The sequence below is a fragment of the Pseudoxanthomonas sp. GM95 genome (genome assembly GCF_900109775.1).
Lineage (GTDB): Bacteria > Pseudomonadota > Gammaproteobacteria > Xanthomonadales > Xanthomonadaceae > Pseudoxanthomonas_A.
Genome location: NZ_FOAX01000002.1, coordinates 971,613 through 1,086,955, shown reverse-complemented (window position 1 = coordinate 1,086,955; position 115,343 = coordinate 971,613). Strand labels below are relative to the sequence as shown.

The following is a 115,343-nucleotide window of genomic DNA, read 5'->3' as shown; positions in this document are numbered from 1 at the left end:
CGCGCCAGGACGCCTGCCCCACACCCGCCACGTCGACCTGCAACGACGCGCAGGGTTGGGATCGCCTGCTGGAAGCAGCGGCCGCACAGGTCCGCGATGAACTGTCCGAAGACGCGCCGCTGGACAGCCGCACCTGGGGCGAACACAACACCGCCAAGATCTGCCATCCGCTGTCGGCCGTGCTGCCGTGGCGGGCCAAGCGCCTGCTGTGCATGCCGGCCGATCCGCTGCCCGGCGCAGGCGACATGCCGCGCGTGCAGGCGCCGAGCTTCGGCGCATCCGAACGCATGGTGGTCTCGCCCGGCCATGAAGCAGACGGCATCATCCACATGCCCGGCGGCCAGAGCGGCCATCCGCTGTCGCCTTACTGGGGTGCGGGCCACCAGGACTGGGTGCACGGGCGGCCGACGCCGTTCCTGCCCGGCCAGGCCCAGCACACGCTGACCCTGCAGCCGCACTGAGCCGGCGGCGTCACGTCAGCCTCGGACCAGGCTGGCTTCCTCGGTCAGCGCGGCCATCAGGCCGCCGAACTGGTATGGCTTGGGCAGGAATCGCACGCCACGCGGCAACGTCGGCAGCTGCGCCTGCGGATAACCGGAGGTCAGCACCACGGCGATCTGCGGGTGCTCGCGCGACACCATTTCCACCAGCTGCACGCCCGAGAGCCCCTTGGGCATCAGCACATCGCTCATCAGGACATCGAAGGCCTGGTCACGGATCAGGATGTCGATGGCCTCCGACGCATCCTCGGCGGTGACCACATCGACGTCGTACATGCTCAAGCCTTCCTGCAGGACGCGCAGCAACTCGGGATTGTCATCGACCATCAGGACTCGCAGGCGCTTGGCCATGGCACTCCTCGTTGAACCTGCTGCGGGTGGAACGGCAGGACTGGCCTGCACTATCGCGTCTGCCATGACAAGAACGCGTGTTTTTTGGACAAGCATGAACGCCGGTTAGCCCGGCAGGGCGCTCTTGCCACGATGTCATCGGCCAGGCGCCGCTGATGCACACGATGCCAACCCGGCGCCGGCAACAATGCCTGCTGCACTGCGGCATCTCCACTGCCGTGGCGCTTTTACCCCCTACGCAACAGGTTTCCAATGATCCCACGCCTCTGGCCCCACGCCCTCGCCCTGCCCTGCGTCACGCTGCTGGCTGCGTGCTTCATCGCATCGCCGGCGCATGCCGCCGAACGGGACGCTCCCGCCTGCACCGCCAAGGTCGGCCCGGCCGACAACCTGCAGGGCGCCATCAACGACCTGCCCAACGACGGTTCGCCCGCCGTGCTGTGCCTGGGCGCCGGCGACTACCAGCTGCAGGGCCTGATCGCCCTGCTGCGCGACAACACCACCTTGCGCGGCGCCGGCCCCAAGACCGTCCTGCACATGCGCGACAACGTGCAGCAGCCGCTGCTGGTCGTTGGCGATTCGGTTGACCAGATCCCCGTGCGCCCGATCCAGAACGTCACCATCTCCGACATCACCTTCATCGGTGGCAAGGCCGAGAAGGAATTCATGCCCGAGCGGCCGTACCTGAGCAACAGTGCGGTGGTCGTGCGTCGGGGCATCAACGTGCGCCTGACCCGCCTGAAGGCCAGCAACTGCCGCAGCGCCTGCCTGCTGACCGAACAGCACAGCACCGACATCACCCTGGACCACAACGAAGTCTTCGGCGCGATCTGGGATGGCGTGTCGTTCAACTCCACCTCAAAGGTGAAGATGCACGACAACCACGTGCACGACAACGTTGCCGCCGGCATCACCGCCGAAGAGATCAACGACAGCGAGATCCGCGACAACATCCTGTCCAACAACGGCAGCCAGGGCGCGTACCTGTCCAACTCGCGCAACAACCTGTTCGTCGGCAACACCTTCAGCGGCAATCACGGCGCCGGCGTGTTCCTGACCTGCGCGATCCGCTTCCGTAACGCCGATGGCAGCACCCAGTGCTGGGACAACAGCGTCAGCCAGAACAACACCTTCGATGCCAACCACTTCGACAAGGATCCCTTCACCTACACCATCGGCGTGGACAAGGCGGCCAACTGCACCAGCGCCGACTTCAAGCCGAACATCTGGAAGGCCAGCAACCAGGCCACCGCCTCGGGCGTGGACCTCGATCCGCAGCGCTACGGCTACTGCGTGCGCCACGAGCCGTAAATCTTCCCTTGTTGCAAACGACCACGCCCGCCGGAGCGATCCGGCGGGCGTTTTGGTTCCCGCAACCTAGCGATGTAACGCCAGATGCGCGTGCTTACAGCGCCTGCGCGTGCACGCCGGCGATCGCGCGTCCCGACGGATCGGCCGCGTTGGCGAAGCTTGCATCCCAGGCAATCGCCGCCGGCGACGAACAGGCGATCGACTTGCCGCCCGGCACGGTCTCGGCGGCGGCCGGGGACGGAAACGCCTGCTCGAACAGCGTGCGGTAGAAGTACGCCTCCTTGGTCAGCGGCGGGTTCACCGGGAAGCGCTTGTCGGCCGCGGCCAGCTCACGATCGGTGACCTGCGCCTCGGCGTGTGCTTTCAAGCCATCGATCCAGCCGTAGCCGACGCCATCGCTGAACTGCTCCTTCTGGCGCCACAGGATCGAATCGGGCAGATAGCCTTCGAACGCCTCGCGCAGCACGGCCTTCTCGATGCGCTTCCTGCCGTCGGCACCGATGGTAATCATCTTGTGCGAGGCATCCATGCGCATGGCCACGTCCATGAACTCGCGGTCCAGGAACGGCACGCGCGGTTCCACGCCCCAGGCCATCATCGACTTGTTCGCGCGCAGGCAGTCGTAGTTGTACAGCGCGTCCAGCTTGCGGATCAGCTCCTCATGGAACTCGCGCGCGTTCGGCGCCTTGTGGAAGTACAGGTAGCCGCCAAAGATCTCGTCGCTGCCTTCGCCACTGAGCACCATCTTCACGCCCATCGCCTTGATCCGGCGCGCCAGCAGGAACATCGGCGTGGAGGCGCGGATGGTGGTCACGTCGTAGGTTTCGATGTGCTTGATGACTTCCGGCAGCGCGTCCAGGCCTTCCTCGAAGGTGTACTCGAAGCCGTGGTGCACGGTGCCCAGCGATTCACCGGCAATCGCCGCGGCGGCCAGGTCGGGCGACCCCTTCAAGCCGATGGCGAAGGAATGCAGGCGCGGCCACCAGGCTTCGGTCTTGTCGCCATCCTCGATGCGATGGCGCGCATAACGCGCGGCCACGGCGGCGACCAGCGACGAATCCAAGCCGCCGGACAGCAGCACGCCGTAGGGCACGTCGGTCATCAGCTGGCGATGCACGGCTGCTTCAAAGGCTTCGCGCAGCTCCTGCTTGGAGACTTCCACATCCTTGACCGCGTCGTAGTCGCGCCACGGACGCTTGTAGTACTGCTTCAGCTCGCCAGTGGCGGTGTCGTACCAGTGGCCCGGCGGGAACTGCGCCACATCAGCGCAATGCTCGGACAGCGACTTCATCTCCGAGGCCACGCGCAGGCGGCCTTCCTTGTCGTGGCCCCAGTACAGCGGGCACACGCCCATCGTGTCGCGCGCGATGATCGCGCGGCCACTGGCCTTGTCCCACAGCGCGAAGGCGAAGATCCCGTTGAGGCGGTTGAGGAAGGATTCGATCCCGTCTTCGCGATACAGCGCGTTGATCACCTCGCAGTCCGACCCGGTCTGGAAGGCGTAAGGCTGCTTCAGCTCGGCCTTGAGTTCGCGGTGGTTGTAGATCTCGCCGTTGACCGCCAGGGCCAGCGCGCCGTCCTCGCTCAGCAGCGGCTGCGAGCCGCCGGCCGGATCGACGATCGCCAGGCGCTCGTGCACCAGGATCGCGCCGTCGTCGACATACACGCCGCTCCAGTCCGGACCACGATGGCGCTGGCGCTGCGAGCAGTCCAGCGCCTGACGGCGCAGTGCGCCCAAATCATCGCCCGATTGCAGGCCGAAGATGCCGAAGATGGAACACATGGGAAAACTCCTGGAGATGTCTTACGAAGACGGTGACGTGGGTAAGTTGGGCTTTTTTTTCGGTCCCGGCGATGGAGGGCCGGGCTTATCGCAAAGGGATCTGCGCATGCATCAAACATAAAAAAAACCCGCATCTTCCGATGCGGGCTTTCTGGTTCCTTGGCTGTTCCGTTCTTTGCCTAGTCGCAGACCCGCATCGGCCGCGCACGATTATTCGCACGCAGATTGTTGCGGTTGTTGTTGTTCACGACATTGACGCGGCTGGACAGCATGGGGCGAACTTAACCCGGGCGTTTGCTGCAGCGCAACTGTTACGCGAGCAACCGTTGGATCAGGGCGTGGTACAGGTCCGGCAACCGCTCCAGGTCGGCCACGCGCACATGCTCGTCGATCTGGTGGATGGTGGCGTTGACCGGCCCGACCTCGATGCACTGCGCGCCCAGCGGCGCAATGAAGCGCGCGTCCGAGGTACCGCCACCGGTGCTCTCCTCCGGCGGCGCGCCGGCGAACTGGCCCAGCACCTCGCGTGCGACGCTGCGCAGCGTGCCTTCCGGCGTGTAGAACGGCTCGCCGCTGCGGTGCCACTTCAGCGCGTACTCCAGGCCGTGCCGCGCCAGCAGCGCGGTGATCTCGGTCTCCAGCTTCGGCGCGTCCCAGTGCGGGTTGTAGCGCAGATTGAACAACACCTGCAGTTCGCCCGGGATCACGTTGCTGGCGCCGGTGCCGGCATGAATGTTCGAGATCTGCAGGCTGGTCGGTGGAAAGCTCTCGTAGCCGTCATCCCAATGCCGCGCGGTCAGCTCGGCCAATGCGGGGGCGGCCTGATGGATCGGATTGCGCGCCTTGTGCGGATAGGCCACGTGGCCCTGCACGCCCTTCACGGTGAGCGTGCCGGTCAGGCTGCCACGGCGGCCGACGCGCAGCAGATCGCCCAATGTTTCGGTCGAAGACGGCTCGCCGGTGATGCACCAGTCGATGCGCTGGCCGCGTTCGCGGAACACGTTGGCGACATGGCGCACGCCATCGATGGCATCGCCTTCCTCGTCGCTGGTCACCAGCACCGCCAGCGTGCCGATGTGATCGGGATGCGCGACGACGTACTGTTCGGCCGCGACCACAAACGCGGCCACGCTGCCCTTCATGTCGGCGGTGCCGCGGCCATACAGATTGCCGTCGCGCACTTCAGGCTTGAACGGATCGCTGGTCCACGCCTCGACCGGGCCGGACGGCACCACGTCGGTATGGCCGAGCAGCACCAGCACCGGCGCGCCGCTGCCATGCGTGGCCCACAGGTTGTCGACCTCGCCGAAGCGTAGGTGTTCGCAGGCAAACCCGGCGGCCTCAAGACGCGAGGCGAGCAGCGCCTGGCAGCCGGCGTCGTCCGGCGTCACCGACGCGCGCGCGACCAGATCGACGGTCAGATCGAAGACCGCGCTATTGCACGATGCGCTCACTTCTCGATCCCGAAGCGGGCCTTGAAGCCGTTATCCGAAAAGCCCTGGCTCAACTTACCGTCGTCGGTGATCACCACCGGCCGCTTGATCAGCTGCGGATGCTCGCGCAGTAGCAGCTTCCATTCGGCATCGCTGCCGGGCGTCTTGCGGTTGTCCGGCAACTGCCGCCAGGTGGTCGAGGACTTGTTGACCAGCGCACCGAAACCGCCCGCCTTGCCGGCCCATTCCACCAGCGTCTCGGGCGTGGGCTTGTTGTCGCGGTAATCCACGAAGGCATACGCGACACCGAAGCGATCCAGCCACTTGGTGGCCTTCTTACAGGTGTCGCAGTTCTTCAGTCCGTAGAGCGTGGTGGTCATGGCAGCGTGTCTCACAAAGCGTTGGCTTGTGAGGACGCCGCGATCAGCGCAGCGGACGCGGCGCGACGCCCTCGTTGGTCATCTTCACCGGCAGGATGTGGCCCTGCGCGTCGAAGACCATGCGGTCGATGGCGACCTGCCGATGGTTGCCATCGGGGTCGCCCAGCGGGTGACGATGGTAGACGATGTACCAGGTGTCGTCGTCTCCGCGGAAGATGGAATTGTGGCCGGCGCCGGTGCCGATGGTCGGGTCCTGCTGCAGGATCTTGCCAATCCGCTTGAACGGCCCCATCGGCGAATCGCCGATCGCGTAAGCCACCGAATAATCCGGCCCGGTCCAGCCGCCTTCGGACCACATGTAGTAGTACTTGCCGTTGCGCTTGAACATCAGCGAGCCTTCGACGTATTCCGGCGCGGGCGTGATCTCCTTGAACACCGTGCCGTCGGCCATCGGTTCGACGCCGGTGAAATCGGGCTTGAGCTTGACGATGTTGGCGTGCTTCCAGCCACCGTAAATCATGTACCAGGTGCCGTCGTCGTCCTTGAACACGAACTGGTCGATCGGCTGGGCGCCGTTGTGGAACTTGTCCACCAGCGGCTTGCCCAGCAGGTCGCGATACGGCCCGTCGGGCTTGTCGGCCACGGCCACGCCGATGCCGCCGACTTCGTTGTCGCTCTGGATGTCGTTGGCGGCGAAGAAGAAGTAGTACTTGCCGCCGTTCTCCACCACGGCCGGCGCCCACAGGGCCTTCTTGGCCCAGGCAATGTCCTGGATCTTCAGGATCGCCGGATGCTTGGTCCAGGTCACCAGATCCTTTGAGGAGAACGCGTCGAAGCCGGTCTGCTGCGCGTATTTGACCGACGTGGTCGGATAGATCCAGTAGCTGTTGTCGAACACCGCGCCTTCCGGGTCGGCATACCAGCCGTCGAAGATCGGATTGCCGGACGTGGCCTTGCGGCCCGCGCCCTCACCCGCCGCCGCGCTCCACGTGCCCAGCGACATCGCTGCGGCCAGCGCCGCGCCCATCACCACCTTGCCCAATGCCATGCCCCGCTCCCGTGCCGGATTGTCGAATCCCGAGTTTAGATCGATTCAAATCGCTGGCGGGTCGAACGCGGTCACGGCCTTGCGGCGCCAGCACGACGACTGTTGCTGCTTCCTGGCGGAAAGCCCCCGGTAAAACAGCCGCCACGCCACGCACGCCGCCAAGGCCGAGCGATCGCTCCAAACAAAACGGGCCGCCCGAAGGCAGCCCGTTTGATGCATCGCAATGCAGATTCCGCTCAGTCAGCCAGGCCGCGCAGCAGGTCGTTGACGCTGGTCTTGCTGCGGGTCTTTTCGTCGACCTGCTTGACGATGACCGCCGCGTACAGCGAGTGCGAACCGTCCTTGGACGGCAGCGAACCGGACACCACCACGCTGCCCGGCGGCACGTAGCCGTAGCTGACCTCGCCGGTGGCGCGGTTGTAGATACGGGTCGACTGGCTCAGGAACACGCCCATGCCGATCACGCTGTGGTGGCCGACGATCACGCCTTCCACCACTTCCGAGCGTGCGCCGATGAAGCAATGGTCCTCGATGATCGTCGGCGAGGCTTGCAGCGGCTCCAGCACGCCGCCGATGCCGGCGCCGCCGGACAGATGGCAGTGCTTGCCAATCTGCGCGCACGAGCCGACCGTGGCCCAGGTGTCGACCATCGTGCCCTCGCCCACGTAAGCGCCGATGTTGGTGAAGCTGGGCATCAGCACCACGTCCTTGCCGAAGTACGTGCCACGGCGGGCAACCGCGCCCGGCACCACGCGCACGCCGCCGGCCTTGAACTTGGCCGCGTCGTAACCGGCAAAGCGCGCCTCGACCTTGTCCCAGAACGGCGCCGGCTCGGCCTCGACCACGGCCATGTCGTTGACGCGGAAGTACAGCAGCACGGCTTTCTTCAGCCACTCGTTGACCTGCCAGCCGCCCTCGGCCTTGGGTTCGGCCACGCGCAGCGCACCGGATTCCAGCCCGTCGATGGCCGCATACACGGCCGGGCGCACCTGGCCGGCGATCTCGTCGGCGGTGAGGTCGGCGCGACGCTCGAAGGCGTCTTCCAGGGTGGACTTGAGGGTTTGGAGTTCGACTGCGGACATGGAGCGGGGAGTTCCTGGGTGTGGGGATGAGTGGGAATCAGGCGGCGGTTTCGAGCTTGGCACGCAGCGCATCGCGCAGGGCGTCGCGCTCTTCGCCGGTCAGCGGTTCGTCGGCTTCGTCGCTGAGGTGGAACACGTCCTCGGCGCGCTCGCCGAAGGTGGCGATACGCGCATCGTGCACGCGCAGGCGCTGCAGACGCAGCACCTGGGCCAGCTGGGCCAGCAGGCCGGGCCGGTCGGGGGCGACCAGTTCCAGCACCGTGTAGCGGCCATCGAGCGTGTTGCCGAATTCGAAGCGCGGCGGAAAACGGAAATGCCGCAGCTGACGCGGCACGGTGCGCTGGGACACGCGCACCTGGTCCAGCGCGCCTTCCAGCGCCCGGCGCAGCGCGTCGCCCACCAGCGCCGGATCGGAGTTGGCGTAGCTGTCGGCCGGCAGGATCTCGAACGTATCGAAGGCCGTGCCATGCGGACCGACCAGCACGCGCGCCTGGTGGATGCCGAAGCCCAGCCTGTCCAGCGTGGCCAGGATCGCGGCGAACAGGCCGTCGCGGTCGGGCGAATGGACGAACACCTCCATCGCCACCGCGTCTTCGTCGATATGACGCACCTGGACCAGGGTCTGGCCGTGGTGCACATCCACCAGCGCACCGGCCTGCCAGGCCAGCTGCTCGGGGCGGAAGCGCATGAAGCTCTCGATCGGCATCTCGGCGAACTGGCGCGCGATGGTCTCGCCGTCGAAGCCCTGCTGCAGCATCAGCGCGTGGGTGGCATCGCGTCCTTCGGCCACGCGCTGCTCCACCGCCATCGGCTGCTCCAGGCCCTCGCGCAGCACCCGGCGCGTGGCGAAGTACAGATCGGCCAGCAGCCGGTCCTTCCACGCGTTCCACAGCTTGGGGCTGGTGCCAGCGATATCGGCGCAGGTCAGCAGGTAAAGATAGTCCAGGTGCTCGCGGTCGCCGATCAGGGTGGCGAAGCGGTGGATCACCTCCGGGTCGGCGATGTCCTGCTTCTGCGCGGTCACCGACATGCGCAGGTGCTGCTCGACCAGCCAGGTGATCAGGCTGGTATCGGAGGCGTTGAGGCCATGCGCATGGCAGAACTCGCGCGCATCGACTGCACCCAGTTCGGAGTGATCGCCGCCGCGGCCCTTGGCGATGTCATGGAACAGGCCGGCCAGCAGCAGCAGCTCCGGCTTGCGCAGGCGTGGCCAGACTTCATGGGCGATGGAGAAGCGCTCGTCGGCACGTCCCTTGGAGAACGAGGACAGATTGCGCAGCACCATCAGCGTGTGCTGATCGACCGTATACACATGGAACAGGTCGAACTGCATGCGCCCGGAGACGCGCGCGAACGCCGGCAGCCACTGGCTCAGCACCCCCAGCCGCGCCATCCGGGCCAGCGTGTCCACCGCGCGTGGTCCGCGCATCAGGGCCAGGAACTGCGCCCGCTGTTCAACCGTGGCCGCGGTATAGGCCGGCAGGTGCGGCAAGGCTTCGGCCAGCGCGCGTGCGGTCTGCGAATGCAGGCCGCTGACCTGCGGCTGCGCGGCCCAGATGGCGAACAGCGCGAACACATCGCCGATGTCCTGCGGCCACTCCACGCTGCTGGCCGCCAGGTAGTTGCGGCGCAGCTCGAACGCCTCGTCCAGCGCGCGCGGCACGGCCTCGCCTTCGAACTGCTCCTCGAAACGCTGCAACAGGCGATCGCTGATCCGGCGCACGATCGCGGCGCTGCGATAGAAGCCCTGCATCATCTGCTCGACCGCCAGGCTGCCCGGCGCATCGGCGTAACCCAGGCGGGCGGCCAGGGTCTTCTGGTAGTCGAATCGCAGGCGCTCTTCCGGCCGCCCCGCGACCAGGTGCAGGCCATAGCGCAGCCGGCCCAGCACGCGGCGTTCGCGAGCCAGCGCGATGGCTTCGTCCTGGCCCAGCTGGTCCATACCGACCAGCGCTTCCAGGTCGCGCACGCCGAAGGTGCGCAGCGCCATCCAGCCCAGCGTGTGCAGGTCGCGCAGCCCGCCCGGGCCGTCCTTGATGTCCGGTTCCAGGTTGTCGGAGGTATCGCCGAAGCGCGCGTGGCGCAGGCGCATCTCCTCGCGCTTGATCGCGAAGAACTCACGCGGCGCCCAGACCTGGTCCGGCGACACGGCTTGGGCCAGCGCCTTGATCGCCGCCTCGTCTGCGATCAGCGGCCGCGCCTCGATCAGCGCGGTCAGCACGGTCTGGTCTTCGGCTGCTTCGGTGCACTCCTGCGGCGAGCGCACGGCGTGGCTGATCTTCAGCCCGACGTCCCAGACCAGCGCCAGGCAGCGGGCCAGGGCTTCGTGGCCGCGCTGCTGGGCCGCGGAATCCCCCAGCACCAGGACGTCCACATCCGAATGCGGGAACAGCTCGCCGCGCCCGTAGCCGCCCACCGCAAACAGCGACAGGCCCACGTCCTCGGGAAAACAGCGACGCCAGGCTTCGCCCAGCAGGTGATCGACCGCGCGCGCGCGCAGCGCCAGCACGTGGTCGATCCGCTCCACATCGTCGAAGCGGCGGGAGAGCTTTTCATCGGTGGCCGCCAGCGCGGCACGTGCCTGCTGGGACCAGTCGCTGTCGCAGGCGGGATCAGCGCTCATCGGCGGCCGCTGCACGGCATCGCTGGCGGCCGCCGGCTCGCTCACAGGTCGTTGTCGTCGCCCGGCACCCGGGTCAGGATTTCGACGCCGTCGTCGGTCACGGCCACGGTGTGTTCCCACTGCGCCGAGAGCTTGCGGTCTTTGGTCACCACGGTCCAGCCATCGGGCAGCGTCTTGGTGTAGCGCGTGCCCTCGTTGATCATCGGCTCGATGGTGAAGGTCATGCCCGGCTTGAGCACCACGCCATCGCCTGGACGGCCGTAATGCAGCACCTGCGGTTCGTCGTGGTAGATCGTGCCGATGCCGTGGCCGCAGTACTCGCGCACCACGCTGAAACGCTCGGACTCGGCGAAGGTCTGGATCGCGTGGCCCACATCGCCCAGGGTTGCGCCCGGCTTGACCGCGCGGATGCCGCGGAACATGGCCTCGCGGGTGACATCGACCAGGCGCTTGGCCATCACCGATGGCGTGCCGACGAAGTACATGCGGCTGGTGTCGCCGTGCCAACCGTCCTTGATGACGGTGACGTCGATGTTGACGATGTCGCCATCCTTGAGGACCTTGCCTTCGTTCGGGATGCCGTGGCAGATCACGTTGTTGACCGACGTACAGACCGTGGCCGGATAGCCGCGATAGCCGACATTGGCCGGGATGGCGTCCTGCACCTTGACGATGTGGTCATGGCAGATGCGATCCAGCTCGGCCGTGGTCACGCCGGGCTTCACGTGCGGGGCGACGACCTGCAGCACTTCGGCGGCCAGGCGGCCTGCGACGCGCATTTTTTCCAGATCGGCGGCGGATTTCAGTTGAATGCTCATGGCCACCATTATCGCCGATTCCGGCCCAGCCTGAACGGCTCGATGTTGCAGCGCGACAGGAACGAGGTGGAAGTCTCACAGTGACGTAAAACCGTCGGATTTCCAGTGCAAAAACCCTGTTCAGGCGAAAAATCGGCCCTCCGGCGTGTCAGGGTGGCGCCTCGCCTGACATGCACTGGCACGCACCTGGCACCGTCCGGCCCGGAACTGAAACCGGCGTCCCAGATCCGCACAAAAAACCTGGTCGCAAGCCCGGCTCACACCATTTGGCATGAGAGATGCGTGAAGGACATCGCCGACACGTTCGTCGGCGGTTCGCGGTCTTGAATGACCCGGAGAAACGTCATGCGTCAGCTGCTCCCCAATGTCATCGCTGTTGCCCTGCTGGCCGCCTGCGGCGTCGCCAGCGCTGCGGACACCACCACCTTCAACGTCAAGCTCATCGTGACCAAGGCCTGCACGATCACCGCGGCTGCGGCGACCGATGTGGACTTCGGCTCGGCGGCCTCGACCGCGACGGCCAACGTCGACAACACCGGCACGTTGACGGTGCAGTGCACGCCGCTGACGCCGTACACCGTCGCCCTCAATGCGGGCTCCAACGCCGGTACCACCGGTGACGTGACCACGCGCCGGATGAAGAACACCAACGCCAGCATCACCACCAACAACTACGTTGGTTACCAGCTGTATTCCGACGTGACCCGCAGCGCCGTGTGGGGCGCCACGACCGGCACCAACACACAGGCCGGCACCGGGCTGGGCCTCAACCAGGTGTATACGGTCTACGGCCGGATCACCAACCTGGCGGGCAACAACCCCGCGACCGGTTCGTATCAGGATACTGTGACGGCGACGATCACCTATTGAGGCGCGACATGGGGAAGACCTGCGACACGCGTTCAAAGTATTGGCGGGGGCTGATGCGATGGGCGTGGGTGGCGTTGATGACGGTGCTGGGGAGCACGGCCTCCGCCGCCAGTCTGCAGGTTTCCCCCACGTCGGTGACCCTCACGCCGGCACAGAATGCCGATGCGCTGTGGCTGAGCAATACCGGCACCGCGCCGGTCAACGTCCAGCTGCGTGTCTTCCGATGGACCCAGTCCGGTGGGACTGAGTCGCTGGATGTCACCCAGGACGTGATTGCCAGCCCGCCGATGCAGACCATCGCACCGGGCGCGCGCCAACTGGTCCGGGTGATCCGCCCGGACCGCTCGCCCATCGCCGGCGAGATGACCTACCGCATCATTGTCGACGAACTGCCCAGCAGCGATCCGCAGCAGGGCTTGCAGTTCGTGCTGCGCTATTCGGTGCCGGTGTTCGTCCTGCCTTCGACGCAGGCGCCCGATGCACAGCTGCAGGCCACGGTGGTGGCCGCAGCCGACGGCGCCGCTGCCATCGAGGTCCACAACACCGGCGCGGGCCATGCCCAGCTGGCCGATCTGTCCTACGCAGCGCCCAGCGGCGAGGTTCCGGTGATCCCGGGCCTGGTGGGCTATGTACTGCCCGGACAGACCATGCGCTGGACATTGCCCGGCGCGGCGGCGCGCTATAGCGAGGTCCGTTTCTCGGCAAGGATCAATGGTGAAGCGGACAAGCGCTCACTGTCGCCCGACCTGGCGAACCGCTAGGCCCTGGCTGCTGGGGGTGTTGCTGACCGCGCCGCTGATCCAGCCTGCCGCGGCGGCGGACGATCCTGCGACTTCCGTCGATACACCGCCTGGCCCGATGTTCGACCAGGTGCTGTACCTGCAGGTCACCCTCAACCAGACCGATACCGGCCAGATCGAACGCTTCGAACTGCGCGGCGGGCGTTTGCAGACGTCGGTCCAGACGCTGCGCACGATCGGCTTCCGAATGGAAGGGCGCGCACCCGAGGAAGTCGTGTCGCTGGACGCGCTGCCGGGCGTGGCCGTGCGCTACCAGTTCGATGTGCAGCGGCTGTCCTTCGATGCACCGCTGTCGGCACTGAAGCTGGACACGGCCGTGCTCAAGCCGCAACAGGAGACCGCGCCGCAGGCCTCGTCCTCGCCTGGCGTGCTGCTCAATTACGACCTCTACGCCAACCGCGACGCCGACCAGACCAACCTGACCGCCACCACCGAGCTGCGCGTGTTCGGTATTGGCGATGGCGTGCTCAGCAACACCTCGGTGATGCGCCTCTACGAAGGCCGCGACACCGACGGATGGCGCGCCGAACCGGTCCGCCTGGACACCAACTGGCGCCTGGATCTGCCGGAAAAAGCGCTGACCCTGCAGCTGGGCGATTTCTACAGCGACGCGCTGGACTGGACACGTTCGGTGCGCATGGCCGGCATCCAGATCGGGCGCAACTACGGCCTGCAGCCTTACCGGGTGACCACGCCGCTGCCGGCGTTCCTGGGCGAAGCAGCCGTGCCTTCGCAGGTGGAGCTGTATGTCGATGGCCTGCGCCAGTACAGCGGCCAGGTCGCGGCCGGGCCGTTCCAGCTCTCCACCCTGCCCGGCATCAACGGCACCGGCAATGCGCAGGTGGTGGTGACCGATGCCTTTGGCCAGGTGCGCACGCTGAACTTCTCCTTCTATGGCACCCAACAGCTGCTGGCCAAGGGTTTGTCCGAAGGCGGACTCGGCTTCGGCGTGCTGCGCGAGGACTACGGCCTGCGCTCCTTCAGCTATGGCAGCACGCTGGTGGGCACCGGCACTTACCGCTACGGCGTCAGCGACGGCTTCACGATCGAAGGCCATGCCGAAGGCGGCGGCAACGTCAGCAATGCCGGCGCCGGCGGGCTGTGGCTGCTGGGCGGCGCCGGCCTGCTGTCGGCCTCCTACGCACACGGCCGCCAGGGTCGCGACGAAGGCGGCCAGACCGCGCTCGAATACACCTGGAACAACCGCACCTTCAACCTGGCCCTCGGCACCCAGCGCACCCACGGCCGCTATCGCGACATCGGCAGCCTGCAGGGCAGCATCCCGGTCAGCGCCAGCGACCATGTGATCTTCGGCGTCGCGGTGCCATCCTTCGGCTCGTTCAGCGCCAGCTACGTGCGCCTGACCAACGACGGTGAGCCCAGCACGCGCTACGGCGGTCTGTTCTGGTCGCAGACCTTCGGCCGCGACTGGTCGGCCAACCTGTCGGTGAACCAGAACCTGGACGATGCCGCTGACCGCAGCATCTACCTATCGGCCTCGGTGGCGCTGGACGGGCTGCGGCGCGCCTCGGTTTCGGCCCAGCGCAACGGCGACAGCAACACGCAGGTGATCGAGGCGTCCAAGGCCATCCCCGGCGACGGCGGTCCCAACGGCCTGGGCTGGCGGGTGCAGGCACGCACCGGCGACGGCGGCAGCGGCGGTCTGGCCGAGCTCGGCTGGCAGAACGACGTCGGCCGCTACGCCCTCGGCGCGGCCAACCAGGGCGGCGACACCTATGGCTATGCCAGCACCAGCGGCAGCCTGGTCTGGATGGGCGGCGGGTTGCTGGCCGCGCGCTCGATCGACAACGGCTTCGGCGTGGTCTCCACCGGCCGGCCGAACACGCCGGTGCGACTCGAAAACCGCCTGGTCGGCCAGACCAACGACGACGGCCTGCTACTGGTCACCCCGCTGCAGCCATGGCAGCGCAACCGGGTCTCGATCGACACCCTGGACCTGCCCGCCGACCAGCGCGTGGATGCGGTCGAGCGCCAGGTCACGCCGCGCGCCGGCGCCGGCTTGAAGATCCCCTTCAGCATCACCCAGGTCCGCGCCGCTACCGTGGTCCTGCGCGATGCGAGCGGCAAACCGCTGGCCGTGGGCAGCACCGTCACGCTAGTCGGTACCGATGGCCCGTCGACCGTGGTCGGTTACGACGGCGAAACCTACCTGGACACCCTGCAGCTGAAGAACCGCCTGCAGGTCACTACCCCGTCGGGCCGCTGCGTCGTGGCGTTCGACTACCCCGCTCAAGTCGCCCCCGCCCAGATTCCGCGCATCGGTCCGCTGACCTGCGCCCCGGAGATCTCACGATGAGCCGCCGCTTTCCGCTGTATTGCCTGCTCGTCGCGCTGCTGGCGCTATGGGGCTGGTCGCCCGATGCACGCGCCGCCACGGTCTGCACGGCCACCACGCCGACGGTATTGGCGTTCGGCAATGCTTCGAACACCCAGACCACCGATACCACCACCACCTTCACCGTGACCTGCGCCACCGCTGCGCTGGCCTTGCTGAGCAATACCAAGGTCACGCTGTGCGTCGGCCTGGGGCCAGGCAGCGCGAGCACGTCCATGGCGCCGCGCCAGATGCGCAGCACCGCGGGCGACATCCTCAATTACCAAGCCTATAAGGACCCGGCCCGCAGCCAGATCTGGGGGGCGCTCGGCAACGCCTCCAACAACGTGCTGGTGCTGAACTTCGACTATGCGGTGCCCTTGCTGGTCGGCGGCTCGCAGGCGCAGACCGTCACGATCTACGGGCGCATTCCTGCCAACCAAGCGTTGGCGACCGGCAGCTACAGCAGCACCTTCGCCAACGCCGACACCGTGCTGACTTATGCCGCCGACACCCCGCTGCTCGGCGCACCGGCCAACTTCCCCAGTGCCTGCAATATCGGCGGCTCCACGACCAACAACAACGCCTTTCCCTTCACCGCCAACGCCCAGGTCCCCGGCCAGTGCTACGCGTACAGCACGACCGACCTGGATTTCGGCAGCGTCGCCGGCTTCATCACCTCCAACGTCGACCAGACCTCGACCATCGGCCTGACCTGCACCCTTCGCACGGCCTGGCAGCTCGGCCTGGACAACGGCACCAATGCCTTGCTCACCCAGCGGCGCATGCGCCAGGGGGCGAGCACGCAATACGTCAATTACGAGCTGTACCGCGACGGCGCGCGCAGCAACCGCTGGGGCAACAGCCTGGACACCGACACCTTGCAGGGCACTGGCACCGGCACGGCGCAGACCGCCACGGTCTACGGCCGCGTCCTGTCCGGGCAGACCGCCAATCCCGGCAGCTACAGCGACACCATCACCGTCACCATCACCTACTGACGCGACACGGGATGACGCACAGGATGCGGCGCGGCGAAAAGTGACGCGCGGGCGAGGTCTGCCAACGATCGAACGCACGAAAACTGCGTACGAGATCCCGTTCTGCAAGGCTTTTCGGACCACCTCAAAGTTGGCACGCCCCTTGCATATCCCGGATCAGGCCAGCGCAGTCCGCGCCCGCCACTGTCCCCCGGAACTGCACCGCCATGCGCCTGACCTCTTCCCGCCGTCTGCTGCTGCTCGTCATCCTGATGGCCGCCGCCCCGCTGTTTGCCTGAACACCCTGACGCCGGCGCGATTTGCGCCGGCCAGCGCCGCGCGGCTATAATCCGCCGGCTTCGCGAGGCCATCAGGCCCGCAAGACCGCCCACGCCGGGCGTCACCGGCGAATACACACCTGCAGCCACAGCCCGTGCCGGGGTGCCTTCGCAAGAAGGTTCGGCCACGGACGCTGCAGGGAGGCCCAACCCCGGAACCATCAGTACCGCATCCAATTGCGCGGTCGGTTCCACTGCCTTGGAGTTTTGCAATGTCCCAGATCACCATGCGCCAGATGCTGGAAGCCGGCGTCCACTTCGGCCACCAGACCCGCTACTGGAACCCGAAGATGGCCCCGTACATCTTCGGTGCCCGCGGCAAGATCCACATCATCAACCTGGAAAAGACCCTGCCGCTGTTCGTTGACGCGATGAACTTCATCAGCGCCATCGCCCAGAAGCGCGGCACCGTCCTGTTCATCGGCACCAAGCGCAGCGCCCGCGATTCCATCAAGGAAGAAGCCGAGCGTTGCAACATGCCGTACATGACCCAGCGTTGGCTGGGCGGCACCCTGACCAACTTCGCCACGGTGAAGAAGTCCGTTGCCCGCCTGAAGGAGCTGGAAGCCGCTGAAACCGACGGCACCTTCGAGAAGCTGGTCAAGCACGAAGTGCTGGGCCTGCGCCGCGAGCGCGAGAAGCTGCTGGCCTCGCTGGGCGGCATCAAGGAAATGAACCGTCTGCCCGACGCCCTGTTCGTCATCGACATCGGCCACGAAGACATCGCCATCAAGGAAGCCAAGAAGCTCGGCATCCCGGTGATCGCCGTGGTTGACTCCAACTACGATCCGGCCCTGGTCGACTACGCCATCCCGGGCAACGACGACGCCATCCGCGCCGTGCAGCTGTACGCCCGCGCCGCCGCCGACGCCGTGCTGGAAGGCAAGGCCGCTTCGCCGAACAACGCCACCGTGCGCGAAGAAGAGTTCAGCGAAGGCAACGCCGAAGCCAAGCCGGCCCGTCGCGGCCGCAAGAACGACGAAGCCGCCGCCTAAGGCGTCATCGCCGTGCAATGCCGACGCGCCATGTTCGCGCGTCGGCCCCAGCGGCGGGCACTAGTCCCGCCGTTGTCGCTTGGAATGGCGCGTAGCGCCTTCCCAACCAATACCCAAAACTGAGGTCATCACCGTGGAAATCACTGCTTCCCTGGTCAAGGAACTGCGCGAGCGCACTGGCGCCGGCATGATGGAGTGCAAGAAGGCACTCACCGAAAGCAACGGCGACATCAACGCGGCGGCTGAAGCCCTGCGCAAGTCCGGCGCCGCCAAGGCCGACAAGAAGGCCGACCGCGTGGCCGCCGAAGGCCGCGTGGCCATCGCCCAGGGCACCGGCAGCGCCGTGCTGGTCGAGGTCAACTCCGAGACCGACTTCGTCGCCAATGACGTCAACTTCAAGGCGTTCGTCGATGCCGTGGCCGCCGCTGCCCTGGCCGCCGGCGCCGCCGACGTGGAAGCCCTGAAGACCGCCAAGCTGGCCTCGGGCGAAACCGTCGAGGAAGCCCGCGCCACCGCCATCCAGAAGCTGGGCGAGAACATCCAGGTCCGTCGCCTGGCCTGGGCCAAGAGCGCAGGCACCGTCGGCGCCTACGTGCACACCAACGGCAAGATCGGCGTGCTGGTCGAGATGACCGGCGGCAGCGCCGAGCTCGCCAATGGCCTGGCCATGCACATCGCCGCGATGAACCCGCCCTACAACAAGCCCGCCGACGTGCCGGCTGATTTTGTCGCCAAGGAAAAGGAAATCGAGCTGGCCAAGATGTCCGAGAAGGACAAGGCCAAGCCCGCCGAGATCCTGGAGAAGATCATCTCCGGCAAGATCAACAAGATCGTCAGCGAAGTGACCCTGTACGGCCAGGAATACGTCCTGGACGGCGACAAGCGCACCGTCGAAGCCGTGGCCAAGGCCGCTGGCGCCGACGTGACCGGCTTCCAGCGTCTGGTGGTCGGCGAAGGCATCGAGAAGGTGGTGGAAGACTACGCCGCCGAAGTCGCCAAGGCGATGCAGGTCTGATCCTGCCCGCTGCAGCGTGACACCGGAAAAGCCGCGGGAAACCGCGGCTTTTTCCTTATCCAGCCCACGCAACTTTCAACAGGAGACACGCATGTTCAACCACATCATGGTCGGTGCGAACGACATCGAGCGCGCCAACGCGTTCTACGACGCGGTGCTGGCCACGCTGGGCGTCGGCGCGCCGCTGCGCAACGTCGCCGGCACCGGTCACGTCCGCCTGTTCTACCGCCACGACGGCAACACCTTTTGCGTCAGCCAGCCGATCAACGGCGAGCCGGCCAGCAGCGCCAATGGCGGCACGGTCGGCTTCAAGTGCAGCTCGCCCGAGCAGGCGCTGGCCTTCCACGATGCGGCCATCGCCGCCGGCGGCACCTCGATCGAGAACGCCCCGGGCTGGCGCGAAAGCAGCCTGGGCCGCGCTTACATCGCCTACGTGCGCGACCCGGACGGCAACAAGCTGTGCGCGCTGCATCGACCGGCCTGAGCCTGCACGGGCCCCGCTGAAGCACACACGAAAAAGCCGCGGTTGCCCGCGGCTTTTTTGTTTCCCGCCCGCAAGCAGGCTTCAGCCGAACGCCGCCTCCAGCGCATCGGACAGGCGCTCGACGGCGATCACTTCCATGCCCTTGATCGACGCGGTCTTGGGTGCGTTGGCCTTGGGCACGATGGCGCGCTTGAAGCCGTGCGTGGCCGCTTCCTTCAGGCGGTCCTCGCCGTTGGGCACGGGGCGGATCTCGCCGGACAGGCCGACTTCGCCGAAGGCGATCGTCTTTTCGGCCAGCGGCGCATCGCGCAGGGACGAGAGCACGGCCAGCAGCGCCGGCAAATCGGCCGCGGTTTCCTGCACGCGAATGCCGCCGACCACGTTGATGAAGACGTCCTGGTCGCCCACCATGATCCCGCCGTGGCGATGCAGCACCGCCAGCAGCATCGCCAGGCGGTTGCCTTCCAGGCCCACGGCCACGCGGCGTGGATTGGACAGCGGCGAGGCATCGACCAGCGCCTGCACTTCCACCAGCAGTGGCCGCGTGCCTTCGCGCGTGACCATCACGCAGCTGCCCGGCTGGCGAGTGCTGCCGCCGGACAGGAAGATCGCCGACGGATTGGGGACTTCCTTCAAGCCCTTGTCGCCCATGGCGAACACGCCCAGCTCATTGACCGCACCGAAGCGGTTCTTGAAGGCGCGCAGCACGCGGAAGCGGCTGCCCGACTCGCCTTCGAAATACAGCACCGCATCGACCATGTGCTCCAGCACGCGCGGACCGGCGATGCCGCCCTCCTTGGTCACGTGGCCGACCAGGAACACGGCGGTGCCGGTCTCCTTGGCGTAGCGCACCAGGCGCGCGGCGCTCTCGCGCACCTGGCTGACCGAGCCTGGCGCGGCGGTCAGCGTCTCGGTCCACAAGGTCTGCACCGAGTCGGCCACGATCAGCTTGGGCCGCGCGGACGAGGCGTGCTGCAGGATCGATTCGATGCCGGTTTCGGCCAGCGCCTGCAGGCCGTCCAGCGGCAGGTCCAGGCGCACGGCGCGGCCGGCGACCTGGGCCAGCGATTCTTCGCCGGTGACGTACAGCACCGGCAGCGTGGCGGCCATGCTGGCCAGCGCCTGCAGCAGCAGCGTGGACTTGCCGATGCCCGGGTCGCCACCGACCAGCACCACCGCGCCTTCGACCAGGCCGCCGCCGAGCACCCGGTCGAACTCGCCGATGCCGGTGGACACGCGCACTTCCTCGCCGTTGCGCACGTCTTTCAGCGCGGTGATCTTGGGCGCCTCGGTCTTGCCGGCCCAACCGGAGCGGCGCGCGGCCGGCGGTGCGCCCGCGGCCGGTTCCAGCACGATCTGCGACAGCGAATTCCAGGCATTACACTCGCTGCACTGGCCCTGCCATTTGGTGTATTCGGCGCCGCATTCGCCGCAGACATAGGCGGTACGCGCCTTGGAGGTGGCCTTGGCCATATGAAGCAATCCCTTGGAAATCCGGCGGCCACTGTAGCGGCGCGGCGTCTCCTGGCGCGAGACCGGCACGCGCGCGTTTCCACGTAATGAACCATATTCCATCCGTGAAACCCGCGCCCTTGACCACCGCCGTCCAGCCTTCGCCCCCGATCCATCTGAGCGTGCGCCCGCGCCGCTGGCTGGTCGCACTGCTCGCGCTGGTCATCGCCGCCTTGCTGGGCGCCTGTGTCTACGTGCTGTTGCCACTGAGCATGGGCTCGGGCAGCGCGCTGCTCGATCCGGCCGATTACTTCGCCGGCGATGGCCTGCGCATGGCACGGGCCGTGGACCGCAACGACTGGGATGCGATCGACAAGATGGTCTATGAGCAGGGCATCGACCCGGACACCATCTTCGACCGCCAGGGCCGACCGCTGCTGGCTTGGCCGCTGCTGACCTACAACCCTGAAGGCTTGCACCTGCTGCTCAACGCCGGCGCCACGCCGGATATCCGCATGCAGTCGGCCGGCATCACGATCGGGCCGGGCGCGGAAACCTCGCTGGTTCGCGCCGCGGCGATGGCCGATTCGCGCTACCTGGTCGAGCTGCTGATGCGCGGCGGCGACCCCAACGCCCGCAACGCCGCCGGCCAGCCGCTGCTGTACGTGGCCTTCTCCAACGGCCACTGGGACAACGTGCAGGCGCTGATCATGTCCGGCGCGCATCTGGACACCACGCTCGAAGACGACGGCGGCTACGACACGGTGTTGAGCTGGTATTCGCGCATCGGCCGCTTCGACCGGCTGTACTGGCTGCTGGAAAACGGTGGCGATCCCACGCGCCGGATGCGCGACGTCGTAGGCTCGCGCCTGGCCGGCACCGCCGAGTCCTACGACGGCCGCATGCCCGTGGTCGAGGACACCTTCTACGCCAAGGTGCCCGAACAGATGCGCGACTGGCAGAAGGCCTGCCAAGCCTGGCTGCTGACGCACAACATCGGGCGCCCGCCGGCCCCGCCGTCCAAGCAGCTGCTTGAGCGCCAGATGCCGCAGGAGCGCGGCAAGAACGAGATCGCCCTCTAGGCGCGTGAGGCCCGTGCGCTAGGGGCATCGCTGCCCGCGTGGCACCATTCGCCGATGTCCGCGCTGCTCGACGCCCTCGCCGCCCTGCCCGTTTCCACGCCGCCGCCAAGGCTGCGGGTGGCATTGAGTGGCGGGCTGGATTCGACCGCGCTGCTGCATGCGGTGGTGGCGCAGTGGCAAGGCCGCGCCGAGATCCATGCGATCCACGTGCATCACGGCCTGCAGGCCGACGCCGACGCTTGGGCGGCGCACTGTGCTGCGCTGTGCGCCCGGCTGCGCGTGCCGCTGGAGATCGTGCGCGTGCAGGTCGATCGCAATGCCGGCGAAGGGCTGGAGGCCGCGGCCCGCCGCGCGCGCCACGCGGCGTTCGCCCAGGTCATGGCGCCCGGCGAAGTGCTGGTCGCAGCGCACCACCAGGATGACCAGGCCGAAACCTTCCTGCTGCGCGCCCTGCGTGCATCCGGTCCGGAAGGACTGGCGGCGATGCGGCCGTGGCGCGCCTTCGCCAGCGGCTGGCTGTGGCGGCCGTGGCTGGACCAGCCGCGCAGTGCAATCACTACCTACGCGCAGGCAAACACGCTGGAATGGATCGAAGATGACAGCAATGCCGATACGACGCTGGATCGCAACTTCCTGCGTCACCAGATCCTGCCGCTGCTGCGCCAGCGCTGGCCGCAGGCCGGTGCCGTACTGGCCCGCAGCGCGGCCCTGAGCGCGCAGGCCAGCGCGCTGCTGTCTACCCAGGACGCGATCGATCTGCAGGCTGCACGCAGCGCCGATCCGCACGTGTTGTCGATGCTCGTCCTGCAAACGATGCCGCCTTCGCGTCGTGCCCGCGTGCTGCGTCACTGGATTGCCGAGCGCGCATTGCCGCCGCTTCCAGCGCGCGGCATCGCGCAATTCGAAACCAGCCTGCTGCCCGCGCGCAGCGATGCGCAGGCGCGCTTCGCCTGGGACGGCGCTTGGCTGTGTCGCTGGGGCGATCAGCTACACGCAGGGCGCGACACGCCGGCACTCCCGCAGGATTGGCAGACCACGTGGGATGGCCGCGAAGCGCTGTCGCTGCCCGATGGCGGTCAACTGGCACTGCACGGCGCGGACGGCTTCGACACACCGCTGCAGGTCGGCGCGCGCCGCGGCGGCGAGCGCATCACCTTGCCCTGCCGCACGCATTCGCACGCGCTCAAGCACGTGCTGCAGGACGCGCGCATCCCGCCGTGGCAACGCCTGCAGCTGCCGCTGCTGCGCGACGCCGAGGGTGAAGTCCTCGCCGCCGGCGATGCCATCGTGGCCGCCGGATTCGCCCGCTGGCTGGATGAACGCGGCGCGCGGCTGGCGTGGTCGCCACCCAGCCGCGATTGACCCATCCGGCATGCGCGCCCACACTTTGCGCATGGCAAAGAAACCCACCGCCGACGCCTCGCCCGTTGCGCATTTCGAAACCTCGCTGGACGAGCTGGAACAGCTGGTTGGCCGCATGGAACAGGGCGATCTGAGCCTGGAAGACTCGCTGGCCGCCTACGAGCGCGGTGTGGGCCTGTATCGCAGCTGCCGCACCGCGCTGGAACAGGCCGAGCTGCGCGTGCGCCTGCTCAGCGACCCGGACCGCCCCGAGACCGCCGAACCTTTCGCCCCGCTGCCCGATGGCGAGTGAGGCCGTGTTCGCACGCTGGGCACAGCGTGTCGAAGCCTCGCTGGAAGCGGCGCTCCCCGATCCCACCCTCGCCCCGCAGCGCCTGCATGCGGCCATGCGCCACGCCAGCCTTGGCGGCGGCAAGCGCATGCGTCCGTTGCTGGTCTACGCCGCCGGCACGCTGACCGGCGCTGAAGAAGCTGTGCTGGACGCACCAGCCACCGCAGTCGAATTGATCCATGCCTATTCGCTGGTCCACGACGACCTGCCGGCGATGGACGACGACGCCCTGCGTCGCGGCCAGCCGACCGTGCACATCGCCTTCGACGAAGCCACCGCGATCCTCGCCGGCGATGCGCTGCAGACGCTGGCCTTCGACGTGCTGGCGGGCAGCGATGCCGGCGCAGTGCTGCGCGTGGCCTGGCTGCAGACCCTGGCGCGCGCCAGCGGCGTGGCCGGCATGTGCGGCGGCCAGGCACTGGACATCGACGCCACCGGCCAGCTGCAATCGCTCGACGCCCTGCAGCGCATGCACGCGCTCAAGACCGGCGCCCTGATCCGCGCCAGCGTGCGCCTGGGCGCGCTGGCCGGCGGCGCGGACGAAGACACCTTGCAGCGTCTGGATGCCTTCGCCGATGCACTCGGCCTGGCCTTCCAGGTACGCGACGACATCCTCGACGTCGAAGCCAGCTCCGAAACCCTCGGCAAGACCGCCGGCAAGGATGTCGCGCAGGCCAAGTCCACCTATCCGGCGTTGCTCGGCATGGACGGCGCGAAGGCGAAGCTCGATGAGCTAGCGACGCAGATGCGGGCGCTGCTGGCACCGTTTGGTGCGCGCGCGGCGGAGCTAGCTGCGCTGGGTGAGTTGGCGGTCAAGCGCGGGCACTAGCAGAGTATCTAGCAGTCCAGTTGAAGTACTCCCCTGGCAAGTGCGGGCATCTTCCTCAGTCGACAACAGACTGCGAGCTTGTAACTTCCGCTTCAGAAGTCACTGCCACTGCTCGTGTCTGGCAGTGCGACAAGAAAGTGGCGAATTGCTTGATACTCCTCGCTGGCATGCCAAGAAATTTGATCAAGTGCGCCCAAGCCTTCGGTCCAATTCTGGTTATCCAGCAGGACCTCAGCTGCTTGGATCTGCCCATGGTAGGCCGCGATAAAAACGCGAACCCAGTGCGGACCATGTCGCTGCCCTCTTTCAAATTCTCTTTGAACTAGCTTAAGCGCCTCTCCGTAGCTTCCAGACAAAACAGAGTTACTGGAATGCTGAGTAAGGAGTGGACCGCTGTAGACCCTCCAACGGCCGTCCACGCCCTGCCATCGTTCAATTTCTGCTTGAGGCGCTTCGCATACGTGGCTACTGAGCGCTTCCAGCATGACGTGGAATACACCCAACAAGAATTTTTCGAAAGCTTGTGCAACAGCTGCTGCTTTGTCGGCGGCAAGGCCCGCGAATCTCTCCGAAATCACAGTCCCTTGAAGCAAGGGACTCTCCGCCAGAACTTCTAACGAAACCACGAAATCCTCGGTTCGTGAGGGCATCTCATGAACCAGGGGAGTAAGGCGCAGACCATCTTGAAGATGGAAAACACCCTCAACAGCGGATGCGGTAATACCGTGTGCAGCAAGAGCGCGTTGCAGGAGCGATTGAGCCCCTTCCACTGAATCGGTCACAAATCAATCTCCGTTTGAAATAGCTGCTCGCGCAGAAGGAACTGGCGCCTGACGTGTCAGGTGCACTTTGCCATGTGACGCATTCCTGGCCCACACGGAGAGTGAGGAGCCTTAAGCCAGCAATCCCTCCATTGCCCTGACCTTGTCGCTATCCGGAAACACCGCGGTATCGAGCTTGCCTTCATCCACGCGCAGATGGCCAGCCAACACCGCCTTGAACAGCGCGCGCATGTCGGTGGTGACGCGCAGGTCGCGGCCTTCGTTGAGCGCGGTCTGTGAGAGGCCGGGCCAGTTGCCGGCGATGCGGCCGCCGCGCACGGCGCCGCCTGCCAGCAGGGCAAGCCCGCCGGTGCCGTGATCGGTGCCACCGGTGCCGTTGACCTTGGCGGTGCGGCCGAATTCAGTGACCACCACGACCACGGTCTTGTCCCAGATCGTCGCGGCGCCATCGTGGAAAGCGCGCAGGCCATCGTCGAGTTCGGACAGCTTGTTCTTGAGGATCGCCGCCTCACCGGCGTGCGTGTCCCAGCCCGAATCCTCGACGAAGGCGATGCGGGGGCCGTTGGCTTGCGACATGAACTTGGCCGCCGAGGCAGTGGCCGCAGCCATGCGGCCCTTGCCGCCACCGCCGCCCATGCCGGCCACGCCCTGCGTGGCCATCGCCCGCTGGAAATTGGCGGCCAGCGCGGTGTCCTGCGCATAAAGATCCTGCAGGCGCTGCAGCAGGATCGGATTCACTTCTTCCGGCAACGGCGGCGACCAGGTCGAGGCATCGCCTGGGCCACGCATGATCAGCGGCATCACCGTGGTGATCGATAGCGCCTCGGTACCAGCCATCGCACCGGCGCAGCGATTGAGCCAGCCGGTGTTGGCGCCACTGGGGCGGGCGCTGCCGTTCTCCAGGCAATCCTGCGCTTCGAAGTGCGAGCGCTGCTGGTACGGCGGCGCAATCGCCACCACCGGCAGCAGCTGCTGCTTGCCATACAGCTCATGCGCGAACGCCAGCGACGGATGCAGGCCAAAGTTGGTATCCAGCTTGAGTGGATCGCCCGGCGCCAGGTCGCCACGCAGGCTCCGGTAGTTCGGATCGTCGGTGGGGATCAGCGTGTGCAGGCCATCAAGGCCGCCGCGCAACAGCACCACCAGCAAACGTGTGTCGTTGGCGTTCTGCGCAGCCAGGCCGAGCGAGGGCCACAGGGTCAGCGTGGTCATCGCACCTGCAGCGCCGAGGAAGGCACGTCGGGTCAGTTTCATCTGGGGCCTCTTGATGTGATTGGGATGTGTCCCGTTGTTGTGTCCGGCGCCAGGCGGGGCGTGCGCGGCGCAGCGACAGGCAGGCCGCCTGTTCAAGCCACGCGCGCCCCGCCTGGCGTCGGACACGGCAACCCGAAGGGCCGTGCATGGCGGGGCGCATTTCAATCGCATCAAGCGGCCCCTAAGTCCTCCACTGGAAGGCAGGGCTGGCGAACAACAGGGCCAGTCCATCGCGCGGAGATTCGGCGCGTTTGAGCGCGGTCAGGGTGTCGGCATCGAGCGTGCCGCCGAACACCGCCTGGGCGGTCGAGAGCGGATCGAGCACGTCCTCCGGCACGCCTTCAGCCAGCGCCTGCGCACCCTGCACGCGCTTCCACAGCGCATCGGGGCCGCTCCATTGCGCAGCGTCGTCTTCGAAGCCGGCGGGCGAGCGCGGGGTGAAGGTCGGCTGGCCCATGCGATTCAACAAGGCGGCCAACGCCTGGGGGCGCTGGTCGCCCAACGCACCGCCAGCGCGCAGCGCCGAGACCAGGTAATCGTCGGGCGTCTTGAACTTGCGCGCCTGCGCATCCCAGGCGGCCGGATGACGGATAAGCGCGGTGTAGACCGTGGCCAGGTCGCCGCCACTCTTCAACCACGCCTGGGTCATCGCATCGACCACGGCCTGCGGTGGCGTATCGCTGATCAGGTGGCGGGCGATCTTGGTAGACACATGCCTGGCCGTGGCCGGATGCACGGCCAGATCGGCCAGCACCGCCTTGCCCTGCCCCAGGCCGGCCTCGGCATAGCGCTTGCCCATCACGGTGCGCGCGCCGCCTTCATGCGCGTTGGGGCGGAACAGGAAAGCGCTGGTCGCCGTGCCCTTCTTGAAGTCCTGCGGCATCGGCACGCCCCAGCCGGTGATCGCCTTGGCGAACTCGGTGACATCGGCCTGGCTGTAGCCGCCGTTGGCGCCGACGGTGTGCAGCTCCAGGATCTCGCGGGCGAGGTTTTCGTTGAGGCCGGGCGCCTTGTCAGGATCGCGCCTGCGCGCCCGCTGCGCTGCCATCGAGTCGGCACCGACCGACCGCGCGTTGTCCAGGAAGCGCAGCATCGCCGGATGCGTTTCCACCGCCAGCAGCAGGTCGACGAAGTTCCCGGTGACATGCGGCCGAATGGCCTCACGCTCCATCGGCGCCGCATACGGCGCGGCGACACGCTTGTCCACGGACACGGCGAAATGGTTCGACCAGAACCGCACCATGCGTTCGACGAAACTGCTCTGGCTGGCGACCGCGACCTGGTAGCGCAGCGTCAGCTCGCGCGCCTGGCCCTGGCGCAGGTCCTTGGCCAGGTCCTTGGGCTTGTCACCGCCATCGCGCTTGGCTTCGCGCCGCGCCTGCTGCAGGGCGATGTCCTGCTGCAGGTAATCCAGGCTGGTGGGGAGGCTGTCGAAGGGCGCGGGCTGGGCGGTATCGCGCAGCTGGGCCAACAGCCAGCCCTGCGGATCGCCGAGCTGGGCGATCTCGTCCGGGCGGGCGCCCAGGCCGAAACGGTTGGTGGCGCTGACGGCGGTCTGGCGGGTCATGCGCGGATGTCCTCTGGCAAGCAGGCAATGCACAGGGAAACGAGCCACGCGCGAGGCGGTTGACCGCACAGCCAAAGCGTTCAGCGCAGGCTCGACAACGCGAATGCCGGTGTTCAGCGCAATTAACGCCACGGCTGCCACGAAAAAGCCCGGCACGAGGCCGGGCTTTCGATGACCGCAATGACGCGGCCGTTACTTGATCAGGCGCAGCGCGAACGGATAGCGATAGGTGACGCCTTCGTTGGACTTGATGCCGGCCAGGATGCACAGCACCAGGTTGGCGATCCAGACCAGCGGCATCAGCAGGCCACCGATGACGATGATGCTGAGCACGCCGCACACCAGGAACGCCAGGAAGACGGTGATCTGGAAATTCAGCGCTTCCTTGGACTGGTCGTTGAGCCAGGCCTTGGACGGGTTGTCCTTGTTCACCAGCCAGATGATCAGCGGCACGATGAAGCTGGTGACGATGCCGGTCAGGTGCACGATCAGGGCGACGGTGCGGTCTTCCTGCGGCGCGGTGCCAACCGGCGGCGGGGGCGGAGCGGTGACGTTCTCGTACTCGTTCATGAGCTTTCTAATTCCTGGGGTGGGTGGTCGAACGCTTCCGGCCGGGGGGCGGGCCGCGGCCAACTGTCGTGGGGCGCGGCAGGCGCGTCAATCCCCCGCCAAGACATCTTCCGCCCTGCTTACGTCAATGCCCGCAGGCAACGGTCATCGTGGCGAGCCCAGCCCGCGCATCCTAGTCGTGGCTGCCGGCCACGCCTTCGTCGTCATCGCTGTAGCGCGCGGCGATGTCCAGCACCTGGGCTTCGATGGCGAAGAACGCATCCAGCACGACCGGATCGAAGGTCTTGCCGCGCATGTCCAGCATCAGCGCCTTGGCCGCCTCGTGCGGGAACGGCTCCTTGTAGCAGCGCCGGCTGATCATCGCGTCGTAGATGTCGGCCACGGCCATGATGCGACCGGACAGCGGGATGGCCTGGCCCTCAAGCCCGGCCGGGTAGCCGGTGCCGTCCCACTTCTCATGGTGGGAGGCGGCGATCTCGCCGGCGATCCGCAGGAAGTTGTCGCCCTCGATCCGCTCGGCCGTGCTGTAGATGATCTCGCGGCCGAACTCGGCATGGCGGCGCATGATCACCTGCTCCTCGGCCGTCAGCGGGCCGGGCTTGAGCAGAATGTGGTCGGGCACCCCGACCTTGCCGATGTCGTGCAGCGGCGCAGACAGGAACAGCAGGTCGATGTACTCGCGCGTCAGCGTGCCGGTGTAGTGCCCCGTGCGCTGCAGGCGCTCGGCCACCGCGCGCACGTAGTGCTGGGTACGCTTGATGTGCGCGCCGGTTTCCGGATCGCGCGTTTCGGCCACGGCGGCCATCGATTCGATCGTGACCTGGCGGGCGTTTTCCAACTGGCGGCGCCAGCGCTGCGCACGTCGATGGTTGAGGACGAAGCGCGCCACGAAAGCCAGCACCACCAGCGTCGCCAGCACCAGCAGCGGCACGCCGATCGGCAGGAACACGCCGCTGCGGACGAAGATGCTCGCGCCCACCACCACCAAAACCGCGGCTACTGCCACGCCCAGCGATGCCAGCAGCACCATGCCGCGCCCGGCCGCGAACAGCAGCCCGAGCATCAACGCCAGGACCACGCCCAGTGCCAGCGCCGCCTGGCCACCCCAGACCGGGCGGCGCACGACGCGGTCGTCGAGAATGTTCTGCGCCATCGCCGACTGCACCTTCAACCCGGAGAACTCGCGATCCACCGCGGTCGGGTGCACGTCGTTGAGGCCCACGGCCGAGGAGCCGATGAAGACGATCTTGCCGCGCAGGTCTTCGGCGCGGACCTTGCCGGTCAGCACGTCCACCGCCGGGATGCTGGCGTAGCCCGACGAAGGGCCGTTGAAGCGCAGCAGCGCGTAGCCGGCCTTGTCGATGGGGATGCGGTGCTGGCTGAGCTGGATCGACAGGCCATCGCGATCGGAGAGCACCGTGCCCGAACCCACGCCCAGCGCATGCATGGTTGCCGCCAGCGCCAGGCTGGCGTGGACCACGCCGTTGTATTCGATCAGCAGCGGCAGCTGGCGCAGCACGCCATCGGCGTCTACGCGCGTGTTGACGAAGCCGCTGACCCGGGTCTGCGCGGCGATCGGCGCGACGTTGTCCAGCACGCCCGGCGCGCGATCCAGCGCCAGCAGGTCCAAGCGCCCGTCGAAGCCCACGCCCGGGCGCAGCGGGCCTTCCGTGCGGGTGACATGGTCGAAGTAGAAATAGCGCGCGCCGATCACCCCGGCCTGCCCCATCTGCTGGGCCAGGTAACCATCGTTGTCCAGCAGTCCATCCGGCACGCCACCGAAGGACACGTCCACGCCGAAATCGCGCTTGAAGGTCTGTTGGATATCGGCCAGCGAAGCGCGGTCGGCTTCGGGGAACAGGATGTCCAGCGCAATCGCGGATGGGTGCTCGGCGGCAATGCGTTCGATCAGCGCCGCGACCCGATAGCGCGGCCACGGCCACTGGCCCACGGCCGCCAGGCTGACCTCGTCGATGTCCACCACCACCGCGCCGGGCGCGGGCGCACCGCTCGCGGTCTGCACCTGCAGCGTGTCCAGCACGAAGCGGTCCAGGCGCGTCACCACCGCGATGTGCAGCAGGCCACCCACGCCGATGGCCAGCGCGACCAGCAACGCCGCCAGCACGAACATGGACGCGGCGCGGCGCGGGAGCCTGGTCGACGATGCAACAGGTTTCATGGACGCCCGGCGCTAGAGGATGACGATCTCGGCGCGCCGGTTACGCGGCTCGGGCACGCCCGGCGGCGACGGCACCAGCGGCACGCGATCACCGAAATACTGGACCTCGACCTTGAGGTTCGGGTCGATCTTGCGCAGCACGCGTTCCACCGCGCGCGCGCGCTCGGCAGACAGCTTGAGGTTGTACTCGGCCGTGCCCGACGAGTCCGCGTAGCCGAACACGGTCACCTCGGTCGGAATGCGCGCGCGTACGGTTTCCAGGACCTCGGGCAGCATCCGCTTGGACTCCGGCGTCAGCTCCATGCTGTCGAACAGGAAGTTCAGCACGAAGCTGCGCGGCGGCGACGGCTGGGCGTCGATCAGCGTGCGATGCGCGGTTTCGAAGCTGGCCTGGTCCACCGCACGGGCCGCGCCCGGACCGACGGTCGGCTTGGCGACATCGACGGTATTGAAGGCCTGGTCGATACGCTGCTGGCCCTGCGCGTTGGAGACCGTGACCGCGCCGACATGGCCGTCATGGTCCGGTAGCAAGGTCACCTTGGTGGTCGGCACCGAGGCGCAGCCTGTGAACAACGCACAGGCGCCCAGCAAGGCGATCGCGAACCGCGGGCCGCGTTCCATCCATCCAAACATGGGCGACTCAGTTCGCTTCGATCAGGAAACGGGTGCCACGCACGCCGACGGTGGCCTTGGGCGTGTCGATCTTCACCGAGTCCGGCGCGAGCTTGCCGATCTTGCCCGACTCGTAGATCGCCGAGCCCTTGGTCATGTAGAGCGAGAAGGAGAACTTGCCGTCCTTCGGCTCGAACACGTAGTCGCGCACCAGGATGTCCGCGCCCGGCCCAAGGGTCAGCAGCGTGCCGTCCTTGAACACGATCGCGGCCGAGGCGCCGGGGCCAGCAACCAGATGATCGGAGACCAGCAGCGTGGTCCCGCCGGCAGCCTGGACGGTGGCGTCCTGGCGGATCACCTGGACGTTGCCGCTGACGGTCTTGACCAGTGCGACGTGGTCGTCGGCCGCCAAGGCAGGCACTGCAAAAAACGCCAGCGTGGCCAAGGCCAGCAGGCAGAGATATCGCTTCATGTGAATCCCCCTGTCCGGGGCTGGCCGTGATTGGCCAGACCTCGGTCACGTCGGTGTCCGACGCCGCTACAGTGCATCGGTTCCGGCGTGACGGGCAAGTGATTTCAGCGGGGTTTTACCGGGTTCCCCTATTCATTTTTGTCGTCGGGATTCACTGCCCGCCAGCCACGGTCATCCGGCCCACCAGGACCGAGCCCATGCCGATGTGCGAGCGCGGATCCAGGTCGCTGCCAACGGCCTCGATCGCGGCGAAGATGTCCTTCAGGTTGCCGGCCACGGTGACGTTGTCGACCGGATAGGCGATCTGTCCGTTCTCGATCCAGAACCCGCCGGCGCCGCGCGAATAATCGCCAGTCACGCCGTTGACGCCCTGCCCCATCAGCTCGGTCACCAGCAGGCCGGTGCCCATGCCCTGCAGCATCGAAGCCAGGTCGCCGGCGTTGGAAGACATCTTGAGGTTGTGGATGCCGCCGGCATTGCCGGTGCTGCGCAGCCCCAGCTTGCGCGCCGAATAGCTGCCCAGCACATACCGCTGCAGCACACCGTCGCTGACCAGCGCCGAGTTGGCCGTGGCCACGCCTTCGGCATCGAACGCGCCCGAACGCAGGCCTTCGCGCAGCAGCGGCAATTCCTCGATGGAGAACCAGTCCGGGAAGATCTGCTTGCCGGCGTGGTCCAGGAGGAAACTGGCCTTGCGATACAGCGCCCCGCCGCTGATCGCGCCCAGCAGGTGGCCGATCAGCGAGCGCGCGACTTCGGCGCTGTACAGCACCGGATACTGGCCGGTGGCCAGGTCGCGCGGGGCCAGACGGGCCACGGTGCGCTCGGCCGCGCGCCGGCCGATGGCCTCGGGCGCTTCCAGCAGCTCGCGCGCCAGCGCGGTGGAATACCAGCCGTCGCGCTGCATGCCTTCGCCGGTGCCGGCGATCAGCGCGCAGCTGATCGAGTGATGCGTGCCGCGCTCGCGGCCGATGAAGCCATGCGAGTTGGCGTACACCGACAGGCCGTGCCCGCTGCTGACCGAGGCGCCATCGGAATTGCTGATGCGCGGATCGGCCGCGCGCCCAGCCGCCTCGCAGGCCAGCGCCAGGTCGACCGCCGCATCGGCATCAAGCTGCCACGGATGCCAACCGCCCAAGTCGGGGAATTCGCGCGCCATGCGATCTGCATCGGCCAGGCCGGCGGCTTCGTCGTCCTCGGTGTAGCGCGCGATCGCGCAGGCCTGCTCGACCGTGGCGGCCAGGCTGTCCTCGCGCAGGTCGCCGGTACTGGCGCTGCCCTTGCGCTGGCCGAAGTACACCGTCACGCCGATGGCGCGGTCCTGGGTGGATTCGACCGTTTCCACTTCGCCCATGCGCACGTTGACGCTCAGGCCGCGATCCTCGCTGCAGCTGACCTCGGCCTGGGTGGCGCCGCGCGCGCGCGCCATGTCCAGCAGGCGCTCGGACAGGCTGGCCAGGTGCTCCATCCGCTGGCTGCTGTCGTCGCGAAGAGGGGAAGTGAGTGCGTTCAATGGCTTATCCTAGTGGTTCTATTCGATTGACCCGGCGCGCGCCTGACGGCAGCGTGCCTTTGAAGAAGGTGTGACCCATGCGCGGACGCGATCCTGAAACCGGCGAATTTCGCGGCCCCAGCCGTACCCAGCAGCGCCAGGGCGCGCTGGAAGTGCGGTCGCTGGCCGAACAGCTGGTGGCGCTGACCCCGGCGCAGCTTGCCAAGCTGCCGCTGAGCGAAGAACTCGCCGACCACGTCGCCGATACCAAGAAGGTGACCTCGCACATCGCGCACAAGCGCCAGCTGCAGTTCCTGGCCAAGCAGATGCGTAAAGAGGATGACGAGACGCTGGAGGCGATCCGCGACGCGCTGGATGTCAGCGGCGATGCGGCGCGCATCGAGACCGGCCTGATGCATCAGGCCGAAGGCTGGCGCGAGCGCCTGCTGGACGATCCCGAGGCGCTGACCCAGCTGCTGGACGAATACCCCGACGCGGACCGCCAGCGCCTGCGCCAGCTGATCCGCAACGTCGCCGAGGAGCGCAAGCGCAACAAGCCGCCGGCGTCGTACCGGGAGCTGTATCGCGAGGTTCGTGGCCTGCTGGCCGATGCCGACGCCGGCGACGACACGCCGGACGACGACGAGGAAGAATGACCTGCGCAGGCGCGTGGCGGGCGTCATCGCCGCGCGCCTCAGGCCTTGGTGCCGCCCACGGTGAGTCCGTCGATCAGCAGTGACGGCTGGCCGACGCCGACCGGCACGCTCTGCCCATCCTTGCCGCACACGCCGACGCCGGCATCCAAGGCCAGGTCATTGCCGATCATGCGCACCTTCTGCATGGTTTCCGGACCATTGCCGATCAGCGTGGCGCCCTTGACCGGCGCGGTGACCTTGCCGTCCTCGATCAGGTAGGCCTCGGTCGCGGAGAACACATATTTTCCGCTGGTGATGTCGACCTGGCCGCCGCCGAAATTGACCGCGTACAGCCCCTTCTTGACCGAGCGGATCATCTCCTGCGGATCGTGCTGGCCGGCCAGCATGTAGGTGTTGGTCATGCGCGGCATGGTCAGGTGCGCAAAGGATTCGCGGCGTCCGTTGCCGGTGGGCTTCATGCCCATCAGACGCGCGTTGAGGCTGTCCTGCATGTAGCCGACCAGCACGCCATCCTCGATCAGGGTGGTGCACTGTGTGGGCTCGCCTTCGTCATCGACGTTGAGCGAACCGCGGCGACCTTCCAGCGTGCCGTCATCGACAATCGTCACGCCCTTGGAAGCCACGCGTTCGCCGATGCGGCCGGCGTAGACGCTGGTGCCCTTGCGGTTGAAGTCGCCTTCCAGGCCGTGGCCAACTGCTTCGTGCAGCAGCACGCCCGGCCAGCCCGCGGCCAGCACCACCGGCATCACGCCGGCTGGCGCGTCGACCGCTTCCAGGTTGACCAGCGCCTGGCGCAGCGCCTCGCGGGCGAACTCTTCCGGCTTGCCGTTGCCCAGCAGCTCGGCGTAGGAATAGCGCCCGCCGTAGCCGGCGTAGCCGGATTCGCGGCGGCCGTTCTGCTCGACGATCACCTGGATGTTCAGGCGCACCAGCGGGCGCACGTCCGAGGCCAGCACGCCATCGCTGCGCGCGATCAACACCGTATCGACGCCGCCGGACAGGCTGACGCTGACCTGCTGCACGCGCGGATCGGCCGCGCGCAGGAACTTGTCCACGGCGCGCAAGGCCGCGACCTTGGCATCGTTGTCCATCGCATCGACCGGATCTTCGGGCGCGTACAGCGCGCGGCCCTGGCCGCGCACCAGCGTGCGTGGACTGTGGCTTGCGCCATCGCGTGCGATCGCGCGGGCGCTGCCGGCCGCGGCCAACAGCGCGGCCGAGTTGATGTCATCGGAATAGGCAAAGCCGGTCTTCTCGCCGGAGATCGCGCGCACGCCCACGCCCTGTTCGATCGAATGCGCGCCGTCCTTGACGATGCCGTCTTCCACCGTCCAGCTCTCGCGCCGCGCGTGCTGGAAATACAGGTCGCCGAAGTCGATGCCCGGCCCCAGCAGCGTGCCGAAGGCGCGGTCCAGGCCGGTCTGGTCCAGGCCGGCGGGAATCAGCAGGCGGGATTCGGCAAGTGCGAGTGCGGATGTGCTCATGGGGGAATGATCGGGTCGTGAGAGGGGAATGCAAGCCGCGCGCGCTCAGCGCGGCGGTGCCGGTGTGGCAGGTGTCGTGGATTGCGGCGAAGGCGCGGGCGCGGCGGCTTCGGGTTCTTCGTGTTCGGTGACGTCCACCTTCGGGTCTTTCCACGGGCCGGTGACGTGATAAGTCTTGGCGCCGATTTCGCCCAGCGGCTTGCGCAGCACCGCATTGGCGGCCGCGCCGACCGCCGCGCCGACTGGGCCGCCGGCGACCGCGCCGACCACGGTCAGCAGGTTGCCCGAACGCGGCAGCACGTGGATGGTCTGGTCGAAGGTCTGCGCTTTGAGGTCGGTGCTGCCGTCGATGCGGATTTCCGCGGCCGGCCCTTCGATCACGGTGTTGTCGGTCTGCGCGTGGCCGCCGGTGAAGGCGACATCGCCACCGATGCGGTTGAAGGCCAGGCCCTTGGAGAAGAAGTCGCGGAAATCCAGCATCAGCCGGCGCGGCAGCTGGGTCAGGCTGAACAGGCCCAGCACGCGACCCGCGCCGGGTTCGACTTCCAGCAGCGCGCCGTTGTGCGCGTCCAGCTTGGCGCTGCCTTCCAGCCCGGCCAGCGAGAAGCCCGCCGGGCTCGACGGCCAGGCCAGGTCCAGGTCGACCTTACCGGTGCCACCGCGCACACGGCCGGTGAAGCCCAGGCCATCCATCAGCGCGCCCAGGTCCTGGCTGTCGACCTTGGCCAGCAGGTGGGTGCGGGCACTGGCGCCGCGGCCGGTCCAGTCACCGGTGACATCGATCTTCTGCTGGGCCGAACGCATCTGCAGCGTGTCGATGTGCAGGCCGCCGGGCACCTTGCGGGTGCGCAGCGTGGTGTCGCCTAGCTTGGCCTCGCCGAAGCGCAGGTCGTCCACGTCCAGCGCCAGCGGCGGCAGCGCCGACGGATCCAGATCGTCTTCCAGCGGCGTGGAGCCCTTGGCCGGCGCGGGCAGCGGCGCGGGCGCACCATCGGCCGGCGGCGGCGTGGCCGAAACCCAGTAGAGGCGTGCGAGCTGGCCTTGCACCGGGGCGTTTTCGTCGTCGGGCACATGGACGTTGCCCGAGAGCGCGTCGCCGTCGAGTTTCACCTCCAGCGCGGCCTGCGCCGGGGTGACCTGTACGCGCGTGGACGGGAACGCACCGCCGATCAGCAGCAGCTTCTGCGCGGTGATGTCGATGCCGCGCAGCTTCAGCGGTGCGCTGCCGGTGGGCGGGGCGATCGGCGGCTGCGGCGGCAGGCTGGGATCGGCCGCGGCCTGCGGACTGCTGAGCTGCGCACCGGCGGCGCCAGCCTTGACTAGGCTGGTATCGGCCGGCGCGCTGCCCGAGGCCCGCGCCAGCGCGATCCAGCCGGCGGCATCGAGCGCGCTGGCCGTGCCGCCGGCACTGAGGCCGCTGGCCGGCACCGGTTGGGCAATGCTGCTGCGGCCCAGTTCCACCCGCACGCCGGTGGCGCCGGCGCGTTCCTGCGCGCGCAACGCCATCAGCTTGCCGAAGTTCACATCCACCTTGCCGGTATCCAGCGGCAGCTGCACCGCCACGCTGGCGGCCAGCGGCCGGTTGGCCGGCTTGTCCAGCGGCGCAGGCAATTGCAGCGCGGTGCCGACCAGGTCGGACTGGGCCAGGATGCGTACCGGCGGATCGCCGCCGGCCTGCGGCGGCGCGCCCACGCCAACATTGATCGTCCACGGCGAGCGCCCGTGCAGATAAGCCTGCAGCCAGGTGATCTCAGGCACGCGCTGCAGCAGTTCGTCGCTGGTCAGCGGCGCCTGCAGCTGCGCTTCGAACACGTTGGCCTTGTCCTGCGCGGCATCGCCGGCGCGCAAGGCCAGCTGCCCGGGCTGGCCGGCACGTACCACGCTCAGCGAGGGCGCATCGAAGCCGCCATCGCTGAAGCTCGCCGTGCCGCGCACCTCGGTGAAATCCAGGTCCCAGGTCGTATCGACCAGATGCGCGCCATCAAGCACCACATGACCGCCGATCTGGCGCGGCACGGCCGAGTTGCTGCGCAGCGGCAGCTGCATCGTGTAATCGACCTTGGCCGGGCCGGATGCGCTCAGGCCTTTCAGCGAACTGCCGTAGGCCTTGTCCAGCGGACTGTGGCGCACCAGCGACAGCAGGCGCGCGGCATCGTCGCCGCCTTGCGCATCGATCTTCAGCACCGTCTCGTGCCAGTCGGCGATGCCGCCGCTGATCCGCGCAATCGGCACCTCGCCCAGCTTGCCCTTGCCGCTCAGGTCGAAGCCGTTGTTGACGAAGCGCACGTGCGCCTCCAGCTCGGTCATGTCCGGCCAGGTGTTCTGGAAACGGATGCGGCCCTGGTCGATATCGGCCTGCGCGTCGAACAGGCCCTGGTTGTGCAGGAACGGCCAGTCGTCCAGGTCGCCCGCCACCAGGCCGGTGCCGTTGCGCACGGTGCCGCCCTGCATCGCCGTATCCAGCCAGTCCAGCGAGGCCTTGGACATCAGGTGGCGCACCCAGAACCCGCGCGCGGCCGGCACCGGCGTGTCGTGCACGTCGGCGGCCACGTTCAACCAGGGCCGGGTGAAGTCGTTCTGGAACCACACATCGCCACGCGCGGTGACGCCGAAATCCTCACCATCCACCACCAGCGAAGGCGTGCCGAACTTCCAGCCCGCGCCTTCGCGCCAGCCGGCGAGCGTGCCGTGCAGGGTCGCGTTGTGGACCACGCCGAAGCCCGCGGGCCAGTCGAACTTGAATGGCGCGGCCTCGTTCAACGCCAGCGCCATGCCCTGCTCGTCGCCACTCAGCGTGCCGGCCAGGCCGCTCAGGCCAGGCGCATGGCCGACCGGCGAAAATGCCAGGCCATCGACCGTGGCCGACAGCCGCAGCGGGCCTTGCACGGTGCCGGCCACCTGGACGTTCGACAGCGCGGCATGCGGCTTGGCCTGCTGCAGCCAGTTGCGCAGCGCAGGCTTGACCTGGTTGCTCATCGCCAGCGCCTGCAGCAGCGGCGCGGCCTCCAGATGATCGACCAGCAGCGCCGAACGCGCGCCGCCGGCCAGCGTCAGCCCGTCCACGCCCTGGTTGCCGCCCTTGGCGCCCAGCCGCAGCTGCGGCACGTCCAGCCGCCAGGCATCGGCCTGCAGCTGGAAGCGCGCGCGGCCGCGCACTTCCTCGAACGCCGTGCTCGCGCTGCCATCGACCGTCGCCAGCTGCACCTGCTGCAAGGCCAGCTCGGCCTGGATCTGGTCCAGGCGATGGGCTTTCAGGCGCGCCCAGGCGTGCAGCTCGCCCTGGCCACCGCGCAGCTGCATCCCGGCCAGGCCGGACAGCGCCTGCCAGTCGGCCAGCGCGATGCCCTCGCCTTCCAGATAAGCGCGGCCGTCACCGGTCTGGCGGTCGAACAGCGCCGCAGCTTCGATCGGCTCGCCATCGGTGCGGCTGCCCTGCAGGCGCAGGCCGGCGCGGACCTCGCGGCCCTGCACGCGCAGGCGCGCGTCGATGCGTGGCAGCTGCAGGTCCCAGCCCAGCGACGGCGCCAGCACGTGCAGGCGCCCGCCGACGAGCTGCAGTTCGCCCAGGCCATCCAGGGATTTCAGCGGATCGCCGCCGGTCTTCTGCCCCGGAAAACCCCGGATCGCCCAGCTGCCGTCTTCAGCGCGCTCGGCTTCCAGGGCGATGTTGCGCAGGCGCAGCTCGGTGAAGGCCCGGCCCGGCAGCAGCCCGGAATACAGCGACACCAGCACTTCGGCCTGGCCGATCTGCAGACCTTCGCCCTGGCCGTTGGCGGCGCCGACCTGCAGCCCGTCCAGCTGCAGCAGTGGGCCGCGCCGGGTCCATTCGGTCTTGAGATGCTGGAAGGTGATCGGCCGCCCGGCCTGCTGGCTCAACCACGCCGCGACGCGATCAGGATGGCGCTCGGCCAGCGGCAACAGCTGGCTGACCACGCCCAGCACCACCGCCACGCAGACCAGCACCACGGCCAGCGCGTACCAGGCCATGCGGCGCAGCACGCGCAGGCGGTGGTGGAAAGCGATCGGCATCAGTCAGGACGGCTCGGCGGGGGAAGACACAAACCTCGGCCGCACAGCATGACGCCCCCTGCCGCGCCCTGCCCTGAATCAGGTCGCATGATCGTGATCAGATTCTGCAGCACAGGCGCTCACAACAGCACGACGTCGAACTGTTCCTGCAGGTACTGCGCATCGGCCTGGAAACGGATCGACTTGCCCAGGAACTCCTCCAGCTCGGCCACGGCTTGCGATTCCTCGTCGGTGATGCGCGTGACCACCTGCGGCGAAGCGATCACCAGCAGGCGCGCGGCTTCGAACTGGCGCGTGGCGCGGGTGATCTCGCGGAAAATCTCATAGGTCACCGTCTCAGTGGTTTTGACCGTGCCGCGGCCGCCGCAGGCATTGCAGGGCTCGGATAGCTGGCGCTCCAGGCTTTCCACGGTGCGCTTGCGGGTCATCTCGACCAAGCCCAGCGGTGAGAAATCGTAGACCGTGGTCTTGGCGTGGTCGCGCGACAGGCCCTTCTCCAGCGTGCGCAACACCTGGCGCTTGTGCTCGGCATCGGACATATCGATGAAGTCGATGATGATGATGCCGCCCAGGTTGCGCAAACGCAGCTGCCGGGCCACGGCCTGGGCCGCTTCCAGGTTGGTGCGGTAGACGGTTTCTTCCAGGTTGCGCTGGCCCAGGAACGAGCCGGTGTTGACGTCGATCGTGGTCATCGCCTCGGTCTGGTCGATCACCAGGTAGCCGCCGGATTTCAGCGGCACCTGCTTGTCCAGCGCACGGCCGATCTCGTCCTCGACCCCATACAGGTCGAAGATCGGGCGGTCGCCGACGTACAGCTCCAGCTTCTCGGCCAGCGGCGGCATGTACTTGGCGATGAAGGCCTGCAGGCGCTCGTAGGTCTCGCGCGAGTCGACCTTGACCTTCTCCACGTCCTTGCGGATCAGGTCGCGCACCGCGCGCAGCGGCAGACTCAGGTCTTCATAGAGCAGTGCGCGCGGGGCCATCTCGCCGACGCGGCGGTTGATCACGTTCCACACGCGCGACAGGTAGGCCACGTCCTCGGCCAGCGCCTCGGCGCTCTGCCCTTCAGCGTTGGTGCGCACGATGTAGCCGAGGTTGCCGTGCTGGGCCGAGAGCTCGGTCACCAGGGTCTTGAGCCGGGCGCGCTCGGCCTCGTCCTCGATCCGCGCCGACACGCCGATCACCTTGGACTGCGGCAGCAGCACCAAGTAGCGCGAGGGGATGCTGATCTGGGTGGTCAGGCGCGCGCCCTTGGTGCCGATCGGGTCCTTGACCACCTGGACCACCACATCCTGGCCATCGCGGACCAGCTCCAGGATCGAGGCCGGCGCGGACGGCGCCGGCGGCAATGCCACTTCTTCGCCTGCCGCCACATTGGACGGCGGCGCGGCGCGGACGATGTCGCTGGCATGCAGGAAGGCCGCGCGATCGTGGCCGATCTCGACGAACGCCGCCTGCATCCCCGGCATCACCCGCTGCACCTGGCCTTTGTAGATGTTGCCGACGATGCCCCGGCGCCAGCCGCGCTCGATGTGCAGCTCCTGCAGCATGCCGTTTTCAACCACCGCCACCCGGGTTTCCCGCGGGGTGACGTTGACCAGGATCTCCTCCGACATCAAAGCGCTCCGAATTGCTCAAGCAAACGCGCTGCGTCGTGCAGCGGAAGTCCCATTACACCGGAATAGCTGCCGGAAAGGTGGGTGATGAAGGCCTCGCCGCTGCCCTGGATCGCATAGGCGCCGGCCTTGCCCATCGATTCGCCGGTGGCCACGTAGCGCTCGATGGCCTGCGCGTTGAGCGTGGCGAAGGTCACTTCGGAGACATTGAGCACCTGCGCATGGCGCCCATCGGCCACCAGCGACACCGCGCTGGCCACCGTGTGGGTGCGCCCGGAGAGGCGCTGCAGCATCGCGGTCGCGTCGGCCGGATCGGCCGGCTTGCCGAACACCACATCGTCCAGGATCACCTCGGTGTCCGAGCCCAGCACGACCGCGCCGGGCCTTTCGGCCACCAGCGCAAAGCCAGCCTGCGCCTTCTCTTGCGCCACCCGGCGCACGTAGTCCAGCGCCGCCTCGCCAGGCTGGCGTTGCTCGGAGAGATCCAGGGTCAACACGTCGAAGGTCACGCCAAGACGGGCCAGCAACTCGGCGCGCCTGGGGGATTGGGAGGCGAGAAACAGCATGGCCAAAGGATAACCCGCGGCCGTTGCCTGAACGGCGCCCGTGACCCTGCCCTCGATGGCAACCCCACGGCGGCCGACGACCCGTTCATTCCCTCGGCAATACCCTTCGACCACTGCCTCAACAGGACACCACCATGCGCACCACCCGCCTTCGCCCGCTACTGATCGCCCTCGCACTCGCCCTTGGAGGCACCGCCATGACCGCATCCGCCCAGAGCGCCTCCGGCTACAGCCTGCCCGCCGACGGCACGCTGCTGTCGGTCTCATCCCAGGCCGAAGCCAGCCGCGCGCCGGACATCGCCACCCTTTCCGCGGGCGTGGTCACCCAGGCCGTCGACGGCAACACCGCCATGCGCCATAACGCCACCCAGATGACCCAGGTAATGGCCGCCATCAAGAAGGCCGGCATCGCCGACAAGGACATCCAGACCAGCGGCGTCATGCTCAACCCGCAGTACGATTACCGCGACAACCAGGCGCCGAAGATCACCGGCTACCAGGCCACCAACACGGTCAACCTCAAGGTCCGCGACATCGCCAAGCTGGGCAGCGTGCTGGACGCCCTGGCCGCGCAGGGCGCCAACCAGATCAACGGCCCCACCTTCGAGATCGACCAGCCCGAACCGGTCTACGACGAAGCCCGCCTGTCCGCGCTCAAGCAGGCCCAGGCCCGCGCCGAGACCTACGCCAAGGGCCTAGGCCTGAAAGTACGCCGCATCGTCAGCATCTCCGAAGGCAGCACCGGCGGCGGCCCGCGCCCGGTGATGATGATGGCCCGCGCCAAAGCCGCCGACGCCACCCCGGTCTCCCCGGGCGAAACCACGCTTTCCGTTAGCGTTGATGTGGTGTTCGAGCTGGGGCGCTGATCGCGCCCCCTAACCTACAGACCAAGAAAAAACGCGACAAGGCGCCTCAATGGCGCCTTTTTGCTGCCTTAAATCCATGACGCCTTTTGCCAGCACCGCGATGCGCATGTTCATGAATGCGGCGTCTCTGGAAATAATCTGGCTTTCGCTGCCAACTTATTAATTTTTCGTGACTTCACCGGCAAAGGCCGCTAAATTCCGGTTAACCGTGTGTCACTTGAGTCATTTGTGGCGCATGGGAACCAATAATTCGTACGTAGTCAGGAGAGAGACTGTGGCTTTTCATCCGCGCACCAAACGAGTCATGCACCGCAGCGCTTTGAGCGTTGCGCTTGCAATGGCTTTCAGCTCCGGCGCACTCGCCCAAAGCACCACCGGCAGCATCTACGGTTCCGTTCCGGCCGAAGCCGGCCTTACCGTGCAGGCCCAGAGCGACTCTGGCATCACGCGTACCGCAACGGTGGATTCGTCAGGCCGCTATAACGTCGGCTCGTTGCCGGTTGGTACCTACACCATCACGCTGCGCCGCGGTGATGAAGTCGTCGACCAGCGTAAGAATGTGCTGCTGAAGGTCAACTCAGGTACTGATGTGTCGTTCGCAGGTGGCGCTTCGGGCGCCGGTGCGACCGACCTCGGCACCGTGACGGTCACTGCCGCCAATGCGCCCAAGGTCGACGTGACATCGGTCGATTCGCGCACCGTGATCACGGCTGCCGACCTGCAGCGCCTACCGATCGGCCGCAGCGCTGAGGCCATCGCGCTGCTGGCGCCGGGCGCGGTCTCGGGCTCCGGCTACTTCGGCGCAGGCAACACCGTGTCCTTCGGTGGCGCCGGCGTCTCTGAGAACGCGTACTACATCAATGGCTTCTCGACTGGCAACCCGCTCAGCAACATCGGCGGCATTGGCCTGCCTTACGGCGTGATCGACCAGCAGGAAGTTTATCTGGGCGGTTATAGCGCCCGCTATGGTCGCTCGGATGGCGGCGTGATCAGCCAGCTGGGTAAGCGCGGCACGAACGAGTGGCACTTCGGCGCATCCGCTGTGTGGGCCCCCAAGGGTCTCAACGCCTCTCGCAAGAGCACCTACTATCCGAACTTCACCCTGCCGACTCAGGCAGGCACTGGCACGCAGTACAACTGGTCCAACCCCGATCTTCCGGGCACCATTTACCGCGACCGTAGCGATGACGTGCAGTCCTCGACCACCTACAGCGCATATGTTGGCGGCCCGCTGATCCAGGATCGTTTGTTCATCTTCCTGGCTGGCGAGCAGGAAAAGACGAGCGGCGTCTCGACCAATAACGTCGCGACCACGCCCCGAGCGCAGAACCACTACGACTACAGCAATCCGAAGGTGTACGGAAAGCTGGACTGGAACATCAACGACAGCAACACGCTGGAATACACCTTCATCAAGAATAATGACCGCCAGGGCGGTACCTACTACGCCTATAACTACGACACCCTTTCCGGTGGCGACGCGCTGGGCTCGTATCCAGATACCTTCAAGGTCGACACGCGCTTCGACATCTTCAAATACACCGGTTACCTGACCGATGATTTGACGCTGAACGCAACATGGGGTCGTAGCCGTCGTACCAACCAGCAGTACAACATCGGCAATAGGGACGACTTGGCCTATATCACAGGCACTGTCAACCAAGATCCAGCGATCACCGGCGGCACGCGGATCAGCAATGGCAATGTATCCGATGTGATCATTGACGGTGAGGACAAGACCCGCGGCTTGCGAGCCGATCTGGAATGGCGCTTGGGCGACCACACCATTGCAGCCGGTGTCGACAACATGCACTTCGAGGCCATTAATGAGGGCCAGGGCGTGGGTGGCATCGGTTATCGCTGGAACTACTTGCGTTCTGCCAGCCCCACCGACCCGATCTCTCCGAGGCTCGGGGTAGGCGCGCCCGGCGGAAACGGCTACTACGTTTCTCAGCGTATTTTCAGTACTCAGACCAATATGACAGTCGACCAGGATGCTTATTTCTTGGAAGATCGTTGGCAGGTGACTGACAACCTGCTGCTTTCACTCGGCATCCGAAACGACAAGTTCACCAACAAGAATGGCTTCGGCGCAAGCTACGTCGAAAGCGGTGACCAGTGGGCGCCGCGTCTGGGCGCCAGCTGGGATGTCTTTGGCGATTCTTCGCTGAAGGTCTACGGCAACTTGGGCCGTTACTACCTGGCCCTGCCGAACAGCGTCGCCATTCGTGGTGCGTCTGCCTCGACGTTTACCAACGAGTACTTCACCTATACCGGCATCGATTCGAACGGTAATCCGACCGGCCTGACCGCGCTGGGTCCGGGACCAGTGTCGAGCAACGACGAGTATGGCCAGGCTCCCGATGCGGTCTCCATCACCGCGACTGATCTGGACTCGCAGTATCAGGACGAAATGATCCTGGGCTTCGACAAGACGCTCGGCGACAAGTGGGTCACCGGCGCCAAGGTGATTTACCGCAAGCTGCAGTCCGCGATCGACGACATCTGCGACCCGGACCGCGTGCTGACCAAGCTGGAAGCCGACGGCGTGGATCCGGACAGCGTCAATGTTCCGGGCTGCGTGCTGTTCAACCCGGGTCAGACCAACAACTTCAGCTTTGCCAATGCAGATGGTTCAGGCCGTACCTCGGTCACCATGTCTAAGGAAGACTGGGGCTTTAACAAAGAAGCCAAGCGCGATTACGTCTCGGTGAATTTGTTCCTGGAACACCCGTTTGACGGAAAATGGCAGGGCCGCCTTGACTACACCTGGGCACGCAATTTCGGCAACACCGAAGGCCAGTTGAAGTCGGATATCGGTCAGACCGACGTCTCCAAGACGCAGGACTGGGATGCAGCAGCGATCATGGCGTATGCAGGTGGTTACCTGGCCAACGATCGTCGCCATCAGTTGAAGGCGTTTGGTGCTTACGAGATCGCGCCGGAATGGATTGTTTCCGGAACCATGCGTATCCAATCGGGCACGCCGAAGTCCTGCCTGGGCCTGTTCAGCGTTAACGGTATTGATGAAGGCACGCTGGCGGCTGACCCGATTGGTTACGGCGCCTCCTACCACACCTGCGCTGGTGTGGCTTCGGCTCCTGGCAAGGCCGGTCGTACCCCCTGGACCAAGAAGTTTGATTTGGGCATTTCCTACCGCCCCGCGTTTGCAGACGACAAGTTCGCCATCACTGCCCAGGTGTTCAACGTCTTCAATGAACAGAAGGCAGTGCAGACCTCGGCATCCTTTGGTACCGGCGACGCTTACACCGTTTCCAACACCTACAACATGCCGCTCTACTTCGAAGATCCGCGTTACGTTCAGCTGTCCGCCACTTACGACTTCTAAGAGGCGTCTCTTGGAGCAGGCGGCTTAATGGCCTGAGTCAAGAAGGAAAATGAGCCCCGGCTTCCCTACGGAAGCCGGGGCTTTTTTGTGCTCGATCAACTCGCTAGATTGACCCTGGCTCAACTTGAAATCAGTTGCAGTCCAGCCCAGCCGAGTGCAGAGTCAGACACACGGCTGCCGCGTCACAAGAAGCGTTCAACCCCACCATCGGCTCCCGTGCGTTGATCCTGAAGCATGTCCCGACAACGGAGGTGGTCCATGGTTCGCACTCTGCCCTACGGCCCGGAAACTGGGCTCAATCCCGCTCGCATCGCCGGCATTTCGGTGGCCATCCTGGTCCACGCGGCGGCCTTCCTGCTGTTGTTGATCCCAGCCGCGCTGCCGCCGATCGCCCAGCATCTCAAAGACGCCAAGCCCGAGATCGTGCTGATTCCCAAGGAAAAGCCGATCGAGACGCCGATCGCCCCCAAGCCACAGCCGCGGGCCAGCAAGACCGAGCCGCGCCCGGTTACACCGACACCGCCAATCGTCCAGCCAAAGCCGGTCATCGTCGATACGCCGATGGCGAGCCTGCCGACCGATCTCAGTCCGGTGGTTGATCCCGCCCCGACGGCCGAACCCACGATCGCACCGCCTGCCGGGCCGATCTCCGCGTCATCCCTGTCCTACGTGCGTGCGCCAGCCCCGGCATATCCGCGTACAGCGATCATGGATCACGCCGAAGGCACGGTGATCCTGCGCGTGCTGGTCGATGTCGATGGCACGCCGCTTGAAGTGATCGTGGAAACCAGCAGCGGCAATCGTGAGCTGGACCGCGCGGCGCGCGCGCAGGTCCTGAAGAACTGGAAATTTCAGCCGGCGACGCAGGATGGTCGTGCGGTGCAGGCGATCGGACGCGTGCCCGTGGATTTCAGCCTGCGTTGAATCGCGTCCATCGCAGCTCAACCTCGAAGCGCCGGCCTTTGCCGGCGCTTTTTTCTTTGCCCTCGTAAAAAAACGAAAAGCTTCGCCACCGCATCGGCTCGCACGTCATCAGTCGCGATTGAAACGCCCACGGGCGCGACATTTCAGTCCTCATCTGCACTAGAAATAACGAAACGTGCACGCGCGTGAACGCACTTGATGGAACTCACACTCCATCACATTCGTGGCGAATCTTTACGTGTCAGTCATGTGGTTTGAACTTTCATACCGCGTCCGCGCATTTGTGTCGGCACCTGCATTTTTTGGCAGTTCTTGAAGTTCTTACGTAGGAGAGAGCAAGTGAATACCAGCCATCATCCGCGCCCGCGGCTCCGTCGGCGCGCGCTCTGCGTTGCCATCCCGTTGGCCCTCTGCGCCGCACTCCCCTTCGCCGCGCAGGCGCAGGAAGACACCTCGCAGGACGCGACCAATCTCAGCAAGATCACCGTCACCGGCTCCAACATCCCCCGCACCAGCACCGAGACCGCCTCGCCGGTCCAGGTGATCAGCCGGCAGGAAATCGACCGCACCGGCAAGACCTCCATCGGCGAATACCTGCAGAGCCTGACTGTCGACGGCGCCGGCTCGGTTCCGAAGACCTTCGGCAACGGCTTCGCCATGGGCAGCACCGGCATCTCGCTGCGCGGCCTGGGCGCCGGCTCGACGCTGGTCCTGATCAACGGCCGCCGCGTGGCCTCGTACGGCCTGGCCGATGACGGCCAGAAGGTCTTTACCGACCTCTCCAGCATCCCGATGGATGCGGTCGAGCGCGTGGAAGTGCTGAAGGACGGCGCCTCGTCGATCTACGGCTCCGACGCCATCGCCGGCGTAGTCAATGTGATCCTTCGTAGCGATTTTGAAGGCGCGATCTTCACCGGCTCGTACGGCACCTCGGGCGACAGCGATGGCAACACCCGCAAGGGCACGCTGACCGCCGGTACCGGCAACCTGGACGAGAACGGCTGGAATGCCTTTTTCAGCCTGGATGTCAGCAAGACCGACGGCATCAAGATCAGCGACCGCAAGAACCGCAAGTGGATCGGCACCGGCGATATCCGCCCGTGGGGCTACTCCTCGGCCAACGGCGCCAGCCAGTACCTGGGCGGCGGCCTCAACGGCGGCCTGCCGACCAACGCGCCCGATGGCGCGTACGAGAACGCCGACGGCAGCTGGACGCGCCTGGGCGGCTGCGAGCAGTTCTCCAACCTGCCGCAGGAAGGCAACAACACCTGCCTGTGGGATCTAGGCCAGTTCCGCGACCTGACGCCGGATGAGAAGGCGATCAACTTCTTCAGCCGCGGCACCTTCCGCATCAGCGACAACGCCGATTTCTACACCGAGTTCGGCTACTCGAAGAAGACGGTTGATTTCCAGAACACCCCGTCGGGCACCTCCGGCGCGTGGGGCTATCCGGGCGGTCCGGTCAACGCCTCCAGCGGCGCAGGCGCGATCGTGCTGGGCCCGGACCACCCGCAGAACCCGACCGGCCAGGATGCACGCCTGCGCTATTCGGCGTTCGATGTCGGCGCGCGCCAGACCCACAACGAAAACGAGTTCATGCGTTTCCTCGTCGGCGTCAAGGGCACGGCGGCCGATTGGGATTACGACGTGGGCTACCTGCATTCGCAGAGCCAGCTGACCAACACGCGCAAAGGCTTCCTGAGCTATAGCGCCGTGCAATGCGCGTTGACCGACCCCAACTGCGCTGGCGGCACCTGGCTGCTAGGCACGCGTGCCGGCGAAAACTCGCAGGCGCTGTATGACTTCATCTCGCCCACGATCAGTGCGCGCGCCACGAGCAAGCTGGACATCCTCGATGCCAAGGCCAACCGCTCGCTGATGGATCTGGGCGGCGGCTCGCTGGGCCTGGCCGTCGGCGCCGAATTCCGCCGCAACGAGGTCTCGCTGACCCCGCAGACCGGCACCGAAACCGGCGATATCATCGGCTTGGGCTACTCGGCCTATGACGGCGTGGAGAAGACCAGCGCGGTGTACGCCGAGCTGGCCGCGCCGTTCACCGAGACCTTCGAAGCCACCGTCGCCGGTCGCGTCGATCACTACCAGGGTGGCGATACCGCCTTCACCCCGAAGATCGGCCTGAAGTGGACCCCGGCCGAGTGGATCGCGCTGCGTGCTACGTATGCGGAAGGCTTCCGTGCGCCCAACCCGGCGGAATCGGGCAAGGGTGGTTCGGCCGGCTTCTCCAACATTGTCGACCCGGTGCGTTGCGCGGCCGATGCCAGCCTGTGCGGCGCACAGAGCGTGGCCATCATCACCACGCCCAACCCGGACCTGGATCCGGAGAAGTCCAAGAGCTACACCCTGGGCATCGTGCTGCAGCCGACCGCAACCACGACGCTGACCCTGGATGCCTGGCAGATCAAGCGCACCGACGAAATCGGCGGCGGCGATCCGCAGCAGGCCATCGCGGCAGGCGATGTGATCCGTGGCGACAACCTGGTCAACGGCATTCCGGGCACCGGCCAGCTGCTGGCGATCAACACCGCCTACGTCAACGCCGACTCGACCAAGGTCAACGGCCTGGACCTGGATGCGCGACAGCGCTTCGACCTGGGTGAAGCCGGCCAGCTGCGCCTGGACGTGCAGTGGAGCCACATCAACAAGTTCGAGAAGACCGTTGGCGACACCACGTACGAGTACGCGGGTACCCACGGCAACTGCGATGTGACCAACTGCATCGGCACGCCAAAGGACCGCATCAACTTCGGCGCGACCTGGGACATCAGCGACTTCAGCATCAGCGCCGTCGCCAACTACCGCAGCTCGATCGACAACAAGACCGCCAAGGGCGAAGACTGCGCGAGCAACTACGCCGACGGCAGCCCGGCCCCGGGTAGCTGCAAGCTGGCCTCGTTCACCACGGTCGATCTGTCCGGCAACTGGCAGGCCACCGATGCGTTCTCGGTGTTCGCCTCAGTGCAGAACGTGGCCGACAAGATCGCCCCGCTGGATCCGCTCAGCTACGGCGGCTTCAACTACAACCCGCTGGACAGCAGCGGCGCCATCGGCCGCTTCTTCACCGTCGGCGCGCGTTACACGTTCTGAGCAAACCGCAGGCAGCGTGCATCAAGATGATGCGGCTGCACTGAAAACGAAAGCCCCGGTGCGCAAGCATCGGGGCTTTTTTGCTGGCGTCGTGCAACGTCGGCGGCGGTGCGCGCGGCATCCGCCGCGCAGGCGCGACCTGCGCGACGAGTTCAGTCGAACATGCTGTGGCCGCTGGCGGTCTTGTCCGGCACCGGCTGCATGACATCCCAGTGCTCCACGATCATGCCCGCCGCGTCGAAGCGGAACAGGTCCACGATCGCCATGCCAGGATCCTGCGCGCCGGTCACGGTGTGCACGTGCAGCGCGACCAAGTCGCCCTCGGCGATGGTCTGGTAGATGGTGCTGTGGCGATGCGGCGTGGCGGCGAAGACCTTGGTGAATGCCGCTACGAACGCATCACGCCCGTCGGCCACCCGCGGGTTGTGCTGGATGTAGCCGGGCGCGATGTAGCGCGTGGCTGCCGACAGGTCGTGCTGGTTGAAGAATGCCTCGTAGAAATCCAGCGCACGCTGCTTGTTGCGCTGCGCGCTGGCGGCACCAGGCGCGGCGGGCGCGGACTGCGCCACGCGCTGCGACGGGGCGATGCTGGCACAGCCGCCGCCCAGCAGGGCGGCGCCCAGGCTGGCGCAGATCGCGAGACGATAAAGGGCCACGGCACACTCCTCGGGAACAGATCGCGAAAATCGTAACAAGGCGTTGTCGCCGCCAGGCGGGCGCGTGCATCGCACCAGCAAGACGATGCGGCCCACCACGCGGACGGCACGCACGGCGCCGGGTGACATGTTGGGTTTGGAGATCGCCACACCGGCCAGGCCGGCCGGCGTCAGGCGCGGTGATACGGATGATTGGCCAGCATCGCCGCGGCGCGATAGAGCTGCTCGGCCACGATCAAGCGCGCCATCATGTGCGGCAAGGTGAGTGGTCCGATCGACCACGTTTCGTGCGCGGCGGCCAGCACCTCGGGCGCATGGCCTTCCGGTCCGCCGATCAGGAAGGCCAGGTCACGGCCCTGTCCGCGCCAGTGTTCCAGGCGCTGGGCGAGCTGTTCGGAGGAATGCTGCTTGCCGGTGACTTCCAGCGCGACGACGTGCGCGTTCTTGGGGAGCGCGGCCAGCACACGCTGGCCCTCGTCCTCGATGGCCCGCTGCGCATCGCGATTCTTGCCGCGCAGGCCCGGCGTGACTTCCACCAGTTCGAACGGCAGCCAGTGCGAGAGCCGCTTCTGGTATTCGGCGAACCCCTGCGCGACCCAGCTGGGCGCGCGTTCACCGGTGGCGATCAGGCGGGCTTTCATTGCAGGGTGCTTTCCCGCTCTACAGATGTTTCCCAGCCGTCGTAACGGCCGTTCAACTGCAAGGCGAGCCGATAAAGCGGCAGACAGACATCGTCGATTCGATCAAACGCGGGCACATCGCAGCGCGTCATCTTCGCGGTCCACTGCCCATCCTGGGGCTCGGCATCCTCGCTCACGACTTGCTGGAACCCCAGCGCCTCGGCCTGGGCGACATAAGCGTCACGCGCGATGGCATCGCTGAAGTAGGCCCAATGCGAAATCTCGCGCGACAGCACCAGCGCATCACCTGCTTTCTCTAGCTGCCAGCACACGCTGCGGTTGGACATGCGCTGCCGGGTTTCCGGATCCGGGTACAGAAACTCGCGGTAGGTCCACCAGTCCGGCTCATCGCGCTGGCCGCATTCGAATGCGTACTGCTGGCCGCGCATGGCCGCTTCGACACGCGATTCCCACGGCGTCCCAAGCGTTGTATAGAAATACAGATCCCGGAAGCCGGCGCTGGTATTGCGGCCGACGTACACGGTCGTGTCGTCCGCCAGCGACGGCATGAGCGCGTCTTCAAGCGCGATCAGCGCATCGAATTCGTCCTGGCTTGAGAGACCATCTTCCCGCGGCGTCTTCATGAAGATGCGCAGCCAGGCCAGACAAGGCAGGTCAGCGCTGGGTGCCTGCGAAGACCACCCCAGATCCAGGTAGATCGACGCAGGCAGGTCATCTACCTGGCAGAGATAGAAATCCCATTGCTCCCTCATGCGGGCAGCGCGCCGTTAGCGGCTGCTGTCTTCCGACTCATCTTCCGGCGGCTGGTCGCCGACGGTCCACAGGCGCTCCAGGGCGTAGAACTCGCGCACGCGCGGCAGCATGACGTGGACGATGACGTCGCCCAGGTCCACCAGCACCCACTCGGCTTCGCGCTCGCCTTCCACGCCCAGCGGCATCACGTCGAGCTTCTTGGCGAACTTCACCACTTCGTCGGCAATCGACTTCACGTGGCGGGTCGAGGTGCCCGAGGCGATCACCAGGAAGTCGGCGACGCTGGACTTGCCGCGCACGTCGATCTCGACGACATCCTTGGCCTTGAGTTCACCCACGGCGGCATGCACGGAGGCAAGCAAAGCCGGCACGGACGGCGGCGGGCTGGGCAGGCGGGTCTTGATGACTTGGGCTTGGCTGGACAAAAGAAGCACTTGGATGGACGGACAGGGGCGCGATTATAGCCCTGCCGCCCCGTACAGGCCGTGGGCCCGGATGAACACGGCGACGGGCGGCGGCACCAGCGCCTGCCAATCGCCGCCTTCGGCGATCCGCCGGCGCACTTCGCTGGCAGAAACGTCATGCAGCGGCTGATGCAGGCACAGCACGCGCCCGGCCGGGCTGGCGTGCAGTTGCGCGGCCTCGTTGGCCCAGCGCGTGGCGGTCTTGTCGGCCAGGGCCGGCGACAAGCTGTCGATCAGGCTGCCGGAGCGGTCGGCGACGACCAGATGCGCCAGTTCGAACAGCGCTTCCCAGTCATGCCAGCTCGGCAACCCCAGGAAACTGTCGGCGCCGACCAGCAGCGCCAGCGGCGCCTCCGGACCGAGGTCGGCGCGCAGGCTGCGCAGGGTATCGACGGTATAGGAGCGGCCCTGGCGATCCAGTTCGCGCCGGTCGACGCGCAGGCAAGCGTCACCGGCGACGGCGGCCTCGAGCATGGCCAGGCGCTGTGCAGCGTCGGCACCCGGCGGCGGGCGATGCGGCGGATCAGCCGCTGGAATCAGGGTCACCGGCGCGAACAGGGCGTTGCCGGCGATGCGGGCGATGGCGAGATGCCCGTTATGGAACGGGTCGAAGGTGCCGCCGTAGATCAGGGTCAGCGCGGGGATCGAGGCCATGTCAGCAAGCCCGCGTGGATGCGGCGTCGAAAACGGGCGCTCGCCGGCTCACGCCACCAGCCGCACCGCGGCCGCATCGGCGATGGCCAGCAGCAGCCGCTCCAGCGTGACCCACGGATCGCCTTCGGCACGCCCCTTGGCCATGCGGTCGATGCGCGAGGCTTCGGCAACGAAGCGATCCCAGCGCGCGGCACTGGCGTGGCGCTGCAGCGCGCGCTTGAACGGGGCCTGCCGGCTTTCCCAGATGCCTTGGCCCTTCATCTCGGCCGCGACGTTGCCACCGCGCTCGGCCACGCGCGCCAGGTGCGCGGTGCTGAGCAGGTTGCGCACGATCATCGGCATCAGCGCGGCGACCACTTCGCCCTCGGCACGCAGGCCGACGAGCATGCGCGCCGCCAGCCCGGCGTTGCCGGACAGCGTGGTTTCGATCAGGCGGAACACGTCGAAGCGCGCCGCATCGGCCACCAGCGACTGCATCGTCGCCAGGTCCAGGGTCTGGCCATCGGCCAGCAAGGCCAGCTTGTCGATTTCCTGCGCAGCGGCCAGCAGGTTGCCTTCCACGCGCTCGACCAGCAGCGCGATGGCGTCGCGGTCTGCACGCAGGCCGCGCGCGCGCAGGCGCCCCTGAACCCAGCCGGAAAGTTCATGCGGCTTGATCGCCCAGGCGACCGACAGCACGCCGATGCGTTCGACCGCGTCGGCCCACTTGCCGCGATGGGCCTTGCTCCATTCGCCGGCGGTGATCAACAGCACCACGTCATCCGGCGGCCGCGCGCAGAAGGCGCTGATGACCTCGGCGCCTTCTTTGCCTGGCTTGCCGGTGGGCAGGCGCAGTTCGACGATGCGACGTGCACTGAACAGACTCGGCGCGTCGAAACTCGCCTGCAGCCCGGCCCAGTCCACATCGCGGCCTTCCACGTCGAAGACCTCGCGCTCGCTGATGCCCAGCGCGCGACCGCGCGTGCGGACCGCGTCGGCCGCTTCGAGCACCAGCAGGGTTTCGGGCCCGGCGATCAGGTAGGCCGGCGCCAGCGCCGCATCGGCGATCTGCGCGGCCAGCCGGTCCGGGGCCAGTTCCATCGCTTACTGCGCAGGCTGCGGGACGCGACCCACGCCACGCACGACGCCATCGACGCGGCGCAGGATCGAAGCAGACATCTCGCGGCGCAGTTCGTCGGCGAGGATCTCGCGCTCGGAGGTCGTGCCGGTCAAATTCGTCGACTGCGCCACATAGTCGCGCGATAGCTCGACCACCTGCTGCGGCACCAATTCGCTGCCGTCTGCACGCAGGAAGCGGAACACCACCGCATAGCGCAGGCTGTACTCCTGTGCGCGCCCAAATTGGTCGAGCGCGATTGGGCGATCGCCCCAGCGCTCGGACAGGATGTCCAGGGTCGCCACCCTGGCGTCGGCATCTTCGGCCGGGATCGCACCGGCGGCCTTCAGACCCACGGCCACGTCACGCGCCAGCGGGCTGTAGGGATCGGTCGCGGCGACTTTGACCGGGCCGAGGTCGGCCGGCAGCGCGATCTTGCTGCGCAGGTGGAAGCCGCAGGCGCTCAGCGAGGCCACGAGCAGGGAAAGGGCCAGCAGGCGCAGCAGCGAGGTCGGTTTCATCATGGGCAGGAGTCTGGACGAGGGCGACGAGCCCGGCAACTGGGCTACCGAGCCTGCACGATCGTGCGTGAACACGGCTTGAGACCTCACCCGGCGACCAGGTTGACGATCTTCCCCGGCACCACGATGACCTTGCGGATCGTGAGACCTTCCAGGAACTTGGCCGTGTTCGGCTCGGCCTTGGCCAGTGATTCGATCAGGTCCTTGGGTGCATCGGCCGCGACCTCGATCGTGCCACGCAGCTTGCCGTTGACCTGCACCGCCAGCGTTACCGAATCGCGCACCATCGCCGCCGTATCGGCCTGCGGGAAATGCAGGTCTTCCAGCAGCGTCTCGTCATGGCCCAGCAGCTGCCACAGCGCGTGGCTGGAATGCGGCGTGATCGGGTTGAGCAGCAGCGCGGCGGCTTCCAGCGCTTCCTGGCGCACGGCACGGGCCGGCTCGCTGGTATCGTCGAACTTGCCCAGCGCGTTGGACAGCTCCATCACCGCCGCGATCGCGGTGTTGAAGCCGTGGCGCTTGCCGTAATCGTCGCCGACCTTGGCGATGGTCTCGTGGGTCTTGCGGCGCAGGGCCTTCTGGTCGGCGTTCAGCGCGGCCACGTCCAACGCCGGCGCGGGGCCGGCATCGGCGTGCTTCTGCACTTGGGTCCACAGGCGGCGCAGGAAGCGCGACATGCCTTCCACGCCGGCCTCGTTCCACTCCAGCGACTGCTCCGGCGGCGCGGCGAACATGGAGAACAGGCGCACCGTATCGGCACCGAACTTGTCCACCATCGCCTGCGGGTCGACGCCGTTGTTCTTGGACTTGGACATCTTCTCGACGCTGCCGATCTGCACCGGCTGGCCATCGGCGGCGAGCGTGGCGCCGACGATGCGGCCCTTCTCGTCGCGCTGCACGTCGACCAGGGCTGGATTGATCCAGTCCTTCGAGCCATCGGCGTTCTCGCGGTAATACGTCTCGGCGATCACCATGCCCTGGGTGAGCAGATTCGTCGCCGGCTCATCGCTCTCCACCATGCGCGCGTCGCGCATGAGCTTGTGATAGAAGCGGAAATACATCAGGTGCAGGATCGCGTGCTCGATGCCGCCGACGTACATGTCCGCCGGCATCCAGTAGTTGGCACGCTTGTCGACCATCGTCGCCGCGCCGGGGCTGGTGTAGCGCGCCACGTACCAGCTCGACTCCATGAAGGTGTCGAAGGTGTCGGTCTCGCGCTCGGCCGCGCCGCCGCAGTCCGGGCAGGTGGTCTTGCGCCATTCCGGATCGGCCTTCAGCGGCGACTTCACGCCGTCCAGGGTCACGTTCTCCGGCAGCAGCACCGGCAGCTGGTCGTCCGGTACCGGCACCGCGCCGCACTTGGCGCAATGGATCACCGGAATCGGGCAGCCCCAGTAGCGCTGGCGGCTCACGCCCCAGTCGCGCAGGCGATAGTTCACCCGGCGCTGGCCTTGGCCCTTGCGCTCGAAACGCTCGGCCAGTGCTTCAAACGCACCGCGGAAATCCAATCCGTCGAACTCGGCCGAATTGATCAGTTGGAACTCGCGGGTTTTGTCCGAATACCAGTCGCGCCATTCGGTGCTGTCGTAGCTGGACTCGGCCTCGTTGCGCGGCTCCTTCAGCTGGATCACCTGCACGATCGGCAGTGCGTACTTGTTGGCGAACTCGAAATCACGCTGGTCATGCCCGGGCACGGCCATCACCGCGCCGGTGCCATAGCCCATCAGCACGAAGTTGGCGACCCACACCGGCACGGTTTCGCCGGTGATCGGATGCATGGCCTTGAGGCCGGTGTCCATGCCGCGCTTTTCCTGGGTTTCCAGTTCCGCTTCGGACACGCCGCCCAGCTTGAGTTGCTCCAGGAACGCGGCCAGTTCGGGATTGTTCGCCGCGGCCTTGAGCGCCAGCGGATGCTCGCCGGCGATCGACACGAAGGTCACGCCCATCAGCGTGTCCGGGCGCGTGGTGAACACCATCAGCGGCTCGTGGCCGCCTTCGACGTTGAACTGGATTTCCAGGCCTTCCGAACGGCCGATCCAGTTGCGCTGCATGGTCTTGACCGACTCGGGCCAGCCATCGAGGGTGTCCAGGCCGTCCAGCAGCTCCTGGGCGTAGTCGGTAATGCGCAGGAACCACTGCGGGATCTCGCGCTTTTCCACCAGCGCGCCCGAGCGCCAGCCGCGGCCGTCGATCACCTGCTCGTTGGCCAGCACGGTCTGGTCCACCGGATCCCAGTTCACCACCGAAGCCTTGCGGTAGGCGATGCCCTTGCGCAGCAGGCGGGTGAACATGCGCTGCTCGTGCACGTAGTACTCAGGCGAGCAGGTGGCGAACTCGCGCGTCCAGTCGATCGCGTAACCCAGCGATTTGAGCTGGGTGCGCATGTGCGCGATGTTGGCGTAGGTCCACTTGGCCGGCGCGGTTTTGTTCTTGATCGCGGCGTTCTCGGCCGGCAGGCCGAAAGCGTCCCAGCCCATCGGCTGCAGCACGTTGTGCCCGGTCATGCGCTTGTAGCGGCTGATGACGTCGCTGATGGTGTAGTTGCGCACGTGACCCATGTGCAGCGCACCGGACGGGTACGGCAGCATCGACAGGCAGTAATACTTGGGCTTGTCGGAGGTTTCGCTGACCTCGAAAGCCTTGCTGGCGTTCCAGAACTGCTGCGCGGAGGTTTCGACCGACTTGGGGTCGTAGGCGTGGGTTTCGGGAACGGCGGACATGGCTGGAGGGTCGCGAAGGCAGCTGCAAAGCCGCGAAGCGTACCGCAGCGCACCACCGGCTGCACCCGCGCGGGGCCCGCGCCGGGCGCGCCGGTCAGCCCTGCAAGGTGCCCGTCAGCGGCCGCGACGGGCCGCTGATCCCCGCCAGCGCACACCATCCGAACCACAGCAGCACCGAGATCCGCTGCGACAGCCCATCGGGCAGAAACGCCGGCAGCACCATGGCAAACGCCACCACGGCCAGCACCAGGACCGGCCCGCCACGGACCAGCCCGCGCCATTCCGGCTGGCCGCGCAGCCCGTTCGCCAGCAGCAACGCCGACGCCAGGCTGGTCGCCCACCACAGCCCCCAGGCCGTGGCATGGAGCTGGGTGCCGGTGCCGCGCAGCTGCTGTGGTTCCAGGTGGAACAGGCCCATCGCCACCAGGCCCAGCGCCGACAGGAACATCAGCTGCGCGCCGATGCGCTGCGGCCAGCCGGCCTTCAACGGCAGGCGCAGGCGCAGCGCGAAGGCCACCATCGCGCACAGCGCGCCGGGCAGCACGAAGCCCAGCAGATTGAACAGCTGCGCGTTGGGAATGCCATCGGCGCCCAGCAGCGCCACCGGATGGATCCACTGCGAATAGCCCTGATCTTTGAGCGCCGCGCCGAAGCCCAGCACCGCGCCGATCCAGGTAAGCAAGGCGACTGGCGCGCACCACCGCCACCAGCGCACGTGGGACAGCGTCATGGGCGGCACACCGGGACGAGTTGCGCACGACGCGCGAGGGACAACGCAGGACGGGATTTCATGCGCACGCAGGCTAACGACGTCGCCACAGGTGTCAATGCCGCTGGATGCGCGCCTTGTATCCTCGCCGCGCCGGCACCATCTGCCTGCCATTGCCGTTGCAAGGATCCGAGCTGCCCATGAGCACCCTGCCCCACGTTTTCGACGCCACCACCGACACCTTCGAGACCGAGGTGCTGCAGAAATCCATGACCACCCCGGTGCTGGTGGACTTCTGGGCAACCTGGTGCGGCCCGTGCAAGACCCTGGGGCCGCTGCTGGAAAAACTGGCCGACGAGTACAACGGCGCGTTCGAGCTGGCCAAGGTCGACGTGGACGCCGAGCAGCAGATCGCCGCCGCGTTCCAGATCCGCTCGGTACCGACCGTGTTCCTGGTGAAGGACGGCCAGATCGTCGATGGCTTCCCCGGCGCGATGCCGGAGGGCCAGCTGCGCGCCTTCCTGCAGCAGCATGGCGTCGAACCGGCCGAAGCGGCGGCCAACGAAGAAGAGCCCGAGGCGCTGGTGCCGCTCAGCCCGGCCGAACAGGTCGCCGAGCTGCGCGCGGCCATCGCTGCCGAGCCGGACAAGGACGAGCTGAAGCTCGATCTGGCCCTGGCCCTGCTGGGCACCGGCGAGGCCGCCGAAGCCGAAACCCTGCTCGACGCCCTGCCCGCCAACCTGGCCACCGACGACCGCGCGGTGAAGGCCCGCGCCCGCCTGGGCTTTGCCGCCCAGCTCAAGGACGCCCCGGCGCCGCAGGCGCTGGAAGCCGCGCTGGCCCAGGACGACGCCGATCTGCGCGCCCGTCACCTGCTCGGCGTGCACAAGCTGGTCGCCGGCGACGCCGAGGGCGCGCTGGAACACTTCATTGAACTGCTGCGCCGTGACCGCGCCTGGGAAGAGGGCCTGGCCAAGAAGTCCCTGATCGACGCCTTCCGCGTGGTCGAGGACGAAGACCTGGTCGGCAAGTACCGCCGCCGCATGTCGTCGCTGCTGTTCTGATCGACGCTGCCCCAGGACGCCGCCGTCCCGGGTGCCGAGCGTTCGCAGGTGTGGGAGCCGCTTCAGCGGCGATGGCCTTTTCCTGTAAAGCCCGTCGCCGCTAAAGCGGCTCCCACATTCGTTGTCCATCATTCGGAACGCCTCTGCGGACGCGTTCGCCGCGGTTAGAGATGGGTTGGCACTGCGAAAACACACCCGCCAGCTCTCCATACCCGCGCGTATGTTAGCCTCGCCTCCCGCCCGTTCGTCGCGATGCGCCTGCCGATGAAGCCCTCCACCCTGCGCCACGGCCTGAACCTGTGGCCGCCGTTCCTGTTCACCGGCATCCATGTCACCGCCATCGCGCGCGACTGGCGCCATGCGCGGGTCGAACTGCGGATGCGGCCCTGGAACCGCAACTACGTCGGCACCCATTTCGGCGGCAGCCTGTTCGCCATGACCGATCCGTTCTGAATGCTGCTGGTGATGCAGGCGCTGGGGCGCGACTACTTCGTCTGGGACAAGGCTGGCGAGATCGAATTCGTCAAACCCGGCCGCGGCGCGGTGGTGGCCGATTTCCATCTGACCGACGAGGTGCTCACGCAGCTGCGGACCGCCACGGCCGGTGGTGCCAAGCACCTGCACTGGTTCGACGTGGACGTGACCGACGCCCAGGGCGAGGTCGTCGCCCGGGTTCGCAAACAGCTCTACGTGCGGCTCAAGCCAGCCGCGCGTGGCCAAGCCGCGGCCGACGCAACCGGTTCGACAAATCCCGCGCCCGGCAACAACTGACGACAACGCAGCGGTGCGCGCACCGCGGATGCTGCGGCGCCGCAGCTACAATGCGCGCCATGTCCAACCCCACTGCGCCCCGCCCTTCCCTGCAGAGTCTGTTCCTGACCGGCCTGCTCACCCTGCTGCCGATCTGGCTGACCTGGGTGGTCATCAAGTTCGTCTTCGTGCTGTTGTCCGATGCCAGCAAGCCGTTGGTCGAACCGATCTCGCGCAGCCTCGCCCAGGATTTCCCCGTGGTCGCCTCCTGGCTAACCGGGCAGTCGGTTCAGGCAGTCATCGCGCTGGTCGCCACCTTGCTGGTGATCCTGCTGGTCGGCTTCCTGGCGCGGCGCGTGGTCGGGCAGACGCTGCTGCGCTGGTTCGAGGCGCTGATCAGCCGCGTGCCACTGGCCAGCACCATCTACACCAGTGCGCGCCAGCTGCTGGACATGCTGCAGACCAAGCCGGGCAGCACCCAGCGCGTGGTCCTGATCGACTTCCCGCACCGGGACATGAAATCCGTTGGCCTGGTCACCCGCGTGATGCGCGAGGAAGGCACCGGTCGCGAGCTGGCCGCCGTCTACGTGCCGACCACGCCGAACCCGACCTCCGGCTATCTGGAAATCGTCCCGGTCGAGCTGCTGACCCCAACCGACTGGACCGTCGACCAGGCGATGAGTTTCATCATCTCCGGCGGCGCGGTGGCGCCTGATTCGATGCCGTTCACCCGCAGTGGCGATCGCATCGCGTGAGTGGCGTGACGCGCACGCTCGATGACCGCGCGGTGCGCCTGTTCATCGCGCTGGCGGCGTTCCTGTGCGTCAACGCGGTGCTGGCCGAATTCATCGGCGTCAAGATTTTCGCCCTGGAAGACACCCTCGGCATCGCGCCGCTGCAGTGGAACCTGTTCGGTGAAAGCGGCTCGCTGAGCTTCACCGTCGGCACCTTGCTGTGGCCGTTCGTGTTCGTGCTGACCGACACCATCAACGAGTTTTTCGGCCGCAAGGGCGTGCGCTTCATCTCGTGGGTGGCGGTGGCGCTGATCGTGTACGGCTTCCTGTTCGCATTCCTGGCGATCAAGACCGCGCCGGCCGGCTGGTGGATTTCGGCGGCCGCCAACCAGGGCGTGCCCGACTACCAGGCCGCGTTCGCCGCGATCTTCGGCCAGGGCATGTGGTCGATCGGCGGCTCGATCGTGGCGTTCCTGCTGGGCCAGCTGATCGATGTCTCGGTGTTCCATCGCATCCGCAATGTCACCGGCGAGAAGCACGTGTGGCTGCGCGCCACCGGCTCGACCGCCGTGTCCCAGCTGGTCGACAGCTTCGTGGTGATCTACATCGCCTTCGTGCTCGGCCCGCAGCACTGGTCGATGCAGCGCTTCCTGGCCATCAGCACCGTCAACTACGGCTACAAGATGCTCGCCGCCGTGGCGATGATCCCGTTGCTGTACCTGATGCGCCACGCCATCCGCGCCTACCTCGGCCACGAACGCGAGGAACAACTGCGCATGGAAGCCGCCGCGGACTGAGCTTTCCCCTGTAACCCGCTGATCTGCAACGGGACAGCCCGCACACCCCGCTCAGGAATGTGAGGAAGATCCTCACCTAGAATGGGCCGATGAAGCCTCTCCTGATCTCCGCGTTGGCCGTGCTGGCCGCCGCGGCACCGGTGGCCGCGCGCTCGCCGGAAGCCGCATCCAATCTGAAATCGCTAAAGCCGCTGGCCGCCTCGCAGCCAACGATGACGGCGCCTGTGCCGTCGTCGGAGGCCCTGCCCGATCTGGCCCGGCTCGCGCCCGACGCCGATCCCGAAGTGCTGGCACTGGGCCTGTCGGCGATGCAGTGCGCACAAGCGCATGGCACTGGCGAGAACGCCGATCGTCTCGCGGTGATCGACTACAGCCGGTCCTCGCTGACGCCGCGGCTGTGGGTGTTCGACCTGGCCCAGCGCAAGCTGCTCTACAAGGAACTGGTGGCGCACGGCCAGGGCTCCGGAGGCGACCTGCCCGACCGGTTCTCCAACGAGGACGGCACCCACGCCTCCAGCCTGGGGTTGTTCTATACGCGCGATACCTATCAGGGGAAGAACGGCTATTCGCTGCGCATGGAAGGCCTGGATGCCGGCTTCAACGACGCCGCGATGAGCCGGGCGATCGTCATGCACGGCGCGCCCTATGTCAGCGCCGAGGCCGGCAGGAAGATGGGCCGCCTGGGCCGCAGCTGGGGCTGCCCGGCGGTGCGCGCGGCGATGGCCAAGCCGATCATCGATGTGATGAAGGACGGCCAGTTCGTGTTTTCGTATTACCCGCAGCAGGCTTGGCTGACGCGCTCGACGCTGGCCCAGTGCGCGATGGCGCGCCTGCACGGCAAGCCGCAGGCCAATCCCGACAAGGCCGTCGCCACGCGCTAGGCTGTGCCCTTCCAACGGCCAGGGAGGCCAACGCGATGCGGCGATCTGCAGGTGTGTGGCTGGGCCTTCTGTTGTGCATCGCCGTGCAGGCGAGTGCGGCCGTGCCGTTCTGGGGCGCGAAGCAATCCAGCCCGATCGATACGTCGCCGGCAACGCTCAAGCCCGGTGAGTGGGTGTGGGGCGGCGATGACAAGAACGCCGGCCCGATGGCGGTGGTGGTCAGCCTGACCGAGCAGCGCGCCTACGTGTACCGCAACGGCATCCTGATGGCCTGGACTACGGTCAGCACGGGCAAGGCCGGGCACGAGACCCCGACCGGTGTGTTCACCATCCTGCAGAAGGACAAGGACCACCGCTCCAGTATCTACAACAGCGCGCCGATGCCCTACCAGCAGCGGCTCACCTGGGACGGCGTCGCCCTGCATGCCGGCGGCCTGCCCGGCTATCCCGAATCGCACGGCTGCGTGCACCTGCCCAGCGCCTTCGCCGAGAAACTCTTCGGCGCCTCCAACATGGGCATGACCGTGGTGGTGGCCGAAGAAGGCTCGGCGCCGGTGTCGCTGGTGCACCCCGGCGCGCTCAGCCCGATCGATCCGACCACCGGCAAGGACGTGGACATCCCGCTGCTGGAAGACGGCCGCGCCTGGCGCTGGGAACCCGGCCGCGCACCCGAAGGCCCGCTGTCGATCGTGCTCAGCCGCAGCGACCGCATCCTGTTCGTCTATCGCAACGGCACCGAAGTCGGCCGCACCCGCATCACCCTCAACAGCCCGACCCCGCGTACCGGCACGCACGCCTACATCGTCGCCGCCGGCTACGTGCCGCCGGTGGCCGGCAACGTCGATGTCGCCGCGTCGATGCCGTCGTGGATCGCGATCGGCGTGCCCGGCCGCGAAGATGAAGCCGGCGCCGCCCTGCCCGCCGATGAGGTCAACCAGGTCGTGATCCCCGACGCATTCAAGGCGCAGGTGTTGCCGTTGGTGCAGCCTGGCACCGTGCTGGTCGCCACCGATGCGCACGTGCTGCCGCAGACCACCGGCGTGCACGTGCAGGTGATCGATTCGGATCCGCCGGAGCGCTGATCAGGGCGAGCGCGCTGGCTTCAAGCGCGCTTCGCACAAGCCCTTGGGCGTCCAGTTCTGGACCACCGTGGTGGCTGGCGCCGCGCTGTCGTGCAGGATCAGCACTAGCCCGCGCCGGGTCTCGCTACCAGTCGCCATCAGCATCATCGGCGGCCCGGCGGGGATGATCCGCCCGGTATCGCCGGGATGGTCGATGACCATGCCTTGCGGCGTTTCCAGGCAGGTCTCGCCACTGACCGTGTACCAGGCTTCCGGGCCCGAATGCACATGGGTCCGCGTGATCATGCCGGGCGTGAACACCGCCTCCATGTACTGCGCCGCGTAGTCGTGTTGCGCGCTGATCGGCAGCGGCCCGATGGTCGCGCGATGCGTGCCGCCTGTTGGCGTCGACCACGCCTTGGGCGCGATGGTCATCAGCCAGACCTCGCCCAGCGATTCGATCACCGTGCCGTGTTCCGAGCGCGCGGCCTGCGCCGTGGCGAGATCAGGGAAACGGTCGACCTGCCAATACGGCGGCTGTGCGAAACGCCCGACCGGCTGCTCGTTGAGGATCCAGCAGCCCACCTCACCCGTGCGCTCGGCCACGGGGCGGCAGCCTTGTGGTGGCATCGGATGGTCCATCGCCTGCGCGCCGAGGTCTGATATTGGAAGGACGGCCAGTACCAGCATCCAGGCCCCAACCTGCCTGAGCGTTCGATCGATCTTGCTTCGCATGGTGCTGCCATTCCTTCTGCCCGGGCGATCCCAGCAAGTCCAACGCGCGTTGGCGCATCCGCCGGCCGCGCACTGGCCGAATGACTTCCGGGGGATATACGCCACCGCATGGATCGCGCACGATCCGGCCATCCCCATGTTGAAAGGAATCACCATGCTGCAGATCCGTGGCCTGTCCAAGACCTATGCCAACGGCGTGCATGCGCTCAAGGACATCGATCTGGATATCCCGCGCGGGATGTTCGGCCTGCTCGGCCCCAATGGCGCCGGCAAGTCCTCGTTGATGCGCACCATTGCCACGCTGCAGGAACCCGACGCAGGCAGCATCACCCTGGATGGCCTGGACGTGCTGGCCGACAAGACCGGCGCGCGCCAGCGACTGGGCTACCTGCCGCAGGAATTCGGCGTCTACCCCAAGGTCAGCGCCGAAGCGATGCTGGACCACTTCGCCGTGCTCAAGGGCGTGACCGCACGTGGCGAGCGCAAGGCGCTGGTCGAAGCCCTGCTGCAGCAGGTGAACCTGTGGCAGGTCCGCAAGCGCAAGCTGGGCGGATTCTCCGGCGGCATGCGCCAGCGCTTCGGCATTGCCCAGGCGCTGATCGGCCAGCCCTCGCTGATCATCGTCGACGAACCCACCGCCGGCCTGGACCCGGCCGAACGCAACCGGTTCCTCAACCTGCTGGCCGAGATCGGCGAGAACACGGTGGTGATCCTGTCCACCCACATCGTCGAGGACGTGACCGACCTGTGCCCGCGCATGGCGATCATCGCCGGCGGGCAAGTGCGCTTGGCCGATGAGCCGCGCAAGGCCATCGCCTCGCTCGACGGGCGGGTGTGGAAGAAGACGCTGGACAAGGGCGAGCTGGCCGCGCATGAGGCACAGTTCAACGTGCTGTCCACGCGCCTGGTCGCCGGCGCCCCGGTGATCCACGTGCTCAGCGACGCCGCGCCGGGCGAAGGCTTCATCGCCGCGCCGGCGGATCTGGAGGACGTGTACTTCGGCGAGCTGCGCCGTGCCGCCGTCACCGCCCGCGCGGAGGCCTGAGCCATGCTGCTGCACCTGTTGAAAATGGAGCGCAGGCTCCTGCTGCGCAATGGCGTGTTCTGGGTGGTGCTGGCAGTGTTCGCCGGCATCGGCTTTGCCATGCTGGCCTCGAACAACGTGTCCTATGGCGGCGGCGTCGGCAACGTGATGCGCAATGCCCCGGCGGTGACCACCGTGGTGCTGGGCTCCTTCAGCGTGATGAGCGTGCTGTTGACGACGATCTTCGTTGGCGGCATCGCGCTGCGCGATTTCGAGACCCGCGCCGCCGAGTTGTTCTTCGCCACACCGATGCGCAAGGGCGTGTACCTGGCCGGGCGCTTCGGCGGCGGTTTTCTCGCCAGTCTGGCGATCATGCTGGGCGTGATCTTCGGCATGTGGCTGGGCAGCAAGATGCCGTGGCTGGACCAGGCACGGCTGGGACCAACGCCCTGGGCGGCCTATGCCTGGGCGATGGGCGTGCTGGTCGTGCCGAACCTGCTGTTCCTCTCCGCGCTGCTGTTCGCGTTGGCGACGGCCACCCGCTCGATGCTCTACACCTACATCGGCGTGATTGCGTTCTTCGTGCTGTGGATGCTGTCCGATTCGCTGAGCTCGGATCTGTCCACGCGCTGGATCGCGGCCCTGGTCGATCCCTCCGGCGGCGCCGGCATCGCCGATCAGATCCGCTACTGGTCCAGCGCCCAGCTCAACACGCAATTGCCGCCACTGAGCGGCCTGCTGCTGGGCAACCGCGCCCTGTTCCTTGGGCTGACGGCGCTGTTGCTGTGGGCGACCTATGCCCTGTTCCGCGCCGATCGCGAAGGCCTGGTGCTGCGCCGCAAGCGCAAGATCGCCACGCCGCTGGCAGAGGAATACAACGCGGTGACGCTGCCGGTCGTGCAGCTACGCACAGGATTTTCCGCGCGCCTGACCCAGTTCCTGCACCAGGCGCGCTTCGACCTGCGCCAGACGTTGCTGGGCGCGCCACTGGTGGTCATCGTGCTGGTCTGGCTGTGCGTCGTCGGGGTGATCTTCTATTCCGGCGGGCGCATGTACGGCACCGCCACCTGGCCGGTCACCGGGCAGATGCAGCTGCTGATGAACGGCAGCATGAGCCTGCTGTTGATCATCGTGCTGACCTTCTACGCGGGCGAACTGGTGTGGCGCGAACGCAGCCAGGGCGTGGCCGAGGCCACCGATGCCTATGCCACACCGGCCTGGATTCCCCTGGCCTCCAAGCTGGCGGCGCTGGGCTGCGTAGTCGTGCTGTTCCACGTCGTTGGTGCCTTGCTGGGCATGGGCTACCAGCTGGCACACGGCTACACGCGCATGGAGCCGTTGCTGTATCTGCAGGCGATGATCCTGGACAGCATCGGCTACCTGCTGATGGCGGCGCTGGCGGTGTTCCTGCAGGCCGTCAGTGGCAACAAGTTCATCGGCTATGTGCTGGTGATCGTGGTGCTGGTCGGCCGGATGGCGCTGGGCATGCTGGACTTCGACCACCTGCTGTATGCCTTCGGCCGCGCCAGCCCCACGCCGTATTCGGACATGAATGGCTGGGGCCATTTCATCGGGCCGAGCCTGTGGTTCCGCGCGTATTGGGCGGCGCTATGCGGGGCGCTGCTGGCGCTGGCCTACATGCTGTGGCCGCGCGGCACCACCCTGCACTGGCGCGAGCGCCTGGTGCAGCTGCGTCGTCGTTTGCGTGGCCCGGCTGGCGTGGTGTTGACGGTCTCGCTGGTGGCCTTCGTGGCCCTGGGCAGCTGGATCTTCTACAACACCAACGTGCTCAACCGGTACGTGCCGGGCGACCTGGCCAAGCAGCAGAGCGCTGATTACGAAAAGGCCTACCGCCAGTACAAGGACCTGCCGCAGCCGCGCGTCATCGCCATTCGCACCGAGGTCGATATCACCCCGGCGACGCGTACCGTGCAGATCCGCGGGCATTACCGCATGCGCAACAACACGCAGGTGCCGATCACCCAGCTCCACGTCAACCTGGATCCGGAAGTGACCGTCAGCAGGCTCGACTTCCCCGCACACCAGGTGAAGCTGCGCGACACCGTCCACGGCTACACGATCTACACGCTGGACCGGCCGTTGGCGCCCGGCGCGGAGATGGATTTCGACTTCACCCTGGACGATGCACCGCATGGGTTCCCGCTCAGTGGCGGCAACACGCAGGTGGTCTATAACGGCACGTTCTTCAATAACTTCGCCGCGCTGCCGCAGTTCGGTTACGACCCCAACCAGCAACTCTCAGACGTCAACGACCGGCGCAAGTACAAGCTGCCCGACGTGCCGCGGATGAACCCCATCGGCGACACCAAGGCCTACGCCGACAACTACCTGGGCCCGAATGCAGGCTGGGTGGATTTCGAGACCACCGTGTCCACCACCGATGGTCAGATCGCGCTGGCGCCCGGCACGCTGCAGAAGGACTGGCGCAAGGACGGACGCCACTACTACCAGTACAAGGGCGAGACCAAGCTGCTGGCGTTCTTCTCCTGGCTGTCGGCCGATTGGCAGGTCAAGCACGATCGCTGGAATGACGTGGCCATCGATGTGTATTTCGATGGCCAGCATCCCTACAACGTCAACCGCATGATCGCTTCGACCAAGAAATCGCTGGACTACTACACGCGCAACTTCTCGCCGTACCAGTTCAAGCAGGTGCGCATCCTGGAGTTCCCGGGCTACCAGCGTTTCGCCCAGTCCTTTGCCGGCACGATCCCGTATTCGGAAGCGATCGGCTTCATCGCCCGGGTGGAGGATGCCGAGGACATCGACTATCCGTTCTACGTGACCGCGCACGAGGTCGCACACCAGTGGTGGGCGCACCAGGTGGTGGGTGCCAACGTGCAGGGCGCGACCATGCTCAGCGAGTCGCTGGCCCAGTACTCGGCGCTGATGGTGATGGAGCACGAATACGGCCCGCGCAAGATGCGCAAGTTCCTCAAGTACGAGCTGGACAGCTACCTGCGCCAGCGCCCGACCGAACGCGTGGCCGAGCAGCCGCTGGCACTCAACGAGAACCAGCAGTACATCCACTACAACAAGGGCTCGATCGCCTTCTACGCGCTCAAGGACATGATTGGCGAGGACACGTTGAATCGCGTGCTGGCCGGCTTCCTGCGCAAGCACGCCTTCCAGGCCGCGCCCTACCCGACCACGCGCGACTTCATGGCTGATCTGTATGCCGGCACCGAGGCGCGCTTCCATCCCTTCATCCGCGATCTGTTCGAGCGGATCGTGTTCTGGGAAAACCGCACCACCGATGCCACCGCCCGCAAGCTGCCCAACGGCAAGTACGAAGTCACGCTGAAGCTGCACGCCGCCAAACAGGTCGCCGACGGCAAGGGCAAGGTCACCGCCGAAGCCGTCGACGAATGGGTCGATGTCGGCGTGTTCGCGCGCAAGCCGGGCGCGAAGGAGGCCGACGAACAGGTGCTGTCCCTGACCAAGCACCACGTCACCGCAGCCGAGACCACGCTCACGCTGGTGGTCGACCAGCTGCCGTACGAGGCCGGCATCGATCCGTACAACAAGCTGATCGACACCGACTCGGACGACAATCGCCGCAAGGTGACCGTGCAATAACCCTGTCAGCAGCGTGCTGAATCGCGGGGCCTCAGTGGCGACACCACTGAGGCCCTGCTTGAATGGATGACGGCGTCAGCGCAGGTCGCCGATCACGACCTGCGCGGCGTTGTGCCCCGGGGCGCCGGTGACGCCACCGCCGGGATGCGTGCCGGAGCCACACAGGTACAGGCCCGGGATGGCACCGCGATAGCCGGCCTGACCCAGCGCCGGGCGCGCGGAAAACAGCTGATTGAGCGAAAGCGCGCCGTGGAAGATGTCGCCACCGACCAGGCCGAAATCGCGTTCGAGGTCGAGCGGGCTCTTGATCTGCCGCCCCAATACGGACGAAGCAAAGCCAGGCGCGTAGCGTTCGACCGTGGCGATCATCAGGTCGGCCACTTCCTCGCGATGGTCGTCCCAGCTGCGGCCATCGGATAACTCTGGCGCGACGTGCTGGCAGAACAGGCTGGCGACGTGCTGGCCGGGCGGCGCCAATGAATCGTCCAGGGTCGAAGGAATCAGCAGTTCGACGATGGGCTCACGCGACCAGCCATGCGCCTTCGCATCGAGATAGGCGCGGTCCATGTAGTCCAGCGACGGCGCCAGGATGATGCCGGCGGTGAGGTGATCGCCCTCGCCCGGCAATGCGGTGAAGGACGGCAGCCGGTCCAGCGCGACATTCATGCGGAAGGTGCCGGAGCCGCAGCGCCAGTGCGCCATGCGCTCGCGCATCGGTGCCGGCACGTGCTCGCTGCGCAGCAGGCGCTGGTAGAGCAGCTTCGGGTTGACGTTGGCCACCACGCAACGCGCGCGCAGTTCCTCGCCATCGTGCAGTCGCACGCCCACGGCGCGGCCGCCTTCGACCAACACTTCGTCCACGCCGGCATCGGCGCGAATCGTCACGCCAGCGGCGCGTGCCGACGCAGCCATCGCCTGGGTGATCGCGCCCATGCCGCCGATGGCGTGGCCCCAGGCGCCCTTGACGCCGTTGACCTCGCCGAACACGTGGTGCAACAGCACGTAGGCGCTGCCCGGGGTGTACGGACTGGCGTAGTTGCCGACCACGCCATCGAAGCCGAACAGCGCCTTGATCGGATCGCTTTCGAACCAGCGGTCCAGATACTCGGCGGCCGAGATGGTGAACAGGTCCAGCAGGTCCTGGCGCAGGGTTTCGTCCAGCGCATGCAGGCGCTTGCCGAGCCTGGCGCCACGCAACAGCTCGGGCAGCGCCTTCCACCAGCCGCCGTCGGTGATGTTGGGCGGCGGCTGCAGGGCCAGCGCACGCAGCACGTCGGCAATGGCCTCCAGGCGCGCTTCGTACTGCGGCAAACGCTGCGCGTCGCGCGCGGAGAACTTGGCGACCTGCGCGGCGGTGTCACCGGCGCCGGTCAGCAGATATTGGCCATCGGGCAGCGGCAGGAAGTTGTTGCGCCGGCGCTGGACGATGCGCAGGCCGTGCGCGTGCAGGTCCAGCTCGGCGATCACCTTCGGCTGCAGCAGCGACACCGTGTAGGACGCCACCGAGTTGCGAAAACCGGGGTGGAATTCCTCGGTCACCGCCGCGCCGCCGACCACGCCGCGGCGTTCCAGCACGGTGACCTTCAGTCCGGCCCTGGCCAGGTAGGCCGCGCACACCAGGCCGTTATGGCCGCCGCCGACCAGCAGCACATCGGGCGCGTCGCGTCCCCTCATCGGCCTGGATTCCGTGACCGTTTGTACAGTTTGTCTCCGACACGCCTACACTCGCGCCGATCAGGGGAATGCGTGCAATGGAACACCAGAACGTACCGGCCACCGCGGGAGCCGCAGGTTAGCGTGAACACGCGCCGCGCCCCAACCACAGGAGCTGCGCGATGCGTCGGTTGAGCCGGCTGGTGCGCCGCTCGCCAGCGCATGTCGGCGCGCGGGCGCTCACGGCATTGGGTGCGGCGGCGCTGGTGCTGTTGCTGGCCTTGTCCGACGTCACCGCGCCGGTGGACGACGCCTTGTTCGACCTGGTGGCTGGCGGCAGTCGCGCCGGCAATCCGCAGGTGGTGGTGGTCACCATCGACCCGGAAAGCATCGCCCAGCACGGCCCGTGGCCGTGGCCGCGGCGCGACCTGGCGACGCTGGTGGATCGCCTGTCGGCCGCCGGTACGCGCGCGGTCGGCCTGCAGCTGCTGCTGGCCCAGAACAGCCTGTACGACCCGCAGGGCGATGCGCTGCTGGCCCAGGCGATGGCCCGCAACGGCGCGGTGGTGCTGCCGGTGGTGGCGGATCTGGCCGATCGCGGGCGTCCCGCGACGGCGATCCTGCCGGCGCCGGTGCTGGCCGCGGCCGCCGCCGCGCTGGGCCACACCGAAGCGATCGTGGATGACGCCGGCATCGCCCGTCGCATTGCCCTGCACGCAGGCCTTGGTACGCCGAAGTGGCCGGCGTTCGCCTTGGCGCTGCGTGACCTTGCCGCCTCCACCGCCACGCGCGAAACGCTGCGTGCTTCGCATGCCGAGACATCTCCAACAGCTGCCGAGGCAACATCGCCAGCCGATGACTGGGTTCGCTCGGATACGGTGCTGGTGGCGCCCACCGCACGCGGCCCCGGCATCGACCATGTCACCGCCGCAGGCGTGCTGAGCGGCCAGGTCAACGCACAAGCCTTGGCCGGGCGCATCGTGCTGGTCGGCCGCACCGACCTGCCGCTGGACCAGCGCCTGTCGCTGCCCGGTGCGCCCAACAGCCTGCCGCGGGTGGATTTCCAGGCCAATGCCCTGGCCCGCCTGCTGGAAGGCCGCGCGATCTGGCCGATGCCGGTCGGCCCGCAGATCCTGCTCTCGATCATCCTGGTCACCCTGCCACTGTTGCTGCTCGGCCTGCCCGGCCTGCGCCGCCTGTGGGCGCCGATGGGCGTGGCGATGGCGCTGGTGCTGGTGGTGTCGTGGGCCCTGCTGCTGGCCGCCGCGTGGTTCCCGCCAATGCCGGCACTGCTGGTGCTGGCCATCGGTTTGGCCATCGGCACGCTCCGCGCCTGGCGCCGGTTGCGCCAGCGCAGCTTCACCGATCCGGCCACCGGCGTGGCCAACCGGCAATGCTTCGACCAGCGGCTGGAGGGCGACACCCGCCGCGCGCGTCGCGATGGCAGCACGCTGTCGCTGCTGCTGATCGAAGCCCGCGGCACCAGCTCGCAGGCACCGGGCGGCAGTGCTGCGCTCGCCGCGGCGATGGCTGCCGGCCTGCGCCTGCGTGCCCAAGGCAGCGGCGACCTGGTCGCACGGCTGGATGCCGGGCGCTTCGCTGCCTTGCTGCCGGGCACCGCGCCGCACGTGGCCTCGGCCCTGGCCACCGCCCTGATGGTCGACCTGGAAGGCCGCCCCGGCCATGCCAGCCCGGCCACCGCCGGCCAGGCCCTGCGCATGGGCCTGGCCAGCCTGCAGCCGGAAGACCTGCGCGGCGCCGACCTGTTGCTGCGGGCCACTCGCGACCTCGTCACCGTGCGCGATCCCACCGCACGCTAGGGCGTGTCGTCCATCCCTGACAGGCCGCGCTGGGTCTGCAAAGCCGTCATCTGCCCGCCTCGCGGGCCATGACCTTCGACACCGGCCCGGAACACGGGCCCGCGTTACAGTCTGCCGGTTGTCCCGTGGAGCCCCGCGGGACGCGGAATGTCGGCACATCCAACGGAGTCCACGTGAGCACGCCCAAGACCAAGATCCTCCTGCTGTCCCTGTCCATCGCCACCGCGCTGGCCGCCTGCAAGAAGCCCGAAGAACCGGCCGCCACACCCGCCGCCGACACCGCTGCGCCCAAGGCGCTGACCCTGGACCAGTCCAAGCTGCCGCCGTTCAGCGCCTTCCAGATCGGCGACCTGGACAAGACCGCCAACGCCTGTACCGATCTGAACGCCTACGCCAACGACACCTGGCTCAAGGCCAACCCGGTGCCGGGCGACCGCACCAGCTGGGGCACCTTCGAAGTGCTGAGCGAGCGTTCGGAAGCCATCCAGCACCAGCTGGCCGAGCAGTCGGCCGCCGACACCGCCGCCACCGGCGTGGAGAAGATCGTCGGTGACTTCTGGGCCACCGGCATGGACGAGGCCAAGATCGAGCAGCAGGGCCTGACCCCGATCAAGGATGAGCTGGCCGCCATCGACGGCCTGAGCGACCAGGCCAAGATCACCGATTACCTGCGCACCAGCGCAGCCAAGGGCCAGAACGGCCTGTTCGGCTTCGGCGCCGGCGCCGACTTCAAGAATTCCGAAGTCAACATCGCCTATGCGATGCAGGGCGGCCTGGGCTTGCCCGATCCGGAGTACTACACCAAGGCCGACAACAAGGCCAAGCTGGACGCCTACCAGGCGCACATCGCCAAGACGCTTGAGCTGGCCGGCGTGGCCGCCGATGCTGCCGCGGCGCAGGCCAAGCAGGTCATCGACTTCGAAACCCGCCTGGCCAAGGTCTCCAAGACCAATACCGAGCTGTCGCGCCATGTCGAGCTGGCCTATAACCCGGTCAGCCTGGCCGATGCCGACAAGCTGACGCCCAACTGGTCCTGGACCGAATTCTTCAAGTCGCAGGGCGTGGCCGCGCCGCAGATGTTCTCGCTGGCCATCCCGGCCTTCCACGAGGAAGTCTCCAAGATGTTGGCCGACACCTCGCCGGAGGCCTGGCAGGCCTACCTGCGCTTCCACACCATCGATGGCGCCAGCCCGTTCCTGAGCAAGGCGTTCGTGGACGAGAACTTCGCGTTCTGGAACAAGACCCTGCGCGGCCAGAAGGAGATCCGCCCGCGCTGGAAGCGCGTGCTGGGCACCATCAACCGTGAGGCCGGCGAAACGCTGGGCCAGCTGTACGTCAAGACCGCGTTCTCGCCCGAAGCCAAGACCCAGATGGAAACGCTGGTGGGCAACCTGCGCACCGCGCTCAAGGCCCGCATCGAGAAACTGGACTGGATGAGCGCCGAGACCAAGCAGAAGGCCATCGCCAAGTGGGAGACCTTCACCCCCAAGATCGGCTACCCGGACAAGTGGCGTGAGTGGACCGGCCTATCCACCAGCCGCGACAGCTACCTGGGCAACGTGCTGGCGGCCACCGAGTTCAACTACAAGTTCGACCTGTCCAAGATCGGCAAGCCGGTGGACAAGACCGAATGGGGCATGACCCCGCAGACCATCAACGCCTACTACAACCCGCAGCAGAACGAGATCGTGTTCCCGGCCGCGATCCTGCAGCCGCCGTTCTTCGACCCGAAGGCGGATGCGGCGATGAACTATGGCGGCATCGGCGCGGTGATCGGCCACGAGATGACCCACGGCTACGACGACCAGGGCGCGCAGTTCGGTCCGAAGGGCAACTTCGAAAACTGGTGGACCGACGCGGACAAGCATGGCTTCGAGTCGCGCACCGGCAAGCTGATCGCGCAGTTCGACGGCTATACCACCGCCGATGGCGGCAAGGTCAAGGGCGACCTGACCCTGGGCGAGAACATCGCCGACCTGGGCGGCCTCAATACCGCCTATGACGCGATGAAGGTCGCCAACGGCGACACGCCCGATCCCAAGACCGATGGCCTGACCCAGGACCAGCGCTTTTTCCTCAACTGGGCCACGGTGTGGCGCCGCAACTTCACCCCGGAAGAAATGGCCGTGCGCCTGAAGACCGATCCGCACGCCCCGGCCAACTTCCGCGCCAACGGCGCCCCGTCCAACATGCCTGCGTTCGCCAAGGCGTTCGAATGCAAGACTGGCGACGCGATGGTGCGCGAAGGCGAGAAGCAGGTCGTGATCTGGTAAAGCCTGCCAAGGCTAAGCTTCACAGCGGCGTGGCCTGTCCGGCACGCCGCTGTTGTTTTTCCTGACCCCTTTCGTGCCCGCGTGGCACGCCCAGCGGCCAATGTGGCCGGAGTCCGAAAACACGTGAACGCCCCGAAACTCATCACTCTTTCCCTGGCCGTCAGCCTGGCGCTGGCTGCCTGCAGCAAGTCCGGCGAGGACAAGCCCGCCGCCTCCGCACCGGCCCAGACCGCCGCGGCCCCGGCCGCGCCGATCTTCGATGTGTCCGAGCTGGACAAGGACATCCAGGCCTGCGGCGACTTCAACGGCTTCGTCAACGCCAAGTGGACCAAGGCCAACCCGATCCCCGACGACCACACCAGCTGGGGTCCGTTCAACATCCTGGCCGAGAACAGCCTCAACACCCAGCACGAGATCGCCGAAGCCGCCGCCAAGGACACCACCGCGGCCAGCGATTCGGTCGCGCGCAAGATCGGCCTGCTCTATGCCTCGGGCATGGATGAAGCCACCATCGAAAAGGCCGGCTTCACCCCGCTGCAGCCGACCCTGGACGCCATCGGCGCGCTCAAGACCAACCAGGACGTGGCCAAGTACATCGTCCAGCGCTACGCCGAGGGCGACAGCCAGGTGTTCGAGTTCGGCGCCGGCGCCGACTTCCAGCACGCCGAAACCCAGATCGCCTACGCCAACGAAGGCGGCCTGGGCCTGCCGACCAAGGATTACTACACCGATCCGCAGTACGCCGAAATCCGCGACGGCTATCTGGCCTACATCGCCAAGTCCTTCGAGCTGACCGGCGCCAGCGCCGCTGATGCCAAGACCCAGGCCCAGCAGGTGTTCGACCTGGAGAAGTCGCTGGCCTCGGCCTCGCTTTCGCCGGTGGAAGGCCGCGACCCGAAGAACCAGTACCACTTCGTCTCGGTCGCCGACGCCAACAAGGTCACACCGCATTTCTCGTGGGAGGCGTTCTTCAACGCGCAGGGCGTGAGCATCGACCACGGCTTCTCGCTTTCGCAGCCGAAGTTCTTCGCCCAGTTCGACAAGCTGCTGGCCAGCGCGCCGACCGCACAATGGCAGGCCTACCTGCGCTTCCACGCCATCGACGGCGCGGCCAGCGCGCTGAGCAAGCCGTTCGTGGACAACAGCTTCGAGTTCTGGGGCAAGACCCTGTCCGGCCAGCCGCAGCAGCGTCCGCGCTGGAAGCGCGTGCTGGGCGCGGTCAACCATTCGATGGGCGAAGGCCTTGGCCAGCTGTACGTGGCCAAGGTGTTCACGCCCGAAGCCAAGGCGCGTGCGCAGACGCTGGTGGACAACGTCCGCATCGCGCTCAAGGCGCGCATCGAGCAGCTGGACTGGATGAGCCCGGAGACCAAGGCCAAGGCGATCGCCAAGTGGGACACCTTCCTGCCCAAGATCGGCTACCCGGACACCTGGCGTGACTGGTCCGGCCTGCAGATGAAGGACGGCGACTACTACGGCAACCTGCAGGCGGCCGACAAGTTCAACTACCAGTACGACATCGCCAAGATCGGCAAGCCGACCGACCGCAAGGAATGGGGCATGACCCCGCAGACGGTCAACGCGTACTACAACCCGACCGACAACACGATCAACTTCCCGGCCGGCATTCTGCAGCCGCCGTTCTTCGACGCCAAGGCCGACGATGCGATCAACTACGGCGGCATCGGCGCGGTGATCGGCCACGAGGCCAGCCACGGCTTCGACGACGAAGGCAGCCAGTTCGACGGCGCGGGCAACAACGTCAACTGGTGGAGCAAGGACGACCGCACCAAGTTCGAGGCGCGCACCAAGCAGCTGGTGGACCAGTTCAATGCCTACGCCCCGATCAAGGACAAGCCGGACCTGCACGTCAACGGCCAGCTGACCCTGGGCGAGAACATCGCCGACCTGGGCGGCATCAATGTGGCCTACGACGCGCTGCAGACCGCGCTGAAGCAGCATCCGGGCGAGGCCGACAAGCTGATCGACGGCTACACGCCGGACCAGCGCTTCTTCCTCAACTGGGCGCGCGTGTGGCGCGGCGATGTGCGCGAGAAGCAGGCCATCGTCTACCTCAACGCCGACCCGCACGCCCCGGCCTCGCTGCGCGCGATCGCCGCGCCGTCGAACATGCCGCAATTCGCCAAGGCGTTCGAGTGCAAGGCCGGCGATGCGATGGTGCGCCCGGACGACAAGCGCGTGGTGATCTGGTAACGCCGCGACATCGCGCCACTGCTGCATCGAAGGCCCGGCTTGTCCGGGCCTTCGCTTTTCCGGCGCGTATGACGGCATCGTCATTGGCTAAGCTGCGGCCACCTTCCCTGCAAAGGACTGCAGATGCCCGTCGAGGAACTCACTGGTGGCCTGCTGGCCGGCCTGTTCCGTCTGCTGGCGTGGCTGTTCATGGACCTGGTCTTCGAGACCGTCATCCAGGGCACGGGCGCGCTGGTCCTGCGCATGCTGCGGCCGCACACCGAGCCTTCGGAAACCGCGGCCACGGTGGCTGGACTTTGCGCCTGGGCGCTGCTGGTCGGGCTTGGCATCGTGCTGTGGCAGGCGATGCGCAGGTGACTGCCTGATCGGCACCTGCACGCCGGTGAACATGAACGTCGGTGTACACCGCCACATTGCTAGAATCCGCGCCTTCGACCGCCGGATATCACCTCAGATGACGCAGCTGCGCCACGCCCGTACGCCCACCCTGCTTGCCCTGGCGCTGCTTGTCGCGCTGGGCAGCGGTGATGCCTTTGCCGCCGCCAAGAAGACCAAGAAAGCCCCGGCCAAGAAGGCCCCGGCCGTCAGTGCCGAGTGCACCGACTTCTACGCCGCCGCCAATGCCGACTGGCTCAATGCCAATCCGCTGCCGGCCGGCGTCGGCGCGATCTCCGCCCTGGGCGTGATGCGCGACTACAGCCTGCAGCAGCAGAAGGCGCTGCTGGATGGCGCGATGGCCTCGCCGCAGGGCAACGTGCAGAAGCTGTTGGGCGACTTCTGGGCCAGCGGCCTGGACGAAGCGGCGGTGGAAGCCGACGGCGCCAAGCCGATCGCCCCGCTGCTGGGCCGCATCAACGGCATCAAGAAGGCCAAGGACATCCCGGCTGCGATCGCCGCGCTGCACCAGGTCGGCATCCCGGTGGCGTTCAACTTCAGCCCGGACGTGGATCTGGGCGCGCTGGACCGCCACATCGGCTACTTCATGCAGGGCGGTTTGGGCCTGCCCGACCCGGCCTACTACACCCGCACCGATGCCGAGACCCGCGAACTGCTGGGCCGCTACCGCGCCTACGTGAAGCAGATCCTGGCCCTGACCGGCACCCCGGCCGACCAGCTCGATGCGCAGTCGGCCCTGGTGATCGACCTGGAAACGCGCGTGGCCACCGCGTCGCGCCCGCTGGACCAGCTGGCCAACCCGTTCAACAACTACAAGCCGCTGGCGATTAAGGACCTGAAGAAGCAGTACAAGAACCTGCAGCTGTCCGAGTTCCTCGAAGCGCAGGGCGTGAAGGACGACACCGTCTCGCTGGCCGACCCGGCGCTGTTCCAGCAGCTGGACACGCTGGTCAAGGGCGTCTCGCCGGAAGAGTGGAAGGCCTACCTCAACTGGCGCGTGGGCGATGCGATGGCCCCGTACCTGTCCAAGTCCTGGCGCGAGGCCTCGTACAACTTCCGTGGCCGCGTGCTGGAAGGCAAGCTGCAGCCCGACGAGCGTTGGGTCGACGTGCTGGGCGCGATCAACACCGCTGCCGGCCCGATGCTGGGCCGCGAGTACACCGCCCGCTACCTGCCGCAGGCCACCCGCGAGCAGGCCGAGACCATCGCCAAGACCGTGCGCGAGTCGCTGGACCGTGCGCTGGAACGCAACGCCTGGATGAGCAACGCGGCCAAGGCCGAAGCCAAGGCCAAGCTGGCCAAGCTGGACATCGAGATCGGCGCGCCCAAGCGTGACCTGGACTACACCGTCCAGCCGATGGGCCGCGGCAGCTTCGGCGGCAACATGCTGATCGCCAGCACCTGGCGCCACCGCGAGGAGATGAAGCGCATCGGCAAGGGCAACGCCGAGCGTCGCTGGAACGTGCTGCCGCAGCAGCCGGCGCTGGCCTACGACCTGGCCCAGAACCGCCTGATCATCACCGCCGCGGTGCTGCAGCCGCCGGTGTTCGACGCCAAGCGCGATGTGTCGGCGCTCTACGGCTCGTTCGGCGCGCTAGTCGGCCACGAGCTGACCCGCGGCTTCGACGCCAAGGGCCACCTGATCGACGCCAACGGCCAGCTGCGCGACTGGTGGACGCCGGCCGACGCCAGCGCCTGGAACGCGCTGGGCGCGCGCGTGACCAGCCAGTACAACGGTTACACGTATCCGGGCCTGACCGCGACGAATGTCAACGGCGCCCTGACCCGCGACGAGAACCTGGCCGACCTGTCCGGCGTCGAGCTGGCCTGGGATGCGTACGTCAACGCCCAGGTCGCCCCGAACACCGGCGCCAAGCAGACCTTCTTCCGCAGCTGGTCGCAGCTGTGGGCCCAGCAGGTCGCGCCGCAGGAAGCGACCGTGCGCCAGGCCACCGACACCCATGCGCCGGGCCCGGTGCGCAGCAATGCGCCACTGCAGGACCAGCCGGGTTTCAGCGCCAGCTTCGAGTGCAAGGCCGGCAACCCGATGCTGCGCCCGGAAGCGGATCAGATCGGCATCTGGCGCTGAGCTGAAGCACGTCAGTGATGCCAACAAAAACGCGGCCTTTCGGGGCCGCGTTTTTTGTTGGGCGATGCTGACGTTCTGGGTTTACTTCACCACGCGGAAGGTCGCCGTGCCGCGACGCTGGCCGCCGCCGCGCCCGCCGCGCGACCCGCCGCGCTTGAACGGCGGCTGCCCGCGCCAGTAGCGGATCAGCAGCCAGCCGAACAGCATCCCGCCCAGATGGACGAAGTGCGCTACGCCCGGCTGCCGGCCGGTATAGGCGAAGAACAGCTCGGCCACGCCGTAGATGATCACTAGCGTGCGCGCCTTGATCTCCATCGGGATGGGAAACACGATCATGCGCTGGTTCGGGAACAGCATCCCGTAGCCCAGCAGCAGCGCGAACACCGCACCCGACGCACCCAGCACAGGATTGGGGAACTGGCCCTGCGACAGCAACAGCGTGCCGACGATGACCTGCAGCACGTTCGCCCCGACCAGGCTCACCAGGTAGTAGGTCGCAAAGCGCTTGGAGCCCCACACCGCTTCCAGCGGCGAACCGAACATCCACAGCGCCAGCATGTTGAAGAAGATGTGGCCGAAGTTGGCGTGCATGAAGCCGGCAGTCAGCAACTGCCACGGCATGAAGCCCGCACCGGGCATCACCTCGCCTGCGCCGATCGGCCACAGCAGCATCTGCGTGGTCACTGCCTCGGGAAGCAAAGGCACCGCCATCGTGACCAGGAAGATCACCACGTTGGCGATCAGGAGCGCCTGGGTAGCCGGCTGCAGTCGGGGAAACATCGTAGACAACCTCGGGAACGCGGAATCGTGCTGCATGATACGTGCGGCCGACTGAGCCGCCGCGCAAGCGCCTGCTTGCGATCCTGTCAGCGGATCTTCCGCCAGCGTCTAGCCGGGGCCCCAGATCTGCTCGTCGACCGACGGCGCGGCCTTCTGCCCGATCACCTTGCCCTTGACCACCTTCACGCCTTCGGCGCGCAACCGCTGGCTCTGTTCGCGATAGCCCTTGGAGCCTTCCGGGAAGGCGATCTGGCCGCTGGAGAGCAGGATCCGATACCACGGCAGATCCGGCGCCCCATATTTGCGAAGCACCTGCGCCACTAATCGCGCCCTGCCCGGCAGGCCAGCCCGGCGGGCAATTTCGCCGTAGCCGGCGACTTGGCCTGCCGGGACAGCGCGGATGGCGCTGAGGATGGCTTGGGCGCGGGATTCGGGGGTGGAGAGGTCTTGGGCCATGGGCTGGATTCTAGGTCGGGCTTGCTTTGATGTTCGTGCAGTTTTTTTGATCCTTCGCGTAGCTAGAGCGAAGACAAAAGCAAAAGCTTTCGTGCGGCTTCGCCGCCCGACCTACTTTCTTTGCTTGTGCAAAGAAAAGTAGGCAAAGAAACACACTCCGGGCGGCACGCCCTCGCTTCGCGAGGGTTCGCTACGGGGCGAGGGATTTTTGGAAGGGACATCCTGTCCCGTCCAAAAACGCCGCACATCCTTGTGCGGCGCCCTGCGGGTCTTTGCCTCGTCCCTTCGCCGTGCCTCACGGAGGATTTGCGAGCGCAAGCAAAAGCCAGAGCACTGGCTTCTCGCTTTGGCTTTGGCTTTTGCTTTTGCCGTTGCCGTTGCCGTTGCCGTTGCCGTTGCTGAGATCTTGATCTTCAGCGCCTTCAAAGCGAGCCGAGCACCGGAGCTGGAAACGGCCGAAGAGGCGCGCGTGTTTGAGCGTAGCGAGTTTGCGCGCCGTGCCGTTTCCAGCGAGGAGCACAGGGCACCGCCGCAACGCGGCGGCGAGTGTCAGGCGCTGGCGGTTTTGGCTACCTTTTGCCAAGACAAAAGTAGCTCGTGCGGCGAAGCCGCGCGAAAGCTTTTGCTTGTGAGGCGCGAAGTCACGCCCACCATCAGAATAGATCGCAAGCCCAAAACAAAAACGGGAAGCACCCAGTGCCTCCCGCTTCAGTCAAACAACGAAGACAGGCCTCACGCCCATCCCACCGCCTGCAATCCCTTCAACATCCCCCACGCAATCGCCCCGGCAGCAGGAATCGTCAGAATCCACGCCCACACGATGCGTTCGATCACGCTGAATTTCAGCGCCTTCGGGTTCTTCGCGTAACCCACGCCCATGATCGCGGTGGAGATGCTGTGGGTGGTGGAAACCGGCATGCCGAAGTGCGCGGCGGTAGTCAGGATCGTGGCCGAGCTGACCTCTGCGGCGAAGCCATGGATCGGGTGCAGCTTGACCATCTTGTGGCCGAGCGTCTTGATGATCTTCCAGCCGCCTGATGCCGTGCCGGCCGCCATCACCACCGCACAGGTCAGCACGATCCACAGCGCCACGTCGGCCTCGCCCGCTGCGGGATTGGGATGCAGGAAGGCCAGCCACGGCGGCAGGTCGTTGAGCGCGCCGGTGTGCTGGGCGCCCATCAGGGTCAGGGCGATGATGCCCATCGTCTTCTGCGCGTCGTTGTGGCCGTGCGCGTAGCCCATGTACGCGGCCGAGGCGATCTGCGCCTTGCCGAAGAACGCATTGACCCAACGCGGACGCGCCAGCCGGCGCAGGATGCCGCCAGCGCGCGCCATGCCCGAGATGATCGCCCACAGCAGCAGCATCATCGCCACGCCCAGCAGGAAGCCGGCGATCGGCGAGGTGATCATCGGCACGAACACCTTCCACAGCAGGCCCTTGTTCTTGGCCCAGTTGCCGACGCTCTCCGACCAGATCAGCGCGTCCCAGTTGTTGTGCGCCGCGGCCAGTCCAGCGCCGCACAGGCCACCGATGAGCGCGTGGCTGGATGAGGACGGCAAGCCTTTCCACCAGGTGATCAGGTTCCAGACGATGCCGCCCAGCAGCGCGCACAGGATCACCTGCGAGCTGGCGGCGACCACGTCGGTATTGATGATCCCGGTGGCGATCGTGGCGGCCACCGCGGTGCCGGTGAGCGCGCCGATCAGGTTGGTCACGGCGGCCAGCGCCACGGCCCAGCCCGGCGCCAGCACCTTGGTGGCCACCACCGTGGCGATGGAATTGGCCGTGTCGTGGAACCCGTTGATGAACTCGAAGACGAGCGCGGCCAGGATCACCACGATGACAAGCGTCAGCATCCGCCGGGCCTCAGCTATTTTTCAGAACGATCTGGTAGACCACCGCGCCGGCTTCCTGGCAGCGGTCGATGGCCTTTTCCAGGATCTCGAAGAATTCCTTGAGCAGGAACATCTGCAGGCTGTCCAGGCGACCGGAGTAGATGTCGCGGTACAGCTCAAGCATCAGGCGGTCGGCCTCGTTCTCCAGCGCGCGCAGTTTTTCGTACAGCGCGGTGACGTGGTCCAGGTTCATCTTGGGCAGCACCGTGACCATTTCCTGGACCACGCTGGCGGCCTGTTCCAGCATCGCCGCTCGCGGGGCGAAGTCGATGTGCTCCAGGTGGGTCACCGCCAGCGAATAGCGGTCGGCGAACTTCTCCACCTGCTTGGGGATCTTGTGCAGGGCCGACCCCAGCGCCTCGATGTCCTCGCGCTCGATCGGGGTGATGAAGCTGTCCACCAGCGCCTGGCCGATCTTGTCCGAGGCCTGGCGCTCGCGCTGGCGGGCCAGCTTGAAGGCATCCAGCGCCGGCTGGCGGTTGGAGCCCTTCATCATCGCGTGCAGGGCCTTGGTGCTTTCGTGCGCCGCGTCGGCCGCTTCGTCGAGCAAGGTATAGAACTGCTGGCCGGAGCCGAAGATGGTCTGCAGGGAAAACATGCGTGGCGCATCCGCCGTCGCGGGAGGGACGGCCATCAAGGGGTGAATTATGACGGTTTGATGTCCATTCGATGCAACCGCGCGCCCGGCCCGGCGCTAACCGATTGATCTGGAACGATTCAGCGCTACCGCAAGGGAATCGCGAATTCCTTTGCTAGACTCCTCACGCGCCCTGCGAAGGGCGCACCCTATGGAAGACGACCCTACGCCCCCTGCCGCGACCTGCGCGGCCACACGCCGGACACGCTCCGCCTCTTCACCTGATCGGGAGGGCGCACCGTGCTCGAACTGCTGATCGTCTGTTTCCTGATCGTGCTCAACGCCTTCTTCGCCCTGTCGGAGATGTCGCTGATGACCTCGCGCAAGCTGCGGCTCAAGCAGATGGCGCAGGAAAGCCGCGGCGCGCGCGTGGCGCTGGCCCTGGCCGAGCATCCCGATAACCTGCTGTCCACCGTGCAGATCGGCATCAACCTGATCGGCATCCTGGGCGGCGTATTCGGTGGCGATGCGATCGGCGCGATCATCGCCGCCTGGTTGAACGGCTGGTTCCCGGGCATCGGGCAGTACGCCAACCAGATCGGCGTGGCCACCGCGGTCACCCTGATCACCGCCGGCTACGTGATCTTCGGCGAGCTCATCCCCAAGCGCCTGGCACTGACCAACCCGGAGAAGATCGCCGCCGTCGTAGCCATCCCGGTGGACTGGCTGCTGCGCGTGGCCCGGCCGATCGTGTTCGTGCTGGGCGCGATCAACCGCGCCGTGCTGCGCCTGCTGGGCATCAAGGACGACGCACGCCAGGCCGTGACCGAAGAAGAGATCCGCATGCTGGTGAGCGAGAGCCACGAGCAGGGCGTGATCGACGACGACGAACGCAACATGGTCAACCGCGTGCTGCGCCTGGGCGACCGCACCGCCGACAGCCTGATGACGCCGCGCAAGCGCATCGTCTGGTTGGACGTGGCCGCCGAGTACGCCGAGAACCTGGAGACGATGCGCGAGTCGCGCTATTCGCGCTTCCCCGTGTACCGCGAGAACGACCAGGACGTGGTCGGCATCCTGGAAGTGAAGTCGCTGCTGGACCGCATCGCCGACCACTCGCCGGAGCTGTTCACCGAGCTGCGCGAGCCGCTGTTCGTGTCCGAATCCACCCACGCGATGAAGCTGCTGGAAATCCTGCGCGAGGAGCAGCAGTCGCTGGCCCTGGTGGTGGACGAATACGGCGAGATCCAGGGCATGGTGACCCTGAGCGACCTGATGAATGCCGTGGTCGGCCGCCATCACCAGCTCACCGAAAACCCCGATCCCAAGGCGCTGGTGGTGACCCGCGACGACGGCTCGTTGCTGATCGACGGCTCGCTGTCCAACGATGACTTGCGTGAAGTGCTGGGCGGCGTGGCCCTGCCCGACCAGGAAGAGAACGACTACAACACCGCCGCGGGCATGGTGATCGAGCACTTCGGCCGCATCCCGCACGTGGGCGAACACTTCGACTGGGCCGGCTGGCGCATCGAAGTGGTGGATCTGGACGGTGCACGCGTGGACAAGCTGCTGCTGCAGAAGCTGACGGAAGAGGACGATGATGACATCGTCGGATGAAGCGCAGTCGCAGAACCGCGCCGAGACCACCCGCAGCCTGCTCGATGACATGGCCACCGGCGACCCGGCCGAGCGCCTGCGTCTGGTCGACCTGCTGGCGGACCTGCAGCAGAGCGCGTTCGGCATGCTGCTCTTTATCGGCGTGCTGCCGTCCTTCATCCCGATCCCCGGCGTGGCCGGCGGCCTGAGCGGGCCGCTGGTGATGCTGGTCGGCGCGCAGCTGTTGATCGGCCTGCGCAAGCCGTGGCTGCCGCGCTTCATCGCCATCCGCGGGCCGTCGCGGCACTCGGTGGTGCGCTTCCGCGACGTGGTGGCCAAGCCGCTGCGCTGGCTGGAAAAGGTCGTGCGCCCGCGCTGGCCGGCCATGCTGGACAACCGCCTGGCCAGCGCCTTCACCGGCCTGCTGCTGTTGCTGCTGGGCCTGCTGCTGGCCCTGCCGATCCCGTTCACCAACTACCTGTTCGGCCTGTTGCTGCTGGTCTACGTGTTCGCCCTGCTGGAGCGCGACGGCAAGCTGATGCTGGGCGCCTGGGCGCTGGGCATCGTGGCGATCGTGGTGTTCGGTTTCCTGTCGGGCAATCTGGTGCAGATGGTGATGCACCAGATCGACAAGCTGATGGCCTGATGCGCCGCGCGTGCCGGCCGGCACGCGTCGCTGGCATCAACGGGACTCAGGTCAGCAGCTGGATGAATTCGCTTTCGTTGAGCGGATAGCCCAGCCAGAAGCCCTGCGCCAGGTCGCAGCCGCGCTCACGCAGCAGGTCGAACTGGCCCTGCTTCTCCACGCCCTCTGCCACGACCGAAATCCCCAGCGAATGCGCCATCGCGATGATGGCGGTGGTCAGCGCCAGGTCGTCCGGGTTGCGCTGCAGGTCGGCGACGAAACTGCGGTCGATCTTGACCCCGTCCACCGGCACCCGGCGCAGGTGGCTCAGGCCGGAAAAGCCCGTACCGAAATCATCCAGCCACACCTTGACCCCGGCGCGGTGCAGCTTGGCCAGCATGGTGCTGGCGTGCGCCTCGTCGCCGATCACCGCGGTTTCGGTCAGCTCCAGGTGCAGGCGATCGGCCGACAGGCCAGTGTCGCGCAGCGCGGCCTGGACCAGCTCCGGCAGGTCGCCACTGCGCAGCTGGCGCGGCGAGACGTTGACCGACACGAACGGCGCGACCAGCTCGCCTTCCAGCAGCTTCCAGCGCGCCGCCGCCGCGCACGCCGCGCGCAGCACGCGCGGGCCCAGCTGTTCGATCAGGCCGCTCTGCTCGGCCACGTCGATGAACACCGCTGGCGAGATCGCGCCCATCTCTGGATGCTGCCAGCGCAGCAGCGCCTCGGCGCCGACGATGCGGTTGTCCGACAGGCGATAGATCGGCTGGTAGACCAGGCTCATCTCGTCGCGATCCCAGGCCCCGCGCAGCGCAGTTTCCAGGCGCACGCGACGCTCGACCGCCTGGTCCATCGCGCGGCTGTAGAAGCGGTAGCAGTTCTTGCCGGCCATCTTGGCCTGGTACATCGCCACGTCGCCGTTCTTCATCAGCGCCGTCGCCCCGGTGGCATCTTCCGGGAACAAGGTGATGCCGACCGAGGTGCCCAGGAACACCTGGCGTCCCTGCACCGTCAGCGGCTGGCCCAGCAGCTGGACCATTTCCTCGGCCAGCGCCTCGGCGACCACGCGTACGTCGCCGTCCTGGATCAGGATCACGAACTCGTCGCCGCCGAAACGCGAGACCAGCGCGTCATCGCCGCCCAGGCGCTGCACCGCATCGCGGATGCGCGAGGCGAAATGCAGCAGCACTTCGTCGCCGGCCTCGTGGCCCAGCGAATCGTTGACCCGCTTGAAGTCGTCGATATCGGCAAACAGCAGCGCCAGCTCGCGACCCGCCCCGCGCTGCAGCAGCATCCGGTGGTCCAGGCTTTCGCGGAAGGCCAGGCGGTTGGTCAGCCCGGTCAGCGCGTCGGTATACGCCATGCGCCGCACGTCGCGGTCGTGCCGCGAGATGCTGTCGCTCATCTCCGAGAACGCGCGGACCAGCTCACCGACTTCGTCGTGGCGATCGCTGATCGGGCGCGGCACGTCGTAATCGCCGACGCCGATCGCGCGCGCGGACTGCGCCAGCGCGCGGATCGGGCGCACCAGGGTGCGTTGTGCGTACCAGGCGATGCCGGCACCGATCAGCAGCAGCGCACCCAGCAGCACCGCGATCCAGCCGATGTGGCGGCGGCCCAGCGCATCCAGCCGCTGGCGCAGCAGGTCGGCGGCCTGGGCCTCGCTGTGCTGGGCATCGGCCAGCGAATAGCCGACCCGCACGCCGCCCAGGCGCGCGTTGCCCAGCTCGACGACCTGAGAGACCTCGACGGTGCTGTCGGTCCACTGGGTCAGGCGATCGGTGCTGGCCAGCACGCGCGCGGCCAGCGGGTCGTGCATGACCTGGCCGTAGGAGGCCATGTCCCACGAGCCGTCATTGACCACCTTGCCTTCATTGTCGAACACCAGCACGTAGGCCACGTCGGGCTGCTTGCTGGCCTGGCGCACCATCGCGCCGATGGCGTCCAGGTCCGAGTAATACATCGGGTTGGCCAGCGAATCGGACAGCTGCTGGGCCATGGCCGCACCGCGCCGGCTCAGGCCTTCGGCGGCCATCGCGTGCACGGCCTGGCGACCGAGCTGGTCAACCTCGGCCTGCATGGCACGCTGGCGCTGCAGCAGCACGCCCATCAGGGCCAGCACCATCAGCAGGGTCACGCCCATAACCAGCGCCAGCTGGGCCTGCAGGCCGAAACGCCGTCCGCCGCTCATTCGATCTGCTCGCGCACGCGTGCGCTGGCTTCACGCACGCGCTCCAGCGCCTGGAGCGCAGGCGCATCCAGGCGCAGGAAGCGCGTGGTGCCGAAGAAGCGCTTCATCGCCGTCGCGGCCTGTGGATCCTGCGCGGCGTCCAGCAGCACCTGGCGCAGGCGATCGCGCACGGCCGAGTCCAGGCCGGGACGGACCATCTCCAGCGCACGTGGATAGTCGCCGGTCTGGGCCAGCACCCGCATGTTCTTGCGGAAGGCCTCGGGCATCCGGCGCGGATCGGCCCAATCCAGGTTGCTCAGCGCGCCGGCATCGACCATGCCCTTGTCGACCCAGGCGGCGATGTTCAGCTCCGACCGGGCGAACACATAACCGACCGAGGTCTTGTCCGGTCGATCCTGCGGCGAGAGCAGGATTTCCATCGGCAGGCCGGCGCCCAGCAGGGTCGAGGCCGGCATCAGGTAGGCACTGGTCGAACCCACGCCCTGCAGTGCCACCGACTTGCCGCGCAGGTCGACCAGCGAGGTGATGCCCGAATCGGCACGGGTGAACAGGATGCTGTGGTAGATGCTGGCGCCGCCGCGCTCGGTGAGCAGCAACGGCTGCGCGCCGGAACGACGCTGCAGCTCCATCCCGGTGCCGGAGGTTTCGGTGACCCAGTCGACCCGGCTGCGACGCAAGTAGCTGCTCATCTGCCGCGCGTCGCGCGCCATCAGGATGCGACCGCTGGTGATGCCCACGTCGGCCATGTGCGCCACCACGTAATCCAGCAGCGGCTTGAGCTGGGCGTAGTGGGACTTGGGATCGTCGCTGATCCGGCCCAGCACCAGCACGTGGGGATCGTCATCGCCCGGCGACGGCGGCGCGGCGTACAGCGGCGCGGCCGACAGCACAAACCCCAGCAGGACGCCGACGAGCCAAATGCGCAACACGGGAGATCCGCTGGAAAGACGCGCCAGCCTAGCTGAAATATTTACGACCCGACAATTTTGTTCACCCCGCCATCCTGGGCCAGGCGCGCCATGCGCTGGGTGTCGGCCAGGATGCCGCGCAACAGGCGCACTTCCTTCTCGTCCAGGTCGGTGCGCAGGAACAGCCGGCGCAGTTTGCGCATGGCCGATTCGGGCGCGCGGCCCTTGTGGAAGTCGATCTGGTCCAGGGTTTCGGCCAGCTGCGCGAACATGCCTTCCAGCTGGGCGTGGGTAGCCGGCGCCACGCGCGGCTCGCCCGCGTCATCGGCCGCAGGCACGGCCACCGGTGCGGTGTCCTTGAGCGCCAGGCGGGTTTCGTAGGCCAGCACCTGCACGGCAGCGGCCAGGTTGAGCGAGCTGTAATCGGGATTCGCGTCGATGTGCACGGCGGCGTGGCACAGCTGCAGTTCTTCGTTGGTCAGGCCGGTACGTTCGCGGCCGAACAGCAGCGCCACAGGACCTTCGCCCGCGACCTGGGCCAGGCGCGCGGCAGCCTGGCGCGGGCTGTGTTCTTCCAGCTGAACACGGCGGCTGCGCGCGGTGCAGCCCAGCACCAGCCGGCAGTCGGCCACAGCAGCGGCGACATCATCGGTCACCACGGCGTCGGCGAGCAGGTCGTCGGCGCCGGCGGCGCGGCGATAGGCCTCGTCGTGGGGATATTTCTCGGGCTGGACCAGGACCAGCTGGGCCAGGCCCATGGTCTTGAGCGCGCGCGCGGCGGCGCCGATGTTGCCCGGATGCTGGGTGCCCACCAGGACGAAGCGGATGCGGGCGGCGGCAGAAGTATTGAAGGAATCCATGGTGCGGATTCTAGGCGGTCAGGCGCCCGCCGGCATCGCGCAACCGCGGGAAAGGCGGCGATCCGAGCTGATTTGCAGCGGCGCTGCGTGATGGGACGGCTGGCGCGGTTTCAGGCTGGCGGGCCGGCGATGGTAGAATCTCCGGTCCGGCCGCCGCGCCGGGATGCTCTTTCCATCTGCCGCGTTCCACACGTTCGCCTGACCGAGGTCGTTTTGCATGCTTAATCCCGTCGTCACCGTCATGACCAAGGCCGCGCGCATCGGGGGCAACGTCCTGCTTCGCAGCATCAACAAGCTCGACGCGCTGAACGTGGTCCAGAAGGACCGCATGGACTACGCCAGCGAAGTGGACGCAGACGCTGAGAAGGCGATCATCAAGGAGCTGCGCCGCGCCTACCCCGAGTACGGCATCGTCGGCGAAGAAGGCGGCATCATCCCCGGCAAGAACGGTCGCTACCACTGGGTCATCGATCCGCTGGACGGCACCAGCAACTACCTGCATGGCTTTGGCCACTATTGCGTGTCGATCGCGCTGGTGGACAACGGCGAACCGACCGACGCGGTGATCTTCGATCCGCTGCGCAACGAGCTGTTCACCGCCAGCCGCGGCGCCGGCGCCCAGCTCAACGAACGCAAGATCCGCGTCTCAGACCGCAAGGAACTGACCGGCGCGATGATCCACACCGGCTTCCCGCCGCGTGAGCGCGCCCGCGTCGGCGCGCACCTGGAATGCGTGCGCGAGCTGCTCAACCACGCCGAGGACATCCGCCGCACCGGCTCGGCCGCACTGGATCTGGCCTACGTGGCCTGCGGCCGCGCCGACGCCTATTTCGAGGCCGGCGTGAAGGATTGGGACGTCGCGGCCGGTGTGCTGCTGGTGCGCGAAGCCGGCGGCAAGGTCAGCGACTTCAAAGGCGCCAGCACCGGTCGAATGGACGGCGTGGGCCCGGAAACGCGCCAACTGATCGCCGGCAACCTGCGGGTGGCCGATGCGCTGCAGAAGGTGGTGTCGTCGTCGGGGTATACGGCGGCGTTCAATCCGTTCAATGGTTGATTCGGACTGTTGAATCATTGTGCACGAAGCCCCTTTTTAGGGGCTTTGTTGTTTTTGGCGATTGATTGGCCATTTGCAGGTGGTTCTCGCCGCCCGGCTTAAAGGGCCAGTGCAAAGCTTTCGCGCGGCTTCCTTTTGTCTTGGCAAAAGCAAAACCGCCAGCGCCCGACACTCGCCGATGCTACGCATCGGTGCCCTGCGCTCCTCGTCTAATCGGGCACGGCGCCCAAACTCGCTGCGCTCAAACAGGGCGCCTCTTCGGCCCAATCAGCCTGCGGTGCTCGGCTCGCTTTGAAGGCGCTGAAGATCAAGAGCAGAGCAACAGCAAAAGCAAAAGCAAAAGCAACATCGGCACCACGCGCGGACTGCGCTTGCTTGTGCTCTGAAATCCTCCGTGAGGCACGGCGAAGGAGCGAGGCAAAGACCCGCAGGGCGCCGCACAAGGATGTGCGGCGTTTTTGGAGGGGACAGGATGTCCCATTCAAAAATCCCTCGCCCCGTAGCGAACCCGCGTAGCGGGCGTGCCGCCCGGAGCGTGTTGACCAGACATGCGTCTGTGGAAAAGCGTTTCTTTGCCCAGCTTTCTTTGCACGAGCAAAGAAAGTGGGTCGGGCGGCGAAGCCGCACGAAAGCTGTTGATTTGATGTTGCGTCAGCTCATATCAGACGCAAACAAACTCAAGCAACCCCCAACCCCGGAATCGCCACGATCGCCTCCGGATCAAACCCCGCAATCCGCGCGAAATCCTTCCCGCGCTCCACGTAATCGCGATACATCCCGAAGCTCGGCGCCCCCGGCGACAACAGCACCACGCCCTGTCCGCCCAGCATCGCCTCGGCCTGGTGCATCGCCGAGGCCAGATCCGGCGCGGACGAAAGTGCAAATCCACCCTCGCCCGCCAGGCCTTCCAGCAAGGCACGGATACGCGGGCCATTCGCGCCCAGCGTCACGATGCCCAGTGGCGCCTGCGTGCGCATCGCGTCGGCGAAGTCGTGCCAGTCCAGACCGCGATCATGGCCGCCGACCAGCAGCGCAATGCGCTGGCCGGCGAAGCAGTCCAGCGCGGCCAGCGTGGCGTGTGGCGTGGTGCTGATCGAGTCGTTGACCCAGGTGATGCCATCACGCGTGCCGATCGTCTGCAGGCGGTTGGGCAGCGGCTGGAAGCTCACCGCCGCCGGTGCCAGCGCCGTGGCTTCGAAACCGAGCGCTTCGATCGCCGCCAGCACCGCGCACAGGTTGCCGCGGTTGTGGCGACCCGGCAGCGGCACGGCGCGGGTATCGAACACTTCGGCATCGCCGCGGAACAGCACGTCACCGCGCAAATGCCAGCCGTCCTCGCGGTTGAACCAGACGACACGACTGTCGGGCAATTCCAGCTGCGAAAGCACCGGATCGCGCGCATTGAGCACGGCGGTGCGCGGCTTGGCGCGCGTCACCAGCGCCAGCTTGTCGTCGATGTAGCGCTGCTGGCTGCCGTGCCAGTCCAGGTGTTCGGGGAACAGGTTCAGCACCACGGCCACTTCCGGACGCACGCCGCCATCGGCGACCGCGCCGGTCTGGTAGCTGGACAGCTCGATCGCCCACAGCTCGGGCACGGGTTGCGGGTCCATCACTTCCAGCAGCGGCAGGCCGATGTTGCCGGCGAGTGCGGTGCGATGTCCGCCCGCGCGCAGCAAATGCGCCAGCAGCGCGGTCGTGGTGCTCTTGCCCTTGGTGCCGGTGACGCACACGGTGCGCGCATCGGGATGCTCGGCGAACCACAGCGCGGTGCCGCCCAGCAGGCGCGCACCTGCGGCCTGGGCTTCCAGCGCCTCGGGCGAATATGGGCTGATGCCCGGTGACTTGATCACCACATCGAAGCCGCCCAGCGCGGCGCCGGTGACATCGGTCCGCGGGAACAACAACGGATCTCCCAGCGCCGCGGCCTGCTCGGCTTCAGCGGCGCTGCAGAACAGCGTCAGCGGCTGCGTCGGCAACCGGCTGCGCAGCAGGGCATGGGCGGCGCGGCCTTCGCGCCCCCAGCCCCACAGCGCGACGCGCTGGCCTTCAAGCTGCGAAATTCGCACGCACCTGCTCCCACAGCGCGGGCGGAATGCGGTGCTCGCCTTCAGGCTGCAGCAGCGGCGCGATCTGCAGTTCGGCCGCATCCAGTTGCGGCGCGATCTCGCGGTTGAAGCGCGCCACCAGCGCGTCCTCGCGCCACTCCGGGCGCTGGCCAAGCGCGGCCATCGCCGCGCGCGATTCGCGCCCCTCACCCACGCACTCGAACGGCTTGTGGTCCTGGTACTCCAGCAGCGCGTCGAAGCCAGCGGTCTGCGCCGGATCGTCCAGCAGGTTACGGCCGAAGATGTTCAGCAGGCGCGGCTTGGGCATGAAATTGCTCAGCGCCAGGAACACGAAATGGCACTTGGGGCACATGCCGCACCAGCGGTTCACCGGGCGCTCGCCCAGGATGTGGAAGTTGCGGTTGCAGCTGGAGAAATGCGCGTCGTAGTGATCGGTCTTGGCGAACTGCCGTGCCACGGCCAGCTCGGACAGCGGGCGCAGCAGCGAGTAGTACGACAGATCGGCGGCGACATGACGCTGCACGTGCGCGCCGAACAGCGACTCGAACGCCCAGCCCTTGGACCACTGGTGGTTCACCTCGCCGGTGCCAGGAATCAGACTGCCGTAGCTGGCCGAGCGCTCGTTGGAGAACACCACCTGGTCCACACCGCGCAGCAGCGCGGCCACGACCAGGATCGCCGAGTTGATCGCGGTCACCGGGATGTGGCCGTTGTAGGCGCCCTGGCGGTTGAGTTCGAACAGCGCCGGCGCCAGCGCGCGGCCGATGTTCAAGGTCGCAAGGCCGGTGCGCGCCGCGCATGCGGCGATCAGCTGCGACCCGCCGATCCAGCTCACCGTCTGCGCCACGCCGGCCTGGCGCAGCGCTTCGATCGAGACCAGCGAGTCCTTGCCGCCGCCGATGGCGACCAGCGCATGCGATGCCAGGCCCAGCGCGGGTGCCGCCGCGTCGTCGGCGGCTTCGCTAGCCGGGAAGCGGATGCGCCCATGCAGGTCCAGCCCGTTGCGATAGGCGAACTCGCCCAGGCCGTGGGTGTACACGTCTTCCATCAGCGCAGCGGTATCGGCGTCGATGGGGTCGCCTTCAATCACCAGCTCCGGCGGCACGCCCGCCTTGTAATAGCTCACGCCGGCGATCAGGTGCAGCAGGCGCAGCGCGCGGTGCACGGCCTGCGTGCGCGCCGCATCAAGTGCGAACGGCGCGCCGGGGAAGCTCACCGTCTCCACCAGCTCCGGGCCTTGGTCGAAGGCGTAGCGCAGACGCGCCACGCCGGTGGCCGGGTCGAAATCACAGCCGACGAAGCGGAACTGCTTGACGGTCTCGCGCTGGAAGGTCCACTCAGACATCAATGATCACTTCGTTGGGCAGCTCGCGCTGGTTGTAGGTACTGGCCATGCTGTAGCCGTAGGCGCCGGCGTCGGAGATCGCCATGACATCGCCCGGTGCGGTCGCCACCGGCAAGGCGCGGCGACGGCCGAACACGTCGGAGGATTCGCAGATCGGGCCGACCACGTCGAAGCTCGCCGTGGCCGCATCGTCCAAGCGGCTCAGGTTGGCGATGTCGTGCCAGGCGTCGTACATCGCCGGGCGGATCAGGGTGTTCATGCCGGCGTCCAGGCCGACGCGGCGCACGCCGTCCTTCTCGATGACCTGCGTGGCGCTGGCCAGCAGCACGCCGGCCTCGGCCACCAGGTAACGGCCAGGCTCGATCGCCAGGCGGAAGGCTGGATGCACGGCCTTGACCTCTTCCAGCCCGCGCGACCACGCGACCAGGTCGAAGGGTTCGTCGTCGGCGTGGTACGGGATGGGCAAGCCGCCGCCGATATCGATCACTTCGATGGTGCCGATGCGACGGGCGAAGCCGGCCAGCTCGTCGCACATCAGGCGCCAGTGGCCTTCGGCTTCCACGCCGCTGCCCAGGTGCGCGTGCAGACCGGTGAGGGTGATGCCCAAACCGCGCGCCAGCGCGACGAACTCATCCACGCGCGCCGCCGACAGGCCGAACTTGGAAGCCTTGCCGCCGGTGTTGACCTTCTCGTGGTGGCCGTCGCCGTGGCCCAGGTCCACGCGCACCCACAGCGTGCGGCCCTTGAAGACTTCCGGCCAGTTCTGCAGCGCTTCGACGCTGTCGACGGTGACGTTGACGCCCATGGCGAGCGCCGCCTCGTACTCGCGCTTGGGCGCAAAGCTGGGCGTGAACAGCACGCGCTTGGCTTCGAGCGTCGGCACCGATTCAAACACGTGGCGCAACTCGCCCAGCGACACGCATTCCAGGCCGAAGCCTTCCTCGACCAGGGTGCGCAGGATCGCCGGATGCGAGTTGGCCTTGATCGCGTAGAAGCGGTGGTCGATCTGCGGGATCGCCGCCAGCGCGCGGGCGCGTTCGCGCACCGTCGGCAAGTGATAGGCGTAGGTCGGCGTGCCGGCCGGCGCCAGGTCCAGCAGCTGCGCACGTTGGGTGTGCCACCACGGCGTCTGGCGCGGTCGCACCGCGCCATTGAGTTCGCGCCAGCGCGGGCCGAACACGCTGGCCTCTTCCACCGGCATCGCGCCGGAATCGATCAGCTCGCCGTGCAGGATCGGCAGCAGGCCGTCGGCATCGGCTTCATCGATGACGAAGGTCAGGTTCAAGTCGTTGGACGACTGCGAAATCAGATGGACGCGCTCCTTGCCGAAGGTCGCCCACACATCGGACAGTTTGTGCAGCAGCGAGCGCATGCCGCGGCCGACCAGAGTGATGGCTGCGCACGGCGCGATCACCTTGACCCGGCAGATTTCGGCCAGGTCCGAGGACAGCGCGGCCAGCACGTCGGTGCTGACCAGGTTCTCGGACGGGTCCAGCGACACGGTGACGTTGGTCTCCGATGAACCGATCAGGTCCACCGACAGGCCGTGCTTCTTGAAGCGGGCGAACACATCAGCCAGGAAGCCGACCTGCTGCCACATGCCGATGCCTTCCATCGACACCAGCACGATGCCGTTGCGGCGGCTGATCGCCTTGACGCCCGGCACGGTGACCGCATTGCCGTCGATGCTGGTGCCCGGCAGCTCGGGGCGCTCGGTGTCCAGGATCGCCATCGGCACGCCGGCATCGCGGCACGGCTTGATCGAACGCGGATGCAGCACCTTGGCGCCGGTGGTGGCGATTTCCTGTGCTTCGAAGTAGTCCAGGCGCGTGAGCAGGCGCGCGTCCGGCACTTCCTTCGGATTGGCGCTGAACATGCCCGGCACGTCGGTCCAGATTTCCACGCGCTGCGCCTTGAGCAGCGCGCCGAAATACGCGGCCGAGGTGTCCGAACCGCCGCGCCCCAGGATCGCCGTACCGCCGTCGTTGTGGCGAGCGATGAAGCCCTGGCTGATCAGTACGCGATTGGGCTGGGTACGGAAGCGCGCGCGCCAGTCATCGCTGCCGCGCGGATCGCACGACACCGACAGACGCTGCGCCCACGCGGTCTGGTTGGGGATGGTCATCGCGTCGAGCCACTGCCGCGCATCGCACCAGCCGATATCCAGGCCGTTTGCCGACAGGTACGCCGCGCCGATGGTGGAGGACAGCAGTTCGCCTTGGCCCAGCACTTCGGCCTGCCAGTCCAGCGCGCGGGTCGCCGCACGCGGATCGGTGGCCAGCCCGCGCAGCGCGGCCAGGCGCTCGCCCAGCACGGCGTCGGCATCCAGTTCCAGCTCGGCCAGGAATTCGCGATGGCGCAGTTCCAGCGCGACCACGCGCGCGGCGGTATCGGCGGCGCCGTCGGCAATCGCGGTGAGTTCGTTGGTGACGCCCGAGAGCGCCGAGACCACCACCACCACGCGCGCGTCATTGTCTTCCGCCCGTTTTTTCGCCAGCTTCCCGATGGTGTCCCAGCGATGACGACGCGACACAGAAGTGCCGCCGAACTTGAGCACGATCCAACGATCGTTCGGGGGGGAAGCTGACATGGGGGCTTTGGAGTCTACGATTGGGGAGGAAAAACCCGATCAAACGGGCGGAATCTCCAATTCTAATGGAACCGCCCTCCGAGGACCCGCCCCCGCATGACCCAGCGCCGCTACCTGCAACTCGACGTCTTCGCCCATGCGCCGGGCACCGGCAATCCGCTGGGCGTGGTGGTCGACGCCCATGGCCTGGACAGCGCGGCCATGCAGGCGCTGGCGGCCTGGCTGAATCTGTCGGAGACGATCTTCTTCCTGCCGGTGGGCGGGCACGGCGCCGATTACCACATCCGCATCTTCACCCCGAAGGGCGAGCTGCCCTTCGCCGGCCATCCCAGCGTGGGCGCGGCCTGGGCGGCGCTGGAGATGGGTCTGGTCCGGCCAGAGCACCGCCAGCCCGATGCGTCCGGCCGGACCGCGCTGGTGCAGCAGTGCGCCGCCGGCATGCTGCCGGTGCAGGTCAAGCAAGCCGATGGCGTGCGCCTGGTAGACGTGCGCACGCCGCGTGCGGTGCATCGCCGCGACGTGCCGGCGCCGGACTGGCTGCTGGCGCCGAGTGTCTTTGGCGCGGCCCGCGGCGCGCTACCGCCGGCGCTGCACAACAACGGCCCGGACTGGTGGCTGCTGGAGCTGGCCGACGAGGCTGCGCTGCGCGCGCTTCAACCCGACCAGGCGCTGATCGCCGCCCTGCCCGGCAACGGCAAGCTGGCGGTGTTCGCCCGCAGCCACGGCGGCGAACATGATCTGGCCGTGCGCGCTTTCGCCCCCGGCGTGGGGGTGGCCGAAGATCCGGTCACCGGCAGCGCCAACGGCAGCATCGGCGCCTACCTCGCGGCCAATGACGCCCTGCCCGGCCGCGACGGCCGCTATGTCGCCAGCCAGGGCCGCGAACTCGGCCGCGATGGCCGGGTACTGGTCCAGGTCGATGACGCGCGCGATGTGTGGATCGGCGGCCAGGTGCAGCCGGTCATCCAGGGCCAGATCGCGTGGTGAGCCGAGCCGGCGCGGCCCGCCGCTACCTGCAGCTGGACGTGTTCGCGCAAGGGCCCGGCACCGGCAACCCGCTGGGCGTGATCGCCGACAGCCAGGGCCTGGACAGCGTCGGGATGCAGGCGCTGGCCGCGTGGTTGAACCTGCCCGAGACGATCTTCTTCCTGCCGCCCGACGCCGGCGCCGACTATCGCGTGCGCATCTTCACCCCGGGCTGCGAGCTGCCCTTTGCCGGCCATCCCAGCGTCGGCGCGGCCTGGGCGGCTTTGGCCCTTGGGCTGGCGACGGCGCCGGAAGACCGCCTGGTCCAGCAATGCGCCGCCGGCCTGTTGCCGGTGCGGATCACGCGCGATGCGCAGGGCCTGACTAGCCCGTTCGTCCGTGCCCCACGCGCCCATCCGCTGGACACCACGCCCGCGATGCAGGCCGCGTTCGACCGCGCGACCCAGTGCTGGCCGGCCGCGATCCGCCCGCCGGCGTTGTGGAACAACGGCCCCAGCTGGTGGCTGGTGGAACTGGCCGATGCCGCCAGCGTGCGGGCGCTGCAGCCGGACCTGCAGGCCATCGCCGCGCTCTCGCGGGCCAGCGATGCGACCGGGCTGGCGGTGTTCGCACTGGACGACGGCGGCGAACACGACCTGGTGGTGCGCGCGTTCTGCCCACTGGATGCGCCGTCCACGCCGGAAGACCCGGTGACCGGCAGCGCCAACGCCAGCATCGCCGCGCTGCTGCACGCCGCCGGCGCGTTGCCGGGTCGCGACGGTCATTACCTCGCCAGCCAGGGCCGCGAAGTCGGCCGCGATGGCTTGGTCCAAGTGCAGGTGGACGAGGCAGGCGAGGTCTGGATCGGTGGCCAAGTGCAGGCAGTGATCCAGGCGCAGCTGCACTGGTGAAGCATGGGCGCGCACGGCGGCGCTGCTACCCTGCAGGCCCCCTTCGCAAGCCCGATCCGCCATGACCACCCGCCGTTTCCTGCAGGTCGATGTGTTTTCCCCGCGCCCCGGCTGCGGCAATCCGCTCGCCGTAGTGCTGGATGCGCAGGGCCTGGATGACGCGGCGATGCAGGCGATCGCCCGCTGGACCAAGTTGCCGGAGACCACCTTCGTGTTCCCGGCCGAAGACGACTGCGCCAGCTACCGGCTGCGCATGTTCGCCCCGCAGAAAGAGGTGCCCTTCGCCGGTCATCCCAGCGTCGGCACGGCCCACGCGGTGCTGGCCGCGGGCGTAGCCCAGGCCCACGATGGCGTGCTGGTCCAGGACGGCATCGCCGGCCAGCTGCCGCTGCGGGTGGAGACGATCGACGGCGTCCAGCGCATCGCCATCCGCGTGCCACGCGCGTCGGTGGCCGAGATCGTCGATGCCAGCGATACGCGCCTGGCGCCGGCCATCGCCGGCTGGCCGCTGGGCCCGCTGCCGCCTGCCCTCATGGACGGCGGCCGCAAATGGTGGGTAGTCGAACTGCGCGACGAAGCCAACCTGCGCGGCCTTCAACCGGACTGGGACGCCATCGCCACCCTGGCCGAAGCCGCCGGCGCGATGGGCGTGTTCGCCTATGCGCGCGTGGCCGGCCACGCCGATTACCAGCTGGCGGTGCGGGCCTTCGTCGGCAACGGCCGGCGCTTCGAGGATGCGGCCTCCGGCGCGGCCAACGCGGTGCTGGCGGCGTGGCTGGACAGCCAGGGCGCCCTGCCCGGCATCGACGGCCGCTACGTGGCCAGCCAGGGCCGCGAGGTGGGCTTCGACGCCCTGCTGGAACTGCGCATCGACGCGCAGGGCGAGGTCTGGTCCGGCGGCCAAGTCCAGACCGTGGTCACCGGCACGCTGGACTGGTGAAATCCGCCGCGCGGCGGCCTCATGCCAGCCTACGCCTGTACTGATGCCGAGCGCGCCTCGCCACATTGACGCGATTTGCCCGACAATGCGCGGCGCGCGGCGATCCGCCCGGATCGTCCAACGCGCGCTTCACTGCCCCACATCGGCCCATCGGCCAGGATGACCGGCAACATGAGTGAAAACACGCGCAAGGCCACCGGCACCATCGAGCGCGCGCTCGATGTCCTGGAGGCCATTGGCACCTCCCCCAAGGGCGTGACGTTCGCGGAAATCGCCCAGCAGGTCCAACTGCCGCGTACCACCGCCTACCGCATGCTCAGCGGCCTGATCGAACGCAACCTGGTGCGGCGCGAATCGACCCGGCGTGCGTATCGCCTGGGCTTCGGCGCGCTGCAGCTAAGCCGCGAATCGCACCCGGCGCCGGCGCTGGTGGTCGCGGCCAATATCGAACTCAACTACCTGCGCGCCATCACCGGTGAGACCACCTGCCTGTGGGTGCGCGACGGCCTGGAAGTCATCGCGCTGGAACGCACCCGCGGCGCGCACCGTTCGCAGGGCGACACGCACGTCGGCCAGGGCCGGCTGCTGCATGTCACCGCCGCCGGCAAGGCGCTGCTGGCGGCCATGCGCACCGGCGAGCGCAATCCGTTGCTGGCCCGCCTGCCGATGACGCCATTCACGCCCAGCAGTGCGACCAGCCGCGAGCAGGTCAGTGCGATGATCGCCACGGTCAAGGCGCAGGGCTACGCCATCGACGATGAAGAGAGCCGGCTGGGCGCGCGATGCGTGGCCGCGGTGATCCGCGACATGCAGGGCGTCGTGCGCGGCGCGCTGAGCCTGTCCGGCGCGACCGAGCGCTTCACGCCCGAGCGCATGGCCCAGTTCGGCACCGAACTCACCGAGGCCGCGCAGCGTATCGGCGAACGCCTGGCCGGCACGGTCGAGGTGACCCACGACGACCAGGTCCAGCGCATCGCCGGCCCGGCGGCCAGCGGTGGCGATTTCGCCAGCTGGTCGACCGCGCGCAACTGCTGGTACTGGATCGACAAGGCCACCTCCACCCTGCACTGCGCGCAGGACGCGCAGGACCGCGTGCTGGTCACGCTGGACGTGGAAGCCCGCAGCCTGCACGCCACGCCCAACGGGCTGGAAGTGGTGCACGGCGACGGCATCCTGCGGCTGGATTTCGACGGCAAGGCCGTGCAGCGCCCGCTGGAACGCCGCGGCGGCACCGCGCCGATCGCCGCCTGCGTGCAGCCCGATGGTCGCGAATGGCAGGTCACCCACGATCCGGCCGGCGGCTATCGCATCGCCACCTGGCTGCACACCGGTATCGCCGTGCCCGGCTGGCGCATCGACGACCGCATCGACGCCTTGTGCTGGAACCCGGAAGGCACGCGGCTGTACGCGGCCAGCGCCACCTCCGGCACGCTCTATGAAATGCGCCAGGGCGATGCGCGCATCCGCCGCCTGGCCGTGGTGCCCAAGGCCTCGGGCGAGATCCGCGGGCTGGCCGCCGATGCGCAGGGCGATGTGTGGGTCGCGCTGTACGGCGGCTGGGCCGTGGCGCGGTTCTCGGCCGAAGGCGGGATGATGCAGGAAGTGGTCGGTCTGCCTGTGGCCTGGCCGACCAGCCTGGCCGTGGGCGGACGCGATGGCCGCCAGCTCGCCATCACCACCAGCACCGGACCGGCCGCGACTGACGACACCGCTGCGCCAGCCGATCCGCTGGCGACCGGTCTTTACGTGCTGGTACGCCCGCCGCTGGCCAAGTAACGCGCCGCGCCCTCAGAGCTCGTTGTAGGGCACGCCGCCCTTGGCCTTGGAATCACCGGCAGCCTCGACGATCTGCACGATCACCTGCGGCGGCGTGACTTCGAAGTGTTCCACCACCGCATCGGTGATGGCTTTCATCAGTGCCTTCTTCTGTGCGGCGTTGCGACCTTCGACGGCGTAGACGATGACCTGGGGCATGGGACGTGGGCTCGTGGATGTGGGGACGCGCAGTGTGGCATCCGCGCATCGCAAGGCGCTTGGCATCGCCAGCGCACTGCGTTGCGCGGCACGCGACGGTTGCAGCCGCCAGGCAAAGGAAAAGGGCCTTGCGGCCCCTTTCGATCAGCGCTTTCGCACCCGCTCAGTGCTGCACGGCCGCCACATCCACGCGAACCCGGATGCGGTCGCCCGGATGGTAGGCAGTGCGCGTGTGGTAATCGCGGCCGGCGTATTCGTAGGTGACGTCGTAGCCTTCCACTTCGCCATCGTCGCGCTGGTCGGCGACCGGTTCGCAGACCCGCACGGTGCCGCGCGTGGTGTGCGAATTGTCGTAGACCGACTGGCCCATCGCGGTGCCTGCAGCCGTGCCGACGGCCGTCCCGACCACGCGGCCGGTGCCGCCACCGAAGCGACTGCCCACCACGGCGCCAAGGACGCCACCCACAATCGTGGCACCCACGCGCCCGCCCGGCGTGGACTGGCGCTGGCCGTTGCCGTCGTAGTAATCGCCACCCTGGGTATAGCTGTCGTCGGCGGCGCGGTCGTAGCACTGCTGCCTGGGCGGTGGCGGCGGCGCGATGATCGGGTCCACGCGCACGACACGGGCATAGTCGTAATCACCGCCATCGCGGCTGTCGTAGCGGTTGTCGTCGTCGCGATCGCCATCGCGATCAACGGCATTGCCATTGCCGTAGGTCTGGCTGTAGTAGTCGGCATAGCGCGACTGCGCGGCGGCAGGACCGATGCAGGTCAGGCCCAGCAACGCGATGACAAGGGTGGAGCGGATCATGGAAGGTCTCCCGCGCCGTTGCGGCGCAGGTGCATCGTCGATGTCACGGGGTGAAACGGTCCTGAACCGGACCGTCACGCGCTATCGCGTTCAACCACGCGACAGCCAGCGGCCTGCGCCGCAGCGCACCCGGCCCGTTGCAGGCCGGATGCGAAGTGCCTTGGATCAGCTGGCGAACTCGGTTTCCAGGCTCATCGGCACGGCCTTGAGCGCCTTGGACACCGGGCAATTCTCCTTGGCGTTCTCGGCGATCTCCTTGAACTTGGCCGCGTCGATGCCCGGCACCACGCCCTTCACCTTGAGGCGGATGTGCGAGAGCGTTGGGCCGCCTTCCATCGACAGGTCCACTTCGGCACGCGTATCGAGCGAGGTAGGCGGCGAGCCGGCTTCGGTCAGCATGTTGGACAGCGCCATGGTGAAGCAGCCGGCGTGTGCGGCGGCGATGAGTTCTTCCGGGTTGGTGCCCTTCTGGTCGCCGAAGCGACTGTTGAAACCGTAAGGCGTATCGGACAGCAGGCCGCTCTGCGGCGTGGAGATCTTGCCCTTGCCCGACTTCAGATCTCCTTCCCAATGTGCGGTGGCGGGACGCGAAATACCCATGACGATGCTCCTGTGGCGGACGGAAAAGAACGCTGAGCCTAGTCGCCCGGATGTAAGCGCACCGTGCCGGTGACGCGGCATCACGATGACCTTCCACCTGCACTTCGCGCATTCGCGTGACGCAGCGCGGCAAGGCATTTTGAGGCTTCGCGAATTGGCACCGCTGATGCATCCAGCGTCATCGCAGATGCACGACAAACCCTCCATTGGTCGAAAAACACGGAAAAACCGAGAAAAATACGGCGTTTCCCCTTGGCGACAAGGCGCGCTTGCCCTACATTCCGCATGCCGACCGTTTCGGCCCGAACAACCCACCAAACACGGTACAACAGGACACATATGGCAAAGACCACCAAGAAGGTAGCGACCAAGAAGGTTGCCAAGACCGCCGCCAAGCCGGCCGCCCCCAAGCCGATCAAGGAAGCCCTGACCAAGTCGGGCCTGGTCGCCCACGTCGCCGAGAACAGCGGCGTTGCTCCGAAGGACGTGCGCGCCGTGATGGCTGCGCTGCAGTCGGCCATCCAGGGCTCGATCAGCAAGAAGGGCGCAGGCAGCTTCACCCTGCCGGGCCTGCTGAAGATCAAGACCGTCAGCGTCGCGGCCAAGCCGAAGCGCAAGGGCATCAACCCCTTCACCAAGGAAGAGCAGTGGTTCGCCGCCAAGCCGGCTTCCACCAAGGTGAAGATCCTGCCGATGAAGGCACTGAAGGACTCCGCGGTCTGATTCAGGCGCAGCCTCCAGGCAATATCTACTCGGGACGGCTCAGGCCGTCCCGAGTCGTTTTGAGGCATATGACAATCCGATCAGGCGCACGCCGGCTTGATCCTTCACTCATCGCGCTGCGGGCAGGCTGATCGCATGTCCAGCGTCTCTCCCCCGCTCGATCCGACCCAGCGCGCACGCCGCGTGCTCGCACCCTTGGTGTTCCTGGCGCTGTTGGGCTTCTGCGCGGCGTGGGCCTGGCGCCAGCCGTTCCTCGATACGCCGAAGATGCTCTGGCGCCTCACGCGCATGGCACCGGCGCAGCAGCTGCCCTCGCCGGTGGAAGGCGTGCGCGCCAGCCGGATCGCAGACACCTTCGGCGCACCACGCGGACGCGATCGCACGCATGCCGGCGTGGACATCTTCGCGGCACGCGGCACGCCGGTGTTGAGCGCCACGCCGGGCGTGGTGACCTCGATCCGAGAAGGCGGCCTGGGCGGCAAGCAGGTGTGGGTGCTGGGGCCGGGCAACGAGCGCTATTACCACGCGCACCTGGACGGCTGGGCGCCGCAACTGCACGAAGGACAGAGCGTCCTGCCGGGCGACCTGCTCGGCTACGTGGGCACCACCGGCAACGCGCGCGGCACGCCGCCACACCTGCATTACGGCGTCTATGGGCGCGATGGCGCGCGTGATCCGCTGCCTGCCCTGCGCGCCTGGCGACCGCCCGACACGCTGGAACACTGAGTCGCGCCCCACCGGCTCGCGGCGGGCACCGCGCGCTCCTACCTTGGAGTCCTGTTCCCCAGTCGCTGTGTACGCCATGGGCTCCCGACCGCACCGCTACCGCATCACCATCACGCCCGTCGAAGACGACGGCTATCCGTGCAGCGATCGCTGCAGCATCGAGTTCGAACACCGCGCCACCCAGGACTGGATGCGGTTGCTGGAAAACGTCCAGCGCCATCGCCAGCTCAGCGCAGACGAACGCGCCGCCACCCTGATCAGCAGCCGCCTGCTGCAGGACCTGGCGCAGCGCCATCGCACCGGCACCGAAGATCCGTTCGGGCCATTGGAACCTGCGCTGGAGCGCTTCATCGCCGGACTCGACCCCCGCCGCTGAATCCACCGCGCACGGCCCGGCTGCGCCAGTACACTGCGCCGCATCGCCACCTGCCGGGCCTGACATGCGCGTTGCCTGCCTCCTTCTGCTGAGCCTGCTGGTGGGCGGTTGCTCGTGCAGCCGCAAGCCCGATCCCAAGACCACGATCGCCTCCACCGCCACGCTGCCGCCCGCGCCCACGCCGGACCCGGCCGAGGTGGCTGCCGCGCAGCGCGTGGAGGCCATGCGCGAGGAGCAGCGCAGCAACTTCCACGAGGCCGCCGGCACTCTGCACCGCTACCTCGGCGCCTTGGCCGCGGGCGATTTATCCGTCGCCGATACGCTGTGGGTCGGCGGCCAACCACCGCCGGCGCCGGACGACGCCGCGCTGCGTGCGCTGGGGCGCTACTCGGCCCACATCAACACCGACACCCCAAAGCCGCTGGATCCGGATGAATTCCCCTCGCGTGCGCTGGAAATCCCGGTGCGCCTGCGCCTGAGCGATGCGCAGGGCAACGTGCAGCGCTGGGACGGCTGGTATCGGCTGCGACGCAAGATCGGCAACGACGGCTGGGAGATTTCCACCGCCTCGATGCGACCCCAGATCGATTGAGGCCCGGTTCACCGGCCGGGCTTAAGGTGTGCCGGGCGCATTGGGCGCATCGCTTCGGAAACTTCCCATGCAGGCATCGTTGATCACCCGCGTGCGCGCGGCCGTCGTGGCACTGGCCCTGGTGGCTGGCTCCATCACCGCTGCGGCTTGGGCGCAGGGCACGCCCTCCAACACCTTGTCGGTCACCGCGCAGCAGGTGCAGGGTTACCTGCAGGCCGAATTCCCGCGCGATTTCGATGCGCTGGGCGGGCTGGTGTCGATGACCGCCAGTAATCCGCAGCTGACCATCCCGCGCGAAGGCAACCGCGTGCAGATGCAGTTTGACGCCAGCGCCAGCGGCAATCCGCTGGGCCGGGTCTGGCTGAGCAGCGGCCTGCGCTACGACCCGCAGAAGATGGCGCTGTTCCTGGATGCGCCGACGGTGGATCGCGTCACGCCCACCAATGGGCATGAACTGCGCGAGCGCGACCGCCAGCTGGTCAGCCTGTTCCTGCAGGACTATGCGCATAGCGAGCCGCTGTATCAGCTGGACCCGAAACTGCTGGCCAACTTCGGCGACGTGCGCGTGGAATCGGCGCGCGTCGAGCAAGGCCAGATCAAGGTGCAGTTCAACCAGCCCGTCGGCATGCCGGACCTGAGCGATGCGAAATAAGATCATCCGCGGCCGCCTGATGCTGCTGTCCGCCGGCGCGATCGCGCTGGTGGCACTGGTGGCGTGCGGACCGGACACGGTCGCGCCTTCGGCCGCGACACCGCCTGCTGCGGATGAGGTGGCGCCTGCTGCTTCGGCGCCGGCAACGACTTCACCTGCCGCGCCGACGCAGGCACCGCCCGCGCCGGCCGATGCGCTCGAAGTGCCGCCGGCGATGTCCAGCGCACCCGAACATTCCGCCGAAGCGCACGATGACACCGCCGCCACGCCCGAAGCCGCCGAAGACACCGTGCGCCGCTACTACGCCGCGGTCGATGCCAAGGACTACGCCACCGCCTACGCGCTGTGGGGCCACAACGGGCAAGCCAGTCGGCAGACCTTCGAGGGCTTCGTCAACGGCTACGCCAAGACGACCTCGGCGCAGGCCACCGTCGGCAAGGCGTTCAATGCCGAAGGCGCGGCGGGTTCGCGCTATATCCAGGTGCCGGTGGACCTGGCCAGCACGCGCAGCGACGGCAGCACGCGCCACTACCGCGGCAATTTCACCCTCAAGGCGGTGATGGCCGACGGGGCCACGCCGGAGCAGCGCCAGTGGCACCTGGATTCGGCCGATCTGGAAGGCTACGAGCCGGCGCCCGCCAAGCCCTGATTTCTCGCCCGCATTCCGCTTGCCAACACGAGGCGCGACCCGCAAGGATCGCGCCTCACTGCATTGCACGCGCGCGCTTGGCGCTCAGCCCATGTGCCAGCCGTGACTGACCAGGATGCTCTGCCCGGTCAGCGCCGCACTGGGGAATTCGCACAGGAACTTCACCGTCTGCGCCACGTCTTCCAGCGTGGTGAACGTGCCATCGACCGTGCTGCCCAGCATCACGCGTTTGACCACCTCGTCCTCGCTGATGCCCAGCGTGGCGGCCTGCTCGGGGATCTGCTTGTCCACCAGCGGCGTGCGCACGAAGCCCGGGCACACCACGTGGCTGCGCACGCCGCGCGGGCCGCCTTCCTTGGCCAGCGTGCGGGCCAGGCCCAGCAAGCCATGCTTGGCGGTGACGTAAGCCGATTTGAGCGGCGAGGCCTCGTGCGAATGCGCCGAGCCCATGTAGATCACCGTGCCGCCGCGCTTGCCGGCATACATCGCCGGCAGCACCGCCTTGGTGGTGAGGAAGGCGCCATCGAGGTGGATCGCCAGCAGCCGCTTCCAGTCGGCGAAAGCGAAGTCCTGGATCGGCGCCACGATCTGGATGCCGGCGTTGGCGATGAGGATGTCCACCGGCCCCAGTTCGGCTGCGACCTGGGCGATGCCGGCGTTGACCGCGGCCTCGTCGGTGACATCCATCGCCACGCCCAGCGCGGTGCCACCTTCAGCCTTCACCTGCGCGGCAACGGCCTGCGCGCCGTCGAGGTTCAGATCGGCGATGGCCACGCGCGCACCGGCGCGGGCCAGGGTGAAGGCGATTTCCTTGCCGATGCCGCTGGCGGCACCGGTGATGACGGCCACCTGGCCATCGAGCGAACGGGACATGCAGGCAACTCCGCGAGGACGACAGGCCGCCAGTGTCGCCCAGGCGCGTGAGTGGAATGTGCCGTCAAAGCTCGAAGCGATAGCTGAACTTCACCAACAGCTGCTCGTCGTTGCGCAGCCGCAGCGCGTCGGTCAGCAGGCTGCCGATGGTGTCGCTGCGATCGGTTTCGTCATAGCCGCCGCGCGCGTAGACGATGTACAGGTCCGACATCGGCGCCACCTCGTAGCGGTAGCGCACCTGGAAGCCCAGGTTGCGCACGCTGAAATCCGACACCGCCTCGCCGCTGTCCACCGGGCGCGTGCCCAGCACGCGATAGGCACCGATGGCCTGTGCGTCGATCGCCAGCGCCTGCAGCTTGATGCGCAGCTCCTGGCGGTTGGCCAGGTTCCAGGTCAGGCCGGTGTTGAAGTGCCACTCGCGGCCGTTGTACAGGCCGACCAGGTTGTCGGACTGCCACACCGACCAGGCCGGCGAATGATCCGCGTAACCGCCCACGTACACGCTGAAATCGTCGTTGACGAAGTACGTCGCGGTGTAGTCCACGCTGTAGGTCAGCGCGCTGGCATCGGTGATGCTGCCGCGCTCGGCCCACAGTTCCAGCTCGTGCGCCCAGCGGCCCTTGCGCGGCCGGGTGTACTCGTAGACGAACTGGGTGTTGAACGGCTGCTCCACCGAACCATGCCCGCGGGTGAGCAGGTCGTCCACGCCGGCATCGTTGAAGTTGACCTGCACGAACTCCTCGCTGCCGTCGCGCAGGTTGCCCTGGCGGCTGATCCGCAGCTGCTTGTTGAGCACTTCGCCGTGGTCGTTGTTGACCTGGCTGATGCGCCAGCGCCAGTCCTTGGAGGCATAGCGAGAGGCCGCCGGCTGCTCGGGGAAGCGCTTGCGCACTTCCCAGTGGCCGTAATTGAGGCTGTTCTGCGAGAGATAGCCGGCGTCGTTGAGCTGCAGTTCGCTGCCGAAATGCATCGCGATCCACTGCTGGCGCCAGCCGTGGTCCATCTCGTAATCGGCCCAGACCGTGCCGCCGGTATCGCGCGAGGTCTCGCCGGACTGCTCGACCTGGCTGCCGAGCAGGCGGGTGCGGATGTTCCAGCGCGCGTTCGGCCGCCAGTTGTGGTCGATGCCCATGACGGTGGCCTCGCGATCCAGCCACGGCCGCTCGACCTGGGTAACCATGAGGCCCAGATTCTGCGTGCTGAAGTCGCGTACCAGCCGCAGCGCGCGGAACGAGCGCCCCGCCTCGCCGTCTTCCTCGGCATAGAACACGCCGTACTTGGTTGCGCCGATGCTGCCGTTGACCTTGACCGCCGCGCCGATGTCGGCCGCGCCGCGCCCGTCGTCCGAGGGGCCGCCAATGCGCCGGGTATAGAGCAGCTGGCTGAAATCCGAGGGCGTGGTGAACTCGAACAGCCCCTGGTTCTCGGTGAAGAACGGCCGCTTGTCGCTCACATACGTTTCGGTGGCATCGAAGTTCACCACCAGGTCGTCGCTCTCGACCTGGCCGAAATCCGGGTTGACCGTGGCGGTCATCTGGAACTGGCCATTGGGCTTCCAGAACACGTCCACACCGCCGTTGACGTCGGTACCGCCGTGGATGTTGTCGTACAGGCCGGACATATAGGGCGTGATCGCCAGCAGCGACTGCTGGTAATCGGCCACTTCCACCTGGGCGAAATCGGACAGGAAGCGCGGACGCTCGAAACTGGCCGCCGGCCAGGCCATGCGCTCGCCGGTCGAGCCGATCACGCGATCCAGGTAGACCTTCATCCGGCGCGTGTCGCCGCTGGCCTTGTGCATCGGCGCGATGTACCAGGGGATCAGTAGTTCCACCGACCAGCTGGCGTCGTCCTCGCTGACGGCGTGCTTCCAGTTGCCGTCCCAGTCCTGGCTGAAGTGGTTCTCGTTGGTGACGATGGCATCGTTGATGCCGTCGGTGGACGACACCACGAAGTTGTAGCCGGTGCGCCCGTCACCATCGAAGTCGACCATCACGTTGACCCGGTCGACCTGATCCTCGAAATCGCGCCGCACCTTCTGCCGGGTGCGCGGCACGCCGGCCGGCTGCACGTTGCGGAACGCGATCGCCAGCCCTTGCGGCGTGGCCAGGATCCAGGCTTCGGTCGGCTGGGTGCCCGGCGCGCGCGTGAGCGGCTGCACCTGTCTGAAATCGGTGATGTGCTGGGCACCGGCCCATTCGGCCGGATCGATCCGGCCATCGATTTCCACCGCACCGGCGGGCATCGCCAACGCCATCAACAGGCTTGTCGCCAACACTGAGCCACGCATGGCCTGCTCCCTCTCTCCGGCAGGCGCTGGCCTGCTCCGGTGCGTACATTAGGAAGCTTGCCGGCGCGTGCCGACTGGCATGAGTCATTGCAACCTTTTGCCTGCGGCGTGCATCCACGGGAGCGGCGCGTTGCAGGCGCCTAGCGTAAGGGGGCTTTCATTCGCCCCGCCGCGCCAGGCGTGTCATCTGTCTCCGGATAGGCCGCGTTGGGTCTGCAAGGCCGTCAGCTTCGTGTCGCGTGGCGCCGTGGCTGACTGGCCGTCAGCTCAAGCCACGCGGCGCGGAGATGGCGGCCTTGCAGGCCCAACCCGAAGGGCAGTTCCTGCGCGACCTGTCTGGAGATGGATGACACGCCTTACTTTAGCGCTTGGGCTGGAGCATCGTCCCGGTGCACTTCTTCGAGCCGCAGCGGCAGGCCCAGACCTTCTTCAGGCGGGCGGTGTGCGGCTCGGCCAGGGTGATGCCGTAGTTGTAGGTCAGCTCTTCGCCGGCCTTGATGTTGCGCAGCGCTTCGATCACCACCTTGTCCTTGGTGCGGTCGCTGCCGTCGTGCTCCTCGATCAGCGCTTCGCAGTTGGGATCGCAGCTGTGGTTGATCCAGCGGGCGCTGTTGCCGCCGCGCGCACCGTCGATCACGTACTCGTCGTTGAGCGTGAACAGGAAGGTGTGGCCGCTCTCCACGTCGCCGCCCTCGTCGGCGTCGACCTGCGCGTGGGTGCGCCGTTCGCCCTTGTATTCGATCAGCCGCTCGCCTTTCTTGATGGCCGCAACGGAGAACATGCCGTTGCCGTGGATGGCGGATTTGCGGGTGGCGATCTTGCGCGGCATTGAAGCGTCCGTGTGGGAAGTCTCCGGGCATTGTGGCGGGGCGGCGTGATTCCCGCCACTGACTTGATCGTGCAGGCCTCGGCGCTGCGCGCTCGCATGCACTCAGTGCGCACGACGGAGCGCTCATCAATCATCCGTGCGCACCGATGCATTGCTCCCCGCTGCCGTCTCCGCCAAGGACAGGCTTCAGCCGCTTTCCGAAGACCAACACCGGCCGGCCAGGCAGCCTGAACTCCACCATGCGACCGGGGTTTGAGTCACGGATCGCAAAAGCGTACAATTTCGGTCCACTTTCGCAGTCCCCACCCCGCCATGCTGCGCGTCACCAAGCTCACCGACTACGCCACCGTGCTGCTGACCGTCCTGGCCAGCCGCGTCGGCGAAGTCCTCAGCGCCACTGAACTGGCCGAGGCCTCCGGCCTGGAAGCCACCACCGTCAGCAAGGTGCTCAAGCCGCTGGCCCAGGCCGGCCTGGTCGAAGGCCTGCGCGGCGTGCACGGCGGCTACCGCCTGGCCCATGCGGCCAGCGATATCAGCCTGGTGCAGATCATCGAGGCCATGGAAGGGCCGCTGGCCATCACCGAATGCAGCCAGCAGGACAGCCAGTGCGGCATCGCCCACCAGTGCGGGGCGCGCGCCAACTGGCGCCTGATCAACGACGTGGTCGCCGACGCCCTGCGCGGCATGACCCTGGCGCAGATGCTGCAGCCCGTCGCCTCCTCTTCCACTCCCGATACGCGCCGCCGTCCCATCGCCGCGCATGTCGCCAGCTAACCCGTAGGCAGCCCACATGGCCACCGAAGCAACCCAGGTCCCCGCGCCGCTGCGCAATGTCGAGATCATCGAGCAACTCGGCCGCCGCTACGACGCCGGTTTCATCACCGACATCGAATCCGACTCGCTGCCGCCCGGTCTGAGCGAGGACATCGTCCGCGCGCTGTCGGCCAAGAAGGAAGAGCCGCAGTGGATGACCGACTGGCGGCTGGAGGCGTATCGCCACTGGCTGACCATGCCGGTGCCGCACTGGGCCAAGCTGAAGATCGCACCGATCGATTTCCAGGCGCTGAGCTACTACTCCGCGCCCAAGGGCCCCAAGTACAAGTCGCTCGATGAAGTCCCGCAGGAGCTGCTGGATACCTACGACAAGCTGGGCGTGCCGCTGCACGAGCGCGCCAAGCTGGCCGGCGTGGCGGTGGATGCGGTGTTCGACTCGGTCTCGGTCGGCACCACCTTCCGCAAGGAACTGGCCGAGAAGGGCATCATTTTCTGCTCCATGTCCGAGGCCATCAAGGAACACCCGGAACTGGTCAAGCAGTACCTGGGCAGCGTCGTGCCGGTGGGCGACAACTACTTTGCCGCGCTCAACTCGGCGGTGTTCTCCGACGGCAGCTTCGTCTTCATCCCCAAGGGTGTGCGCAGCCCGATGGAGCTGAGCACCTATTTCCGCATCAACGCCGGCCATACCGGGCAGTTCGAGCGCACCCTGATCGTGTGCGAGGACAAGGGCTACGTGTCCTACCTGGAAGGCTGCACCGCGCCGATGCGCGACGAGAACCAGCTGCACGCCGCCGTCGTCGAGCTGGTCGCGCTGGAAGACGCCGAGATCAAGTATTCCACCGTCCAGAACTGGTACCCGGGCGACGAGGAAGGCCGCGGCGGCATCTACAACTTCGTGACCAAGCGCGCCGAGTGCCGTGGCGCGCGCAGCAAGGTCAGCTGGACCCAGGTCGAAACCGGCTCGGCCATTACCTGGAAGTACCCGTCCTGCGTGCTGCTGGGCGACGACTCCAGCGGCGAGTTCTATTCGGTCGCGCTCACCCACCACCGCCAGCAGGCCGACACCGGCACCAAGATGATCCACGTGGGCCGCAACACCAAATCCAAGATTGTCTCCAAGGGCATCAGCGCCGGCCGCGGCCAGAACACCTACCGTGGCCTGGTCAAGGTCGACAAGAGCGCCAGCGGCGCGCGCAACTTCACCCAGTGCGATTCGTTGCTGATCGGCAAGCAGTGCGGCGCCCACACCTTCCCCTACATCGAGGTGAAGAACCCGGGCGCCACCGTCGAGCACGAAGCCACCACCTCCAAGATCAGCGACGACCAGATGTTCTATTGCCGGTCGCGCGGCATCAGCCAGGAAGACGCGGTCTCGATGATCGTCGACGGCTTCTGCAAGCAGGTCTTCCGCGAGCTGCCGATGGAGTTCGCGGTCGAGGCCAAGAAGCTGCTGGAAGTCTCGCTGGAAGGCAGCGTCGGCTGATGCGCGCCGCGTACAGCCTGCTGACCGTGGCGAGCCTGCTGCTGGTGTGCCCATTCGCGCTGGCCGACCAGCCGCCGGTGGACCGCGATGTAGAGATGGCACTCTGCAAAGGAGCCAACACGCAGTACGACGTCACGCAATGCGCGGGGGATGTCTACGAAGCTGCGGACAAGGAACTCAATGCCGCGTACCAGGCCGTGCTGAAAAAATGGGCCAACTACCCGGACGTCACCGGCAAGCTCCGCCAGGCACAGCGTGACTGGCTCACGTACCGCGATGCAGATGTCGAAGCGAGATTCGCCTTCGAAGATAGCGAAGGTGCGATGCGCGGCACTGCGTACCCAGCTGCTTATGCCTTCTACCGGGCAAGCCTGGCGCGCGAGCGCACGGCCCGCCTGTGCCAATACCTGCGCGGAACCGCGTATGGCGAGGTTGACCGTTCCGCCTGTACGGATCTGGTCAAGCATCCCTACGTCATCCCCGCGCCCACTCATTGACTGCGAATCACATCCTCATGTTGAAGATCGACAACCTCCACGCCTCCGTCGCCGGCAAGGACATCCTCAAGGGCCTCTCGCTTGAGGTTAAGCCGGGCGAAGTGCACGCCATCATGGGGCCCAACGGCGCGGGCAAGTCCACGCTGGGCAACATCCTGTCCGGCCGCGAAGGCTATGACGTTACCGATGGGACGGTGCTGTTCGAAGGCGCCGAGCTGCTGGAACTCGCGCCGGAAGAACGCGCCGCCGCTGGCATCTTCCTGGCCTTCCAGTACCCGGTCGAAATCCCGGGCGTGAACAACACCTACTTCCTGCGCGCCGCGCTCAACGCCCAGCGCAAGGCGCGCGGCGAAGGCGAGCTGGACTCGATGCAGTTCCTCAAGCTGGTGCGCGAGAAACTGGCCGTGCTGCACCTGAAGGATGAACTGCTGCATCGCGGCGTCAACGAAGGTTTCTCGGGTGGTGAGAAGAAGCGCAACGAGATCTTCCAGCTGGCCGTGCTGGAACCGAAGCTGGCGATCCTGGACGAGACCGACTCGGGCCTGGACATCGACGCGCTCAAGGCCGTGGCCGATGGCGTCAACGCGCTGCGCAGCGCCGGCCGCTCGTTCCTGGTCATCACCCACTACCAGCGCCTGCTCGACTACATCAAGCCGGACGTGGTCCACGTGCTGGCCGATGGCAGGATTGTGCAGACCGGCGGCCCGGAACTGGCGCTGGAACTGGAAGCCCACGGCTACGCCTGGCTGAAGGATCGCGTGACGCCGGAAACCGTCGCATGAGCACCCTGCTGGATTCTCTTGCCGCCGCCTTCGACGGTGACAGCGCGCGCCGCAGCGTGCTCGACGACGCCATCGCCGCCGGCCTGCCCAGCCAGCGCGATGAGGCGTGGAAGTACACCTCGCTGCGTGCGCTGGAGCGCCGCAGCTTTGCCGCGGTGGACGCCACGCCCGAACTCGATGCCGCGCTGGTCGCGCATATTCCCGCGCCGCGCTTGGTGTTCGCCAACGGCCGCCATCTCGAAACCCTGTCCGACCTGAGCGGCCTGGACGATGGCGTCAGCGTGCAGCGCCTGTCGCAGGCGTTGGCCGATGGCGGCGATGCCGCGCGCTTCCTGGCGCGTCGCTTCGAGCGTGGCGATGAAGTCTTCGCCCGCCTCAACGCCGCGCTGGCCAGCGAAGGCGTGCTGCTGCGCGTCGAGGCCGATGTGCAGAGCACCACGCCGCTGCACCTGGTGTTCGTTGGCACGGCCGACACCACCGATCGCGCCTGGCACCTGCGCAACCTGATCGAACTGCGCGCGGGTGCCAAGCTGCGCGTGGTCGAGCATCACCTCGCCGCTGGAGAGCACGCGCACCTGTCCAACGCGCTCACCCACGTCCATCTGTCGCAGGGCGCGCAGCTGGTTCACGCGCGCGCCCAGCACGAGTCCGACAAGGCCACCAGCCTGCTGCGCACCGACGCGGTGCTGGCGCGCGATGCGGTCTATACGCGCCTGGATCTGGAGTTGGGCGCCGCCCTGTCGCGGCATGAACTCAACGTGCGCCTGGAAGGCGAAAATGCGCGCCTGGACGCCAACGGCGTGCTGCTGGCCGGCGGCCGGCGTCACGTCGATACGCGCCTCGGGATCGACCACATCGCGCGCGACACCAGCTGCGGCCTGACTTGGCGCGGCCTGGGTACCGGGCGCGGCCGGGCGGTGTTCCATGGCGGCATCCTGATCCGCGAAGGCGCCGACGGCACCGACGCGCGCCTGTCCAACAAGAACCTGCTGCTCTCGGACAATGCCGAGATCGACACCCAGCCGGTGCTGGAGATCCACGCCGACGAAGTGCAGGCCGCACACGGTGCGACCGTCGGCCGGCTGGACGCCAACGCGCTGTTCTACCTGCGCTCGCGCGGCCTGCCGCAGGAGCAGGCCACGCGCCTGCTGACCGCGGCGTTCTGCCGCGAGCCGCTGTCGGTGCTGGGCGATGACGCGCTGGTCGCGCAGCTGGCCGACGCCGTCGATGCCGCGCTGCGCCAGGCAGGTGCGGCATGAACAGCATCGATACCGCAAGCCACGCCAGCGAGGTGGTCGATGACCAGGCCCACGACTGGGCCCGGATCCGCATGGATTTCCCGCTGCTGACCCGCGCAGTCAACGACAAGCCGCTGATCTATTTCGACAACGCCAATACGGCGCAGAAGCCGGTGCAGGTGATTGCGGCGGTGGACGGTTTCTACCGCCGCCAGAACGCCAACGTCAGCCGCGCCGTCCACGCGCTGGGCACCGAAGCGACCGATGCCTACGAAGGCGCGCGCAAGACGCTGGCGCGCTTTCTGGGCGTGCGCGGCGACGAGTTGATCCTGTGCAGCGGCACCACTTTCGCGATCAACCTGGTCGCCTACTCGTGGGCGCTGCCCAACCTCAAGGCCGGCGACGTCATCCTGGTCTCGCGCATGGAGCACCACGCCAACATCGTGCCGTGGCAGCTGGTCGCCGAGCGCACCGGCGCCACGATCAAGGTGGCCGAGATCCTGCCCGACGGCAGCCTGGACCTGGACGCGCTGTACAAGGCCATGACCCCGCAGGTGAAACTGCTGGCCGTGGCCCATGTGTCCAACGTGTTGGGCACGGTCAACCCGGTGCGCGAGATCTGCCGGGCCGCGCGCAAGGCCGGCATCGTTACCGTGGTTGACGGCTCGCAGGCCGCGCCG

Annotated in this window: 98 protein-coding genes and 1 pseudogene (2 of these 99 cut by a window edge); 50 read left to right on the top strand and 49 right to left on the bottom strand. The window is 67.2% G+C overall.

Annotated elements, in window-relative coordinates:
- A protein-coding gene (locus tag BMZ17_RS12855) for a penicillin acylase family protein (RefSeq protein WP_093138957.1) crosses the window boundary here: on the top strand, positions 1-461 show its 3' end. It extends 1,969 nt beyond the left edge of the window; the window shows 461 of its 2,430 coding nt (coding positions 1,970-2,430); its start codon lies off the left edge, out of view; it ends in the stop codon at positions 459-461.
- A 15-nt stretch (positions 462-476) separates the two neighbouring features.
- Here BMZ17_RS12855 and BMZ17_RS12850 read toward each other — a convergent pair whose 3' ends face one another.
- A complete protein-coding gene (locus tag BMZ17_RS12850; protein ID WP_175485576.1) occupies positions 477-851 on the bottom strand; it encodes a response regulator in 375 nt (124 codons plus the stop codon).
- A gap of 252 nt (positions 852-1,103) precedes the next feature.
- Between BMZ17_RS12850 and BMZ17_RS12845 the strand changes: the two genes are divergently transcribed.
- Positions 1,104-2,162, top strand: coding sequence for a right-handed parallel beta-helix repeat-containing protein (locus BMZ17_RS12845; RefSeq protein WP_093138955.1), 1,059 nt, complete (start codon positions 1,104-1,106; stop codon positions 2,160-2,162).
- Positions 2,163-2,256: 94 nt separating this feature from the next.
- Here the strand turns inward: BMZ17_RS12845 and asnB are convergent, their stop codons facing one another.
- From asnB to map, 7 genes are all read right to left on the bottom strand, one after another.
- Positions 2,257-3,945, bottom strand: a complete 1,689-nt coding sequence (gene asnB / locus BMZ17_RS12840; RefSeq protein WP_093138954.1) for an asparagine synthase B — start codon at positions 3,943-3,945, stop codon at positions 2,257-2,259.
- A 311-nt stretch (positions 3,946-4,256) separates the two neighbouring features.
- Positions 4,257-5,399: a succinyl-diaminopimelate desuccinylase gene (gene dapE / locus BMZ17_RS12835; RefSeq protein ID WP_093138953.1), complete on the bottom strand. Its 1,143-nt coding sequence runs from the start codon at positions 5,397-5,399 to the stop codon at positions 4,257-4,259.
- Complete coding sequence (locus BMZ17_RS12830; RefSeq protein WP_093138952.1) at positions 5,396-5,758, bottom strand: Spx/MgsR family RNA polymerase-binding regulatory protein; 363 nt, start codon at positions 5,756-5,758, stop codon at positions 5,396-5,398. Before BMZ17_RS12830 ends, dapE begins: the two co-directional genes overlap by 4 nt.
- A 43-nt stretch (positions 5,759-5,801) precedes the next feature.
- Complete coding sequence (locus tag BMZ17_RS12825) at positions 5,802-6,806, bottom strand: glycoside hydrolase family 43 protein (RefSeq protein WP_093138951.1); 1,005 nt, start codon at positions 6,804-6,806, stop codon at positions 5,802-5,804.
- A 236-nt stretch (positions 6,807-7,042) separates the two neighbouring features.
- On the bottom strand, positions 7,043-7,888 hold the full coding sequence (gene dapD, locus BMZ17_RS12820) for a 2,3,4,5-tetrahydropyridine-2,6-dicarboxylate N-succinyltransferase (RefSeq protein ID WP_254775293.1): 846 nt from the start codon (positions 7,886-7,888) through the stop codon (positions 7,043-7,045).
- 37 nt (positions 7,889-7,925) lie between these two features.
- A complete protein-coding gene (glnD, locus tag BMZ17_RS12815) occupies positions 7,926-10,511 on the bottom strand; it encodes a [protein-PII] uridylyltransferase (RefSeq protein WP_093139724.1) in 2,586 nt (861 codons plus the stop codon).
- Positions 10,512-10,552: 41 nt separating this feature from the next.
- Complete coding sequence (gene map / locus BMZ17_RS12810) at positions 10,553-11,329, bottom strand: type I methionyl aminopeptidase (RefSeq protein WP_093139722.1); 777 nt, start codon at positions 11,327-11,329, stop codon at positions 10,553-10,555.
- Between the two features lie 345 nt (positions 11,330-11,674).
- Between map and BMZ17_RS12805 the strand changes: the two genes are divergently transcribed.
- From BMZ17_RS12805 to BMZ17_RS12775, 7 genes are all read left to right on the top strand, one after another.
- On the top strand, positions 11,675-12,199 hold the full coding sequence (locus BMZ17_RS12805; protein WP_093138949.1) for a Csu type fimbrial protein: 525 nt from the start codon (positions 11,675-11,677) through the stop codon (positions 12,197-12,199).
- 53 nt (positions 12,200-12,252) lie between these two features.
- Positions 12,253-12,960 (top strand): fimbrial biogenesis chaperone, encoded by a 708-nt coding sequence (locus BMZ17_RS12800; RefSeq protein ID WP_093138948.1) that lies wholly within the window; start codon positions 12,253-12,255, stop codon positions 12,958-12,960.
- 10 nt (positions 12,961-12,970) lie between these two features.
- Positions 12,971-15,316 carry a fimbria/pilus outer membrane usher protein gene (locus BMZ17_RS12795; RefSeq protein ID WP_175485617.1) on the top strand — a complete coding sequence of 782 codons (2,346 nt, stop codon included), beginning with the start codon at positions 12,971-12,973 and terminating at the stop codon, positions 15,314-15,316.
- Complete coding sequence (locus BMZ17_RS12790) at positions 15,313-16,335, top strand: Csu type fimbrial protein (RefSeq protein ID WP_093138946.1); 1,023 nt, start codon at positions 15,313-15,315, stop codon at positions 16,333-16,335. The genes BMZ17_RS12795 and BMZ17_RS12790 overlap by 4 nt, the downstream gene beginning before the upstream one ends.
- A 529-nt stretch (positions 16,336-16,864) precedes the next feature.
- Positions 16,865-17,647, top strand: a complete 783-nt coding sequence (gene rpsB / locus BMZ17_RS12785; protein WP_093138945.1) for a 30S ribosomal protein S2 — start codon at positions 16,865-16,867, stop codon at positions 17,645-17,647.
- A 133-nt stretch (positions 17,648-17,780) separates the two neighbouring features.
- A complete protein-coding gene (tsf, locus tag BMZ17_RS12780; RefSeq protein ID WP_093138944.1) occupies positions 17,781-18,662 on the top strand; it encodes a translation elongation factor Ts in 882 nt (293 codons plus the stop codon).
- Positions 18,663-18,753: 91 nt separating this feature from the next.
- The gene (locus BMZ17_RS12775) at positions 18,754-19,146 is read left to right on the top strand and encodes a VOC family protein (RefSeq protein ID WP_093138943.1); all 393 of its coding nucleotides are present in this window, start codon (positions 18,754-18,756) and stop codon (positions 19,144-19,146) included.
- 81 nt (positions 19,147-19,227) lie between these two features.
- On the opposite strand, the gene radA is transcribed toward BMZ17_RS12775, so the two are convergent.
- A complete protein-coding gene (gene radA, locus BMZ17_RS12770) occupies positions 19,228-20,619 on the bottom strand; it encodes a DNA repair protein RadA (RefSeq protein ID WP_093138942.1) in 1,392 nt (463 codons plus the stop codon).
- A gap of 119 nt (positions 20,620-20,738) precedes the next feature.
- On the opposite strand from radA, the gene BMZ17_RS12765 reads away from it, so the two are divergent.
- From BMZ17_RS12765 to BMZ17_RS12750, 4 genes are read left to right on the top strand one after another with little or no spacing between them, the layout of a single operon-like run.
- Entirely contained in the window at positions 20,739-21,680 is a 942-nt protein-coding gene (locus BMZ17_RS12765) for an ankyrin repeat domain-containing protein (protein ID WP_093138941.1), read from the top strand.
- 54 nt (positions 21,681-21,734) lie between these two features.
- A complete protein-coding gene (gene tilS / locus BMZ17_RS12760; RefSeq protein ID WP_093138940.1) occupies positions 21,735-23,042 on the top strand; it encodes a tRNA lysidine(34) synthetase TilS in 1,308 nt (435 codons plus the stop codon).
- Between the two features lie 31 nt (positions 23,043-23,073).
- Positions 23,074-23,334 (top strand): exodeoxyribonuclease VII small subunit, encoded by a 261-nt coding sequence (locus tag BMZ17_RS12755; protein WP_093139719.1) that lies wholly within the window; start codon positions 23,074-23,076, stop codon positions 23,332-23,334.
- Positions 23,324-24,202 carry a polyprenyl synthetase family protein gene (locus BMZ17_RS12750; RefSeq protein WP_093138939.1) on the top strand — a complete coding sequence of 293 codons (879 nt, stop codon included), beginning with the start codon at positions 23,324-23,326 and terminating at the stop codon, positions 24,200-24,202. Before BMZ17_RS12755 ends, BMZ17_RS12750 begins: the two co-directional genes overlap by 11 nt.
- 92 nt (positions 24,203-24,294) lie before the next feature.
- Here BMZ17_RS12750 and BMZ17_RS20960 read toward each other — a convergent pair whose 3' ends face one another.
- The 8 genes from BMZ17_RS20960 to pmbA form a co-directional block, all read right to left on the bottom strand.
- Positions 24,295-24,984: a DUF6348 family protein gene (locus BMZ17_RS20960; protein ID WP_139202912.1), complete on the bottom strand. Its 690-nt coding sequence runs from the start codon at positions 24,982-24,984 to the stop codon at positions 24,295-24,297.
- Between the two features lie 111 nt (positions 24,985-25,095).
- Positions 25,096-26,238 carry a DUF1501 domain-containing protein gene (locus tag BMZ17_RS12740; RefSeq protein ID WP_093138937.1) on the bottom strand — a complete coding sequence of 381 codons (1,143 nt, stop codon included), beginning with the start codon at positions 26,236-26,238 and terminating at the stop codon, positions 25,096-25,098.
- 181 nt (positions 26,239-26,419) lie between these two features.
- On the bottom strand, positions 26,420-27,805 hold the full coding sequence (locus tag BMZ17_RS12735) for a DUF1800 domain-containing protein (protein WP_093138936.1): 1,386 nt from the start codon (positions 27,803-27,805) through the stop codon (positions 26,420-26,422).
- Positions 27,806-27,997: 192 nt separating this feature from the next.
- The gene (locus tag BMZ17_RS12730; protein ID WP_093138935.1) at positions 27,998-28,375 is read right to left on the bottom strand and encodes a DUF4870 domain-containing protein; all 378 of its coding nucleotides are present in this window, start codon (positions 28,373-28,375) and stop codon (positions 27,998-28,000) included.
- 172 nt (positions 28,376-28,547) lie between these two features.
- Positions 28,548-30,554 carry a CHASE2 domain-containing protein gene (locus tag BMZ17_RS12725; RefSeq protein WP_093138934.1) on the bottom strand — a complete coding sequence of 669 codons (2,007 nt, stop codon included), beginning with the start codon at positions 30,552-30,554 and terminating at the stop codon, positions 28,548-28,550.
- A 12-nt stretch (positions 30,555-30,566) separates the two neighbouring features.
- Positions 30,567-31,187, bottom strand: coding sequence for an OmpA family protein (locus BMZ17_RS12720; RefSeq protein WP_093138933.1), 621 nt, complete (start codon positions 31,185-31,187; stop codon positions 30,567-30,569).
- Positions 31,188-31,194: 7 nt separating this feature from the next.
- The gene (locus BMZ17_RS12715; RefSeq protein ID WP_093138932.1) at positions 31,195-31,638 is read right to left on the bottom strand and encodes a FecR family protein; all 444 of its coding nucleotides are present in this window, start codon (positions 31,636-31,638) and stop codon (positions 31,195-31,197) included.
- A gap of 151 nt (positions 31,639-31,789) precedes the next feature.
- A complete protein-coding gene (pmbA, locus tag BMZ17_RS12710) occupies positions 31,790-33,151 on the bottom strand; it encodes a metalloprotease PmbA (RefSeq protein ID WP_093138931.1) in 1,362 nt (453 codons plus the stop codon).
- Positions 33,152-33,228: 77 nt separating this feature from the next.
- Here pmbA and yjgA point away from each other — a divergent pair, with 77 nt between their 5' ends.
- Complete coding sequence (yjgA, locus tag BMZ17_RS12705) at positions 33,229-33,786, top strand: ribosome biogenesis factor YjgA (RefSeq protein ID WP_093138930.1); 558 nt, start codon at positions 33,229-33,231, stop codon at positions 33,784-33,786.
- A gap of 38 nt (positions 33,787-33,824) precedes the next feature.
- Here yjgA and tldD read toward each other — a convergent pair whose 3' ends face one another.
- The 4 genes from tldD to BMZ17_RS12685 all read right to left on the bottom strand — a co-directional run bounded on the left by tldD (position 33,825) and on the right by BMZ17_RS12685 (position 41,481).
- A complete protein-coding gene (gene tldD / locus BMZ17_RS12700; protein WP_093138929.1) occupies positions 33,825-35,270 on the bottom strand; it encodes a metalloprotease TldD in 1,446 nt (481 codons plus the stop codon).
- Between the two features lie 45 nt (positions 35,271-35,315).
- Complete coding sequence (locus BMZ17_RS12695) at positions 35,316-39,299, bottom strand: YhdP family protein (RefSeq protein ID WP_093138928.1); 3,984 nt, start codon at positions 39,297-39,299, stop codon at positions 35,316-35,318.
- A gap of 119 nt (positions 39,300-39,418) precedes the next feature.
- Positions 39,419-40,915 (bottom strand): ribonuclease G, encoded by a 1,497-nt coding sequence (gene rng, locus BMZ17_RS12690; RefSeq protein WP_093138927.1) that lies wholly within the window; start codon positions 40,913-40,915, stop codon positions 39,419-39,421.
- Complete coding sequence (locus BMZ17_RS12685; protein ID WP_093138926.1) at positions 40,915-41,481, bottom strand: Maf family protein; 567 nt, start codon at positions 41,479-41,481, stop codon at positions 40,915-40,917. The genes rng and BMZ17_RS12685 overlap by 1 nt, the downstream gene beginning before the upstream one ends.
- A gap of 134 nt (positions 41,482-41,615) precedes the next feature.
- On the opposite strand from BMZ17_RS12685, the gene BMZ17_RS12680 reads away from it, so the two are divergent.
- The 4 genes from BMZ17_RS12680 (at position 41,616) to BMZ17_RS12665 (ending at position 49,725) form a co-directional block, all read left to right on the top strand.
- On the top strand, positions 41,616-42,347 hold the full coding sequence (locus BMZ17_RS12680) for an SIMPL domain-containing protein (RefSeq protein WP_093138925.1): 732 nt from the start codon (positions 41,616-41,618) through the stop codon (positions 42,345-42,347).
- Positions 42,348-42,651: 304 nt separating this feature from the next.
- Entirely contained in the window at positions 42,652-45,696 is a 3,045-nt protein-coding gene (locus BMZ17_RS12675) for a TonB-dependent receptor (protein WP_254775327.1), read from the top strand.
- A gap of 258 nt (positions 45,697-45,954) precedes the next feature.
- Positions 45,955-46,620, top strand: a complete 666-nt coding sequence (locus BMZ17_RS12670; RefSeq protein ID WP_175485574.1) for an energy transducer TonB — start codon at positions 45,955-45,957, stop codon at positions 46,618-46,620.
- Positions 46,621-46,959: 339 nt separating this feature from the next.
- Positions 46,960-49,725 carry a TonB-dependent receptor gene (locus BMZ17_RS12665; protein ID WP_093138922.1) on the top strand — a complete coding sequence of 922 codons (2,766 nt, stop codon included), beginning with the start codon at positions 46,960-46,962 and terminating at the stop codon, positions 49,723-49,725.
- A 152-nt stretch (positions 49,726-49,877) separates the two neighbouring features.
- Here the strand turns inward: BMZ17_RS12665 and BMZ17_RS12660 are convergent, their stop codons facing one another.
- The 9 genes from BMZ17_RS12660 to BMZ17_RS12620 all read right to left on the bottom strand — a co-directional run bounded on the left by BMZ17_RS12660 (position 49,878) and on the right by BMZ17_RS12620 (position 57,960).
- On the bottom strand, positions 49,878-50,381 hold the full coding sequence (locus BMZ17_RS12660) for a nuclear transport factor 2 family protein (protein ID WP_217645794.1): 504 nt from the start codon (positions 50,379-50,381) through the stop codon (positions 49,878-49,880).
- A gap of 170 nt (positions 50,382-50,551) precedes the next feature.
- On the bottom strand, positions 50,552-51,022 hold the full coding sequence (gene rlmH / locus BMZ17_RS12655) for a 23S rRNA (pseudouridine(1915)-N(3))-methyltransferase RlmH (protein ID WP_093138921.1): 471 nt from the start codon (positions 51,020-51,022) through the stop codon (positions 50,552-50,554).
- Positions 51,019-51,774 carry a DUF695 domain-containing protein gene (locus tag BMZ17_RS12650; protein ID WP_093138920.1) on the bottom strand — a complete coding sequence of 252 codons (756 nt, stop codon included), beginning with the start codon at positions 51,772-51,774 and terminating at the stop codon, positions 51,019-51,021. Before BMZ17_RS12650 ends, rlmH begins: the two co-directional genes overlap by 4 nt.
- Before the next feature lie 15 nt (positions 51,775-51,789).
- On the bottom strand, positions 51,790-52,200 hold the full coding sequence (gene rsfS / locus BMZ17_RS12645; protein ID WP_093138919.1) for a ribosome silencing factor: 411 nt from the start codon (positions 52,198-52,200) through the stop codon (positions 51,790-51,792).
- A 33-nt stretch (positions 52,201-52,233) separates the two neighbouring features.
- Positions 52,234-52,893, bottom strand: a complete 660-nt coding sequence (gene nadD / locus BMZ17_RS12640) for a nicotinate-nucleotide adenylyltransferase (protein ID WP_093138918.1) — start codon at positions 52,891-52,893, stop codon at positions 52,234-52,236.
- Between the two features lie 48 nt (positions 52,894-52,941).
- Positions 52,942-53,973 (bottom strand): DNA polymerase III subunit delta, encoded by a 1,032-nt coding sequence (gene holA, locus BMZ17_RS12635; protein ID WP_093138917.1) that lies wholly within the window; start codon positions 53,971-53,973, stop codon positions 52,942-52,944.
- Between the two features lie 3 nt (positions 53,974-53,976).
- Positions 53,977-54,513, bottom strand: coding sequence for an LPS-assembly lipoprotein LptE (lptE, locus tag BMZ17_RS12630; RefSeq protein WP_254775292.1), 537 nt, complete (start codon positions 54,511-54,513; stop codon positions 53,977-53,979).
- A gap of 83 nt (positions 54,514-54,596) precedes the next feature.
- The gene (gene leuS / locus BMZ17_RS12625) at positions 54,597-57,230 is read right to left on the bottom strand and encodes a leucine--tRNA ligase (RefSeq protein WP_093138916.1); all 2,634 of its coding nucleotides are present in this window, start codon (positions 57,228-57,230) and stop codon (positions 54,597-54,599) included.
- 94 nt (positions 57,231-57,324) lie between these two features.
- Complete coding sequence (locus BMZ17_RS12620) at positions 57,325-57,960, bottom strand: DUF998 domain-containing protein (protein ID WP_093138915.1); 636 nt, start codon at positions 57,958-57,960, stop codon at positions 57,325-57,327.
- Between the two features lie 179 nt (positions 57,961-58,139).
- Between BMZ17_RS12620 and trxA the strand changes: the two genes are divergently transcribed.
- The 6 genes and pseudogenes from trxA (at position 58,140) to BMZ17_RS12590 (ending at position 63,247) form a co-directional block, all read left to right on the top strand.
- On the top strand, positions 58,140-59,003 hold the full coding sequence (gene trxA, locus BMZ17_RS12615) for a thioredoxin (protein ID WP_093138914.1): 864 nt from the start codon (positions 58,140-58,142) through the stop codon (positions 59,001-59,003).
- A 264-nt stretch (positions 59,004-59,267) separates the two neighbouring features.
- A pseudogene (locus BMZ17_RS12610) lies at positions 59,268-59,774 on the top strand (DUF4442 domain-containing protein).
- Between the two features lie 59 nt (positions 59,775-59,833).
- The gene (locus tag BMZ17_RS12605) at positions 59,834-60,508 is read left to right on the top strand and encodes a DUF502 domain-containing protein (RefSeq protein WP_093139710.1); all 675 of its coding nucleotides are present in this window, start codon (positions 59,834-59,836) and stop codon (positions 60,506-60,508) included.
- A 5-nt stretch (positions 60,509-60,513) separates the two neighbouring features.
- Complete coding sequence (locus BMZ17_RS12600) at positions 60,514-61,284, top strand: queuosine precursor transporter (protein ID WP_093139706.1); 771 nt, start codon at positions 60,514-60,516, stop codon at positions 61,282-61,284.
- 89 nt (positions 61,285-61,373) lie between these two features.
- Positions 61,374-62,165 carry a murein L,D-transpeptidase catalytic domain family protein gene (locus BMZ17_RS12595; RefSeq protein ID WP_093138913.1) on the top strand — a complete coding sequence of 264 codons (792 nt, stop codon included), beginning with the start codon at positions 61,374-61,376 and terminating at the stop codon, positions 62,163-62,165.
- Positions 62,166-62,200: 35 nt separating this feature from the next.
- Positions 62,201-63,247, top strand: a complete 1,047-nt coding sequence (locus BMZ17_RS12590; RefSeq protein ID WP_093138912.1) for a L,D-transpeptidase — start codon at positions 62,201-62,203, stop codon at positions 63,245-63,247.
- Here the strand turns inward: BMZ17_RS12590 and BMZ17_RS12585 are convergent, their stop codons facing one another.
- Positions 63,248-63,961: a hypothetical protein gene (locus BMZ17_RS12585; RefSeq protein WP_139202910.1), complete on the bottom strand. Its 714-nt coding sequence runs from the start codon at positions 63,959-63,961 to the stop codon at positions 63,248-63,250.
- Positions 63,962-64,115: 154 nt separating this feature from the next.
- On the opposite strand from BMZ17_RS12585, the gene BMZ17_RS12580 reads away from it, so the two are divergent.
- A complete protein-coding gene (locus tag BMZ17_RS12580) occupies positions 64,116-65,006 on the top strand; it encodes an ABC transporter ATP-binding protein (RefSeq protein WP_093138910.1) in 891 nt (296 codons plus the stop codon).
- A 3-nt stretch (positions 65,007-65,009) separates the two neighbouring features.
- Entirely contained in the window at positions 65,010-68,585 is a 3,576-nt protein-coding gene (locus tag BMZ17_RS12575) for a M1 family aminopeptidase (protein ID WP_093138909.1), read from the top strand.
- A 75-nt stretch (positions 68,586-68,660) separates the two neighbouring features.
- Here the strand turns inward: BMZ17_RS12575 and BMZ17_RS12570 are convergent, their stop codons facing one another.
- Positions 68,661-70,259: a phytoene desaturase family protein gene (locus tag BMZ17_RS12570; RefSeq protein ID WP_093138908.1), complete on the bottom strand. Its 1,599-nt coding sequence runs from the start codon at positions 70,257-70,259 to the stop codon at positions 68,661-68,663.
- Positions 70,260-70,420: 161 nt separating this feature from the next.
- Here BMZ17_RS12570 and BMZ17_RS12565 point away from each other — a divergent pair, with 161 nt between their 5' ends.
- The 5 genes from BMZ17_RS12565 (at position 70,421) to BMZ17_RS12545 (ending at position 79,030) form a co-directional block, all read left to right on the top strand.
- A complete protein-coding gene (locus BMZ17_RS12565) occupies positions 70,421-72,058 on the top strand; it encodes a CHASE2 domain-containing protein (protein WP_093138907.1) in 1,638 nt (545 codons plus the stop codon).
- 173 nt (positions 72,059-72,231) lie between these two features.
- A complete protein-coding gene (locus BMZ17_RS12560; protein ID WP_254775291.1) occupies positions 72,232-74,331 on the top strand; it encodes a M13 family metallopeptidase in 2,100 nt (699 codons plus the stop codon).
- A 123-nt stretch (positions 74,332-74,454) separates the two neighbouring features.
- Positions 74,455-76,545: a M13 family metallopeptidase gene (locus BMZ17_RS12555; protein WP_093138905.1), complete on the top strand. Its 2,091-nt coding sequence runs from the start codon at positions 74,455-74,457 to the stop codon at positions 76,543-76,545.
- A 123-nt stretch (positions 76,546-76,668) separates the two neighbouring features.
- Complete coding sequence (locus tag BMZ17_RS12550; protein WP_093138904.1) at positions 76,669-76,902, top strand: hypothetical protein; 234 nt, start codon at positions 76,669-76,671, stop codon at positions 76,900-76,902.
- Between the two features lie 97 nt (positions 76,903-76,999).
- On the top strand, positions 77,000-79,030 hold the full coding sequence (locus BMZ17_RS12545) for a M13 family metallopeptidase (protein WP_093138903.1): 2,031 nt from the start codon (positions 77,000-77,002) through the stop codon (positions 79,028-79,030).
- Between the two features lie 81 nt (positions 79,031-79,111).
- On the opposite strand, the gene BMZ17_RS12540 is transcribed toward BMZ17_RS12545, so the two are convergent.
- The 5 genes from BMZ17_RS12540 to BMZ17_RS12520 all read right to left on the bottom strand — a co-directional run bounded on the left by BMZ17_RS12540 (position 79,112) and on the right by BMZ17_RS12520 (position 82,760).
- Complete coding sequence (locus tag BMZ17_RS12540) at positions 79,112-79,810, bottom strand: rhomboid family intramembrane serine protease (protein WP_093138902.1); 699 nt, start codon at positions 79,808-79,810, stop codon at positions 79,112-79,114.
- Positions 79,811-79,918: 108 nt separating this feature from the next.
- Positions 79,919-80,266 carry an MGMT family protein gene (locus tag BMZ17_RS12535; RefSeq protein ID WP_093138901.1) on the bottom strand — a complete coding sequence of 116 codons (348 nt, stop codon included), beginning with the start codon at positions 80,264-80,266 and terminating at the stop codon, positions 79,919-79,921.
- 295 nt (positions 80,267-80,561) lie between these two features.
- On the bottom strand, positions 80,562-80,849 hold the full coding sequence (locus BMZ17_RS21160; RefSeq protein ID WP_175485573.1) for a hypothetical protein: 288 nt from the start codon (positions 80,847-80,849) through the stop codon (positions 80,562-80,564).
- 149 nt (positions 80,850-80,998) lie between these two features.
- Entirely contained in the window at positions 80,999-82,123 is a 1,125-nt protein-coding gene (locus tag BMZ17_RS12525; RefSeq protein WP_093138900.1) for an inorganic phosphate transporter, read from the bottom strand.
- Between the two features lie 10 nt (positions 82,124-82,133).
- On the bottom strand, positions 82,134-82,760 hold the full coding sequence (locus BMZ17_RS12520; RefSeq protein ID WP_093138899.1) for a DUF47 domain-containing protein: 627 nt from the start codon (positions 82,758-82,760) through the stop codon (positions 82,134-82,136).
- A gap of 279 nt (positions 82,761-83,039) precedes the next feature.
- Here BMZ17_RS12520 and BMZ17_RS12515 point away from each other — a divergent pair, with 279 nt between their 5' ends.
- Positions 83,040-84,356 (top strand): hemolysin family protein, encoded by a 1,317-nt coding sequence (locus BMZ17_RS12515; protein ID WP_093138898.1) that lies wholly within the window; start codon positions 83,040-83,042, stop codon positions 84,354-84,356.
- Positions 84,340-84,981 (top strand): exopolysaccharide biosynthesis protein, encoded by a 642-nt coding sequence (locus tag BMZ17_RS12510; protein WP_093138897.1) that lies wholly within the window; start codon positions 84,340-84,342, stop codon positions 84,979-84,981. Before BMZ17_RS12515 ends, BMZ17_RS12510 begins: the two co-directional genes overlap by 17 nt.
- Before the next feature lie 46 nt (positions 84,982-85,027).
- On the opposite strand, the gene BMZ17_RS12505 is transcribed toward BMZ17_RS12510, so the two are convergent.
- From BMZ17_RS12505 to BMZ17_RS12495, 3 genes are read right to left on the bottom strand one after another with little or no spacing between them, the layout of a single operon-like run.
- Positions 85,028-87,151: a putative bifunctional diguanylate cyclase/phosphodiesterase gene (locus tag BMZ17_RS12505; protein ID WP_093138896.1), complete on the bottom strand. Its 2,124-nt coding sequence runs from the start codon at positions 87,149-87,151 to the stop codon at positions 85,028-85,030.
- Positions 87,148-88,077, bottom strand: a complete 930-nt coding sequence (locus tag BMZ17_RS12500; protein ID WP_093139703.1) for a phosphate/phosphite/phosphonate ABC transporter substrate-binding protein — start codon at positions 88,075-88,077, stop codon at positions 87,148-87,150. Before BMZ17_RS12500 ends, BMZ17_RS12505 begins: the two co-directional genes overlap by 4 nt.
- A 44-nt stretch (positions 88,078-88,121) precedes the next feature.
- Entirely contained in the window at positions 88,122-88,919 is a 798-nt protein-coding gene (locus tag BMZ17_RS12495; RefSeq protein ID WP_093138895.1) for an RNA methyltransferase, read from the bottom strand.
- Between the two features lie 217 nt (positions 88,920-89,136).
- Here BMZ17_RS12495 and BMZ17_RS12490 point away from each other — a divergent pair, with 217 nt between their 5' ends.
- Positions 89,137-89,973: an inositol monophosphatase family protein gene (locus BMZ17_RS12490; RefSeq protein ID WP_093138894.1), complete on the top strand. Its 837-nt coding sequence runs from the start codon at positions 89,137-89,139 to the stop codon at positions 89,971-89,973.
- A 677-nt stretch (positions 89,974-90,650) separates the two neighbouring features.
- On the opposite strand, the gene murD is transcribed toward BMZ17_RS12490, so the two are convergent.
- From murD to BMZ17_RS12470, 3 genes are read right to left on the bottom strand one after another with little or no spacing between them, the layout of a single operon-like run.
- Positions 90,651-92,039: a UDP-N-acetylmuramoyl-L-alanine--D-glutamate ligase gene (gene murD, locus BMZ17_RS12480; RefSeq protein ID WP_093138892.1), complete on the bottom strand. Its 1,389-nt coding sequence runs from the start codon at positions 92,037-92,039 to the stop codon at positions 90,651-90,653.
- Complete coding sequence (murL, locus tag BMZ17_RS12475; RefSeq protein ID WP_093138891.1) at positions 92,020-93,384, bottom strand: UDP-N-acetyl-alpha-D-muramoyl-L-alanyl-L-glutamate epimerase; 1,365 nt, start codon at positions 93,382-93,384, stop codon at positions 92,020-92,022. The genes murD and murL overlap by 20 nt, the downstream gene beginning before the upstream one ends.
- Complete coding sequence (locus BMZ17_RS12470; RefSeq protein ID WP_093138890.1) at positions 93,377-95,974, bottom strand: bifunctional aspartate kinase/diaminopimelate decarboxylase; 2,598 nt, start codon at positions 95,972-95,974, stop codon at positions 93,377-93,379. Before BMZ17_RS12470 ends, murL begins: the two co-directional genes overlap by 8 nt.
- A 96-nt stretch (positions 95,975-96,070) precedes the next feature.
- On the opposite strand from BMZ17_RS12470, the gene BMZ17_RS12465 reads away from it, so the two are divergent.
- The 4 genes from BMZ17_RS12465 to BMZ17_RS12450 all read left to right on the top strand — a co-directional run bounded on the left by BMZ17_RS12465 (position 96,071) and on the right by BMZ17_RS12450 (position 100,567).
- Positions 96,071-96,961 carry a PhzF family phenazine biosynthesis protein gene (locus tag BMZ17_RS12465; protein WP_093138889.1) on the top strand — a complete coding sequence of 297 codons (891 nt, stop codon included), beginning with the start codon at positions 96,071-96,073 and terminating at the stop codon, positions 96,959-96,961.
- Positions 96,958-97,851, top strand: a complete 894-nt coding sequence (locus tag BMZ17_RS12460; RefSeq protein ID WP_093139700.1) for a PhzF family phenazine biosynthesis protein — start codon at positions 96,958-96,960, stop codon at positions 97,849-97,851. The genes BMZ17_RS12465 and BMZ17_RS12460 overlap by 4 nt, the downstream gene beginning before the upstream one ends.
- 61 nt (positions 97,852-97,912) lie before the next feature.
- Positions 97,913-98,791 carry a PhzF family phenazine biosynthesis protein gene (locus BMZ17_RS12455; protein ID WP_093138888.1) on the top strand — a complete coding sequence of 293 codons (879 nt, stop codon included), beginning with the start codon at positions 97,913-97,915 and terminating at the stop codon, positions 98,789-98,791.
- A gap of 171 nt (positions 98,792-98,962) precedes the next feature.
- Positions 98,963-100,567, top strand: coding sequence for an IclR family transcriptional regulator domain-containing protein (locus BMZ17_RS12450; RefSeq protein ID WP_175485572.1), 1,605 nt, complete (start codon positions 98,963-98,965; stop codon positions 100,565-100,567).
- Between the two features lie 12 nt (positions 100,568-100,579).
- On the opposite strand, the gene BMZ17_RS12445 is transcribed toward BMZ17_RS12450, so the two are convergent.
- The 3 genes from BMZ17_RS12445 to BMZ17_RS12435 form a co-directional block, all read right to left on the bottom strand.
- Entirely contained in the window at positions 100,580-100,765 is a 186-nt protein-coding gene (locus BMZ17_RS12445; RefSeq protein WP_093138886.1) for a tautomerase family protein, read from the bottom strand.
- Positions 100,766-100,928: 163 nt separating this feature from the next.
- A complete protein-coding gene (locus tag BMZ17_RS12440) occupies positions 100,929-101,576 on the bottom strand; it encodes a glycine zipper 2TM domain-containing protein (protein WP_093138885.1) in 648 nt (215 codons plus the stop codon).
- Positions 101,577-101,741: 165 nt separating this feature from the next.
- Positions 101,742-102,176, bottom strand: coding sequence for an OsmC family protein (locus BMZ17_RS12435; protein ID WP_093138884.1), 435 nt, complete (start codon positions 102,174-102,176; stop codon positions 101,742-101,744).
- Between the two features lie 339 nt (positions 102,177-102,515).
- Between BMZ17_RS12435 and BMZ17_RS12430 the strand changes: the two genes are divergently transcribed.
- The 6 genes from BMZ17_RS12430 to BMZ17_RS12405 all read left to right on the top strand — a co-directional run bounded on the left by BMZ17_RS12430 (position 102,516) and on the right by BMZ17_RS12405 (position 105,894).
- Entirely contained in the window at positions 102,516-102,899 is a 384-nt protein-coding gene (locus BMZ17_RS12430) for an HU family DNA-binding protein (RefSeq protein WP_093138883.1), read from the top strand.
- Positions 102,900-103,034: 135 nt separating this feature from the next.
- Positions 103,035-103,625 carry a M23 family metallopeptidase gene (locus BMZ17_RS12425; protein WP_093138882.1) on the top strand — a complete coding sequence of 197 codons (591 nt, stop codon included), beginning with the start codon at positions 103,035-103,037 and terminating at the stop codon, positions 103,623-103,625.
- A 76-nt stretch (positions 103,626-103,701) separates the two neighbouring features.
- On the top strand, positions 103,702-104,001 hold the full coding sequence (locus tag BMZ17_RS12420) for a DUF3861 domain-containing protein (RefSeq protein WP_093138881.1): 300 nt from the start codon (positions 103,702-103,704) through the stop codon (positions 103,999-104,001).
- A gap of 64 nt (positions 104,002-104,065) precedes the next feature.
- Positions 104,066-104,593 (top strand): hypothetical protein, encoded by a 528-nt coding sequence (locus BMZ17_RS12415; protein WP_093138880.1) that lies wholly within the window; start codon positions 104,066-104,068, stop codon positions 104,591-104,593.
- A gap of 67 nt (positions 104,594-104,660) precedes the next feature.
- Positions 104,661-105,245 (top strand): YceB family lipoprotein, encoded by a 585-nt coding sequence (locus BMZ17_RS12410; protein WP_093138879.1) that lies wholly within the window; start codon positions 104,661-104,663, stop codon positions 105,243-105,245.
- Complete coding sequence (locus tag BMZ17_RS12405) at positions 105,235-105,894, top strand: hypothetical protein (protein WP_093138878.1); 660 nt, start codon at positions 105,235-105,237, stop codon at positions 105,892-105,894. The genes BMZ17_RS12410 and BMZ17_RS12405 overlap by 11 nt, the downstream gene beginning before the upstream one ends.
- Before the next feature lie 84 nt (positions 105,895-105,978).
- Here the strand turns inward: BMZ17_RS12405 and BMZ17_RS12400 are convergent, their stop codons facing one another.
- From BMZ17_RS12400 to BMZ17_RS12390, 3 genes are all read right to left on the bottom strand, one after another.
- On the bottom strand, positions 105,979-106,767 hold the full coding sequence (locus BMZ17_RS12400; RefSeq protein WP_093138877.1) for a 3-hydroxybutyrate dehydrogenase: 789 nt from the start codon (positions 106,765-106,767) through the stop codon (positions 105,979-105,981).
- A gap of 64 nt (positions 106,768-106,831) precedes the next feature.
- A complete protein-coding gene (locus BMZ17_RS12395) occupies positions 106,832-109,057 on the bottom strand; it encodes a DUF5916 domain-containing protein (protein WP_093138876.1) in 2,226 nt (741 codons plus the stop codon).
- Between the two features lie 361 nt (positions 109,058-109,418).
- Complete coding sequence (locus tag BMZ17_RS12390; protein WP_093138875.1) at positions 109,419-109,886, bottom strand: SET domain-containing protein; 468 nt, start codon at positions 109,884-109,886, stop codon at positions 109,419-109,421.
- A gap of 312 nt (positions 109,887-110,198) precedes the next feature.
- Between BMZ17_RS12390 and BMZ17_RS12385 the strand changes: the two genes are divergently transcribed.
- The 6 genes in view from BMZ17_RS12385 to BMZ17_RS12360 are tightly spaced (at most 17 nt apart) and all read left to right on the top strand, a layout consistent with a single transcriptional unit that may run on beyond the window.
- On the top strand, positions 110,199-110,660 hold the full coding sequence (locus tag BMZ17_RS12385) for an SUF system Fe-S cluster assembly regulator (RefSeq protein WP_093138874.1): 462 nt from the start codon (positions 110,199-110,201) through the stop codon (positions 110,658-110,660).
- A gap of 16 nt (positions 110,661-110,676) precedes the next feature.
- Complete coding sequence (gene sufB, locus BMZ17_RS12380) at positions 110,677-112,146, top strand: Fe-S cluster assembly protein SufB (RefSeq protein ID WP_093138873.1); 1,470 nt, start codon at positions 110,677-110,679, stop codon at positions 112,144-112,146.
- Positions 112,146-112,643, top strand: a complete 498-nt coding sequence (locus tag BMZ17_RS12375; protein WP_093138872.1) for a lysozyme inhibitor LprI family protein — start codon at positions 112,146-112,148, stop codon at positions 112,641-112,643. Before sufB ends, BMZ17_RS12375 begins: the two co-directional genes overlap by 1 nt.
- 17 nt (positions 112,644-112,660) lie before the next feature.
- Positions 112,661-113,425, top strand: a complete 765-nt coding sequence (gene sufC, locus BMZ17_RS12370) for a Fe-S cluster assembly ATPase SufC (protein ID WP_093138871.1) — start codon at positions 112,661-112,663, stop codon at positions 113,423-113,425.
- On the top strand, positions 113,422-114,684 hold the full coding sequence (sufD, locus tag BMZ17_RS12365) for a Fe-S cluster assembly protein SufD (RefSeq protein ID WP_093138870.1): 1,263 nt from the start codon (positions 113,422-113,424) through the stop codon (positions 114,682-114,684). Before sufC ends, sufD begins: the two co-directional genes overlap by 4 nt.
- Positions 114,681-115,343, top strand: the 5' portion of a protein-coding gene (locus tag BMZ17_RS12360) for a cysteine desulfurase (protein ID WP_093138869.1). The gene runs 603 nt beyond the window's last position; only the first 663 of its 1,266 coding nucleotides appear in the window; it begins with the start codon at positions 114,681-114,683; its stop codon lies off the right edge, out of view. The genes sufD and BMZ17_RS12360 overlap by 4 nt, the downstream gene beginning before the upstream one ends.

Bases quoted from the DNA above. Each gene is read 5' to 3' on its own strand.
- BMZ17_RS12540 (WP_093138902.1), bottom strand. From the start codon at position 79,810: ATGTTTCCCCGACTGCAGCCGGCTACCCAGGCGCTCCTGATCGCCAAC.
- BMZ17_RS12430 (WP_093138883.1), top strand. From the start codon at position 102,516: ATGGCAAAGACCACCAAGAAGGTAGCGACCAAGAAGGTTGCCAAGACC.
- BMZ17_RS12420 (WP_093138881.1), top strand. From the start codon at position 103,702: ATGGGCTCCCGACCGCACCGCTACCGCATCACCATCACGCCCGTCGAA.
- BMZ17_RS12525 (WP_093138900.1), bottom strand. From the start codon at position 82,123: ATGCTGACGCTTGTCATCGTGGTGATCCTGGCCGCGCTCGTCTTCGAG.
- tilS (WP_093138940.1), top strand. From the start codon at position 21,735: ATGTCCGCGCTGCTCGACGCCCTCGCCGCCCTGCCCGTTTCCACGCCG.
- dapD (WP_254775293.1), bottom strand. From the start codon at position 7,888: ATGTCCGCAGTCGAACTCCAAACCCTCAAGTCCACCCTGGAAGACGCC.
- BMZ17_RS12465 (WP_093138889.1), top strand. From the start codon at position 96,071: ATGACCCAGCGCCGCTACCTGCAACTCGACGTCTTCGCCCATGCGCCG.
- BMZ17_RS12805 (WP_093138949.1), top strand. From the start codon at position 11,675: ATGCGTCAGCTGCTCCCCAATGTCATCGCTGTTGCCCTGCTGGCCGCC.
- BMZ17_RS12735 (WP_093138936.1), bottom strand. From the start codon at position 27,805: ATGACCCGCCAGACCGCCGTCAGCGCCACCAACCGTTTCGGCCTGGGC.
- BMZ17_RS12520 (WP_093138899.1), bottom strand. From the start codon at position 82,760: ATGTTTTCCCTGCAGACCATCTTCGGCTCCGGCCAGCAGTTCTATACC.
- BMZ17_RS12850 (WP_175485576.1), bottom strand. From the start codon at position 851: ATGGCCAAGCGCCTGCGAGTCCTGATGGTCGATGACAATCCCGAGTTG.
- sufD (WP_093138870.1), top strand. From the start codon at position 113,422: ATGAGCACCCTGCTGGATTCTCTTGCCGCCGCCTTCGACGGTGACAGC.
- tldD (WP_093138929.1), bottom strand. From the start codon at position 35,270: ATGAGCACATCCGCACTCGCACTTGCCGAATCCCGCCTGCTGATTCCC.
- BMZ17_RS12720 (WP_093138933.1), bottom strand. From the start codon at position 31,187: ATGTTTGGATGGATGGAACGCGGCCCGCGGTTCGCGATCGCCTTGCTG.
- BMZ17_RS12510 (WP_093138897.1), top strand. From the start codon at position 84,340: ATGACATCGTCGGATGAAGCGCAGTCGCAGAACCGCGCCGAGACCACC.
- sufC (WP_093138871.1), top strand. From the start codon at position 112,661: ATGTTGAAGATCGACAACCTCCACGCCTCCGTCGCCGGCAAGGACATC.
- BMZ17_RS12415 (WP_093138880.1), top strand. From the start codon at position 104,066: ATGCGCGTTGCCTGCCTCCTTCTGCTGAGCCTGCTGGTGGGCGGTTGC.
- sufB (WP_093138873.1), top strand. From the start codon at position 110,677: ATGGCCACCGAAGCAACCCAGGTCCCCGCGCCGCTGCGCAATGTCGAG.
- BMZ17_RS12390 (WP_093138875.1), bottom strand. From the start codon at position 109,886: ATGCCGCGCAAGATCGCCACCCGCAAATCCGCCATCCACGGCAACGGC.
- leuS (WP_093138916.1), bottom strand. From the start codon at position 57,230: ATGTCCGCCGTTCCCGAAACCCACGCCTACGACCCCAAGTCGGTCGAA.
- BMZ17_RS12580 (WP_093138910.1), top strand. From the start codon at position 64,116: ATGCTGCAGATCCGTGGCCTGTCCAAGACCTATGCCAACGGCGTGCAT.
- BMZ17_RS12435 (WP_093138884.1), bottom strand. From the start codon at position 102,176: ATGGGTATTTCGCGTCCCGCCACCGCACATTGGGAAGGAGATCTGAAG.
- BMZ17_RS12375 (WP_093138872.1), top strand. From the start codon at position 112,146: ATGCGCGCCGCGTACAGCCTGCTGACCGTGGCGAGCCTGCTGCTGGTG.
- rpsB (WP_093138945.1), top strand. From the start codon at position 16,865: ATGTCCCAGATCACCATGCGCCAGATGCTGGAAGCCGGCGTCCACTTC.
- BMZ17_RS12445 (WP_093138886.1), bottom strand. From the start codon at position 100,765: ATGCCCCAGGTCATCGTCTACGCCGTCGAAGGTCGCAACGCCGCACAG.
- BMZ17_RS12620 (WP_093138915.1), bottom strand. From the start codon at position 57,960: ATGACGCTGTCCCACGTGCGCTGGTGGCGGTGGTGCGCGCCAGTCGCC.
- BMZ17_RS12590 (WP_093138912.1), top strand. From the start codon at position 62,201: ATGCGGCGATCTGCAGGTGTGTGGCTGGGCCTTCTGTTGTGCATCGCC.
- BMZ17_RS12585 (WP_139202910.1), bottom strand. From the start codon at position 63,961: ATGCGAAGCAAGATCGATCGAACGCTCAGGCAGGTTGGGGCCTGGATG.
- BMZ17_RS12405 (WP_093138878.1), top strand. From the start codon at position 105,235: ATGCGAAATAAGATCATCCGCGGCCGCCTGATGCTGCTGTCCGCCGGC.
- BMZ17_RS12490 (WP_093138894.1), top strand. From the start codon at position 89,137: ATGCTTAATCCCGTCGTCACCGTCATGACCAAGGCCGCGCGCATCGGG.
- BMZ17_RS12570 (WP_093138908.1), bottom strand. From the start codon at position 70,259: ATGAGGGGACGCGACGCGCCCGATGTGCTGCTGGTCGGCGGCGGCCAT.
- BMZ17_RS12680 (WP_093138925.1), top strand. From the start codon at position 41,616: ATGCGCACCACCCGCCTTCGCCCGCTACTGATCGCCCTCGCACTCGCC.
- BMZ17_RS12605 (WP_093139710.1), top strand. From the start codon at position 59,834: ATGTCCAACCCCACTGCGCCCCGCCCTTCCCTGCAGAGTCTGTTCCTG.
- BMZ17_RS12495 (WP_093138895.1), bottom strand. From the start codon at position 88,919: ATGGATTCCTTCAATACTTCTGCCGCCGCCCGCATCCGCTTCGTCCTG.
- BMZ17_RS12395 (WP_093138876.1), bottom strand. From the start codon at position 109,057: ATGCGTGGCTCAGTGTTGGCGACAAGCCTGTTGATGGCGTTGGCGATG.
- BMZ17_RS12400 (WP_093138877.1), bottom strand. From the start codon at position 106,767: ATGTCCCGTTCGCTCGATGGCCAGGTGGCCGTCATCACCGGTGCCGCC.
- lptE (WP_254775292.1), bottom strand. From the start codon at position 54,513: ATGATGAAACCGACCTCGCTGCTGCGCCTGCTGGCCCTTTCCCTGCTC.
- BMZ17_RS12800 (WP_093138948.1), top strand. From the start codon at position 12,253: ATGCGATGGGCGTGGGTGGCGTTGATGACGGTGCTGGGGAGCACGGCC.
- yjgA (WP_093138930.1), top strand. From the start codon at position 33,229: ATGCGCGGACGCGATCCTGAAACCGGCGAATTTCGCGGCCCCAGCCGT.
- BMZ17_RS12565 (WP_093138907.1), top strand. From the start codon at position 70,421: ATGCGTCGGTTGAGCCGGCTGGTGCGCCGCTCGCCAGCGCATGTCGGC.
- murL (WP_093138891.1), bottom strand. From the start codon at position 93,384: ATGTCTGAGTGGACCTTCCAGCGCGAGACCGTCAAGCAGTTCCGCTTC.
- BMZ17_RS12535 (WP_093138901.1), bottom strand. From the start codon at position 80,266: ATGGCCCAAGACCTCTCCACCCCCGAATCCCGCGCCCAAGCCATCCTC.
- BMZ17_RS12670 (WP_175485574.1), top strand. From the start codon at position 45,955: ATGGTTCGCACTCTGCCCTACGGCCCGGAAACTGGGCTCAATCCCGCT.
- BMZ17_RS12775 (WP_093138943.1), top strand. From the start codon at position 18,754: ATGTTCAACCACATCATGGTCGGTGCGAACGACATCGAGCGCGCCAAC.
- BMZ17_RS12790 (WP_093138946.1), top strand. From the start codon at position 15,313: ATGAGCCGCCGCTTTCCGCTGTATTGCCTGCTCGTCGCGCTGCTGGCG.
- BMZ17_RS12845 (WP_093138955.1), top strand. From the start codon at position 1,104: ATGATCCCACGCCTCTGGCCCCACGCCCTCGCCCTGCCCTGCGTCACG.
- BMZ17_RS12695 (WP_093138928.1), bottom strand. From the start codon at position 39,299: ATGCCGATCGCTTTCCACCACCGCCTGCGCGTGCTGCGCCGCATGGCC.
- BMZ17_RS12740 (WP_093138937.1), bottom strand. From the start codon at position 26,238: ATGAAACTGACCCGACGTGCCTTCCTCGGCGCTGCAGGTGCGATGACC.
- radA (WP_093138942.1), bottom strand. From the start codon at position 20,619: ATGGCCAAGGCCACCTCCAAGGCGCGTACCGCCTATGTCTGCGGCGAA.
- BMZ17_RS12825 (WP_093138951.1), bottom strand. From the start codon at position 6,806: ATGGCATTGGGCAAGGTGGTGATGGGCGCGGCGCTGGCCGCAGCGATG.
- BMZ17_RS12385 (WP_093138874.1), top strand. From the start codon at position 110,199: ATGCTGCGCGTCACCAAGCTCACCGACTACGCCACCGTGCTGCTGACC.
- nadD (WP_093138918.1), bottom strand. From the start codon at position 52,893: ATGGCCTCGATCCCCGCGCTGACCCTGATCTACGGCGGCACCTTCGAC.
- BMZ17_RS12830 (WP_093138952.1), bottom strand. From the start codon at position 5,758: ATGACCACCACGCTCTACGGACTGAAGAACTGCGACACCTGTAAGAAG.
- trxA (WP_093138914.1), top strand. From the start codon at position 58,140: ATGAGCACCCTGCCCCACGTTTTCGACGCCACCACCGACACCTTCGAG.
- BMZ17_RS12410 (WP_093138879.1), top strand. From the start codon at position 104,661: ATGCAGGCATCGTTGATCACCCGCGTGCGCGCGGCCGTCGTGGCACTG.
- BMZ17_RS12550 (WP_093138904.1), top strand. From the start codon at position 76,669: ATGCCCGTCGAGGAACTCACTGGTGGCCTGCTGGCCGGCCTGTTCCGT.
- BMZ17_RS12450 (WP_175485572.1), top strand. From the start codon at position 98,963: ATGAGTGAAAACACGCGCAAGGCCACCGGCACCATCGAGCGCGCGCTC.
- asnB (WP_093138954.1), bottom strand. From the start codon at position 3,945: ATGTGTTCCATCTTCGGCATCTTCGGCCTGCAATCGGGCGATGATTTG.
- BMZ17_RS12505 (WP_093138896.1), bottom strand. From the start codon at position 87,151: ATGAGCGGCGGACGGCGTTTCGGCCTGCAGGCCCAGCTGGCGCTGGTT.
- rlmH (WP_093138921.1), bottom strand. From the start codon at position 51,022: ATGAAAGCCCGCCTGATCGCCACCGGTGAACGCGCGCCCAGCTGGGTC.
- BMZ17_RS12730 (WP_093138935.1), bottom strand. From the start codon at position 28,375: ATGAACGAGTACGAGAACGTCACCGCTCCGCCCCCGCCGCCGGTTGGC.
- BMZ17_RS12685 (WP_093138926.1), bottom strand. From the start codon at position 41,481: ATGCTGTTTCTCGCCTCCCAATCCCCCAGGCGCGCCGAGTTGCTGGCC.
- BMZ17_RS12675 (WP_254775327.1), top strand. From the start codon at position 42,652: ATGCACCGCAGCGCTTTGAGCGTTGCGCTTGCAATGGCTTTCAGCTCC.
- BMZ17_RS12595 (WP_093138913.1), top strand. From the start codon at position 61,374: ATGAAGCCTCTCCTGATCTCCGCGTTGGCCGTGCTGGCCGCCGCGGCA.
- rng (WP_093138927.1), bottom strand. From the start codon at position 40,915: ATGTCGGAGGAGATCCTGGTCAACGTCACCCCGCGGGAAACCCGGGTG.
- glnD (WP_093139724.1), bottom strand. From the start codon at position 10,511: ATGAGCGCTGATCCCGCCTGCGACAGCGACTGGTCCCAGCAGGCACGT.
- holA (WP_093138917.1), bottom strand. From the start codon at position 53,973: ATGGAACTGGCCCCGGACCGGCTGGCCGCGCAGATCGCCGATGCGGCG.
- BMZ17_RS12715 (WP_093138932.1), bottom strand. From the start codon at position 31,638: ATGAAGCGATATCTCTGCCTGCTGGCCTTGGCCACGCTGGCGTTTTTT.
- BMZ17_RS12755 (WP_093139719.1), top strand. From the start codon at position 23,074: ATGGCAAAGAAACCCACCGCCGACGCCTCGCCCGTTGCGCATTTCGAA.
- BMZ17_RS12575 (WP_093138909.1), top strand. From the start codon at position 65,010: ATGCTGCTGCACCTGTTGAAAATGGAGCGCAGGCTCCTGCTGCGCAAT.
- BMZ17_RS12425 (WP_093138882.1), top strand. From the start codon at position 103,035: ATGTCCAGCGTCTCTCCCCCGCTCGATCCGACCCAGCGCGCACGCCGC.
- BMZ17_RS12750 (WP_093138939.1), top strand. From the start codon at position 23,324: ATGGCGAGTGAGGCCGTGTTCGCACGCTGGGCACAGCGTGTCGAAGCC.
- BMZ17_RS12650 (WP_093138920.1), bottom strand. From the start codon at position 51,774: ATGAGGGAGCAATGGGATTTCTATCTCTGCCAGGTAGATGACCTGCCT.
- BMZ17_RS12440 (WP_093138885.1), bottom strand. From the start codon at position 101,576: ATGATCCGCTCCACCCTTGTCATCGCGTTGCTGGGCCTGACCTGCATC.
- BMZ17_RS12545 (WP_093138903.1), top strand. From the start codon at position 77,000: ATGACGCAGCTGCGCCACGCCCGTACGCCCACCCTGCTTGCCCTGGCG.
- BMZ17_RS12455 (WP_093138888.1), top strand. From the start codon at position 97,913: ATGACCACCCGCCGTTTCCTGCAGGTCGATGTGTTTTCCCCGCGCCCC.
- map (WP_093139722.1), bottom strand. From the start codon at position 11,329: ATGAGCATTCAACTGAAATCCGCCGCCGATCTGGAAAAAATGCGCGTC.
- BMZ17_RS12470 (WP_093138890.1), bottom strand. From the start codon at position 95,974: ATGTCAGCTTCCCCCCCGAACGATCGTTGGATCGTGCTCAAGTTCGGC.
- BMZ17_RS12725 (WP_093138934.1), bottom strand. From the start codon at position 30,554: ATGAAACCTGTTGCATCGTCGACCAGGCTCCCGCGCCGCGCCGCGTCC.